The sequence below is a fragment of the Lachnospira rogosae (ex Hitch et al. 2025) genome (assembly GCF_040096455.1).
In the GTDB taxonomy this organism is placed as follows: Bacteria; Bacillota; Clostridia; order Lachnospirales; family Lachnospiraceae; genus Lachnospira; species Lachnospira rogosae.
The window spans coordinates 115,343-202,840 of sequence record NZ_JBBMER010000006.1; the positions used below are offsets into that span (position 1 = coordinate 115,343).

At 34.2% G+C, this 87,498-nt stretch carries 75 protein-coding genes, 1 tRNA gene and 2 pseudogenes (1 of these 78 running past the window's edge); 61 read left to right on the top strand and 17 right to left on the bottom strand.

What is annotated here, in order from left to right:
- Positions 1 to 182: the beginning of a flavodoxin family protein gene (locus WMO14_RS09190; protein WP_022502528.1), read on the bottom strand. 439 nt of this gene lie to the left of the window's left edge; only the first 182 of its 621 coding nucleotides appear in the window; the start codon lies at positions 180 to 182; its stop codon lies off the left edge, out of view.
- Positions 183 to 365: 183 nt separating this feature from the next.
- On the opposite strand from WMO14_RS09190, the gene WMO14_RS09195 reads away from it, so the two are divergent.
- The gene (locus WMO14_RS09195; protein ID WP_055175356.1) at positions 366 to 1,358 is read left to right on the top strand and encodes a DMT family transporter; all 993 of its coding nucleotides are present in this window, start codon (positions 366 to 368) and stop codon (positions 1,356 to 1,358) included.
- A 100-nt stretch (positions 1,359 to 1,458) separates the two neighbouring features.
- Here WMO14_RS09195 and WMO14_RS09200 read toward each other — a convergent pair whose 3' ends face one another.
- The 5 genes from WMO14_RS09200 to WMO14_RS09220 form a co-directional block, all read right to left on the bottom strand.
- A complete protein-coding gene (locus tag WMO14_RS09200; RefSeq protein ID WP_022502530.1) occupies positions 1,459 to 1,641 on the bottom strand; it encodes a hypothetical protein in 183 nt (60 codons plus the stop codon).
- Positions 1,642 to 1,729: 88 nt separating this feature from the next.
- The gene (locus tag WMO14_RS09205) at positions 1,730 to 3,286 is read right to left on the bottom strand and encodes a Na+/H+ antiporter NhaC family protein (RefSeq protein ID WP_055175353.1); all 1,557 of its coding nucleotides are present in this window, start codon (positions 3,284 to 3,286) and stop codon (positions 1,730 to 1,732) included.
- A gap of 11 nt (positions 3,287 to 3,297) precedes the next feature.
- Entirely contained in the window at positions 3,298 to 3,873 is a 576-nt protein-coding gene (locus WMO14_RS09210; RefSeq protein WP_055175351.1) for a xanthine phosphoribosyltransferase, read from the bottom strand.
- A 64-nt stretch (positions 3,874 to 3,937) separates the two neighbouring features.
- The gene (locus tag WMO14_RS09215) at positions 3,938 to 5,413 is read right to left on the bottom strand and encodes a sodium-dependent transporter (protein ID WP_055175348.1); all 1,476 of its coding nucleotides are present in this window, start codon (positions 5,411 to 5,413) and stop codon (positions 3,938 to 3,940) included.
- 427 nt (positions 5,414 to 5,840) lie between these two features.
- A tRNA-Gly gene (locus WMO14_RS09220) sits at positions 5,841 to 5,912 on the bottom strand.
- Positions 5,913 to 6,256: 344 nt separating this feature from the next.
- Here WMO14_RS09220 and WMO14_RS09225 point away from each other — a divergent pair.
- From WMO14_RS09225 to WMO14_RS09235, 3 genes are all read left to right on the top strand, one after another.
- Entirely contained in the window at positions 6,257 to 6,904 is a 648-nt protein-coding gene (locus WMO14_RS09225) for an HAD family hydrolase (RefSeq protein WP_055175872.1), read from the top strand.
- 134 nt (positions 6,905 to 7,038) lie between these two features.
- Entirely contained in the window at positions 7,039 to 8,511 is a 1,473-nt protein-coding gene (locus tag WMO14_RS09230; protein WP_349153716.1) for a putative DNA modification/repair radical SAM protein, read from the top strand.
- A gap of 213 nt (positions 8,512 to 8,724) precedes the next feature.
- A complete protein-coding gene (locus WMO14_RS09235) occupies positions 8,725 to 9,516 on the top strand; it encodes a TIGR03915 family putative DNA repair protein (protein WP_349153717.1) in 792 nt (263 codons plus the stop codon).
- 178 nt (positions 9,517 to 9,694) lie between these two features.
- On the opposite strand, the gene WMO14_RS09240 is transcribed toward WMO14_RS09235, so the two are convergent.
- On the bottom strand, positions 9,695 to 10,609 hold the full coding sequence (locus WMO14_RS09240) for a tyrosine-type recombinase/integrase (RefSeq protein ID WP_349153718.1): 915 nt from the start codon (positions 10,607 to 10,609) through the stop codon (positions 9,695 to 9,697).
- Between the two features lie 420 nt (positions 10,610 to 11,029).
- On the opposite strand from WMO14_RS09240, the gene WMO14_RS09245 reads away from it, so the two are divergent.
- Both WMO14_RS09245 and WMO14_RS09250 read left to right on the top strand, forming a co-directional pair.
- The gene (locus tag WMO14_RS09245; protein WP_022502176.1) at positions 11,030 to 12,418 is read left to right on the top strand and encodes a hypothetical protein; all 1,389 of its coding nucleotides are present in this window, start codon (positions 11,030 to 11,032) and stop codon (positions 12,416 to 12,418) included.
- A 1,030-nt stretch (positions 12,419 to 13,448) separates the two neighbouring features.
- Positions 13,449 to 14,636, top strand: coding sequence for a hypothetical protein (locus WMO14_RS09250; protein WP_082421589.1), 1,188 nt, complete (start codon positions 13,449 to 13,451; stop codon positions 14,634 to 14,636).
- A gap of 588 nt (positions 14,637 to 15,224) precedes the next feature.
- Here the strand turns inward: WMO14_RS09250 and WMO14_RS09255 are convergent.
- Positions 15,225 to 16,430 carry a ParB N-terminal domain-containing protein gene (locus WMO14_RS09255; protein ID WP_022501638.1) on the bottom strand — a complete coding sequence of 402 codons (1,206 nt, stop codon included), beginning with the start codon at positions 16,428 to 16,430 and terminating at the stop codon, positions 15,225 to 15,227.
- Positions 16,430 to 17,260 (bottom strand): ParA family protein, encoded by an 831-nt coding sequence (locus WMO14_RS09260; protein ID WP_022501637.1) that lies wholly within the window; start codon positions 17,258 to 17,260, stop codon positions 16,430 to 16,432. Before WMO14_RS09260 ends, WMO14_RS09255 begins: the two co-directional genes overlap by 1 nt.
- 1,685 nt (positions 17,261 to 18,945) lie before the next feature.
- On the opposite strand from WMO14_RS09260, the gene WMO14_RS09265 reads away from it, so the two are divergent.
- The 5 genes from WMO14_RS09265 (at position 18,946) to WMO14_RS09285 (ending at position 24,705) form a co-directional block, all read left to right on the top strand.
- Complete coding sequence (locus WMO14_RS09265; protein WP_349153719.1) at positions 18,946 to 19,692, top strand: acyl-[acyl-carrier-protein] thioesterase; 747 nt, start codon at positions 18,946 to 18,948, stop codon at positions 19,690 to 19,692.
- A gap of 606 nt (positions 19,693 to 20,298) precedes the next feature.
- The gene (locus WMO14_RS09270) at positions 20,299 to 20,508 is read left to right on the top strand and encodes a hypothetical protein (protein WP_022501284.1); all 210 of its coding nucleotides are present in this window, start codon (positions 20,299 to 20,301) and stop codon (positions 20,506 to 20,508) included.
- A gap of 120 nt (positions 20,509 to 20,628) precedes the next feature.
- Positions 20,629 to 21,294 (top strand): L-serine ammonia-lyase, iron-sulfur-dependent subunit beta, encoded by a 666-nt coding sequence (gene sdaAB, locus WMO14_RS09275; protein ID WP_055175341.1) that lies wholly within the window; start codon positions 20,629 to 20,631, stop codon positions 21,292 to 21,294.
- Positions 21,295 to 21,297: 3 nt separating this feature from the next.
- Positions 21,298 to 22,176 carry an L-serine ammonia-lyase, iron-sulfur-dependent, subunit alpha gene (gene sdaAA / locus WMO14_RS09280; protein WP_022501286.1) on the top strand — a complete coding sequence of 293 codons (879 nt, stop codon included), beginning with the start codon at positions 21,298 to 21,300 and terminating at the stop codon, positions 22,174 to 22,176.
- A 570-nt stretch (positions 22,177 to 22,746) separates the two neighbouring features.
- Positions 22,747 to 24,705, top strand: a complete 1,959-nt coding sequence (locus tag WMO14_RS09285; RefSeq protein WP_349153720.1) for a methyl-accepting chemotaxis protein — start codon at positions 22,747 to 22,749, stop codon at positions 24,703 to 24,705.
- 168 nt (positions 24,706 to 24,873) lie between these two features.
- On the opposite strand, the gene WMO14_RS09290 is transcribed toward WMO14_RS09285, so the two are convergent.
- Positions 24,874 to 26,049, bottom strand: coding sequence for a DUF4317 domain-containing protein (locus WMO14_RS09290; protein ID WP_055175335.1), 1,176 nt, complete (start codon positions 26,047 to 26,049; stop codon positions 24,874 to 24,876).
- 493 nt (positions 26,050 to 26,542) lie between these two features.
- Here WMO14_RS09290 and WMO14_RS09295 point away from each other — a divergent pair, with 493 nt between their 5' ends.
- The 5 genes from WMO14_RS09295 (at position 26,543) to WMO14_RS12945 (ending at position 31,949) form a co-directional block, all read left to right on the top strand.
- Positions 26,543 to 27,613 carry a 6-phosphofructokinase gene (locus tag WMO14_RS09295; RefSeq protein WP_022501289.1) on the top strand — a complete coding sequence of 357 codons (1,071 nt, stop codon included), beginning with the start codon at positions 26,543 to 26,545 and terminating at the stop codon, positions 27,611 to 27,613.
- On the top strand, positions 27,598 to 29,961 hold the full coding sequence (gene ppk1 / locus WMO14_RS09300; RefSeq protein WP_242854126.1) for a polyphosphate kinase 1: 2,364 nt from the start codon (positions 27,598 to 27,600) through the stop codon (positions 29,959 to 29,961). The genes WMO14_RS09295 and ppk1 overlap by 16 nt, the downstream gene beginning before the upstream one ends.
- A gap of 190 nt (positions 29,962 to 30,151) precedes the next feature.
- A complete protein-coding gene (locus tag WMO14_RS09305) occupies positions 30,152 to 30,712 on the top strand; it encodes a DUF5662 family protein (RefSeq protein WP_022501291.1) in 561 nt (186 codons plus the stop codon).
- A gap of 58 nt (positions 30,713 to 30,770) precedes the next feature.
- Complete coding sequence (locus WMO14_RS09310) at positions 30,771 to 31,559, top strand: GTP pyrophosphokinase (protein ID WP_055306487.1); 789 nt, start codon at positions 30,771 to 30,773, stop codon at positions 31,557 to 31,559.
- A gap of 54 nt (positions 31,560 to 31,613) precedes the next feature.
- Positions 31,614 to 31,949, top strand: coding sequence for a DUF3990 domain-containing protein (locus tag WMO14_RS12945; RefSeq protein WP_055175324.1), 336 nt, complete (start codon positions 31,614 to 31,616; stop codon positions 31,947 to 31,949).
- 122 nt (positions 31,950 to 32,071) lie between these two features.
- Here the strand turns inward: WMO14_RS12945 and WMO14_RS09320 are convergent, their stop codons facing one another.
- Positions 32,072 to 34,006, bottom strand: a complete 1,935-nt coding sequence (locus WMO14_RS09320) for an EAL domain-containing protein (RefSeq protein ID WP_349153721.1) — start codon at positions 34,004 to 34,006, stop codon at positions 32,072 to 32,074.
- 316 nt (positions 34,007 to 34,322) lie between these two features.
- On the opposite strand from WMO14_RS09320, the gene WMO14_RS09325 reads away from it, so the two are divergent.
- The 13 genes from WMO14_RS09325 to WMO14_RS09385 all read left to right on the top strand — a co-directional run bounded on the left by WMO14_RS09325 (position 34,323) and on the right by WMO14_RS09385 (position 48,544).
- Complete coding sequence (locus WMO14_RS09325) at positions 34,323 to 35,033, top strand: response regulator transcription factor (protein ID WP_055306489.1); 711 nt, start codon at positions 34,323 to 34,325, stop codon at positions 35,031 to 35,033.
- Positions 35,034 to 35,156: 123 nt separating this feature from the next.
- Positions 35,157 to 36,458, top strand: a complete 1,302-nt coding sequence (locus WMO14_RS09330) for a sensor histidine kinase (protein ID WP_349153722.1) — start codon at positions 35,157 to 35,159, stop codon at positions 36,456 to 36,458.
- A 97-nt stretch (positions 36,459 to 36,555) separates the two neighbouring features.
- Positions 36,556 to 37,218 (top strand): ABC transporter ATP-binding protein, encoded by a 663-nt coding sequence (locus WMO14_RS09335; RefSeq protein WP_022501701.1) that lies wholly within the window; start codon positions 36,556 to 36,558, stop codon positions 37,216 to 37,218.
- Positions 37,219 to 37,327: 109 nt separating this feature from the next.
- Positions 37,328 to 39,991: an ABC transporter permease gene (locus WMO14_RS09340; protein ID WP_349153723.1), complete on the top strand. Its 2,664-nt coding sequence runs from the start codon at positions 37,328 to 37,330 to the stop codon at positions 39,989 to 39,991.
- Between the two features lie 182 nt (positions 39,992 to 40,173).
- Positions 40,174 to 40,938, top strand: a complete 765-nt coding sequence (locus WMO14_RS09345; RefSeq protein ID WP_055306493.1) for a tRNA threonylcarbamoyladenosine dehydratase — start codon at positions 40,174 to 40,176, stop codon at positions 40,936 to 40,938.
- 513 nt (positions 40,939 to 41,451) lie between these two features.
- Entirely contained in the window at positions 41,452 to 42,234 is a 783-nt protein-coding gene (locus WMO14_RS09350) for a zinc ribbon domain-containing protein (protein WP_022501698.1), read from the top strand.
- Positions 42,227 to 42,553, top strand: coding sequence for a hypothetical protein (locus tag WMO14_RS09355; protein WP_022501697.1), 327 nt, complete (start codon positions 42,227 to 42,229; stop codon positions 42,551 to 42,553). The genes WMO14_RS09350 and WMO14_RS09355 overlap by 8 nt, the downstream gene beginning before the upstream one ends.
- Positions 42,543 to 43,211, top strand: a complete 669-nt coding sequence (locus tag WMO14_RS09360) for a hypothetical protein (RefSeq protein WP_022501696.1) — start codon at positions 42,543 to 42,545, stop codon at positions 43,209 to 43,211. The genes WMO14_RS09355 and WMO14_RS09360 overlap by 11 nt, the downstream gene beginning before the upstream one ends.
- A gap of 95 nt (positions 43,212 to 43,306) precedes the next feature.
- Positions 43,307 to 43,723, top strand: a complete 417-nt coding sequence (locus tag WMO14_RS09365; RefSeq protein ID WP_349153724.1) for a hypothetical protein — start codon at positions 43,307 to 43,309, stop codon at positions 43,721 to 43,723.
- 157 nt (positions 43,724 to 43,880) lie between these two features.
- Positions 43,881 to 45,314, top strand: a complete 1,434-nt coding sequence (locus tag WMO14_RS09370; protein WP_349153725.1) for an ABC transporter ATP-binding protein — start codon at positions 43,881 to 43,883, stop codon at positions 45,312 to 45,314.
- 24 nt (positions 45,315 to 45,338) lie between these two features.
- Positions 45,339 to 46,124 (top strand): ABC transporter permease, encoded by a 786-nt coding sequence (locus WMO14_RS09375; protein WP_022501693.1) that lies wholly within the window; start codon positions 45,339 to 45,341, stop codon positions 46,122 to 46,124.
- A 27-nt stretch (positions 46,125 to 46,151) separates the two neighbouring features.
- Positions 46,152 to 46,955 (top strand): ABC transporter permease, encoded by an 804-nt coding sequence (locus WMO14_RS09380; protein WP_055306494.1) that lies wholly within the window; start codon positions 46,152 to 46,154, stop codon positions 46,953 to 46,955.
- Positions 46,955 to 48,544: an extracellular solute-binding protein gene (locus WMO14_RS09385; protein ID WP_055306495.1), complete on the top strand. Its 1,590-nt coding sequence runs from the start codon at positions 46,955 to 46,957 to the stop codon at positions 48,542 to 48,544. The genes WMO14_RS09380 and WMO14_RS09385 overlap by 1 nt, the downstream gene beginning before the upstream one ends.
- Before the next feature lie 154 nt (positions 48,545 to 48,698).
- On the opposite strand, the gene WMO14_RS09390 is transcribed toward WMO14_RS09385, so the two are convergent.
- Entirely contained in the window at positions 48,699 to 50,006 is a 1,308-nt protein-coding gene (locus tag WMO14_RS09390; RefSeq protein WP_349153726.1) for an alpha-amylase family glycosyl hydrolase, read from the bottom strand.
- Between the two features lie 312 nt (positions 50,007 to 50,318).
- Here WMO14_RS09390 and WMO14_RS09395 point away from each other — a divergent pair, with 312 nt between their 5' ends.
- The 3 genes from WMO14_RS09395 to WMO14_RS09405 all read left to right on the top strand — a co-directional run bounded on the left by WMO14_RS09395 (position 50,319) and on the right by WMO14_RS09405 (position 55,874).
- Positions 50,319 to 53,972 carry an HD domain-containing phosphohydrolase gene (locus WMO14_RS09395; RefSeq protein ID WP_349153727.1) on the top strand — a complete coding sequence of 1,218 codons (3,654 nt, stop codon included), beginning with the start codon at positions 50,319 to 50,321 and terminating at the stop codon, positions 53,970 to 53,972.
- Positions 53,959 to 55,200, top strand: coding sequence for a BMP family ABC transporter substrate-binding protein (locus WMO14_RS09400; RefSeq protein WP_349153728.1), 1,242 nt, complete (start codon positions 53,959 to 53,961; stop codon positions 55,198 to 55,200). Before WMO14_RS09395 ends, WMO14_RS09400 begins: the two co-directional genes overlap by 14 nt.
- A gap of 194 nt (positions 55,201 to 55,394) precedes the next feature.
- Positions 55,395 to 55,874, top strand: a complete 480-nt coding sequence (locus tag WMO14_RS09405; protein WP_349153729.1) for a DUF2798 domain-containing protein — start codon at positions 55,395 to 55,397, stop codon at positions 55,872 to 55,874.
- A gap of 49 nt (positions 55,875 to 55,923) precedes the next feature.
- On the opposite strand, the gene WMO14_RS09410 is transcribed toward WMO14_RS09405, so the two are convergent.
- Together WMO14_RS09410 and WMO14_RS09415 are read right to left on the bottom strand one after the other, a co-directional pair.
- Positions 55,924 to 56,703 (bottom strand): sulfite exporter TauE/SafE family protein, encoded by a 780-nt coding sequence (locus WMO14_RS09410; protein WP_022501686.1) that lies wholly within the window; start codon positions 56,701 to 56,703, stop codon positions 55,924 to 55,926.
- Between the two features lie 177 nt (positions 56,704 to 56,880).
- A complete protein-coding gene (locus tag WMO14_RS09415; RefSeq protein ID WP_022501685.1) occupies positions 56,881 to 57,312 on the bottom strand; it encodes a MarR family winged helix-turn-helix transcriptional regulator in 432 nt (143 codons plus the stop codon).
- A 313-nt stretch (positions 57,313 to 57,625) separates the two neighbouring features.
- On the opposite strand from WMO14_RS09415, the gene WMO14_RS09420 reads away from it, so the two are divergent.
- The 5 genes from WMO14_RS09420 to WMO14_RS09440 all read left to right on the top strand — a co-directional run bounded on the left by WMO14_RS09420 (position 57,626) and on the right by WMO14_RS09440 (position 62,097).
- On the top strand, positions 57,626 to 58,606 hold the full coding sequence (locus WMO14_RS09420; RefSeq protein WP_090140705.1) for a D-isomer specific 2-hydroxyacid dehydrogenase family protein: 981 nt from the start codon (positions 57,626 to 57,628) through the stop codon (positions 58,604 to 58,606).
- 279 nt (positions 58,607 to 58,885) lie between these two features.
- Entirely contained in the window at positions 58,886 to 59,875 is a 990-nt protein-coding gene (locus WMO14_RS09425) for a Gfo/Idh/MocA family protein (protein ID WP_022501683.1), read from the top strand.
- A gap of 5 nt (positions 59,876 to 59,880) precedes the next feature.
- Entirely contained in the window at positions 59,881 to 60,816 is a 936-nt protein-coding gene (locus tag WMO14_RS09430; protein ID WP_055306504.1) for a DUF4268 domain-containing protein, read from the top strand.
- A 246-nt stretch (positions 60,817 to 61,062) separates the two neighbouring features.
- Complete coding sequence (locus tag WMO14_RS09435) at positions 61,063 to 61,563, top strand: hypothetical protein (protein WP_318255876.1); 501 nt, start codon at positions 61,063 to 61,065, stop codon at positions 61,561 to 61,563.
- Positions 61,564 to 61,968: 405 nt separating this feature from the next.
- A complete protein-coding gene (locus tag WMO14_RS09440; RefSeq protein WP_055175224.1) occupies positions 61,969 to 62,097 on the top strand; it encodes a helix-turn-helix transcriptional regulator in 129 nt (42 codons plus the stop codon).
- 582 nt (positions 62,098 to 62,679) lie between these two features.
- Here the strand turns inward: WMO14_RS09440 and WMO14_RS09445 are convergent.
- A complete protein-coding gene (locus tag WMO14_RS09445) occupies positions 62,680 to 63,414 on the bottom strand; it encodes a transposase (RefSeq protein WP_349153730.1) in 735 nt (244 codons plus the stop codon).
- Between the two features lie 2 nt (positions 63,415 to 63,416).
- On the opposite strand from WMO14_RS09445, the pseudogene WMO14_RS09450 reads away from it, so the two are divergent.
- The 12 genes and pseudogenes from WMO14_RS09450 to ftsH form a co-directional block, all read left to right on the top strand.
- Positions 63,417 to 63,551: pseudogene (locus tag WMO14_RS09450) on the top strand (linear amide C-N hydrolase); the annotation flags it as partial.
- Between the two features lie 38 nt (positions 63,552 to 63,589).
- Entirely contained in the window at positions 63,590 to 64,270 is a 681-nt protein-coding gene (locus tag WMO14_RS09455) for a GTP pyrophosphokinase (RefSeq protein ID WP_012740929.1), read from the top strand.
- Between the two features lie 35 nt (positions 64,271 to 64,305).
- On the top strand, positions 64,306 to 65,865 hold the full coding sequence (cls, locus tag WMO14_RS09460; protein WP_055306506.1) for a cardiolipin synthase: 1,560 nt from the start codon (positions 64,306 to 64,308) through the stop codon (positions 65,863 to 65,865).
- A gap of 248 nt (positions 65,866 to 66,113) precedes the next feature.
- Entirely contained in the window at positions 66,114 to 67,478 is a 1,365-nt protein-coding gene (locus WMO14_RS09465) for a citrate/2-methylcitrate synthase (protein WP_349153731.1), read from the top strand.
- A gap of 1 nt (position 67,479) precedes the next feature.
- On the top strand, positions 67,480 to 67,905 hold the full coding sequence (locus tag WMO14_RS09470; protein WP_006858455.1) for a MarR family winged helix-turn-helix transcriptional regulator: 426 nt from the start codon (positions 67,480 to 67,482) through the stop codon (positions 67,903 to 67,905).
- Positions 67,906 to 68,080: 175 nt separating this feature from the next.
- A complete protein-coding gene (locus tag WMO14_RS09475) occupies positions 68,081 to 69,514 on the top strand; it encodes a phospholipase D family protein (protein ID WP_116443689.1) in 1,434 nt (477 codons plus the stop codon).
- Positions 69,493 to 70,203, top strand: a complete 711-nt coding sequence (locus WMO14_RS09480; RefSeq protein WP_003693048.1) for a response regulator transcription factor — start codon at positions 69,493 to 69,495, stop codon at positions 70,201 to 70,203. The genes WMO14_RS09475 and WMO14_RS09480 overlap by 22 nt, the downstream gene beginning before the upstream one ends.
- Positions 70,203 to 71,246 carry a HAMP domain-containing sensor histidine kinase gene (locus tag WMO14_RS09485; RefSeq protein WP_349153732.1) on the top strand — a complete coding sequence of 348 codons (1,044 nt, stop codon included), beginning with the start codon at positions 70,203 to 70,205 and terminating at the stop codon, positions 71,244 to 71,246. The genes WMO14_RS09480 and WMO14_RS09485 overlap by 1 nt, the downstream gene beginning before the upstream one ends.
- Before the next feature lie 31 nt (positions 71,247 to 71,277).
- Positions 71,278 to 72,342, top strand: coding sequence for an FUSC family protein (locus WMO14_RS09490; RefSeq protein WP_349153733.1), 1,065 nt, complete (start codon positions 71,278 to 71,280; stop codon positions 72,340 to 72,342).
- Positions 72,332 to 72,904, top strand: a complete 573-nt coding sequence (locus WMO14_RS09495; protein ID WP_090140689.1) for a CDP-alcohol phosphatidyltransferase family protein — start codon at positions 72,332 to 72,334, stop codon at positions 72,902 to 72,904. The genes WMO14_RS09490 and WMO14_RS09495 overlap by 11 nt, the downstream gene beginning before the upstream one ends.
- A 363-nt stretch (positions 72,905 to 73,267) precedes the next feature.
- Positions 73,268 to 74,257, top strand: a complete 990-nt coding sequence (gene bsh, locus WMO14_RS09500) for a choloylglycine hydrolase (protein WP_349153734.1) — start codon at positions 73,268 to 73,270, stop codon at positions 74,255 to 74,257.
- Between the two features lie 50 nt (positions 74,258 to 74,307).
- Positions 74,308 to 76,122, top strand: a complete 1,815-nt coding sequence (gene ftsH, locus WMO14_RS09505; RefSeq protein ID WP_090140685.1) for an ATP-dependent zinc metalloprotease FtsH — start codon at positions 74,308 to 74,310, stop codon at positions 76,120 to 76,122.
- 229 nt (positions 76,123 to 76,351) lie between these two features.
- Here the strand turns inward: ftsH and WMO14_RS09510 are convergent, their stop codons facing one another.
- Both WMO14_RS09510 and WMO14_RS09515 read right to left on the bottom strand, forming a co-directional pair.
- The gene (locus WMO14_RS09510) at positions 76,352 to 77,647 is read right to left on the bottom strand and encodes a tyrosine-type recombinase/integrase (protein ID WP_118266101.1); all 1,296 of its coding nucleotides are present in this window, start codon (positions 77,645 to 77,647) and stop codon (positions 76,352 to 76,354) included.
- An 86-nt stretch (positions 77,648 to 77,733) separates the two neighbouring features.
- A complete protein-coding gene (locus tag WMO14_RS09515) occupies positions 77,734 to 78,363 on the bottom strand; it encodes a helix-turn-helix domain-containing protein (protein WP_015520978.1) in 630 nt (209 codons plus the stop codon).
- A gap of 174 nt (positions 78,364 to 78,537) precedes the next feature.
- Here WMO14_RS09515 and WMO14_RS09520 point away from each other — a divergent pair, with 174 nt between their 5' ends.
- From WMO14_RS09520 to WMO14_RS09575, 12 genes and pseudogenes are all read left to right on the top strand, one after another.
- Positions 78,538 to 78,768: a helix-turn-helix domain-containing protein gene (locus WMO14_RS09520; protein ID WP_003505382.1), complete on the top strand. Its 231-nt coding sequence runs from the start codon at positions 78,538 to 78,540 to the stop codon at positions 78,766 to 78,768.
- Positions 78,769 to 78,912: 144 nt separating this feature from the next.
- Positions 78,913 to 79,227 (top strand): hypothetical protein, encoded by a 315-nt coding sequence (locus tag WMO14_RS09525; protein WP_041254741.1) that lies wholly within the window; start codon positions 78,913 to 78,915, stop codon positions 79,225 to 79,227.
- A complete protein-coding gene (locus WMO14_RS09530) occupies positions 79,227 to 79,532 on the top strand; it encodes a hypothetical protein (protein WP_012744231.1) in 306 nt (101 codons plus the stop codon). Before WMO14_RS09525 ends, WMO14_RS09530 begins: the two co-directional genes overlap by 1 nt.
- Positions 79,508 to 81,228 (top strand): annotated as a pseudogene (locus WMO14_RS09535) (MobA/MobL family protein). Before WMO14_RS09530 ends, WMO14_RS09535 begins: the two are co-directional and overlap by 25 nt.
- On the top strand, positions 81,206 to 81,916 hold the full coding sequence (locus WMO14_RS09540) for a DUF6040 family protein (RefSeq protein ID WP_014080632.1): 711 nt from the start codon (positions 81,206 to 81,208) through the stop codon (positions 81,914 to 81,916). Before WMO14_RS09535 ends, WMO14_RS09540 begins: the two are co-directional and overlap by 23 nt.
- Positions 81,917 to 82,118: 202 nt before the next feature.
- Positions 82,119 to 82,697 (top strand): ATP-binding protein, encoded by a 579-nt coding sequence (locus WMO14_RS09545; protein ID WP_242865586.1) that lies wholly within the window; start codon positions 82,119 to 82,121, stop codon positions 82,695 to 82,697.
- Positions 82,698 to 82,825: 128 nt separating this feature from the next.
- A complete protein-coding gene (locus WMO14_RS09550) occupies positions 82,826 to 83,482 on the top strand; it encodes a DUF3879 family protein (protein WP_055217061.1) in 657 nt (218 codons plus the stop codon).
- A 118-nt stretch (positions 83,483 to 83,600) separates the two neighbouring features.
- Entirely contained in the window at positions 83,601 to 84,185 is a 585-nt protein-coding gene (locus WMO14_RS09555; RefSeq protein ID WP_015517456.1) for a hypothetical protein, read from the top strand.
- A gap of 9 nt (positions 84,186 to 84,194) precedes the next feature.
- Positions 84,195 to 84,782: a hypothetical protein gene (locus WMO14_RS09560; RefSeq protein WP_055171087.1), complete on the top strand. Its 588-nt coding sequence runs from the start codon at positions 84,195 to 84,197 to the stop codon at positions 84,780 to 84,782.
- Positions 84,783 to 85,029: 247 nt separating this feature from the next.
- Complete coding sequence (locus WMO14_RS09565; RefSeq protein WP_055040720.1) at positions 85,030 to 85,773, top strand: hypothetical protein; 744 nt, start codon at positions 85,030 to 85,032, stop codon at positions 85,771 to 85,773.
- Between the two features lie 131 nt (positions 85,774 to 85,904).
- A complete protein-coding gene (locus WMO14_RS09570) occupies positions 85,905 to 86,654 on the top strand; it encodes a hypothetical protein (RefSeq protein WP_090141454.1) in 750 nt (249 codons plus the stop codon).
- Positions 86,655 to 86,800: 146 nt separating this feature from the next.
- A partial coding sequence (locus WMO14_RS09575) for a hypothetical protein (RefSeq protein ID WP_349153735.1) occupies positions 86,801 to 87,498 on the top strand: 698 nt, incomplete at its 3' end.

The window sequence follows — 87,498 nt, forward strand, 5'->3', positions numbered from 1 at the left end:
GTATATGCACAACCATCAGGTGTACATTGGTTACAGCCAATACAATCTCTTACTGCATCTGCACCAATCTGGAATATTTCATAGTCAATTCCTTCATTATTAAGAGCTTTTCCAATCTCATTAAGTGCTGTAAATGTAGTTCCATTGATATGTGAACTACCGTTTAACATTAATACTTTCATTATCATATGCCTCCTGATTTAATATCTTTTATTTGTTTAAACAAGTGTATATATTTTAAGCTTAAAAAGAAAAATTCTCAATACCTTGCATAATATATTTGATTAATATACTATTATATGGTGTGAAAATTATTAATTATTATGGAAACATTGATTATTGTTTAAAGGGAGCGTTATTAATTTATGAAGAATTTAAAAGGAACTTTTATATTATTGCTTGCCGCATTTATATGGGGTACAGCATTTGTTGCACAGACAAGTGCTGGTGATAATATTGGAGCGTTTACATTTAATGCCTGTAGGAATATTATCGGGGCATTATTTTTATTTATTGTTATTGCAATATTAGATATGAGAAAATATTCTGATAGATATGATAATCCAAGTGAGAATAATTACAATATATATAAGAAGAACTACATTATTAATAAGAAAGATTATTTAACTGATGCGAATAAATGGCCTATAAAAGAAGGTGTTATATGCGGAATTCTACTTTGCATAGCGATGAATTTGCAGCAGATAGGGATTAATACATATCCTGATGGAGTTGCTGTATCAGGGAGAGCTGGATTTCTTACAGCGACTTATGTTGTTATGATTGCGATTGTTTCAGTATTTATGGGACAAAAGCTTCATAAGCTTACCATAATAGCTGCATTTGTGTGTATTGCGGGAATGTATCTTTTGTGTATTGCGGGTGGAATTAACGAAATATATGTTGCGGATATATTAGAGTTAATGTGTGCTGTTGCATTTACAATACATATGTTTACGGTAGATAAATATGATAAAGCAGATGGTGTTAAATTATCCTGTATACAATTCTTAACAAGTGGAATATTGTCAGGAATATTAATGCTTATATTTGATAAAGCAGACATTAACAGCATTATGAAAGCAATAATACCAATATTATATGCAGGTGTTATGTCAAGTGGAATTGCTTACACTTTTCAGATTATTGGGCAGAAATATGCCAAGCCATCAGTGACTGCCATTGTATTGAGCCTTGAGTCGGTATTTGCTGCACTTGCAGGCTGGATTTTATTAGGTGAACATTTAAGCACAAGGGAACTTACCGGCTGTATATTAGTATTCACAGCGGTCATTATTGCACAGATACCACAATTTGCTCATAACGTTGACGATAGTAAACAACAGGTCATAGAATAAAATTATTGAGATGCTCTCTCCTAAATAGCAAGTTTTAAGTATTTAACTTACCTTTTTAGAAGGGAGCTAATTATTTGTTAAATGATTATTATCATTACGTTTATTTGACAGATTTATTGCTGTCTTCTGATTTTTCTGATTCGTCTGCTTTTTTAGCTTCATCTGCATACTGTTTTTTAAGTTTTTCTGATTTAAATTTATAAATGAGCAGTCCGGTTGGAAATGGAAGTACTGCAATTATAAATAAAAGCACTATTATTATTATTACTTTAGTTTCACTCATATGCACTCCTAATGTATTAATAGCTTTAATTTGATCAATTATAAAGTAAAGTTAGTGCCAAAAGTAAATCCGGCACTAACGTATATTGTTATGAATTAGATTGTTTTTGATTTACAATATATTTGATAAGAATAATTGTAAGAGTCATAAGCACAATACCTATAATTAAAGGAACTACAGGATTGTGTATGAAACCAGCAATTATATATGTTATAAATGATACTGCGGCAACAACAACTACATAAGGAAGTTGTGTCGATACATGGTTCATATGGTTACACTGTGCACCAGCCGATGCCATAATAGTTGTATCTGATATAGGTGAACAGTGGTCGCCGCATACAGCACCTGCCATACAAGCAGATATAGATATAATCATCATAGTATTATCAGTTCCAGAAAACGTATTAACAACAATAGGTATAAGAATACCGAATGTACCCCAGCTTGTTCCGGTTGCAAATGCAAGGAATATCGCTACAAGGAATATAATGGCTGGAAGGAAATTAAGCAGGCTTCCAGAAGCACCATTTACAAGACCTGCTACATATTCTTTAGCACCTAAGCTGTCTGTCATACTCTTGAGTGTCCATGCAAAAGTAAGGATAAGGATTGCTGGAACCATAGCTTTAAAGCCTTCTGGTATGCAGGCAAATGATTCTTTAAATGGAAGAACTTTTCTTACAGCATAGAAGAATACAGTAATTACCATTGCAAAGAAGCTTCCAAGCATTAGTCCTACAGGAGCATCGCAATCAGAAAATGCTTCTATAAATGGCGTTCCGCTAAAGAAACCGCCTGTATATATCATACCTATAACACAGCATATAATTAATGAAACAATAGGAAATACAAGGTCAATAACCTTGCCGTTGCCTTTTATTACATCAGGATTAGCATTAGCATATGGCCTGTCAGGTGTTGTATACAAGTCACCCTTAGCAGCATTATCTTCGTGAAGCTTCATAGGACCAAAATCCACTTTTAATATTACAAACATAAGTAATGCGAATATTGTAAGCAATGCATAATAATTATAAGGAATAGATTTCATAAATACAGAAAATCCGTCCTCACTTTCAACAAAGCCTGTTACAGCGGCAGCCCATGATGAAATAGGTGCTATTATACATATAGGTGCTGCTGTTGCATCTATAATATAAGCAAGCTTTGCTCTTGAAATCTGGTGGCTGTCAGTTACAGGGCGCATAACACTTCCAACTGTAAGACAGTTAAAATAGTCGTCAATAAATATAAGTGCACCAAGAAGAATAGATACTAACTGAGCACCCGTTCTTGTCTTTATTCTTTTGGAAGCCCATTCGCCAAATGCACTTGAACCTCCTGCTCTGTTCATCATACATACCATTATTCCAAGAATTACAAGAAATATAAGTATTCCAATGTTAGCAGGATCAGATAACACACCTACAAGTCCATCATTAAATATATGTGTAACAGAAGTTTCAAAGCTAAAATGTGCAGTAAACAATCCGCCATAGAATAGTCCGCCAATTACAATACCTATAAAAAGTGAACTATATACTTCCTTAGTAATAAGAGCAAGTATAATGGCTACCAGAGGTGGTACTAATGACCAGAAAGTAGCATACAATGCCGGAATGTATTCTGTAAGTTCGTTCATTAATATATCTCCTATCTGAATGTAATTGTGTTATCAGCAGCATTCATACTTTCAACGATTGCAAGTGATTCAAGCTGATAACCTTTTTCTCTTATAATCTTTCCACCCTGCTGGAAACCCTTTTCAATCGCAATACCGATACCTTCAACAGTTGCACCAGCACTTTCAACAAGGTCAGTAAGACCAAGTAATGCACATCCATTTGCAAGGAAATCATCAATAATAAGAATATGATCCTCTGGTGATAAGAACTTTTTTGAAACAATCACATCGTATATTTTACTATGTGTAAATGACTGGATTTTAGTGCTGAAGTTATTATCATCAAGGTTAATGCTTTTAGACTTCTTGGCAAATACAACAGGTACATTAAATTCTCTTGCAACGATAGCGGCAATACCAATACCACTTGCCTCAATTGTAAGGATTTTATTAATCTTCTTATCAGCAAATAATCTTTTCCATTCTTTAGCCATTTCCTCAAAAAGTTTAATATCCATCTGGTGGTTAATAAAGCTGTCAACCTTAAGTACATTTCCTTCTCTTATAATTCCATCTTTTCTTATACGATCTTCTAATAATTTCATAATAGACCTCCGTTTTTTTATAAGTAATATCCAATATCAAATTGAAATTAAGTTGTTGTATGTTCTACTGTTGTTTTGATTTGTGTCCTGTAAGCAGTGCTATAAGATATATTATAACAACAAGTAACACAGCGAAACACATCCAGCCGATGAATATGCCTAAAGGCTGTTTGCAGAAAGTATCATAGTAGCCTTTAATATAAACAATTGTAATTATCAAAGGTAAGATATATGACATATATTTTCGAAACCATAATGGAAGCTTTATTCCATCTCCAGTATTAGCTTCTTTAGCAAAGTTATCAAATCCCCATCCGTTTTTTCTTGTACAGAAAAGAACTATAACAAGACTTCCTAAAGGAAGAAGGTTGTAGGATACAAGGAAATCTTCCAGATCCATAATTGTTGTACCTGCACCTATAGGCTGTATACCTGAAAGCAGGTTATATCCAAGAATTGCAGGAATTGATAATACAGTAATAGCTATAATATTAATACCTACGGCTTTGGTTCGCTTACATTCTGTTATATCCATCCACATAGCTACGATTTCTTCAAACACAGCGATAATTGTAGATAAAGCTGCAAATGACATAAATAAAAAGAACATAAAGCCCCATATTCTTCCGCCAGTCATATTATTAAATACATTAGGAAGAGTTATAAATAATAATGAAGGACCACTGTCAGGGTTTACTCCGTATGCAAAGCAGGCAGGGATAATTATAAATCCAGCCATTAAAGCAACAAATGTATCTAGAAGTACAATGCTTACCGCCTCACCTGTAAGTGAACGCTTCTTATCAAGGTAACTGCCGAAAATCTCCATAGCACCGATACCTATACTTAAAGTGAAAAATGCGTGTGTCATAGCAGCAAATATGGCTTCGCCAATACCTGACTGATTAACTAAGCTTATATTAGGTACAAGATAGAACTTAATACCAACAGAAGCATTAGGAAGAACAAATGAATGAACTGCAAGAATTACCATAAGTCCTAAAAGAAGCGACATCATAACCTTTGTAATTCGTTCAACACCATTTTTAAGTCCAAGTGCACATACGCCAAATGATAAAATAATGGCGATAAATGAAAATATAAACATTATTCCAGGCTGTGATAACAGACCATTAAATGTAGCTGTGATTTCTGCACTATCAAGACCAGAAAGCTTACCAGATAATTCAAGAAATGCATAATAAATCATCCAGCCTCCAACCATAGTATAGAACATCATAAGAAGATACGAACCAATTATGCTCATCCATTTAAGACGATGCCATTTCGTGCCTTTCTGTTCAAGTACATCAAATGCTTTTCCCATACCTTTGCGGCTTGCTCGTCCAACTGAGAATTCACATATAAGAATAGGGAGTCCAAGAAGTGCTAAAAATATAAGGTACATAACTATAAAAGCTGCCCCTCCGTACATTCCACATATGTATGGAAACTTCCATACATTACCAAGGCCGATAGCACAGCCTGCTGATACAAGAATAAAACCTATTCTTGAACCAAATTGTTCTCTTTCTTTCATAAATTAATAAGTTCCTTTTCTATTATAATAAATCAATGAAATCAGGTTATCTGCTATTAACTAATAATACACAACCCATATAAAATTCATTATATAATATAAATAAAAAATAGTCACGAACAAAATTCATAAACCAGTCAAAAATGTTGCTAATACAGAAATAAATAATAGTCACCCCCGTGTGTTATGCGAGATGGGTGTCAAGAGGTCCGGTGGACCTCTGTTCTGACACGACCGAGGGGCGCTTTAGCGTTCCGAGAAGTCAAGAGGTCCGGTGGACTTCTGTTCTGACACGACCGAGGGGCGCTTTAGCGTTCCGAGAAATCGAAGCCAAACTGTGAAGCAGTTGGGTTTCGAGAAGTGCCCAGCACTTCCCGGATGACAAAAAAGGACTTCCCATTCGGAAGTCCTTTTTGTTGTCTTACAGAGCGCGAGACGGGGATCGAACCCGCGACCCCCTCCTTGGCAAGGAGGTGCTCCACCACTGAGCCACTCGCGCATATTGTATTGTGTGTTTCGATTTATTTCTCGTGAACACAAGTGATATAATACACGTTAATATGTAATATGTCAACCCTTTTATTTTAATATTTTTAAATTTTTTGAAAATATTTGAAGGAAAATATAGATAAATGTGGAAATTTAAAATTTTATTTTCATATTGCATTTTTTTAGTCTTGATTATATTATTAAATATCTGATATGGAAACAGCTGATTGTAATTAATCTGTATACAATATGTTAATGTTGAATTAATTCTTATAAATAATATATCTGCTTTAAGAATTTTTTATTATCTGTTATCCAGTCAGTTATTATTAATATAAGGAAAGTGTGAAGTATATGAAATATAAAATGGCTGTATTTGATTTAGACGGAACATTGCTTAATACATTGGAGGATCTGGCAGATGCGGTGAACTACTCTCTTGCACAGTTTGGTATGCCTCAAAGAACTATAGAAGAAGTAAGGAATTATGTTGGTAATGGAATTCGTCTTTTAATAGAAAGAAGTGTTCCTAATGGAACCGATTTGCCGGTTATAGATAATGTGTTTGAATGTTTTAAGAAGTATTATCAGGAACATTGTAATGACAAGACAAAGGCATATGATGGAATTATTGATATGCTTAAAGAATTAAAGCAGTCAGGGATTAAGCTTGCAGTGTTGTCTAATAAAGCACAAAATGCTGTGACTAAATTATGTGATATATATTTTGATAATCTTCTTGATATTACATTTGGTGCAAGAGAGGGCATAGCAAAAAAGCCCGCTCCGGATGCCTTGTTAGAATGTGCTGCAATAGCAGACATTGCATTAGAAGATATAGCTTATATTGGAGATTCAGATGTAGATGTGCTAACAGCACGAAATGCAGGGGTTGACTGCATAGCTGTATCGTGGGGCTTTAGGGATAAAGGAGTGTTAATTAAGGCAGGAGCTGATAAAATAGCAGATAATATACAAGTTTTAAAGGCAGAACTTTTATAGTCAGATTGAATAAAATATATTAAAATTTCAATTGCGAAATATATTATAATATGATAAGATACATACAGAACGAATGTTTGGAAAATATGTTCTGCATGTATCTTTTTTATTATTATCGAAAGAAGGTGGGAGTTGTGGTTATTAAAGAAGACCTAAGTATTATGGATAAGCTGACGATTTTATCTGATGCTGCAAAGTATGATGTATCGTGTTCGTCAAGTGGCGTTGAACGTGGTAACAATGGTAAAGGCATAGGCAATTCTAAAGCGTGTGGAATATGCCACAGCTTTAGTGCGGATGGCAGGTGTATTTCTCTTTTAAAAATACTTCTTACCAATGAATGTATATATAACTGCCGCTACTGCATTAACCGTTCGTCTAATGATGTTGTGAGGGCTACATTTTCGCCTGAGGAGATATGTGAGCTTACTATGCAGTTCTACAGACGTAATTATATAGAAGGGTTGTTTTTAAGTTCAGGTATAATTATCAGTCCTGATGAGACAATGAAGAGAATGTTAGAAACGGTTATTCTTCTAAGAAAGAAATATAATTTTGGCGGATATATTCATATGAAGGCAATTCCTGGAGCATCGGATGATATCATTAAGTTCGCTGGTTGGTTTGTTGACCGTATGAGCATTAATCTTGAGCTTCCAACTAATGCAGCACTTAAAGAACTTGCTCCATCTAAATCAAGACAAAGTATTTTGCATCCTATGAATATGATTAAGAATAACATACATATGAATAGATATGAGGTTGGTATGAAGCATACGAACAATTATTTGTCAGATGTTTATAATATGTATAATACATTTTCTGATGATACAAGTAATGAGATGTTAGACACTATGTTTAATGATGGATTGGCTGCCAATAACAGATTAAACATTAATAATAGATTGAATACTGGTAATACTGAGCTATCGGCGGGACATAGATATAAAAGATATATTCCAGCAGGACAGAGTTCACAGATGATTATTGGTGCTACCAAAGAGACGGATTACCAGCTTGTTACGATAGCACAGAATTTATATGACAAATACGATTTAAAGAGAGTGTTTTATTCAGCGTTTGTTAATGTCAATATGGATGAGTCGCTTCCACTTCAGGAAGATGGCAAGGGTGTGCCTTTGCTTAGGGAACATAGGTTATATCAGGCGGACTGGCTTATGAGATTTTATGGATTTAAGTCATATGATCTTCTTAGTGAAGACAATCCTAATTTTAACGCATTTTTAGACCCTAAATGTGACTGGGCAATACGGCACCTTGATATATTCCCAGTAGAGATTAATACAGCACCTTATGCCCTGTTATTAAAAGTTCCGGGAATAGGTGTGAAATCAGCAAGACGTATTATTAATGCAAGACGAATGTCCATATTAGATTTTACTTCTTTAAAGAAAGCCGGAGTTGTATTAAAAAGGGCTGTTTATTTTATAACCTGTAATGGCAGAATGATGTATAACATACGAATAGATCAGGATTATATTACTAATGCTCTTATTGATAATGACAAGAAGAAAATATATGACATAGAACATAAAGACTGCTATAAACAGCTTTCTTTATTTGACTGCAATGTAATATCAGAATGATACGAATGTTTTTATTATAATTGTGAATAATAAATATTAGAACAATATAAAGATGCATATTAGAATAATATAATGTATTTATCAGGATAATTATATAAGAATTTGTAATTTGAAATATTTATATGGAACATAGAGATAGAATAAAGATTAGTAAGAAGAAAGGATATGATCAGCCAGTATTACTACCAGCTGATTAGTTAAGTGCATAGTATTATGGATGTTTATTTATGTGATAATTCTATAGAGGGGATATTTTCAGCAATATATAAAGCCTGGGAGGCAGGAACAAGCCATACTGATGTAAGATGTGCAGATGTTGTTTCTAACTATTCATTATTTGAGAACTATATAAATATCAGGACAGATTTAACCTTATCAGATAAAGTTGCCAATACAATAAAGCTAAAGCTGTCTAATGATATATATGAGATGATATTTACTGTTGCACAGTCAATCGCAGATAATAAGGCCTCAGTAATTTATCATTGTTTGCAGAGAATGTTTAAATATGGAACTTCAGTATTGCATAACATTAATGATGAATACATATTCCAGTTTAATAAAATATATAAAAAGGCAGCTAATGAAGCACACTTTTATATAGAGATTCTTCGATTTAATGAAAATGCTAATGGTTTTCTTACAGCCAGAATAGAACCTGATAATAATATTATATATATGATTATTGATCATTTTAATGACAGACTGCATTGCGAGAATTTTTTGATATATGATGTCAGGAGAAATATTGCGTATATACATATGAATAATAATACAGCATTTTTTTATAATGATTATAATAATGAATTATTAAAACAGCTTGATGATTTTTCAGATAATGAAAATGATATTCAGAATTTATGGATAAGGTTTTATAATACTATAGCAATAAAAGAACGTGTCAATTATAAATGTCAGATAAATATGCTTCCATTAAAATATAGGAAGTATCTGCCAGAATTACCTATAAAAAGGGGATCCCACCAAACAATAATTAATAACTAATTATCATCCAGCGGGATATTGGGGAATTGTATTGAGCTCATATCAAGCTCTTTCGATTGTTATTATAACACATAGCAGATAATTGAAAAGTACTATCTTTTTCCTAGTACTATCAATTATAATATATATTATATAATAATACTAATGGCTTGATGTTTAATTCAATTCATTAGTATATTTATGCGTTGATACTTATGATACTATAGTCAACAGCCTGTTTGTATGTATCAGAGTTAATTATTTTATCATATCTTGTAATCCATTTGGTTGTTATTCCAGCGTAGCTTGCAACTAGATCTTTTGAAGCTCCACCCGATAACATATAACATATTGCGGCGTGACGAAGGGTCTGCATTGTGAATTTGTTATTTAACATACCTTTTTCTATATTAAGTTTACAATATTTTTCAAGAAGTCTTTCTGTGTCCCTTAATTTAATTCGTGTTTTTCTTTTATTAATAAATATTGCACCTTCTATTATATTATTATTACATATATATCTGTCTAATAATACAGCAACATCATCCGGAACTTTAATTATTCTTGATATACGATTATTGCCTTTTGGAGGATAATTAATATACATTTCGTCATTGGAATTAATTGCAATATATTCTTTATTAAGGCTGCATATTTCAGTGTTAGTCAATGCACATTTGACGGCAAGGGATAATATTAAAAATGCTTTATCATCATTATTTTGTTGTATTGTTTCCATAATATTGTTTATTTCATTAAGTGTTGGTATATCATTGTCTGTTAATAACTTATCTTCTTCTGGAATAGAAATTTCCTTGAAATAATTAGTATATTCCTTTCCGTGATTACTCATATTAAATTCAATAAAATTACATACAGATCTTATTACGGATAATCTCATTACACCGGTAGAGTATTTTAATTGATTTTTGCTTATCTTATTTAATATATGTTCATAATAAGTCACAGCATCAGTATGACTTAACTCTAATGGGTCGTGGCCAACTACTTTATCAAAATTCTTTACAACATTCCAATATTCTTTTCGTGTACGAGCTTTTAAATTAGTTTCATAATATATCCAAATAGTATTCTTAAATGTATCAGAAATCATAACATAAATACCTCTTATATCTTTTCAACACAACAAAATAATCTTATCTGTGTGCTATTGATTTTTTACATAATATATAATACAATATATGACGACATATGTCTATATGTTAACCAAAACTCACACCACCACTCTACTTCAAAATAAAACACAACAACATCCAAAGTAATTAAGAAAAGCTTCCTGGTGTGAACCTACTATTTGATTTTTGTGTTTATATTTTTTATAATTATGAGTACAATTACTATATAAATTGTTAGATATAATTAATCGAAGATTATGCTATTTACATAAAGAGCAATAACACACTGGACAGACTATATTATAATCATCTATCCATATTCTACTCTTCCACTATCTGCCAATTAATATATAGAATAAAATGAAAATTATATTTGTTGTTATATAAGGAGATATATTATGGAACAATACTCTCGCCGATTTATTGAAGAATTAGCTAATCACATTGATCCAGTTATTATTGATTATTTCAATAAGAAAAGAAATTTGTTAAACTTCTCTGCTGAAAATGTAGCTGAGTTAATTGATGAAACTCTTATGGAATATCTTGATGGAAAGACTAGCCGTGAAGATTTAGTACCTATAATTAATAAGGTAAAGAAATCACGTTTACAAAAAAGATCACGTTGGTACAAATCATACATTAATGATATTGATACAATCAGCATTGACGATGCCAAACACCCTTTAGCTACTGTTGTTGCTATGGCAAAGACTCTTCCTGTTGAAGATTATACTAAAATGTTTGGAGATAAAGATTTACAGGAAATTATCGAAGATAAGAAAAGAGCTGCAACAGAATGGAAAAATGATTCCAATACTCTTTTAATTGATTTCCCAGGTATCTCATCTTTTACTTATAACTCAATATATAATTCTTTAAAGAATGATTTGATTATTAGTGCTTGGAAATACATAGAAAGTGAACTTGCTGGTAATATTGACTCATACCTTCGATTATTCCCTGTTGACTTAGTTGACAAACCACTCTTCAGTCCTTCATCTTTTACATTAATGATGGAAACAGCATCTGATAATCTGCTAAAAGAAATTATCAGAGATGAAGAAGGCCGTGAACTTTTGGAAGTGACTGTCAACAGCGGCAAACTTACTCCACCAAAGGCTATGGATTCTAATGACCTGAAATTAGTTAATGCTTTTATATCTAATATTAATATGCAGGAATTCTCTAAAGAGAAATCTGTAGTAGTCGATCTTAATACTCTTGGTAAAGAAATTGTCGATTATCACGTTGGTAAAAATGTGCTCAAGAAAATTTCTAATTCTTGTAGAAAGCTTGTAGAGTACAATTTCTATTATGAAGAAGCTGGCAGTAAAATCTATTTCAACTTATTCGATAATATTGTCATCAAAGAAGATGCTGAAAGACCTTATGCCATAGCTCAATTTGGTGAGGTACTAAGTAACGCTATTATAAAGAAAAAGTTAATCTCTATAACTTCTGCTTCTTATGATGTTCTTGATAATAACCTTTCAAGAATTATATGCTATGCAATGAAATGTGAACAGATTGCTAATCAGGAAACATTGATGAGTGAGTATAGTTATACTTACTTCCAGAAGATTGTTCGATTTAAATTAAAAAATAAAAAGAAGAACTTACAATTAATTCAGGAATCTTTACAGGAATTTGTAGATAACAATATTGTAATCGATAGCTTTGAATTAAAAAATGGTGTATTTATTATTAACTTCCTTCCATTATCGGAAGCTGAAATTCAGGATTTGAATTTTGATAAAACTAAGATGATAGACAATGCTCATTAATAGACGAAATAGGGATTTTTTATTATAATTATTTGCCGTATGTTTTTACATACGGCTTTTTTATGTGAGCCTTACAGAGAGCTCTTATGTATGCCCTACGAAGTTGTTTTTGTACACTGTAAGGCTCACATAAGAAGCTCCGTAAATTTTATAGCATACATTCTCCTAGTTCCTTTTGAAAATATGTGCAATGCAAAGAACTGCCTTTGTCTGAAACCGTATGCCAGATGGTGTAGTGGATAGATAGAATAATTACTTGCCTGCCACTCTATTTTAATCAAATCAGAAACTATAAATGTCTACATTTTTATCATCATAATTAAAGTGTAGATAATTAATTGATAACTAAGAAAATTTTATTGTACTTTTTTTATTTACTTAATTATCTGTATTTCTTTAAGTTTTGTCGTGTTTTTTTTATTTTTATCAGATAAATCTTTTATATATCCCTTAAAATAGGCATTTGTTATTTTTTTATTACAATTTTACTGTTTCCAGCAGCATTTTTTAAATAATATGTTAAATTTATGTAGATATTTTTAGAGTAAAAAACTTAGTTTTTATTTTTCAATGTAGATATTTTTAGAGTAAATTTTTAAAAAGTAGATATTTTTAGAGTAAAATATCATTTTTTTATTGATTTTTCTCCAATTTTCTATTCTATTTATATATTTATATATTGTATATAAATACTTTTTCTACATTTTTTTTTTGAAATTTTATCCACAATGTCTACATTTTTGGCTTAAATACTGATTTTCCTTAAAATACCACTACCCTATGTGGATAGCTGTTAACTATATGTAGATAAAAAAGTAGTAAAATCCACAAAATATTTATTTTGACTTCTACAAAAAAAATTTTATTAAATTAAGTAGATAATTTTAGAGTAAAACACTTTGATTTTGTGGATAAGTAGACAATTTTAGAGTAAAACAAGTTAAAAAATACACTTATGTGGATAAATTTTGAGTAAAAACAAGAATTTGATTTTATTTGATAATATTGTTAAATTATCCATAAAAAGGAGGTGGGAATTTTGGATAATTTTACAAATATAGGCAAAGCTGTATTAATTCAGGCTCTTGGTATTCAGCAAAATTACACAACAATTATTGATTCTTCTGTTGAAGTTACCGATTACTCAAATGATAACTGCTCTACTTGTAAATATAAAGCAATTATCGAATCCTTCTCCAGCGATAATGATATCTACAAAATGGCTATTGATAATTGTAACAATTGTCCACATAGAATTCTCACAACTAAGAACGTAACTAAAAAGATATATCATAATGAAAAAAATCGTTATGGCTATAGACCTATGTTAAAATCAAATGCACTTAAGCTATTTATGTTATTACATTTTTATCATCCGGATCGTTTTGGGATTATAAAAGAAATTAATATCAAAGAATTGGCATCTATTCTTAAATGCAACATAAAGACGATTTGGAATAATCTTGACATATTATCATCTTATACTTATATATCATATTCCAAAACTTCATCATCTATTATTTCATTGCTTATCAATGATTATGAGAATTATTACCTTCCTGCTAACAAAAACGGCAGGGGATTTTTAGTGCTTTCTAAGGAATTAATTACTAAACTTTTTGATATTAATTCAATTGTAACATTAAGAATTTACTTGCGTGAGCTTATCAACCTTGATAGTTCTAATCTTAAGGGTCAGGCAAGCGTGGATCACAAATCAATATCTGAAATAAGACATATGCTTCCTAAGTATTGCAAGCCTTGCATTATAAAACAACATATGTCTAATTCAGATGCTGATATTTTTAATGTCACTATTAATGATAATATCATAAGATTTGAAATTTCTTCAAGATATATTGCTAAGAAGCAAAAACAAATTCTATTAGAAGAAAATATTGACCGGTTAAAGTCATTTATTAATGATTTTAATACAGTAATTCCTAACATTAACTCAGGTGATATTCCACCTGTACGTTTTAGAGAATTTATTAATATAGACACTAATATATCAAATTATAAATTGATTAAAATCAGTAAACTTGATTTGGAGGATTTAGCAAATATAGCCGTTCACTACTCTTTCGATTTATTGATGTATGCGTTAGCAGATATCTATAGACAATATATAGTGTATGAACGATCTATAAAAAATATTCCTGGTCTTGTATCAACGATAATTCGTGCTAATGTTAGTAAATTAAAAAAGGCTGCTTAAAAAGCAGTCTTATTTTCGTGTCTTGTATTCGAATTTTATATCAATATATGTGATATTCTTAAATAATTTTAATAAAAAAAGCAGGCTGCTCATTTTTTTTATTTTCTTTTTTTCAATTTTTATGAATGATTCCTTTTATAATTTATTTAATATATAATTAAAATACTAATTTAACAAATTTTGATAACATTTATATTGAAGATTTATTAACATATGGAAACTTTTCAACCATTTTTTTATCCTTTTCGACTATAATAATTATTAAAAAGACATTTCATGAAAATAATAGACCAGAATAATAATTAATAGACTTGTTTATAAAAAAATTATTCTTCAAAAAAAAATATCCGACTTTGAATTAGTAACTAATGAACTATAAAAAATTGTTGAAAGCCTTATAAATACTGTGTCTATGTTAATTTAATTTATCAATATATGTTAAATATATGTATTGTTATATATATTAATATGGATATAGATAGATAAATAGATAGATAGATAAATAGATAGATATTTATATGATTATGATTAATAATAATATATCCCCAACTCCAATGTTAATATTATTAGAATTGGGGACATAATATATTAATTATTGGTTAGTGAATTAATAAAATCAGTTAATCTTTGATTTAAAATTTCTACTCTTATTTTTAAATCAGTATCATTTTTTATAATAGACTTGTTATTCTTAATGATATCAAAGTTTGATTCAAATAATGCAAGTGCCTGTTCTGTTTTAGCAATTGAAGATATTCTTTTTAATTCGTTATCTGAAATTGTTGTCTTGCGTTGTTCTTTCTCACGTTGCTGCTGCTTCATCTTTTCCATATTACTTTCAAGACGTGCCTTTTCCTTTTCAGCTTTGTTCTTAGCCTCAGTCATATATCGAAGTTCCTCTTCAATATCTATTTTGGAATTGGATTTATCAGTATTTGTAGAAATTTCATTTATTTTATTTTCAAGAATTTCTAAAGTTTCATTCTTTTTGTTAAGCTCTCTGGTTACTTCTTCTAATTCCTGCTTATATTTGGCAGCTTCTTTAGCACGTTCTTCAGATATCTTCTTGATAGATTGAAATTCTGCATTTTCAATGTTGCCATTTTTTTGAAGAATATTTAATATACTCTTCTGTGCATCCTCATCAAGCTTACCAAATTTATCAGCCTGGTTAAGATCTATGCCATTGTTATTGAGTAATTCACTTAATTCAGGAATAAGCTTTTCTGCTGTTGTATATTTGCGGGCTTGTCTTTCTGATATATTAAGCTGTTTGGCAATCTCTGCATTGATATTTTTTATTTCGCCGTTTAACTTTTTAGCTTCATAAAGTTCTTTTAAACGGCTTACTTCCCATCTTTTAACTTCCATTGAAGATTCTCTTACATCGTGGTTGGCTGAGATAAGCATAATTTCTTCGTCAATTTCAGTAATATCAGACTTTTCAACTTTACAGGGAATTCCAGCAGGAAAAAGTGTCTGGTAATCCTTTTCATCCATTTCTGATATGGCGTGATATCTTCTTTCACCAGAGATAAGACGATATATATCTTTGTCAGAATCATATAATACAGATAAATTGTGTCTTAGACCGTTAACAAGTATACTTTCTTTGAGTGCATTAATGCCATCCTGCGCATACATTTCATTTTTAGGGTTAGATACAATTTTATCTTTAGGAATATATTTAAAATTGTATTGTGTCTTTGCCTGAATTTCTTTAAGTTTTTCTCCACCGTCAGAATTAAGGATACCTGTTTTAGTACCACCAGCAGTAAATGATTTCTTAGCCATTATTTCTTCTCTCCTTTAAGATATTTTGCTAATTCTCTGTAATGTTTATTATCCATAAGTCCAAGATAATTAACTAATTCTATGTAATCTTGAGCTGCGGTGCTTCTCTTATCATATGTGAGTAATGGTTCAAACAATGTATTAGATTCATTGACGGCAATGCAATTTCTTATTGACACAGGAAGGAATTTGTCACCAAACATATTCTCATAACTTTCAAACATTTGTTTATATAAGGTTGTTCTTCCTGCCACTCTGGTCATAAACATACCTGCAAATTCAATAGAAAGTGCATATTTGGCATTGAGATCTTCAATCGTATCAAAAAGTGACATTAAACCATCATATGAAAAATTATCAACACATATAGGTGTGATGATTTTATTGCTGGCACACATAGCACATGTTGTAAGGTATGATTTAAAAGGTGAGTTGTCTATTATAATATAGTCGTAATCATCTTTTAATAGACTAAGATTATGTTTAAAACATAATTCTACATTAGATTCTTTACTCTCATCGTATATTTTATATATAAGATTGTTTAATTCTCTTGAGGCACAAAGTATAGATATATTTTCATAGTCTGTTGTAGAAATGTAATTCATAACAGTAGCTTTATCATCAAATTTACTACAAAACAGCTGTTCATAGTCAATATCCTTACCTTCTTCACTTTTGCCAAACATTTTACTTGTATTCATCTGTGGATCTAAGTCTATCAATAATATAGAATAGCCAGAAATAGATAAAATCTGAGCAATTGTTATGGCTGAGGATGATTTTCCAACACCCCCCTTTTCGTTAATTAAACTTATTACTTCGCTCATTATTGACCTTCTTTCATTAAAATCTAATTTTATTATACAACAAAATTACGTTTTATCAATATAAAAGTTACATTATTTAAAAATATTTATGTTGAGTTTTTGTGAACTCAGTTCAATTTTTATAAATGTAGAAAAATATTTTAAAATATTTTTACTGTTATTTGTTTATTCACATATATATAGATATTAAAACATTATCCAATAATTTTATGTAATAAGTAAATGGGTTTCCAAATATTGATAAATAAATTTAAAATATAATAAAGTATATTTATATAATAAATCAGAATAAATTACTTAATATTTTTGATATATATTATTTTGTAGTAATCTATTATATATGCTTAGATTATTTCTTATATAATTATTTCTTAATTCAATTTTGCCGAAAGATATGAAATTAATAATAAATTCATTATTATAATTAATATATAGTCATTTCCTTTATGATTTACATTGATATCAAATTGTAATGATTGTAATAATAGATTGTAATGATAGTGTTATAAAGAATTTTAAGGATTTTTAGATTCTATATAATAAAACTCTGACATAGAAAGCATATATAGATATGCATAATATAATTGATAGATTAAGGGAGTATTTACGCATAAATAAAATAGAAAGAATACAAAAATAATAAAATGATTTATAAAAAATTATGAACTGAGTTCAAAATTATAATGATATAAATGAGTATTTATAATATTATACACAGCTAAAAGTGAACTGAGTTCAATAAATAAAATTATCTATATGAATTATATGGTGGGATTCTATGTCCAAATTATATATTTGATATTCAATTATAATTCTATATAAACAAAGCATTATGCACATACATAATATTAAGTTATCAATTTGAATTTGTTTATCAATATTAATAATCTAGTTTAATTGTTATATATGATTATTGGATAATGCTTTAATATCTATATATAATTATAAATAAAAAAATTACAGCAAATATATTATTAAATATAATTGAATTAATTCATAAAGTGGTATTATACATATTGATAAGACATATATTATAAGGAATATAATAAAGTGAACTGAGTTCACTTTATTTGAGTACTATTATTGAAAAGTGATTAATAATACATAATACCAATAATATATTTAATTATAATAAATCTAAAACAATATAATTAAATCTAAAATATTATAACTAATGAAACTTATATAATCTATACAATTATAGTAATCAGTAATGATATTACAAACAAATGTTTTAAGTTCCACGTGAAACATTTATATTGCTTTTAGATTATTAAATAATCATATATAGTTGCAGATTATATTTGCAATTATGTAACTACCACACACATTTAATTGATTTTTTATGGATATTTCAACTCATAACATTTATAATATAAGAACACAAACAGATATTGGCTGATGAACAATAATAATTATTAGATAAAGCACACATCAGACGGCCGTACTGTAAAACAATAAAGTATTATTAAATGTATAATATGAGCATTAATACATATAGATTAGGCGTTGATAATTAGAATAAATACTAAAAAATTCTAATAGTTAAAGCTTGTATTTACAGGTGTAACAAGTGATAATCACTAAAATATTAATATAAATTAACTAATACTAATCAGCTGATATGCTTTTATTTAAACATACACATAGTTAACATATAATGAATATATTGAGGAATATAGATAATGATATATAAAGAAAGATATAAAGTAGAGTTAGAGGATATTGGAAGAGAGAATAAGATAGACAACAAAAGAATCGTTACGATTATGGAGGATATTGCTGGTTCTCATTCAGATAAGGTTGGATTGGGGGTATCGGCATCTGCTATTAATAAAAAGGCGTGGATATTGCTGGATTGGAAGATAAAAATCCTTAAAAGACCAGCTTACAATGAATATATAGATGCAAGCACATGGTCTAGAAAGTCTGATAGACTATGTGCATTTAGGGATTTTGAATTATACGACCAGAATGGTGAGTTATGTGCAATAGGTACTTCAAGATGGCTATATATGGATTTGGTAAGACGCAGACCTATTATTTTAGACAACAAAATGAACGATATATACGGTACTGAAACAGAAAAAAATGTATTCGATGAGGAGATAAAGAAGATAGAGCTTCCTGATTTGGATAATCTGCCAGATAACATTATGGTTACAGAAAAGCCATATTTAATACAGAGAAGAGATATTGATATTAATGGACATTTACATAATGTCAGCTATTTGGAAGCAGCATTAGAAGCTGTTCCAGAAGATATTTATAAAAATGTAGATTTTAACTATATAAGAATTGAATATAAAAAAGAAATTATGCAGAATGATAACATAAAAATAAAATGTCTTACAGATAATAATTATAACTGCCTTGTCATATTTGAAACAGATAATAAAATGAATGCAGTAGTTGAATTGAAATTATTATAGGTAACTATATAGAAAAAGTAATACTGTTGAAATTAAAAAGTATAATTATGTTGAAATAACAGTATATAACTGTATTTGTAATATAAAACTATATTATGTGACATAAATCCAATATTGTATTAAAGAATATATTGTAATATAAACATTATGTTTAAATGATAAAATAGATGATATAATATGACTACTTCGTAGTCACTTAGAAGTTTCTTCGAAACTTCATATGCGTGGAAAAGCAACGCAGAAAATATGATATAATGAGCACAAGAGTGCTCATCTTAAAAGTTCCTTACGGAACTTTATATGTGCTGAAAAGCTGCACAAAAAATATGATATAATATGACTACTTCGTAGTCACTTAGAAGTTTCTTCGAAACTTCATATGCGTGGAAAAGCAACGTAGAAATTATGATATAATATAAATTATAAAATAAATGTATAATAACAATATAAGCTTAAATACAGTTAGAAATTGATTGAACAGAGTAGTTTACGATTAGACCAGTTATTGATATATAAACTTAAATATAGTTAGAAATTGATTAATGGATTTATAATTTAAAAGCTAACAGATTGATAGATTAATAAATAAAAGAGGAGCTGATAATAATGGGATTTATTAATAAAGAAAAGGTCTTAAGAGGTGTTGGTAAAGCTGTTGACGTCACTAATAATGCGGCGGATAAGGTTACAGATTATGTAAAAGAAAATGAACTGGATAAGAAGGCTAAAAGTATGGCTGATGAATTTGGTGATGCAATGAAATCAGTAGGAAAGAGCTTAGAAGATACATTTTCTAATATAGTAGGAAAGAAGTAAATATTTCAAATAAAACAATGCAAATAGAATGATAGACAAAATTATTAATACCAAGTTCACAATAATTCAGAGTAAATATTATTAAATATATTTTAAGCATCTGGATTCACGGAGGATTTAATGGATATATTTGATATAATTGGTCCGGTTATGGTTGGACCATCAAGTTCACATACAGCGGGTGCGGTAAGGATTGGATATATATCCCAGAAGTTGATGGGAGAACAGATAAAGGAAGCAAATATTTTGCTGTATGGTTCTTTTCTTGATACAGGAAAGGGACACGGAACTAATAAGGCTATAGTTGCAGGACTACTTGGAATGCAGCCTGATGATATGAGAATACCACATAGTATGGAGATTGCCGAAAAAAAAGGAATAAAGGTGACATTTGGAAAATCAACGCTGAAAGAAGCACATCCTAATAGTGCACAGATTATATTAACAGGTATTTCTGGAAAGCAGCTTGAGGTTGTAGGTGAGTCACTTGGTGGTTCAAGAATAAATATCGCACAGATTGATGGAATAACAACGAATTTTTCGGGAGATTATCCAACTTTAGTTGTGCATAATCAGGATCAGCCGGGGCACGTTAGTGAAGTGACATCAATGCTTGCACACAAATCCGTGAATATTGCAACTATGCAGTTGTATCGTTCTAACAGAGGCGGTGATGCAGTAATGGTTCTGGAATGTGATCAGGAGATACCACGCGAAGGCATAGAATGGCTCAAAAAGGTTGAAGGAATAACTAAAGTAACATATTTATCGCAAAAGGGAGATTAAATAATGAATTATCATTCTATAAATGATTTGGTGGAATTATGTCATAAGAACAATGCACAGATATGGCAGGTTATTATGATGGATAATGCACACGAGCGTATGGTTTCCGAAGATAAGATTTTTGAAAATATGCGTCTGATGTATAAAGCTATGAAAACTGCAGATAATAATTATGATAAATCTCTTAAGTCACCAAGCCGGATGGCAGGTGGTGACGGAGAGCTGATGTATCAATATAACAAATCAGGCAGGAATATATGTGGAGATTTTGTAGGAATGGTTATGGAAAAAGCTCTTAAAATGGGAGAGTCTAATGCGTGTATGCGTAGAATAGTAGCTGCACCTACAGCGGGGTCTTGCGGAGTAATTCCAGCGGTATTTATATCATATGAAACATATTTTAAGGCACTTGAAGATGATATGGTTAAGGCGTTGCTGATTGCTTCAGGAATTGGAGCAGTTATAGCAGAAAATGCTTCTATAGCCGGGGCATCAGGAGGCTGTCAGGCAGAGATTGGAAGTGCAAGTGCAATGGCGGCGGCAGGGTTGACATTTCTTCAGGGAGGAGATAGCCTGCAGATAGTTAATTCGAGTGCATTGGCATTAAAGAGTATGTTAGGTCTTGCATGTGATCCGGTATGTGGACTTGTAGAAGTTCCTTGTATTAAAAGAAATGTTGCGGGAGCTATGAATGCAATAACGGCTGCACAGATGTCTATGGCAGGTATTAAAAGTGTAATATCACCAGATGAAGTTATTGATTCAATGCAGAGAATTGGTGCGGCAATGCCATCAAGTTTAAAAGAAACAGCCAGAGAAGGTCTTGCTATAACACCAACGGCAGAATTAATTAAAAGAGAGCTTGACAAAGTGACAGATTAATTATTATAATAATAACACAGGACAATAAATCATTAAAAAAGTATAAAAAATACAATTTTTCAGTTGCTATATTAAAAGTAACCTATTATAATATGTAAAAGTGTCAGGTAGATATTAATAATTGTTTTGCATATTGATATTTAACTGATGAGAAAGATTTTATTATTTAATGTTAATTTAGGTTAATTATTAATTGACAATATTTAATAAGATATTATAATAGATTGTGTCAGGTTATGATATTTGAAAGTTAGATGATGTTTGTTTGGTTATATTTTTGAGAACCTGATACTAAGTTTAATTTGGACGAAAGTATATTGGACAATCTCCAAAGCCAATATACTTGACTATATTTCTATCCCCTCTACTCATCCCCGGTCACCCCAGACCGGGGAACTTTTTTATTTATAGAACACTTGCTGAATGTGATTAATTTATATCTAATAATACAGGAAAATATGTGCAAAAAGAGTAGAAAAATGTAGAACATTTATATTTATTTATGTTATAATACTTCAACGATATGAAATGATATATTCTATGTTATATAAGAAACTAGGAGGTTATGGTATGGAAGATACAACAAAGGTTGATGCTGAATCTACGATGCCTGAAGCAGATAGCGAGGAAGCTGTATCAGAAGTGGATAAGAAGGTAAAAGTTCCAAAGTCTAAAAGATTTGGAAAGAAGGAATCAGCTAAGCAGCCTGTAAAAGATAAATTGAAAGCTGACAAGCCTAAGGTTGTTAAGAGTAAGTCTAAGAAGTCAGTTAAGAATAAGGATATTTCTAATGATAATAACACATCGAATGAGTATAGACAGCCGGGACTTAAGATGAGTATTAAAGCAAGACTTATAGCTAGTTCTGTTCTTCCTACAGTTGTGGGTATTACAGTAGTGCTTATTATTGCAATTGTTAATATGTCAGCTGGTATGAATGCAGAGGCATCTAATGGACTTGTGCTTCTAGCAGAGGCAACAAAGTCAAGTTATGATAATACATATTCTGGTGATTGGCGTGTCGATAATAATGGTAACATTTTTAAAGGTGATACTAATCTTTCACAGAAGCAGGACGGAATTGATAAGTTTACAGATGATAATGATGCAGATATTGCAATCTTTTATGGTGTTGATTCCAAGGTAACATCATTAAGAGATTCTAATAATAAGAGAATGTTGAGCCTTAAAGCACCAGATTCAGTATGGGAAAAGGTTAAGACAGGAGAGACATATAAAGCAGATCATATCGATATTGATGGAGTTGATTATACAGGTGTATATCTTCCATTAAAGAATTATAACGGCAATATTGTGGGTATGTTATTTGCTGGAGAACCAAGAACAGCTATAACATCATTTATTATACAGAGGGTTATAGCACTTGTGGGAGTAACAATTATTGTTCTTTTAGTAATAGCAGTGATATCATTGATGCTTTCCAGAAAAATTGCTAATGCTTTAGTGACAGTCAACAGATTATTTGTTTCCCTGTCTAATGGTGATTTAACTATGAAGGTTGATCCTAATATGTTAAAGCGTAATGATGAGATTGGAGAGATGGCGGGTTCTGTACAGGCACTTATCAGCAAACTTAATGGTATTGTGACAGGACTTACAGAATCAGCAGATCAGTTATATAAGTCTGGAGATGAGATGGCGGCTACAGCGAGCCAGTCAAGTAAGGCTACAGAAGAAATATCAAGTGCAGTTGAAGATATATCAAAAGGAGCTGTGTCGCAGGCAGAGGAAATCCAGAATGCTTCATCATATATTGCTAATATGGGCAAGCTTATTGAGGATATTGTTGAGAAGGTATCTAATCTTACACAGGCGGCTAATGTTATGGGTAACGCAGGTGATACTTCAATGAATACTATGGTTGAGTTATCTGAGTCTAATGACCATACTACAGAAGCAGTTAATAAGATTGCAGATCAGATTGAGCTTACTAATGAATCGGTTGGCAAGATTGGAGAAGCAGCTGCATTCATTACTAATATAGCAGACCAGACAAGTCTTTTAGCACTAAATGCTTCAATCGAATCAGCAAGGGCTGGTGAAGCGGGAAAAGGATTTGCAGTTGTTGCATCTGAGATACAGAAGCTTGCATCACAGTCAGATGAAGCGGCTGGTGAGATTAAGCAGATAATTGAAAATCTTAAGCAGGAATCAGAAAAGACTGTTGAAGAGATGAATTCTACAAAGCTTCTTATTAATGAGCAGGTCGTTAAGCTTAATGCGACAAGGGACAGTTTTGTTGATGTTAGTGATGGCATTAATGTATCAAGACAGGAGACAGCAGCAATTGAGGTTAATGTAGGTTCCTGTGATGACGCAAGACAACAGGTTAATGACGTAATAGCTAATCTTTCTGCTATTTCTGAACAGAATGCTGCATCAGCTGAGGAAACAACAGCTTCAATGCAGGAGCTTACAGCTACAATTAGTATGCTTTCAACAACTGCTAATGATTTGATGAAGATATCAGAGAAGCTTAACTCAGAAATGAAGTTCTTTAAGATATAGTACATAAGCAGATATGTGAATTATAATCATCTGTTTAGTGCATAAATAATAAAAAATGCCGCATTAATGTGGATATTCCATAACTTGGAATATGTTACACATTAATGCGGTATTTTTTATTATAAGTATTATTGTATACAATAATGCTTATTTTATTGCATAATTAATCTAGTATATATTGTTATTAGTATTTTCATTGCGGTCAATTACTTCGCCGGTATCAGGATTAACAGAAATTCCATTTACTTCAAGATGTTCATCAATCTGGATAACGAGGCACTGCTTTCCGTCAATTACACGGGTTTCTACAAGGTCGGTTTTATCAGGATTGATTTTGATTACAACATCGGGTGTCTTTACTTCAAATTTTCTTGAAGGTGTGATATTGTTAGCGGCAAGTTTTCCATTTTCTCCAGCAGCCATCTCAAAATGTTCTTCAAAGTCAGCAAGCTTTTCTTCTTTTACGCCGCTTTTTTCAAGAATTTCCTTAACTTCAGTCTTATCAAGCATTACAGGAGCGCTTGAAACAGCTTTGTGTTCATCAATTATTTCATTGAGGTTGTCGTGAATATTTTTAACAGTTTCATAGTTACAATCATCACCAAGTGTTTCAGTTACTAATGTATTGAAGGTTTCTTTCTGTACATTGGCTGGAAGTGGAATTTCACAGCTAAGTACATATGTAAGAAAATTCTGTTGGAAATCATCTATATCTTTACAGTGATACAGAATTTTTTCATCATCAGAACTCCGATTATTAAAGGCTGGGAAAAGAAATGCTATGTCAGGATTGTCAACCATATGGCTTTGAACCTGATTGTGGAAAGTCTTATCATTTTCAAAATATCCAAGCCCAGGTTTAGAGAGAGTAACCGGACAGATACAGCATAAAATGTAGTTATACACTTCATCAGAAGCGTCTTCCATAGCAATATTATCTGCAGTCATACCCGGAACATCATATGCCTGATTGATTACAAGAATTAAGTAGTTGCCAGGATAATAATAGTTGGCGATTATTTTATCATATAATTCATTGAGTTTATTCTCGTCTTTTAATTCGCTGTCTCTTAGCTCAAGCAGAAAATCGTGAGGCTGTTTATCGCCGTAGGCATCAAGAGTAAACTGCATATCAATAAGGTTACGTCCTGGTGTGCCAGAAAGACATTTTTTAAATATATCTATATATTTATGGCGTTCTTCCTCAGGAAGATTGAGGAATGTTTCATTAATAGTTGTGACTTTATTCTTCTCACCATCAACATAACATCCGCATAATTTAAGAATTCCACAGTCTTCTATATTGAATTGTGATTTGATTTCATTAATCTCTTTTCTTGTCATATTAATCCTCCATAAATGCCGGTGTATAGATAACGGCATACTAATTCAGTGCTTCTTATTGTATCATAATGCATTGAAAAATGTAATTAGTATTAGTTGAAATTTATCTAATTGAATATATAAAAAGTATATAAGTTTTAAAATATATATGTACAGTAAAAATATAGTGTGATATACTATAAATATATTAATTTGGTATAGATGTGAATACATTGTATAGTATATTTAATTTACATAGATTTTACATATAAGTTCGTTAAACTTTACATAACTACTATAATATAATGTCAGAAATTGCAAAACTATGAAGCAATTTATTGAAATATATCAAGAATGAAGATATTAGATAGTTGTTTAATGTACAATAGAAAATAATAAGTAACAAAGATAAAGATATAAGTGTAAAAATAAATTTTTACACGCGAGGTTGTGTCTGTGCACACTAGACATAAGCTTGATATGTACAAAAATGTGTGCAGGAATGGAGATTAATATGAGAATAGGAATGTTGACAAGCGGTGGTGACTGTCAGGCACTTAATGCCGCTATGAGAGGTGTAGCTAAAAGTCTTTACAATAAAGTGGATGATGTTCAGATATATGGTTTTCTTGACGGGTACAGAGGACTTATTAATAATACATATAAGCTTATGGATATTAATGATTTTTCAGGGATATTAACTATAGGTGGAACCATACTTGGAACATCAAGAACACCATTTAAGAAGATTAATGAACCTGATGAGAATGGTAAGGACAAGGTTGAGGCAATGAAGCACACATATAAGGAGTTAGGGCTTGATTGTCTTGTAATATTGGGAGGTAATGGTACACATAAGACAGCCAATCTTTTATATAAAGAAGGACTTAATGTTGTAACACTTCCTAAGACGATTGATAATGATCTGGTTGGGACAGATGTAAGTTTTGGTTTCCAGTCAGCAGTTGATATAGCAACGAATACCATAGATTGTATACATACAACTGCGGCATCACACAGCCGGGTATTTATAGTTGAACTTATGGGACATAAGACAGGCTGGCTTACACTGCATGCGGGCATAGCAGGTGGATCGGATGTAATACTTATACCAGAGATACCATACGATTTAGATAAGGTTGTAGAAGCAATTAATAAAAGAATTAATGATAAAAAGCATTTTACAATTCTTGCAGTTGCAGAAGGTATAATATCCAAAGAGGAAATGTTATATAGTAAGAAAGAACTTAAAGAAGTAAGAAAGAAGGAGCATTATCCATCAGCAGCATACAGAATTGGTGCAGGTATTATGGATAGAACAGGTCAGGAAGTAAGGGTTACTGTACCAGGTCATGTACAAAGAGGTGGAAGCCCTTGTGCTTATGACAGGGTATTAGCTTCAAGGTTAGGAGCTAAAGCAGCAGAACTTATAATAAATAAAGAATATGGATATATGGTATGTGTCCGCAATAATCAGATAGATAAGATTGAATTAAATAAAGTTGCGGGCAGATTAAAGACTGTAGATCCACAGGCGGGAATAATTACAGAAGCAAAGGCGATGGGAATATGTTTTGGAGACTAGGATTTTGGAAGAAAGATAAAGAGGCTCATATGACTATTAATAATGATAACAATAAAGAAGTTAATAATAAGAAGAATATCAGTGATAATAAAGAGATGAATCAACCAGAGTTTAAAGAGATTAATTCAGATAACGCATATATTAATAAAGATGTATATCAGGCAGAGGTTAAGAATAATACTTCAGCCGATGAGGTTAAGAGTAATGTTTTAGTTGGTGAGATAAATGGCAGTGCTTTATTCGGAGATATTAAGAGCAACGCTTCAGGTGCTGATGTACCAAAGCCATATTTTGCTAACCGAGAGTTGTCTTGGCTTAAGTTCAATGAGAGAGTAATTGATGAGGCTGCGGATTTAAAAGTGCCTTTATGTGAGAGATTAACATTTGTATCTATATTTAATAGTAATCTTGATGAATTCTATATGGTAAGAGTTGGTTCATTATATGACCAGATGTTGCTTGCTAAGGGAAATAAGCACGATAAGAATGCAGGATTTGATAATAAGACACTTATGACAGCAAGAGAGCAGCTTGATGCTGTCTTTAGTGAGACAAGGGAATTACTGCATAAGAAAGATAAGATATATCAGCAGCTTATGTATAGATTTGAGGAGCAGGGAGTAAAGCTTATAAGTTTTAATGATGTTGAATATTCTGATGCTGTATATTTAGAGGAATATTTTAATAATTCAATTCTTCCTATATTATCACCACAGGTTATAAGCAAGAAGAATCCATTTCCATTTCTTAAGAATAAAGAAATATATGCAGTGGCACTTCTTGGTTCAAAGAACAATGACAAGATAGGCGTTGTTCCGTGCAGTAATGGTGTATTTGACAGACTTATTCCAATACCATCAGACAGTCATAAGTATATGCTTATTGAAGAACTTATACTGCATTTTCTTCCAAAGATATTTAAGAAATATAGTGTTAAGAGTAAGTCTTTGATTAGAATTATAAGAAATGCAGATATAGATATGGACGAAGCATTCTATGATGAAGAGATGGATTACAGGGATACTATGGAACAGCTTATTAAGGAAAGAAGGAAGCTGTGTCCTGTAAAGCTTGAATATTCAAGAGTGCTTGATGATAAAGTAATATCTGCTTTATGTAAGGAACTTAAGCTTGATAAGAAGCAGGTATTTTATTCTGAGTCACCTCTTGAGATGTCATTTATATCAAAGATACAGGATGACTTAAGAAGCAGGAGAGAGTTGTTCTATGAAAGACGCGTACCACAGAATTCAAGTAATATTGATATTAAGCAGCCGCTTATAGACCAGCTTGCAAAGAAGGATTTATTGCTCAGTTATCCATATGAGAGTATGCATCCATTAATAAGGCTTCTTAATGAAGCAGGAGGTGATGACAGGGTTCTGTCAATTAAGATGACATTATACCGTGTTGCCAAGAATTCGCAGATAGTAGAGGCACTTATTGATGCGGCTGAGAATGGCAAGGAGGTTGTTGTACTTGTTGAACTGAGGGCAAGATTTGATGAGGAGAATAATATTGAATGGTCACGCAGGCTTGAAGAAGCAGGATGTAAGATTATATACGGAATAGACCATATCAAGGTTCATTCAAAGCTTTGTCTTATAACATATAAAGACGGAGAAGATTTTCGTTATATAACACATATTGGAACAGGTAATTTTAACGAAAAAACTGCCAAATTATATACAGATCTTGCTTTATTTACTTCAAGTGAAGCTATTGCCAAGGAGACAGCAGATGTATTCAATAATCTCGGACTTGGAGATGTTGTTGACAATACAGAGCATTTGCTCGTTGCACCTAAGTGCTTACAGAATAAAATCCTTTCATTAATTGATGAGCAGATTGCTATTGCAAAAGAAGGAAAGGAAGCTTATATAGGAATAAAGATTAATTCGCTCACAGATAAGGTTATAATAGAGAAGCTTGTTGAGGCATCTATGAGCGGGGTAAAGATTGATATGATTATAAGAGGGATTAGCTGTATGGTTGCAGGAATAACCGGATATACAGATAACATTACAATCACAAGTATTGTTGGTAGATTTCTTGAGCACTCAAGAATATATATATTCGGAAAGGGTGCAGATATGAAGATGTATATTTCCTCAGCAGATTTTATGACACGTAATACTCTTAAGAGGGTCGAAGTTGCTGGACCGGTATATGATGAAAGTATTAAAGAGCGTATATTACATATGTTTAATATAATGCTTAAAGATAATGTTAAAGCAAGAATTATGGGAAGTGACGGCAACTATTACCATAAAGGTATTAAAGAAGGTGAAGAGTCGATTAACTCACAGGAATACTTTTATGATGAAGCGATAAAGGCATCAAGGTAATATGTGAGATTAATCAATAAAGAATATATAAAGTTATTAAGTTTTTCAATTTTTCGTATTAAGACTTGCTGTAATGCTTGAATTTGCTTATATGAATACTGTATAATGTGCGTGGTAAGATAGTTTAATAATTAACAATTTCTAACAAACGGACTGTTAGGATAAAATCAGGCATGGAGGATTGACAGTAATGAAGCCGGGTAAGTTTTTTCATAATTTTTTTGGACATTTGCATACTATTAATACGCATAAGTTAGAGGTTATGAAGAATTGTTTTCGTGTGGGTCTGTATAAGCAGGGACTATTGCACGACTTATCCAAATATAGCTTTTCAGAGTTTATTCCAGGTGTAAAGTATTATCAGGATGGTAACAGAAGTCCGAATAATGCACAGAGGGAAGCAGAGGGCTGTTCAACAGCGTGGCTTCATCATAAAGGAAGGAATAAGCACCACTATGAATACTGGATAGATTATCCAGCTAAAGGTGGTGATGGAAGTCTTATAGGAATGGAAATGCCTGTTAATTATGTTATTGAAATGTTTTGTGACAGGGTAGCTGCAAGTAAGATATATAATAAAGATAAGTATACAGATGCAGATTCTTTGAATTATTTTAAGAGAGGAATGGATCATTACATAATTAATCCTAATACTAAGAAATTATTGTATTCATTACTTGTTATGTTGTCAGAGAAAGGTGAAGATTATACATTTGCTTATATTAGAAGGAATATACTGCATAATGAATAATTGTGCTGTTGATAAAGCATTTTACAAGCGAATAGCAGGAAGGAACTTATAATAACTAATGGGTATTGAAGATTTTTTAAAACAGGAAGAACAGAGATTTATACGAGAAAATCTTATGTCAGATGAAGTTTTTGATTTTATAAGAGAGAATACAATGCCATTTAATGAACTTATGGCTTATTACAGATGTGCAATTATGGAAGTTGAGACTAAGTTCAAGGTTCTTAATGAGCAGTTTTCTTTACAGTATGACCGTAATCCTATAGAGACTATTAAGACAAGAATAAAGTCAACAGAAGGAATTATCAAGAAAGCTAACAAGAAGAATATTCCATTTACAATGGAATCTATTGAGCAGAATATAAGGGATATTGCAGGAATAAGAGTAATATGCTCATTTACAGAGGACATATATATGCTTGCTGATTGTCTTTTACAGCAGGACGATATAATACTTATCGAGAAAAAGGACTATATCAAGAATCCTAAAGAGAGTGGTTATAGAAGTCTTCATCTTATCATTGAGATACCGATATTCTTACAGAATGAGAAACGAAGAATGAAGGTTGAAGTTCAGCTTAGGACTATTGCTATGGATTTTTGGGCAAGTGTTGAGCATAAGCTAAGATATAAGAAGAATATTCCAGACAGCGAAGCTGAAATACTTGCATTGGAATTATCAGATTGTGCTAACCAGCTTGCACAGTTAGATGATAAAATGGAACAGATTAAGAAACGGATTGTTGAGGCTGAGAAAGAATCAGCACCTAAGGGTGACAGGAAAAGACCTCTGCCAACAATTGGTGGGATGTTGATTAAGAATAGGATTAATGGATTAATTAAATAACTTGTTTAAAGAAAGCGTGGCTTCAAAAGCTGTTTGTTTAGGAGAAAAAAGAAAATGAATAAATTAATATTATTTTATGGTACTCCTGATAAAATAGTTGTACCAACTTATGGTAAGGGTGAAGAAAAGCACGATTATGGACAGGGATTTTATCTGACTGATAGTATTGATCTGGCAAAAGAATTTGTAAGAGATAATATTGATATAGATATTCTAGAAGAATTACTTTTGCTTGGAGGTCTTGGTATTCAATATTGTATTAAATCTGAATTAGCGTATTCAAAATATTATTTGAATGATGTAGTAGAAAATCAAGGGAAACTATTTGACTTTGTAGCTCAGAATTTTCCTAATATGGATACAGAAGATTTTATTAATGTTTATATATAAAAAATACCGACCTTTAATTATTAATTTTAATAATTAGAGGTCGGTATTTGATTACAATCCATTTTATTGGAATTTAGTACCGATTATAATATTATATAAGTATGTCACTGATAAGTAAGATATTAAGATATAGCCCTTTCCAGCTTATCAAAGTAGTCTTTTAAATTAATAACAGGCTGTGGCTTAGCATATTTGTAACCCTGAATATAATCAAAGCCTTTATCTATGCTGTAAGATGCCTGCTCTTCATTTTCAACGCCTTCAATTAATAATACAAATCCCTGTTCCTTGAATACGCTTGTAAGGTGAGATACAATATCCGATACAGCGGAGTTATCAAGAGATTTGTAAAGCAGTGTTTTATCGAACTTGATTGTGTTAAATGGACAGCCAATTATTCTTTCAAGGTTAGAGTATCCAGTTCCGAAGTCATCAAGATAGAACTTGATACCTGACTCATTAAGCTTTTCCATATTGTGAATAACCATATTGAAATCATCAAACATAGCACTTTCTGTAAGTTCAAGACGGATATGTTCTGGCATAATATTATTGGAATTAATTATAGCCATAAGTTCATCAAAAAGATTACGATTAGATAATTCTGATGATGAACAATTGATAGTTATTGCATCAAAGTCATATTTCTTCTCAAATTCAGCTACAATCTTACATACCTTGTTAAGAATTATTCGCGTTAAAGTATGAATACAGTTATTCTTCTCAGCAATAGGTATGAACTTATCAGGATATATGATTGTTCCATCAAGTGAGAGGCGCATAAGTGCCTCGGCCGTTCTAAAGCTGTTGTTATTAACGCTGAATATAGGCTGTGCATAGCATAATACACGTTCGTCATCAAGGTCATTCTTATTGCGGATATCAAGAAGAAGCTGTTCAATCTTGTATGCCTCGTGAAATTCCTTGTAATCCTTATCTGTAGCAAGATAACACTGATTGCCAGGTTCATTGGCAATTTTATTAAAAAGGTAGGCTGACATTGAGCTTAACTTATGTGTTGATGATACAACAGGATTGCTCTGGATAGCAGCTATTCTGTAGTTAATTGTGTAAGATGAAGCAGTCATATAATCAATTATTGCCATCTCCACATTATTGAGAAACTGCTTTATTTTGTTTTCATCCTTGATATATAAAATCATAGCAAATTCATCATTGGTAAACCGGTAAATATGAACCATATGATGAAGCTTTTCAATTCGTCTGCATACATTAGCGGCTGTTTCTTCAACTTTTTCATTATGAATAGCATAATTTACATTTTTAAGCTGAGGAAAGTTAAGGTATACAACAAGAAATTTACGTTTCATTGATACACTGTCTGTAAATCTTGCTTCAAAGGAGTGCATATTCTGACAGCCAATAAGTTCATCATATGGATTGCTGTGAAATAATATATAATATATTAAAAATGGTAATACATATGTGAGACTTGAAAATATTATATTGCTTGTCATAAATTGAACTGAAAGCATTATGAAATCTACTGGAATAAATATTAAAGCATATTTATTGACTACCTTTGGAATTGAATGTTTATTTAATAATATGGATAAAAGGCATATTAAACAGGTTATTATGCCAAAGATAGCATAAAAATTAATATAATATTCTAATGGCAGTAAACCATCAATTATATCCGGTAATTTACCAGATACTGCAAATGCAAAAACAGCAATAGCATAAGTACATCCGAATGATAATACTTTTGATTGCAGATTTTTCGTGTGATGTAATGTCCTTGTTGAAAGAAGACATATATACACATAGAGCATCATTAGTAATGCAAGGTATTCTGCTAAAAATGCTAACGACAGGAATAATCTTAATTCTCTGTTAAACATATCGGTGTGAGCCTGACTATAAAAAAATGCAAGCTGCGTGGCAATAGATATCATCGATAAAAGTATTCCATAATGAATGATTTGGTATGAACTCGTCTTTCTTGGATTGGAGTATAACATAAGAAATGTCAAAAATCCGGCCACAATTAAGCTGATAAGTTCAGCAGTTACGTTACAATTCCCTATAAACATATAAGTTTCCCCCTGATAGTATAAACTACAGGTATGTATTATACACGAAAATTATTGTTTATACAATTCGTAAAATAATTCAAATACAATCAAAATAATTCAATCCAAGACAAAATCGATAAATATTATTTAATAATGAAACTATATTTGTATGGATATATTAAACAGGGTATACAATTAAAATATTTTATTGTATATATTATATAATAATGTGAACTTAAGAAAAATAAGAAAAATAGCAGATTAAATAATAAAGTGTATTAAACAGTAGTATTATGATAACTGTGTAATTAAGAATTAAGATTGGAGAAAAGATATGAGTAATATTTTATTAATAGAGGATAACGAAGCAATAATTATGGGGCTGGAATACCTTTTTACCAATAATGGTTATAATGTCAGGGTTGCAAGAAGTGCATATCAGGCAAAGGAGATATTAGATAATGCAAAGGAAACTGAAAAATATAGAACTTTAATTGGAGCTGGTGATGTATGGAACATAGATATTGTCATACTTGATGTAATGCTTCCTGATGGGGATGGCTTTTCGCTTTGCAGAAAGATTAAAGCTGATGATATAGCACCGGTCATATTTCTTACAGCTAAAGATGAGGAGAAAGATGTTGTAATGGGGCTGGAGTTAGGCGCAGATGATTATGTTATAAAACCATTCCGCAATATGGAACTTCTATCGAGAATTAAGAATGTGCTAAGAAGAAACCGGAGCGGTAACGAACTTACATTTGCAGATTTAAAGATGGACGTTGATATAAGAAAATTGTACAAGGCGGATAATGAAGTTAAGCTCACAAAGCTTGAATTTGAGATATTAAAAATACTGTTACAAAATCCTAAAAAAGTATTTACAAGAGAAGAAATATTATCACATATATGGGACTCAGCAGGCAACTTTGTAAATGATAATACACTTACAGTTACAATGAAAAGACTTCGTGATAAGATAGGCGATAAAGAAGGAAATATTATTGTGACGGTGAGGGGTGTAGGTTACAGATTGTCAGATTAGAGCAATCTGCAATATATTATATCAGCAGAATGGACAGAATATTATAATGTGTTAGAAAGAATATGAAAATATAATAACAGATTAGAATGAATATAATGAATATAATAACAGATTGGAGAAAATATGGGTACATATAAGAATAAGCAGGCTGTTAAAAGTCTGTTATTAACAGGTGTTGTGCTGGTTGTCGGCGTAGTGGTATATATGTCATGGATAGGCTGGTATACTAATAAGTACAAGAATATGGAGAATACATATATAAGATGTATTATTGAAAATGTAATCAGCCAGTATCCGGACTTTGATATGGAAGAAATTGCGATTATATTAAATAAGTCCTACGGTGAACTTGAAAGCAGTACAACATCAGAAGAATTTTACAGTATATTAAGAAAAAATGGAATAACAGATAATACATTTTATATTAAAGATATGAGTGACATAAGAAATGTCAATATAATAGTCAGCACTTTAATTATTGGTGTAATGTCGGTATTGTTTATTATATGTTTTTACATATATCTGAGGAGAAGAAAGAATGCCATCGTCCAATTGCAGGATTATATGGATAAAATATCACGCGGTAATTATGAGCTGGAAATAAATGATAATTCAGAAGATGAGCTTAGCAGTCTTAAGAATTCGTTATATAAAATTATGGTATATATGAAGGAACAGGCAGACTCAGCCAGAATAAAAAAGGTTATGTTAGCACAGTCGGTATCTGACATATCACACCAGTTAAAGACACCACTTACCTCAACTCAGATTCTATTGGATAATCTTAATGATAATCCTGATATGGAATATGCTACAAGGAAGAAATTCATATATGAAGCTTTAAATCAGGTTAATGGAATGAGCTGGATGATTGTGACTATGCTTAAGTTGTCAAGAATTGATGCGGGTGTGGTGGAGTTCAATAACGAGAACATTTCCATTAATAAGATTATAGAAGAAGCGGTAGGTAATCTTGAGGTTATAGCAGAAATTAAAGCTGTTAGTATAGACATATATGTTCATAATTCAAATACAGATAATATTCATAAAGGGTCAGATAATAAAGTAAATAAATTGAACAAATCGGACATCTATATAAATGGCGATTACAACTGGAACAGGGAAGCATTACAGAATATTATTAAAAATGCAATTGAACATAGTAGACATAAAGGTACTGTAAAGATAAATATAACAGATAATGATGTGTATACAGCAGTGTATATAACTAACAGAGGTGATAAACTGAGTGACCAACGACAGAAGCAGATATTTGAACGATATTACAGTGAAGCTAAATACGAAGATAACAGTATGGGAATAGGACTTCCGCTTGCTAAGGCAGTAATTGAGAAGCAGGGAGGATATATAAGCGTGGAGTCTGATGATGAAGAAACAGTGTTTATAGTTAAATATATAAAATAAATGTCACCGAAATGTCATTTTGCTTGTGTATATTGAGATATGTAATAAAGCAACGCATATTTATAATCTATATTTACGACAGAAAGAGAGGCAGTATATGGAGATATTAAAGGTAGAACATCTTGTTAAACAATATGGCAAAGGTGACAATGCTGTACTTGCAGTAAATGACATTTCATTCAGCGTGGAACAAGGCGAGTTCGTAGCTATAGTGGGAAGTTCAGGAAGTGGTAAATCAACACTTCTTCACTTGCTTGGTGGTGTGGACAGACCTACAAGTGGAAAGGTATATATACAGGGTGAGGATATATATTCATTGAATAGTGATAAGATAGCAATATTTAGAAGAAGACAGGTAGGGCTTATATATCAGTTCTATAACCTTATACCAATTCTTAATGTTAAGGAAAATATTACTTTACCTTGTGAGCTTGATGGCAGGACACCAGATAAAAAAGAACTTTGTGATCTTATTAATACTCTTGGTTTAAAGGACAGGGTGTCACATCTGCCTAATCAGTTATCAGGTGGACAACAGCAGAGGGTATCAATTGGCAGGGCACTTATTAATCACCCGGCAATACTTCTTGCGGATGAGCCGACAGGAAATCTTGACTCACGCTCAAGTGATGAAATTGTAGAATTATTAAAACTCTCTAATCAGAAATATAATCAGACAATTGTAATGATTACCCACAATCTTGAAATTGCAAAGATTGCAGACAGAATATTACGAATTGAAGATGGCAGGCTTGTATAAAGATTATGAACAGGCACGAGTCTTATATAAATAGTTTCATAATTTTATAGGATTTTATAAGATATAGAATTATGTAAATTCATGAAACGGGCTGGAAAGGAGAGTTTATATGCAGATACTTAACAGGTTGACAATAAGGAATCTAAAGCTTAATAAAAAAAGAACAATTGTTACAATTATTGGTATTATACTTGCAACGGCACTTCTGACTGCGGTTGCAGCTATGGCGGTAAGTTTAAAAGAAAGCATAACGTTAAGAGCAAAGAAGGTAGATGGAGATTTTCATCTTCTCTTATATGATATGACTGATAAGGAAAAGGAGTCAGTTATTAATAACAGGCAGGTGGAAAGTTATTACGAAATGCACGAAGTTGGTTATGCAGTGCTTGACGGCTGTGTTAATGACAGTAAACCTTATGTTTATATTGAAGCACTTGATGGTGATACATTTAAAAAGGCAGAAATAAATGTAACATCAGGAAGACTTCCAGAAGATGACAGCGAAATAGTTATATCAAGTCATATTAAGACCAATGGTGGTGTTAAATATAATATTGGAGATGAGATTACATTTGATGTAGGCGACAGGACATATAATGGTAAAAAGCTTTATCAGAATGATGATTATAGAGAAGATGAGCTGCTTGATGTAAAGAAGACTAAGACGTATAAGGTTGTGGGAATATGTGACAGGCTTCCATATGGTGAAGAACCAAGAACTGCACCGGGTTATTCAGTCATTACATTTGCAAATAAGTCAGATACATCTTTGAATAAATCGGACATATATATCAGGTTTCATAAAAAGGTACTTAAAGACAGATATAATATAACTGCGGATATATTAGGTGTCGATAGAATTTTATTTAACAAGCAGTATTCAGGCAGCCCAACAGATGAAGAGGCAGAGATATTAAAGAACCAGCTTGATAAGGCACATTCATATTACATTAATAACAGTCTTATAAAGTATGAAGTGTTTTATGATTCAAGTGTTGCATTTGTATATAATATGGCGGCTGTTGTTATGGTTATAATTATTATAACTTCAGCGGTATGTATAAGTAACAGCTTTGCTATATCTATTAACCAGAAGACTAAACAGTACGGAATGTTAGCTTCAATTGGTGCTACGCCACGCCAGATTAGAAAAAATGTTTTTTTTGAAGCTGCGTTTATGGGTGTAATAGGTGTTGCAGCAGGCATAGTCGTGGGTCTGTCAGCAAGTTATATTCTTGTCATATTGAGTAACAAAATGCTTATTGATACATTAGAAATGAGCATTGTGTATGCACCATCTTTATTAGGAGTGCTTTTATCAATTGTACTTGCGATAGTTACGATTGTATTGTCGGCATTAGTACCAGCAATAAGGGCTTCGCGAATGTCACCAATAATGGCTATCAATCATAGTGAAGATATCAAGATAAAATCTAAGTCATTAAGGACACCGGAATTAGTCAGTAAAGTATGGGGTGAAGGAGGTGTCCTTGCCTATAAGAATATGAAGCGTAACAAGAGAAAATACAGGGTAATCACTATTTCTATTGCGCTTAGTGTAATGACATTTATTGCTTTATATGGATTTATGAGTTTATTAACAGATTCAGCCAACAGATACGCTAATGGCAATATAGATTTAAGGGTGTATATGTCTTCATATAAAAGTATGTCTGTAGATGAGGCTGATAAAAAAGTAAGTGATATTGTGAACAGGATAAATAATGAAACGAATATAACTGATTTTACATTTGCAAGAGGCTTTTATGCTTCATTAAAAGATGAACCAAAGTATAGTAGTGATTATAAGGAAGTAAATAAATATGAGGCAGGTTTATCAGAAAATACTGGTTACTATATAAGTATTATTTCATTAGGTAATGAAGAATATGAAAAGTATATTAAAAAGCTTGGTATAAGCAAGGAAACTGCACAGAGCGGAGGAATACTTGTAGATAATACATATCAGTACATTAATAATGGAAATAACGTAAAGTATTTTAATGTATATGATGGTTATAAAGCTGGTGATGTATTAACTTATAGAATTGATACTTCAAACAGCAGTAAATCATTGGATAATAGTAAATCGTCAGATGATACAACATTTTACGATATAAAGATTGTGGCACTTAGCAATGAAAGGCCATTCGGATATGAAAATGCTTATACTTCTTATGGCTATCTTATTGTAAGTGATGATTATATGAATCAGTTTAATCCCGGGGATATTGATTGCAGTGTACTTCTTAATATTAACTGTGACGACCCTGATAAAGCACAGGATATACTTGTGAATGAATTTGATATTGGGAAGAATAACATAGTTAATGCGGCACAGGAAAGAAGAAACAATGAAAATCTAATTCTGACAATCAAGATATTCTTATATGGATTTATTGCTGTTGTTTCATTGATTGGAATTACAAATATATTTAATACTGTTACAACCGGAATGGAATTAAGAGGCAAAGAGTTTGCAATGCTTCAGTCGATAGGTATGACAAAGAGAGAATTTGATAAAATGATAAGGATGGAAAGTGTATTTTATGGAAGTAAAGCCCTTATAATTGGTGTAGTGTCAGGAACCCTGCTTTCTTATGTCATATATATAGCAGCAGGAGAGTCACAGTTAAGATATGTTTTTCCATTGCAGGCTATAGTTATTGCGGTTGTTGTTGTGATTATACTGCTTCTTGGAATTATGAAATATTCAATAGTCCAGATAAGAAAGCAGAATATTATAGAAACAATAAGAAATGAGAATATATAAATAAAAATATATAGATGTAAATATAAAATGCAGATATATAAATAAAAATATATAGAAGAAAGTGTATGAAAGAGTAATAAAAGTATTACTTTGACAGAAACCGCTGATTATAATATAATCTCTTATTGAAATACTACCATATTGGTAGGTTTAGTAATTAATAATTCAGAATGGAGATAAAGATGTTAAATCAGTTTTCAAGAACACAATTATTGCTAGGTGAAAGTGCAATGCAGGAACTAGCTAATAAGAGAGTTGCTGTATTTGGAATAGGCGGAGTAGGCGGTTATGCCTGTGAAGCACTTGTAAGAAGTGGCATAGGTGCATTTGACCTTATAGATGATGATAAAGTATGTCTTACTAATCTAAACAGACAGATTATAGCAACAAGAAAAACTGTTGGAAAGTATAAGACAGAGGTTATGAAAGAGAGAATGTTGGAGATTAATCCAAATGTTGATGTAAGAATTCATAATTGTTTCTTTCTTCCAGAAAATGCTGATGAATTTCCATTTGATGAGTATGACTATATAATTGATGCGGTAGATACTGTTACAGCTAAGATTTCAATTATTATGAAAGCAAATGAACTTGGAATTCCTGTTATAAGCAGTATGGGTGCTGGTAACAAGCTGGACCCGACAGCATTCAGGGTTGCAGATATATATAAGACAAGGGTGTGTCCTCTTGCGAAGGTTATGCGCCGTGAACTTAAGAAACGTGGCGTTAAGAAGCTTAAGGTTGTATATTCAGAAGAACAGCCAACAAGGCCAATCGAGGATATGTCGATAAGCTGTCGTACTAACTGCATATGCCCACCAGGAGCAGAACACAAATGTACAGAAAGACGTGATATTCCGGGAAGCGTGGCATTTGTGCCATCTGTTGTAGGGCTTATAATTGCTGGAGAGGTGATTAAGGATATCGCAGGGGTTAATGCAAAGTAGGACTTATAGGATAAAATATTTTGATAGAAACAGCAAAGTAATTAAAGTGATTACAATATTTAATAAATAAACTAAAAGAACCTGAATGATAATGATATCAAGTGGCAATTGATATGATTATCATTCAGGTTCTTTTTGGGAGAGTGATAACTACAAATTTAAGGGAGTAGGTAGTTATCTGTTTATGAAAAAGTTTATTGAAAGCAATGTCATATGTCTTTCAACAATGATTATATTAGAGGGAAAATGTGAACGTGATATGTAAAAGATGTGAGTAAAATGTGAATTATAAAAACAAAATATAAACTAATGCAATAAGACTGATTATATATTATAATAACGTATGTTTCATTAAAGAATATTTCATCAAAGAAGATTTTAGCATATTACGCTTAGTTAATATGAAAAATATATATTATATTAAAGTATAGTATAAAATAATACATTTTATTCGTATATACAATAAATAATTATCTATAAATAGCATAAAAGAGAGAAAAAGTGAGGGAAAGCGTGGAAAGGGAGAATATTTATAAAGGCAGTACATTTAATATGAAATGTCAGTATTGTGGGGCAGTGCTTAATCTGACCGATGAGGTGTGTCCGCATTGTGGCAGGAAGAATAGGGCAGGGGAAGCCTATAAAAAAGATTATGACAAATATCAGTCAAAAGTTAATACGGCGGAAAAATCAATAAGCGCACAGCAGCTGTATACAGTAAAAGTGCTTGTGCGTGGAGTGGCTATAGCGGTGCTTCTTGCAATGTTTATTGGTCTGGTGGTGTATATGCTTACACACGACTGGTATTTTATTAAGCAGAAAAATGCTGTTAGTGAATATGATACGGTGACAGCCACGTTAGACAGATATTGGGAGAATGAAGATTACTATGATTTCTTTAATTATAGTGACAGCATTAATATATCAGGCTGGTCAGATGGTCCGTATCTTGATTATCACCCACAGATAGAGGCTGCACAGATATACATATTTGTGAATAATTATATAAGTGAATATCTTGCCGCGGATAATATATTTTATAAGAATAAGGCACTGACAGATATTTGTGGTCTGCTGGATGAATTTTATGATTTGGATAACCTTCATTATATATATGGAAAGCTTGCGGTTGGAGATACGTCTGATGAGAAAGTAGAACAGATTTATAAGAATATGGATGCAATATTAAAGACATATTTTTATGTGAGTGATGAACAGGTGCAGGCTATAAGGACGGCGGATAGTACGCAAATCCAACTTATTATAGAAGAAAGTGTGAAAAATAAGTATGAATAATAAAATGAATGTGATATGTCCTTCGTGTGGCGCAGAATTTAATAAAAATCTCAGCCAGTGTCCATATTGTGGCAATTCCAATTATTATGGACAGGAAAAATCATATATGAAAGGACTGGCAGGACTTAGGCAAAGGCTGGCAGAACTTGCTGATATTAATAAAAAAATAATTGTAGAAGAGGCTGTAAAAGTGCTTGTCCTTGTACTGGCGGTTGTAATCATACTGGTGGCAGCTATATTTTCTGTAAAAGCAATTGACAGACACAACGAAAGCATTGCCGTTAATAATATAAGAAAAGAGATAATAGATGGAAGATAAGTATTATACAGAAAGTCATAAAAAAGCCATAGACAGGTATGATAAAGATTTCAATAATACAGAAAAGAATGTACATAATAAGGCGGACAGTAATTCAAAGAAAGCTTACGCATTTGCAATACCCGCAGTTGTTATTGCACTGCTTCTTATAGCATTTATTGGTATTGCATTAACTGGCTCTGTAAAAAAGGCTGTAAAGAAATCAGCAATAACGAATAATTATACAGAAATAAGTAATAAAATATATTCATATCTTGATAGCAGTAGTTATAAGGAATTATCGGATTATAGTGATGAGATAGATGCTCTTGATAATAAAGCATTTGATAAAGAATATTCGGTTCTTATGGGTGTAAGATATTATGTGTGGTCAGTGGGATTTATGAATACTAACGATAGTGATAATTATAATCTTACACAGTCAGATGTGTCTAATCTGGCATATTATCTTTCGCAGTTTTACTACTATACACAGTTATCGGCATATAAAGATAAAGAAGTAACTATGACATCAGACAATGAAAAGTATCTTAACAAAATGCGGGAAGATATGGGAGTACTGCTTAAGAAATATTATCACATTACAGATGAGGATTTAGAGGCTATTGATACATTTTCAAGCGCACGAATTGAGCAGTGCCTTATACAAAGAGGATAGATGTGAAAATGGATTTTTTATACGCAGGATTTATGTTTGTATACATTTGACACAAAGCCGATATGCGCAAAATGTGCGCAGGAATGAGGATTATTATGAAGAAAAGCAGATTAATTATTATGGATATAATTATTGTAATTCTTGTTGTTCTTAATGCTGTGATGATAATAGCGGTAGCAGAGAATTATAATGATGAGAACAGGACATATAATACACGCTGGTTTATGAACCTGTATAAGAATGATGAATATGGCAGGGCAGTAGATTATGCCAGCAGGGATAAGATTGTGATAGATAATATTCAGGACAATGAACTGGATGAAAGCATAGCGGTTGCAGAGTATTATAATGCGGAATTTTATAAAAATGTATATAAGACAATGGGAAATACGCAGAAGCTAAAGCAGATGGAGGAGCAGTCTGATATGGCATTAAAGAGAATGGGAAGCCTGTCAATATTAAAGCAGAAGATAGATAGTATAGTCAACGTACCTGACAGGCAGACTAAATAATAAAGTAATAGAATAATAAGGCAATAAAGTAACAATATAATGAGATATTGAAGATTATTATTGATAAATCTATGTATAATTATTAAAATAACAGATAGAAGTAATAAGGCATATATGCTGAATTAATAAATTAACCACGAGGTGCAAAAGGAGAACGATGGCAGATAATATAATAGAATTAAGACATATTAGTAAAGTATATAGTGATAATGGATTTAAGGCTGTAGACGATTTTAATCTTGAAGTAAAAAGAGGAGAGTTCGTCACTTTTCTTGGACCATCCGGATGTGGTAAGACTACTACATTAAGAATGATAGCAGGATTTGAGATGCCAACAAGTGGAGAAATACTTCTTAATGGAGAAGATATATCACAGCTTCCAGCAAACAAAAGGCCTATTAATACAGTATTCCAGCGATATGCTTTATTTCCACATATGAATATATATGACAATATAGCATTTGGACTTAAACTTAAAAAGCTGCCAAAAGAGGAGATTAGAAAGAAAGTAAAGAGAGTTCTTGATATAGTTGACCTTGAGGGGTTTGAGAATAGAAAGATATCTACCTTATCAGGTGGACAGCAGCAAAGAATTGCAATTGCAAGAGCCTTGGTTAATGAGCCGGAAATTCTTATGCTTGATGAGCCCCTAGGTGCACTTGATTTGAAAATGCGTCAGGAAATGCAGCTTGAATTGAAGCATATGCACGATGAACTTGGAATTACATTTATATATGTAACACACGATCAGGAAGAAGCACTTACAATGTCTGATAAGATTGTTGTTCTTTCAGAAGGCAGGATACAGCAGATTGGTACGCCTGAGGATATATATAATGAGCCGCAGAATGCATTTGTAGCTGACTTTATCGGTGAAAGTAACATTTTCAAAGGTATTATGACAGGACATATGAAAGTAAGATTTTGCGGTGGTGAATTCATAGGAATGGACGATGTTCCAGAGGGTACGCTTGTCGATGTTGTTGTAAGACCGGAAGATGTAATTATAACTAAGCCAGAGGACGGAATTATTGAGGGCGAAGTTGTGTCGGTTATATTCAAAGGTATGCACTATGAGGTTACTGTTGAATCGGGCAAGTACGAAATGGTTATAAGAACGACCAAATGTTATTCTGTCGGTGAAAGAATTGGTATGAAGCTTGAGCCGGACGGAATTCATATTATGCTTGCTGAGGACCATACAACAAGCTTTGTTACTAATATTAATAGTGATTATACACTTGATTTTAATGGCAAGGTTATTAATTGCGATTTAACAAAAGTTATTCCTAAATCAAGTATGAAGAACAATGTTTTAGTTGATGAGAATAATGAGGCTATTGATACAGATAAGTTAAAGGTTATGGTTTCAATCCAGCCATATGATATAAGAATGAGTGATAATGTGGAGGAAGGTCTTGTATCTGGACATATTATCAACCTTATCTATAAGGGTGACCATTACAGTTACGTTATAAGAACAGAATATGGACACGACCTTATTGTAGATGATGAGTACCTGTGGAATATGGACGATGCTGTAGGGCTTGTTATGCTAGAAGACAAGATGAAGTTCCAGTTAAAAAAGTAAGTAAAGGGAAAGGAATTAATAAAGATGAATAATGTATTATCGCGTAAGCAGCTTGGAATTCCTTATGGGATATTCCTTTTATTATTTGTTGCAGCCCCTTTGCTTGTATTGATATATTATGCATTTACCAATGGACAGGGACAGTTTACAGTAAGTAATCTCTGTAATTTCTTTACAGATCCTAACACACTTGGAACATTGTGTTACAGTTTTGCACTGGCATTTGTTGTAACTATAGTGTGTCTTTTAATAGCGTATCCAGTTGCATACATACTTGCACAGAGCGAGATTAAAAGAAAAGCAGTTATTCTTATGCTTTTTGTGCTTCCAATGTGGATTAACTTTACACTTAGAATTACAGCACTTAAGGAAGTTCTTTCATTAATAGAAGGTAATCTTGCATTTTATCCATTTATTAATACAGTTATTGGAATGACTTACGATTTTCTTCCATTTATGATACTCCCATTATATACAACATTATCGAAAATGGATAACAGCATTATAGAAGCAGCAAATGATCTGGGGGCTAATAATTTTCAGACATTTATAAGGATTATATTGCCATTATCTGTACCGGGAATTATAAGTGGAATATCAATGGTGTTCCTGCCAGCGATGACTAATTATGTAGTGCTTGATATGCTTTATAACAGTACATATATTATGGGTAGTCTTATAGGAAGCTATTTTAGTGCATACGACTGGAACAATGGTTCAATGATAGCACTTATACTTCTTATAATTATATGTATAATCAGTCTTATATCAGCAGACAGCGATAATGAAGGTTCAGGACGCAGGCTGTAGATATATGTGACGGGAAAGAGGACAGGTATGTTTAAAAAATGTGTTAAATATGCAATTATCGGTCTTGTACTTATATTTATGTATGTTCCGATTCTTATATTAGCAGTATATAGTTTTACAGATTCACCTAATATTGGGGCTATTCATTCATTTTCGTTCCATAATTATGTGACATTATTTACAACACCAGAGCTTATAGATATGATTATAGGTTCAATTGCACTTGCAATTGGAAGTGCGGTGCTTGCTACAATACTTGGAACAACAGGTGCAATTGGAGCATTTTATTCTAAGAAAAATGTTAATGGTACAATGTCAGTTCTTAACCAGATACCAGTTGTTAATGCCGATGTCGTGACAGGTTTTTCATTATGTATTCTTCTGGTTGTTGTATTCGGGGTAAGCAAGAATACTTATATTCCACTTGTAATAGGACATACAGTGCTTAGTGCACCATTTGTATATCTTGCGGTTGTTCCCAAGTTAAAGCAGATGGACCCAAGTCTTTATGAGGCTGCACTTGACCTTGGAGCAACACCGGGATATACGTTAATTCATATTATTATACCTCAGATTGCATCAGGTATTATATCAGGATTTGTTATGGCAGTTACTTTATCACTTGATGATTATTTTGTGGCGACTTATACGAAACCGGCAACATTTGATACAATAAGTACATATGTTGTTAATGCAACAAAGGGTTCGCAGACTAATATTAGGACTGCATTATGGGCATTATCGACAATTATATTCCTGATTGTAGTTATAGTTGAAGTTGTTATGAATTTTGCACCTATAAAGAATGAAGCCCAGAAGGAGAAACATTAATGAATAAAAATGTGATTATAGATATTACATCTTATATCAGACATTTGACTAAAATGGTTATAAAAGTTTCGCTTGCTATGATTTTGGCTGTTGAAATGCTGTCTGGAAGTATAACAGGAGTGTGGAAAGGATTTAATTCTACTAAAGCAGAGGCGGCAGATAACGATACAATTACACTTAGAATATGTAACTGGGAAGAGTATATAGATGAAGGCGGCTGGAACGCTGATGAAACAATAGATCTTGAGAGCACAGATATCAGGGGCGATAATTCTATGGTTGATGATTTTGCTGAATGGTATTATAAGACATATGGCAAGAAGGTTAATGTCGAATATAGCTGTCTTGGAACTAATGAAGAACTTTACAATATGCTTACATTAGGTGATGAGTACGATTTAATATGTCCTTCAGAATATATGTTTATGAAGCTTATGACTGAGGGCTGGCTTGAACCATTTTCTGATGAATTCTACGACACAGGAATCAAAGAGAATTATTATGCAAAAGGTGTTTCACCATTTATAAAGCAGACTTTTGATAATAATACAATCAATGGTGAACCTTGGAGTAAATATGCTGCTGGATATATGTGGGGTGTTACAGGTATTATATATAATCCAGAAGATGTTACAAAACAAGAGGCATCGACATGGAAGATTATTAATAATGATAAGTTCAGACGTATGATTACTGTTAAGGATAATGTAAGAGATACTATGTTTGCGGCAATTGGTGCAATCAAGTCTGATAAGTTAAGGTCACAGGATTTTATCAGGCAGGCAGATTATACTGATAAGCTGGCAGAGGAGATGAATGACACATCAAAGGATACAGTTGATGAAGTATTAGAATATCTTCAGCAGGTTAAAGATAATGTATATTCATTTGAAACTGACAGTGGTAAGATTGATGCTATTACAGGTAAGATCAGTGCTGGCTATCAGTGGTCAGGTGATGCTGTATACATAATGCAGCAGGCAGAAGCTAATGATGTCGAGCTTAATTTTGCTATTCCAGAAGAATGTACTAATATGTATTTTGATGGCTGGGCGATGTTAAAATCAGGAATTAATGGCAATTCAGAAAAGAAGAAGGCAGCAGAAGCATTTGTTAATTTCGTATCTATGCCAGAAAATGCAGTAAGAAATATGTACTATATTGGCTATACATCAGTTATATCAGGTGGTCAGAGTCCTGTTATATATGATTATTTAAAATGGAATTATGGTCTTGAGTCACTTATGGAAGAGGATGATACAATAAGTGAGGCTGATGCAATAGATTATTCTTTAGGATATTTCTTCTCAGGAGTATCTAATGATTCAAGATATATATTAAGAACATCTAAGGCGCAGACAGAAGGAATGTTGTCAGCACAGTATCCAACGGAAGAAGTAATGCATAGAAGTGCTATTATGCAGTATTTTGATAATGACGAAACAGCGAGAATTAATCAGATGTGGATAAATGTAAGATGTTTTAATATTCATAATGTACCAGTCTGGGTATGGATTGCCGTAGCCGCTGCTATCGTAGCTGTTATAGTACTAAGAATTGCGGATGTCATAAGACATAAGAAAATATAAAGGTATAGGATATTCTTATAGAGAATATTATTATAAAAACAGAGAATAGAAAGTTGTATATTGGAGGAGAAGCTCCGATTATACTTTCTATTCTCTGTTTTGATTTTATTATTACGCAACATATTAAAAGATATTGCGTGGTGTGACAGGGTAGTTATAATTTTAAGAAAAATGCACTATATCCCGGTAATTCCAATCCATTATTTAACTGTATTTCTCTATCGGTTATAAGGTCATATGCTTTGTCACAGCCCATATTAAATGAGGCAGAATAATTGTAGTCAGCGGCATTTATTGCAACAAGTACACGCTCACCCTGCCACTCTCTTAAGAATACGCATTGTTCATTAGTGAGGATTATAGATGAGAAGTTACCATATTGTAATGCTGGTGATATCTTTTTAGCATTGGCAAGCTTTGCAATCCAGTCAGATAATTCATTAAAGACAGGTGTGTCAAAGCAGGCTCTTAAGGCAGGGTCACCATCTTCTTTACGCCCAGTTGCACCCCATTCACTTCCATAATATACACAAGGTATTCCTGGCATACCAAAAGCAAGAGCATATATTAAAGGAAGGTGACGGATGTTATTCAGTATGCTTGCAACTCTTGTGACATCGTGATTGTCAACAAAAGATAGTAAATGCTTACCTTTGTATAGTGTCCAGTTCTCAGGTCCGAACTGCCTTAAAAGTGAATGGTTAATTTCAAACATATTCATTGAATTAAAGCTTGAATAAAGACCCTTGTAGCACTCATAATTAGTAACTGAATGAAGCATTTCGTCGTTCATAATCTGGTTATAATCGCCGTGCAGTGTTTCTCCTAACAGGAAAAAGTCTGGTTTTAAGCTGTCACAGAAGCTTCTTAATCTTTTAAGAAAATCGTGATTGAGGCAGTAAGCAACATCAAGTCTTAAGCCGTCAATATCAAATTCCGTAACCCAGCCTTTGATAGCATTAAAAATATGCTGTATAACATCTTCATTATACAGGTTAAGCTTTACAAGGTCATAACAGCCTTCCCAGCCCTCATACCAGAGCCCGTCATTATAATTAGAATTACCATTAAAATCTATTCTTGCAAACCAGTTGATATAAGGGGAACTTTCCCTGTTCTTTAACACATCCTGAAAAGCCCAGAAACCTCTGCCAACATGATTAAATACGCCGTCAAGAACAACCTTTATTCCTTCATTATGAAGATTATAGCACACGTTGGCAAAATCTTTATTAGTACCAAGCCTTGTGTCTATCTTTGTATAATCTCTTGTATTATATCCGTGAGTGTCAGATTCAAACACAGGAGAAAAATATATAGCATCAGCACCTAATCTTTTAATATGTGGTATCCAGTCATTAACCTTTAAAATGCGGTGGTTAAGCACACCATCATTCTCAAAGGGTGCTCCTGAAAACCCAAGAGGATATATTTGATAAAAAACACTTTCGTAAGCCCACATAGCAGCCTCCATTTATATATTTATATATATATTAATCGGAATTTTCTTCTTTATCAACAACATTAATAATATTCTTTTTCCACATTATTCTGGATGAAATTATAGCAACTTACAATACAAAAGAATAATCGTTTATACATTGTCAGTTATATATTTTTTTGATATAATAATTATAATTTTATTATGGTAGAGTGTAAAAGTTAAATCATTACTGATATGCTTAGATTATGTATTGAAAATATGCATAGCAGTCAGGATGGATTAAACATAACAGCCAACGGATAATACAGCATACTGAACGGAGAAAAGCCTATGAAGAAAAATAAGTGGTATACAATAAGCGTGTTTATAATAATATGTGTATTGCTGAATCTGGCAGGAAAGTGTATTGCTGGGTATTTCAGGCTTCCATTATGGCTTGATTCACTAGGTACAGTTGCGGCCACTTATGTATGCGGACCGGTATGCGGTGTTATCGTTGGAGTTACTCTCAATATTCTTTATTCTATAATATATTCGTGGACATATGCCTGTTATGCCATAGTAAGTGTTTCTATAGCAGTTGTTGCTGGAATTTGCATAAGTAAGGATTATATGAAAACACTGCTTGGTGCACTGACATCAAGCTTTTATATTGCACTTGTTTCGTGTTCTATTTCCGTGATTTTTAATTATATGTTTTTTAATGGTTATACCAATAATATATGGGGTGATGGAGTTATTGAGTCGCTTTTGGGAATAGGATTTAATGATTTATTAAGTCACGTTGCAGGACAATTTTATATTGATTTTCCTGATAAGATCATAACTGTGCTTGCACTCTATATATTTGTAAGGTATGACAAGGGAAAGAACAGATTTGATAAAAGGATAATGACAGCCTGTATATATATCGGGATAGCTGCTATGGCAGCAGTACAGCTTATAGAAGTTAATACACCTAAGTGCGTGTATGCAGCTTTTGATAACAGTAGGAATAACCAGAATAATATAGAAGAAACACCGGATTATAATACTTATCTGCAGACAGTTTACGGAAGAGAAAACGGAATACCAGGCGGCTGTGCCAATGATATAGCACAGACTAATGATGGAATACTATGGATAGGAACCTATGGTGGTTTATACAGGTATAATGGTACAGAGTTTAAATGGGTGGATGAATATGCCTCTGTTAAGACTGTAAACTGTCTGTATAAAGATGAAGAGGGCAGATTATGGATAGGAACCAATGATGGCGGCGTATCGATAATGATTGATGAAACAATCATAAATGTTGTATCAGAAAAGGAGGGATTATCAGCTGATTCCGTAAAGTGTATAACACAGGGTTCTGATGGTGATTACTATATTGGTACGACAGGTGCTATGTCAATAGTTTCTCTTGCAGATGGATTAACAGTTAAAAGCTATATAGATGATATAAAATATGCTGTAAGTGCAGACTCTGATAAGAATGGTAACATAGCAGTTGTCAGCGATAATGGACAGCTAAGTATTGTAAAAAATGCAGCAGTTATTTCAGAATATAGTGCATCAGATGGTGGAAGATATACAACGTGTTCATTCGATGATGCCGGTATGCTTTATGTGGGAACATCAAAAGGAAATATAGATAAATATGAATATGATTTATATAATAACGCTTATGTACTTAAGGAAAGTGTAAGCTGTAATGAGCTTAATAATATTAAAGGAATATATTTTGTAGATAACACATTAACCGAAAATGCCACACTTTTTGTATGTGCAGATAATGGTATAGGATATTATGACAGCCAGAATCGATTTATAAACATTGATACAGGCAGCTTTAATAATTCAATAGATCATATGACAGCAGATTATCAGGGAAATCTCTGGTTTACATCATCAAGACTTGGGCTGTTAAGATTAAGCAGATCAGCGTTTACACAGCTTAATTATGAACATACCGATGAAAAGCTGGTTGTAAACACTGTGACAATGTGGAATGGAAATTATTATATAGGTACAGATAGTGGAATTGCCGTTTCATACGCAGCTGCAGGTAGTATTTTGGCTAATGGTGATTATATTCAAAAGCAGGACAGCTCTGTGAATGAGCTTGTGAATAAATTTGTAAAAGAGCTTGATAACGTAAGAATAAGGTGCATAACAACGGACAGTAAAAATAATATGTGGATATGCACAACAGGCAAAGGAATATATGAGGTTACATATAGTGGTGAAATTATAAGATATGATGAGAATAACGGACTAAGTGGAAACAGATACAGGACTATAACAGAGTTAAGTGATAATACAATGCTTGCAGCAGGTGATACAGGACTTAGTTATATTGTAGATGAAGCTGTCATTGGCAATATAGGTTATTCTATGAAAAACAGTAAGGTTTTATGTACACTTGAAACAGATATACAAGATTATGGAAGAGTTATACTTGCAGGAACAGATGGCAATGGAATAGAAGTTATTAGTGATGGAAGAGTAATAGATAATTATGATAAGGATGATGGTCTTAGCTCAGCGGTTATATTAAGAATGGTAAAGGATGCTTCTGGCGAGGGTGTATTCATAGTAACAAGTAACAGTCTGTGTTATATGGATAAGACAGGCATTATAAGAATATTGGATAATTTTCCTTACTATAATAATTACAATGTAGTTAATGGGAACAATGATAATCTTTTTGTGCTGGGCTCAGCCGGAATATATGTTGTTGATAAGAGTGCCTTACTTTCTGGAAAAGAACTTGATTATAAGCTGCTTAATGGGGATTGCGGACTTGAAAATGCATTAACACCAAATGCATGGGATTATATTGATGTGAATAATAATCTGTACATGTCAACAGATGATGGTGTAATGATAGTCAATCTCAATGATTATAGTGCCAGAATAAGATCATATCGTATACAGATGAAGTCCGTAAAGGTAGATGGAGAAAGTCTCAGGGTAAAAAGAGGGGAAGAGCTTTATATTGACAGCAAAGCACAGATGATAGAGATGTTCCCAGAGATTATAAACTATTCTGTTAATACACCTTATGTAAGCATATATCTGGAAGGGTATGATGCCGAACCGAGGATAATATTGCAAAGTGATCTAACTAATATAATATATATGAACATACCTGTAGGCACATATACATTTCATTTGTCAGTTCTTGATGAAAATGGCAGGGTGCCAATATCTGAAAACACATATACAATTATTAAGGAAGCAAAGATATATGACTATTGGTGGTTTAAGGTGTATATGGTCGGAATATTTGCACTTACAGTTGCATATCTTACGTGGATAATATTCCATACACAGATTAAAAGAACCCTTGATTTTCAGAAGAAAGAGCTCGAATTCGTAAAGAAACAGCTTGAGATGGGAAATGAAACAGTTCTTACTATTGCAAGGACTGTTGATGCAAAGGATGTTAATACAAGCCAACATTCACTAAGAGTATCTGAGTATTCAGTTATGATAGCAAAGGAGCTTGGATATAGTGATGAAGAATGTGAAAACCTTAGAAAAGCGGCACTGCTTCACGATATAGGAAAGATAGGTATTCCAGACAGAATACTTAACAAACCTGAAAGACTTACAGATGAAGAATATGCCATTATGAAATCACATGTTGAAAAAGGAGCGGAAATACTTAAAAGCTTTACCCTTGTTAACCATGTTGAGGAAGGAGCACTTTATCATCATGAGAGATATGATGGAAAAGGATATATGCATGGTCTTAAGGGGGAAGAGATACCGCTTAATGCAAGAATTATCGGAATAGCAGATACATTTGATGCCATGACAGCTAACAGAGTGTATAGAAAGAAGCTTAATAAGGACTATGTTTTAGGGGAAATACGAAGAGGCAGCGGCACACAGGTTGACCCAAAGCTTGTGGATATTATGCTTAGACTTATTGATAGTGGCAGGATAGACATTGATAATCTGTATAAGGATGGTGAAGCAGATGAAGATAAGTAATATTAAGAAAATATCCGGCAGGGTATTGTCTTATATAGTAAGCAGGGAGAGTATCATAACTCTTATAACATGTGTTGCAGTAAGCATCATCATAGGTGCCTGTATGGTTTATTCAAGAAAAGATGAAGATAAGAGCATCAAGGTAGGGATAATATATGTAGGTGATGCAAGTACTGCATATACAGACAATTTCATAGAGGCACTTGCTGACATTAAGGAAGAGTATGGCGATAAGGTAGAAGTTATGCATATGTATAATGTTGCCGAGGGAACAGAAAGAGAATATCTTGAAAGACTTGTAAATGCAGGCTGTAATCTGATATTTTCTACAAGCTATAACTATGGTGAAACAACTAAGGAGCTGGCTGGCAGGTATCCAGATGTGCAGTTTTGCATGGCAACCGGCTCTAACGCTAACGAGGAGCCATACTATGCTAATTATCATACATTTATGGGTGCTATATATGAAGGAAGATATGTAGCAGGAGTTGCGGCAGGCATAAAACTGAAGGAGCTTATATCAGAAGGGATAATAACAGAAAATGAGGCTAAGATAGGATATGTTGCAGCGTATCCTAATGCGGAGGTTATATCAGGATATACAGCTTTTTTGCTTGGAGCAAGATCAGTTGTGGGGAATACTACCATGACGGTAAAGTACACATATAAGTGGAATGATTATCGTACTGAAAAGAAGTATGCAAGAGAACTCATAAATGAGAAGTGTGTTATTATATCACAGCATTCAGATACAGCAGGACCAGCGACTGCCTGTGAGGAAACATCCTCAGATGTACCTGTTTTTAATGTGAGCTATAACCAGAGTATGTTTGATGTAGCACCAACTACATATCTTACGGGGTGTAAGATTAACTGGAAGCCATATATGAAGGCTGCCGTTGATGCAGTTCTTAATGGAAAGGTGGTAGAAAAGAACATCAGAGGTAATATACATGGTAATGATGTGGGAGCCGGCTTTGATGAAGGCTGGGTTTCAATGCTTGAGTTTAATGATATTGTTGTGGCAGATGGCACTAAGGAAATGGTAGCAGATGTTATCGAGCAGTTTAAGAAGGATAGGCTTACTGTGTTTAAAGGTGACTACATAGGCGTAAATACTGACAATCCAAATGATATCATAGACCTTAGTGAAGGCTTTGTGGAAAATAAAGACAGCTCAGCACCATCGTTTAACTATATATTAAAGGACATTATTACGATAGAGTAAAAATACATTATTACGCATTATTACAATAGTACATTATTACGACATTATTACAATAGAGTAAAAACACTTGACTGTACAGCTTTTTATATGATAGAATATGCAGGCTTTAAATGGTTTTATTGGAAACGAAACATCCTCCTGGATGATAACGAACAACACATTGAGTTAAGTTATCATTAAGGAGGATTTTTTTTATGCCCAAAAACAAATTTCAGGACGTAGTATTCACAATTATTATGGCAGCTATTATGGTGTACGGGATGGTTGTTTATAATATAGCTCTTAACACAGGAATAGTTGATGGAACAACTTTTATTGCAGCATTACACGAGTTACCAATAATGGTGCCAGTTGCTTTCATTCTTGAGTTCTTTATAGTTGGAAGGCTGGCAAGGCTGCTGTCATTTACTGTTATGAAGCCAACAGACAGACCACAGTTTATCACATATGCAATATCTATATGTATATGCTGTATCATGTGTCCTGTTATGAGTCTTGTTGCAACAATACTTTTTAAGGAACCATCTTTTGGTATGTGGGTTAAGACATGGGCTATGAATTTCCCTATGGCAATACTTTATCAGATGTTTTACTGTGGACCATTTGTACGTCTTATCTTCAGAGCAATATTTGAAAGAAAAGACAGCAGGCAGAAAGAAGCCATAGAAGCATAATTCCTGCTGCGTTAGTACAGCATTTATTGTGATATTTAATCTTGTGATATTATCCAAGGTATGAGAAAAGCATAACCACTATGCCTAGTATAACAAGTATGACTCCTGTTGCACGGTTAAGTGTTTCAGGAGTAGCTTTGTTTGCAAAGATAGCTGCTATTCTTGCCCATATAAGTGTAAATACGATACATAATAGCCACACAGTTATATCAGGTATTCCACCAATCGCAAAGTGTGATACAGCGCCTGTGAGTGCTGTAAAAGTCATAATAAATACACTTGTTCCGACAGCAGTTTTCAGCTCATATCCAAGAACAGAGGTAAGTATAAGCAGCATCATCATACCACCGCCGGCACCGATGAAGCCACATATAAAGCCGATTAATACGCCGCATACAACTGATTGTATGGCACGTTTCTTAGCAGACACACCCTCCATGGCTTCCTTTGTAGTCATAACAGGTCTTATGATGAATTTAATTCCAAGAAGAAATGTCATAAATACAGAGAAGCTGCCCATTGTAGCTGATGGAACAAGGCTTGATACATAGCTTCCTACAACAGTGAATATAAGAACACTGACCATCATAATAAGTCCGTTTTTAATGTCTAGATTCTTGTTTTTTCCATATGTATATGCTGATATGGCACTGGCAAGCACATCAGAAGAAAGTGCAATGCCGACAGCCATATAAGGATCCATTCCTAAAAATGTAATGAGCATAGGGCTGATTACAGCAGCGGCACTCATACCGGCAAATCCAGTACCAAGACCGGCACCCATACCTGCAAAAAAAGTTACAATAATAGTTAAAAATAATGATGACATAATTTATATACCTCCTTGTTTTGCGAAGCAAAATGCGACTGCCCATGCAGGGGCAGAGGTATTTACCTCCTTGTTTTGCAAAGCAAAATGCGACTGCTCATGCAGGAGCAGAGGTATTTACCTCTTTTCTGTGCACAATTCTAATAAAAATAGTTTGGTGTCAGGTGCACACCGACCCTAGTTGTCTTCAAGTATCTTATCAAGATTAGCTTCTATCTGTTTCATACCCGAAAAAAAAGCCTCTTTAGTGGCAGTGTCCATATTATCAAAAAGATGTTCAAGAAAATCTTTCTGTAAAACCTGACCTTCTTTAATTATTTCCTCTGCCGCAGGTGTGCATATGAGCTGTGTTTTCCTTCTGTCACCTTTGGTTTCTTTTCGTATGATATAACCATCACACACAAGCCTGTCAACATTGACAGAAACAAGATTAGCTTTGATTTTTCTTACCTCCACAATATCTCTTGCAGTTGTATATTCTGGATTATTTGCAAGAAACATAAGAATATCGAAAGCTGTCTGTGGAAGATTAAACTTATGTAAAAGCGGTTTGCATACTGAGTTATATGCAAGATTGATTTTTTGTGCGAATTCAATTCCTGAGTTCATAAGAGAGTCAGCCTCCTTGTAGTGAAATATAAATTACAAAAATGAATAATTCAAATTTGAAGTATTATAACACGTTTATATTGATAAGTAAAGAGCGTAAATGCAGTTTTAGATTTGTACAGTTTTGCTTTATTTATTAGCTTTTTTATGTTTTTTATCTTCAATATAGTGCATTTCGTAATGACGGGTGCTATACTTACTTACAACAAAAATATGCGCACACCTGACACAGATTCGATATGCGTAAAAACACGCAGAAATGGAGATTAGTGTGAAAAATAGGATTTTTCACACGCAAGAATGGGAGATTATTATGAAAATATTTTTTTATGCCCTTAGGGAATATGATGAGAAGAAATATGTTGAGAAATTCGCAGAGCAGTATTCATTTGAGTATGGTTTTACATCAGATTATCCTTCAATGGATAATGTAGAACTGGCTGAAGGCTATGATGCAATATCAATAATAACCAATCCCATGTACCCGGAAATACTTAATGCATTTCATAAGAAGGGAGTTAAGTACATATCAACAAGAAGCATAGGTTATGAGCATATTGATATTAAGTATGCACATTCAATAGGTATGAGAGCAGCCCACGTAGTGTATTCACCAAATAGTGTTGCGAATTATGCGATTATGCTTATGCTTATGGCCTGTCGCAATATGCCTTGGATAATGAAAAAAGCGGATTGTCAGGACTACTCATTAAAGGGAAAAGTCGGAAAAGAATTATCAACATCAACAGTTGGAATAATAGGAACGGGTAATATAGGTAAGACGGTGGTTAAGCATTTATCTGGCTTTGGATGCCGTATATTAGCATATTCATGTTATGAGGATGAAGAAGTGAAAAAGTATGCAGAGTATGTAAGCTTTGATGAACTTCTTACGAATTCAGATATTATAACATTACACGTTCCTGGAAATGCTGAAAATACACATCTTATTGATGAGGCAGCATTTAAGAAAATGAAGGATGGAGTAATAATAGTCAATACAGCCAGAGGCCTTATAGTGGATACACAGGCACTTATAGCTGCATTAAAGAGTGGAAAGGTAGGATTTGCCGCACTTGATACTTTTGAGGGAGAGGCAGGCTTATACTATCTTAATAAGGAAACTGAAAAGCTTGATAATGACAATATGGCAGTTTTAAAGAGCTTTCCTAATGTAATACTCTCACCTCATATGGCATTCTATACAGAGCAGGCGGTGTCCGATATGGTTGAGAATTCAATAAAGGGAATACTAGGTTTGGAAAATGGTGACAATAGTCTGGAGGTTATGTAGTTTTAACAGCCGGATGTGATAAGGGTAAAAATGAATTCCTGAAATTTTGTTTTTGGCATAGTAAGCCCTCCTTATAAAAATAATAAAAAGTTTCATATAAACACAAAAATGTCGCCTATCCGTCTGACAATGGATAAGCGACATTTTATGTCATATTTATTTTATCAAGTATTGGGAATTTGACTTGCTATTTTGTGTTGGTGTATGTAGTAAAATAGTGTATAATTATTAACAAGATATGAATGTGAAATGCAATTATGTTATTAGGAGGAAAATGATATGAAGTGGGGAATTCTGGCTACAGGTAATATTGCAAAAAAATTTGCATCAACTATAAATCAGATGAGTAATGAAAATGAACAGCTTGCAGCAGTAGGCTCACGGAACATGGATAGTGCAAAAGCTTTTGCCAGGGAGTATGATATTCCACGATATTATGATTCTTATGAAGCATTAGTAAATGATCCGGATGTTGAGGCTGTTTATGTAGCAACACCGAATAGCTTGCATTATGAGAATTGCAGACTTTGTCTTGAGCATGGTAAGCATGTACTTTGTGAAAAGCCATTTACAATAAATGAGAAACAGGCACAGGAGCTGTACAGGTTGGCAAAGGATAAGCATCTTTTTATTATGGAGGGATTATGGATATGGTTTCTGCCATTGTATAATCGTCTGCGTAATATCCTGCTTCAGGGAACAATAGGAGAAATTAAACATATTTCCTGTCAGTATGGATTTGTTGCAACGGGTGCCAGAAAAGAGCGTAAATTTAACTCTGCACTTGGTGGAGGTGCTCTGTTGGATATAGGAATTTACAATCTGGGATTTTTGCGTATTGTTACAGGGTGTGATCCGCAGAATGTAGAAACCACAAAAGTACATATTAATGAGAATGGAACAGATGATTACAGTTGTCTCAAACTGACATATAATGATGGATGTATTGCAGAATCAGTCCAGACAATAGGACAGGAATTGAAACGTAATGCCAGAATTGAGGGAACAAAGGGAAGTATATATTTGCCGGATTTCCAACATGCAAAGACCTTGATACTTGAGGTGGAGGGTAAAGAACCGGAAACAATCGAGTGCCCGGTTGATATAAATGGATTTGAATATGAGATTCGTGAAGCAGGCAGATGCATAGCATCAGGAAATAGTGCCAGTGCTATTTATACACCGGAAGATAGTATTGCACTTACAAGGCTGATGTATGATATCCGTATGAGCTGGAATATGATATTTGATGGTGAGATACAGGCATAAAAACCATGGCAATTGCTAAAATGGGAAAACTTGTTGAAGTTGATATAAGAAAGCTCTGGGAGCATGAGCAGTATGATTTTTCTAAATGGCTTTCAGATAAAGAAAATCTGGAACTACTTAATGATGCCATTGGGCTTTCATTAACAGAGGTTGAGACAGAAGTATATGTCGGTGCTTACAGATGTGACTTGGTGGGAAAAGATGAGGTTACTGGTGAAAAGGTTATTATTGAAAACCAGCTGGAAGCTTCAAACCATGACCATTTGGGGAAAATTATTACATATGCGTCAGGACTTGATGCCAATGTAATTGTATGGATTGTAAAGGAAGCGAGAGAAGAACACAGAAGTGCTGTAGAATGGCTTAATAATAATACATCTACAAATATTAACTTCTTTCTTATTGAGGTTCATGCATACAAAATTGGCGATTCTAATCCGGCTCCTATGTTTGAGGTAGTCGAAAAGCCTAACGGCTTTATTAAAAATGCCAAAAATCAGTCGGGTTCTTCGGATCTTAATAAATCGCAGTCTGAAAGACTTGAATTCTGGACGCAGTTTAATGATGTTATAGTGGAGCGGGGAAAGCCATTTAAGATTAGAAAGGCTTCTACGGATCACTGGTATGATATTGCCATTGGAACTAGTGTTGGACATGTTGCTCTTAATCTGGTAAATAAAGAAGGCTGTGTTGTTGTTGAATTGTACATAAATGATGATAAGGAATTATATGATTCTCTGGAATCGCAAAAGGAAGAAATAGAAGCAAAGCTTAATCTTCCATTGGAGTGGCGCAGACTGGATGATAAGAAGGCTTCAAGAATAATGCATAAGATTTATGGACTTAATTTTGATGATCATTCAAATTATGGTGAATTAATGAATGAGATGATAGACAAGGCGGTTAAGTTTATAAGTGTATTTAAAAAATATATGAAATAAAAAAGAAAATGAGTGTCAGCCGTTTGGATTTGAAAAGGATCAAATGGCTGATTTTTTATGTCAGGAGGTTTCTATTTGAATTACTGTTATTATTTTTTATGTTAATATGAAAATAGGAAGAGCAGAACTTGAAATGACATTAATTGACAAATTACGACAAAAAAGAAAAAAATATTTGTTTATGTGGTATAATATTTCAGAAGCAATAATGTATAAACTAAACGGATAGGAAACGGGGGCTATTTTTTGAGAATACTGTTTTGTAACATTGCATGGATGGATTATTATAAGGGAATTGTTCCGGGAAAAGATGAGCCAAAAAACGGAGGTTCATATGTAAAGGATACGAAAGATGCACATGAAAAGTATAATTTTAAGCCGGAACTCTTAAAACTAAAGGGATTCCCGGAAGGTGAGTATTGTCTTGGATTTGTGGAGACGAAAAGTACAAGTGCAGGAAAAAGGAACCAGCTAAATATTGAAAAGATAGAGAGCTGCAGTGATCTTAAAAATGATACAGAAGTTGATGATGTGCGGGTTGTGTACTGCGCATTATATCCGGACTCTTTTGATGAGGAAATAATTAATGCAAAGAAGAATATAATTATTAAAATTCAGGAAGCATTTTTAACTAGCGGGATATCTGATGAATTATTTAAGGTGAAAGATGTACCCTTACATGAGATAGGATTTAGTGTCAGAGTCGAGAATGCACTCAGGCGTTCCGGAATAAATTCGTTAAAATAATTGGTTCTCTGTTCCAGATGTGATTTATTGAGGGTAAGAAATTTAGGGAAAAAAGGAAGGGCAGAGCTTGAAGCACTTCTTTTGGATAAGTATGGGGTTACTTTAAGAGAAGGATTAAAAATTTAGTGCTTAAAAAGACATGATAACAGTTCTTATACTATAAAGGCAGTATATGTATGGGAAAATCGGTATTGACCGAGCTCTTTGAGCGAGGGATACTTCTTGTCCGAAGGGCAAGAAGGTGTAACTGAGAATACTTAGATCAATCGAAGTTTTTAGGGCTAAAGCCAATATAAATAATACTAGACAGGTTTGTCCAATAGCGTAAATACAGCATTTTCTCGCTTTGTGTCGTGTTATGTTTAGTAGAATAATATTACTCTGTCAATGAAAGGAGGAAACAGTATGGATCAGAAAAAGATTGGACGTTTCTTAAAAGAACTTAGGAAAGAAAAGGTTATTACACAGGAACAGCTTGCCGAAAAGATAAAAGTTTCAGGCCGAACGGTTTCTAGATGGGAAACAGGTGTTTGAGTTATAATAGGACCAAGTTAGATGAAACCCAGTAAAATCAAGGGGTTATGCCTAATTTAGTCCTTATTTTTATACCAATTTAGCGGTAGATAAGGCAGCGCTGTTATATCAAAACCGAAAATCCAAGTCAGTATCACAGATGTCCGCAATCAGTCTGAGAGTGAATCTGTGTGCTTAGATTAGGTACAATTTTATATTAAAACATTTAGTGAGGACTAAATTAGCACTTGAGATGGAATATTCCATCAGCTGGTTTGGTCCTCTATTTATTTGAGAGGAGTGGTCGAATGGGCAAAGTGTTAATTTGGTTCGTAATCATTATTAGTACAGTGGTTCTCTACTGTCTTATGAAAGTTAAGGCAGAGAGTGATGAACTGTATTTAGATAAGGTTTTTTATGATGAAAACAGTATATCATATGCGTTCATGCATTGAAAATACTGTTCAGTTAAGAAATGCTGTATTTTTTTGGTGCACTAATGCGTAGAAAGCAGGTGTATGATGAGTTCAAATCATTTTTTTGTGTATGACAAAAAGACAGATTGCATATCTGCCTCATAATGCAGTATAATGGTAACGAGATTTATGCAACCCGATACATGAAATCCCTATTTCTCTTTGGACGGAGGGGGATAGGATATTTTCGATTGTACCTGACAGGTGTCAGATACTTTTGTATGAGAAGCATGGTCTCTGTTTCGTTACCACCGTGTTTGAGATACGCCCTGCATATGTTTACTGCGATGGCGAAATTAATTTTATAGATGTGTTTGGTATTTTTAGATTTTTTTACCATAGCGTGAGAAGTCACTAATTCACAGAAATTATACAGAATCATATGGGCATTGATTTCCTGAAGGATTCCATCATATTTGCTGCTGTGCCAGTTGATCAGACCGATGGTGTATTTGAGTTCACGGAAGCTTGTTTCCTCGCTCCAGCGCATCCGGTAAAGTTTATTGATTTCTTCCAGAGGAAGTTCTTCTGAAAGATTGGTGGCAATACAGATATAGGTTCCATTATCAAGGCGAACACGTACAATACGGAATTCAATATCGTAATACATGCAGTTTTTATCAAGAAAATCAAAATCGGTAGAAGGCTGAAGTATGGTAAAGGTGTTAGGATTCCACAGTGTTTCTTTCGTATGGCGTCTGGTAAGTGTTGTCCTTATATGAGTATCAAATTCGCTGTCAGGCAAATCATAAGAGGAAAGGATACCATTACTGTTGATATCCTTCATGCGGATAACGAAATACATTCCCTTCCGGATCAGGTGTGCAAAGGTATTAAAACTTTCGTAACCACTGTCTGCCATAAGGATGGTATTATTACAATACTTACGAAAAACATCAGATCAGTGCAGTAGATATGCATATAGAAAATCTGGATAGTGATAAAATGATTTGTTATCCAGTAATTCAAGGAGAACGAATCAACTATCAAAATAAATAATGTTTTGAAATCAGGGATGAGGTAGAAAGGAAAGTTCCATGACAAAAGATGAAGTAAAAAAACTCAGGATGAACAGTCCGGAATCACTACAGTTTTTAAATAATGCTACAAAATTTTATAATTTAATGATGATGTATCGTTGTGCTATTCGGGAGATACAAACTAAACTTGAGGTTTTGGATGATGAATTTTCAGTTGAGAACAATCGAAATCCTATTTCTTTTATAAAAACAAGAATTAAGCAGCCCAATAGTATTTACGATAAACTGCAGAAGATGGGATATGAATTTACAACAGAAAATATACAGACATATCTCAATGATGTAGCAGGCGTTAGAATAGTTTGTGCGTTTATTGACGATATTTATATGATATCAGATTTGATTACCCAACAGGATGATATTAAAGTTATTGAAATAAAAGATTATATAAAAAATCCAAAATCGAATGGTTATCGAAGCTATCATATGATTGTTGAAATACCAGTATTTTTTGCTAAGGGTAAAACACCTATGCGTGTAGAATTACAGATTCGAACCAATGGTATGGATTTCTGGGCAACATTGGAACATCAACTTCGCTATAAAAAAGGAATTGAAGAAATGCCTGGCTATGATGAGATAAGTGAAGAATTACTTCATTCTGCAAGAGCTATCATTGAAGCAGATAATGAAATGCAGAGAATAAAAGACAAAATTGGTATGTTCTACGAAATTTAGGGAGAAAACTGAGCAAGTAGGAAGGTGGAATATATATGAAACAAGATACTTTAGAGGGCAAAGCAAAAACAAAAAATGGGGTAAAACGGCTGTGTTTTTCCATAATCTGCATTCTTCTGGAAGTGATTTTTATTATTACTATCGTAACACGCTTGAATGAATATGCAGAAATCATAAATTTATTTACAAGGATTTTGAGTGGGATCTTGGTTTTGGGATTGTACGCATCAAATAAGACATCCTCTATGAAAATGCCTTGGGTCATCTTAATTCTAATTTTCCCAATTATGGGTGTAGGCCTGTATTTGCTGATTGGTTTGAATGGTGGCACACATAAAATGCGTGAGCGATATGCAGAAATTGATAGCAAATTGTTACCAATGCTTCCGGACAGTCAGGAGTGTTTGAGCAGAATAAAAGAAACAATTCCGAAAGCAGGAAATATAGCAAGTTACATACAAAGAAATTCGCAGTATCCAATCTATCAGAATACGGATATTGTGTATTTTGATGAAGCAGTGAAAGGATTAGAGGCACAGCTTAAGGATTTGGAGAAAGCACAGAAGTTTATCTTTATGGAATATCATGCGATAGAAGACGCTGAAGCATGGCATAAGATTCAAGATGTTCTGGAAGAGCGAGTAAAAGCAGGTGTGGAAGTTAGAGTACTCTACGATGATATGGGTTCTATAGGCTTTATTAACACAGATTTTGTGAAAAAGATGGAGGCAATAGGAATTCATTGCCGTGTATTCAATCCGTTTATGCCAGGTTTAAATCTGTTTTTGAACAATCGTGATCATAGAAAAATAACAGTTATTGATGGAAAAGTCGGATTTACAGGTGGATATAATCTAGCAAACGAATATTTTAATTACACACACCCGTATGGACAGTGGAAAGATACAGGTATTCGTTTAGAAGGAGATGCTGTTCAGTCGCTTACGGTGACATTTTTGGAAATGTGGAATGCAGTAAGTGCTAAGGATGCTAATGATCCTGATTTTAGTAAATACCTTTTCCACTATGATTATGCGGCACAGCAAACTGGGTTTGTTCAACCTTATGCAGACAGCCCTGTGGATAATGAACAGGTAGGAGAAGAAGTTTATATCAGTATGATAAATAAAGCTGAAAAATATTGTTGGTTTATGACTCCGTATCTAATCATAACAGATGAAATGACGCATGCGTTATGTCTGGCTGCTAAGCGAGGGGTAGACGTAAGAATTATCACACCTGGTATCCCTGATAAAAAATTCATTTATAATATAACTCGTTCTTTTTATCATGGATTAGTTAAACATGGTGTTCGTGTTTATGAGTGGACTCCTGGTTTCTGTCATGCAAAAATGAGTGTGGCAGATGACTGTATGGCAACTTGTGGAACAATTAATCTGGATTATCGAAGTTTATATCACCATTTTGAAAACGGCTGTTTTATGGCAGATTGTCAGGCAGTTGTGGATATAAAAAATGATCTGATAAGAACGATGGGAGAATGTCGTGATGTGACAGACCAATATCAAACCGGACGAAGTGCATATTTGCGACTGGGACAATTATTTATGAGATTATTTGCTGGATTGCTATAAGAATCTGATGAAACGACCTTTCAAAAAACAGTTGATTTAGAAGTTAACTGTTTTTGAAAGGCCGTTTTTGCTATATCTAACAGTCTGTTGTACAAAGAAGATTTTGCATGGATGAAAAAACAAACCTTGTTGAGGTTAAATTGAGTTTTCCATTGTATTGTATTGCTAATGAATAAGAATAAGAACAGACAATGCTGAATGCTCTGGAAACAAGAATATCTGAGTATAGTATGTAAGTTCGTAACAGAATGAAAGGAGCGATTCAAATGAGCAATTTGGAAAATTATATGAAACGGCAAGCAATTTTTTGTGAACAAAATGATAGCATTAGTAAGAATCTGTATTCAGAGTATGGTGTAAAAAGAGGCTTACGAGATGAAAAAGGCCAAGGTGTGTTGACGGGGCTTACAAATATTTCTGATATAAAAGCTTTTGAATATCATGATGGAGTAAAGAGTCCATGTGATGGCGAGTTATCTTATCGTGGTTATAATATAAAAGATTTAGTAACAGGAAGTAAAGGAAAAAGGTTTGTCTTTGAAGAAGGAGCATATCTTCTTTTATTCGGAGAATTGCCAACTGATACACAGTTAATGGAATTTCAGGGAAGACTATCTGATTGTATGGAACTACCGACTAACTTTACCAGAGATGTCATTATGAAAGCACCTACATCAGATATTATGGGTTCTATGACTCGAAGTATTCTTACATTGGGCTCTTACGATAAGGAGAAAGAAAGTCTTGAAATTCCGAATGTGCTAAGGCAGAGTATGCAGTTGATCGCAGTATTTCCTATGTTAGCAGTATATGCATACCATGCTTATTGTCATTATGAAAAAAACGAAAGTATGTATATTCATAGACCTGAAAAAGATTTATCTATTGCTGAAAATTTCCTGCGCCTATTAAGACCAGATACAAAATTCACAGAACTGGAAGCAAGAGTACTGGATATAGCATTATTGTTACATATGGAACATGGTGGTGGTAACAATTCTACATTCACTACACGGGTAGTAACATCTTCAGGTTCAGATACTTATTCTGTTATTTCAGCAGCAATGTCATCCTTAAAAGGAAAAAAACATGGCGGTGCAAATCTGATGGTAATGAATATGATGGATGATATTAAAAGTCATGTGAAAGATTATGAAGACGAAGAGGAAATTGCATCATATCTGAGTAAGATTTTGAAGAAAGAGGCGTTTGATCAGAAAGGACTTATTTATGGAATGGGACATGCTGTATATTCTATTTCCGATCCGAGAGAAATGGTGTTCAAAGGCTTTGTAGAACAACTCGCAAGGGATAAAGGACGTGAGAAAGATATGACCCTTTATAACAATATTGAGAAGATTGCACCTAAGTTGATTGCAAAGCAGCGTCAGATATTCAAAGGAGTAAGTCCTAATATAGATTTCTATAGTGGTTTTGTGTATGACATGTTGAATATTCCAAGAGAATTGTACACGCCATTATTTGCGATAGCAAGAATTGCTGGTTGGAGTGCACATCGCCTGGAAGAATTGATAACTACAGATAAGATCATTCGCCCGGCATATAAGAGTCTAGTCAGCAAAAAAGAATATATAGAAAGAGAGGAACGATAATATGGGAGCAGGAACCAGTGCAGAGGAGTTTTTTTTAAAGAGCATCAATGTTGAAAGCATATTTGAATTTGTCGAAAGAACAGATTATTTGTTCCTTTATAGTATAAAGGAATGTGTTGAAAAATCAGACTGTCATGAAGGAGTATATCTTTCAGAAGTGGCAGAATACATGAAATTATCGATTCCAGAAACATCTAAGATGGTAAAAAGTCTTGAAAATAAAGGATATATTATCTGGAAATTAGATGAGAAAAAAGAAAGAACGTACCTTGTTTTGACGAACAAGGCAATTGAATTAAGTAATTGTCAGAAAGAAAAAATGATAGAAGCTTATGAAAAAATCATATCGAATATACAAGAAGATGACCTGGCAGTTACACGGTGTACATTGAGAAAAATCCGACAGCTTATGGAAGAAATAAAATAGTGATTAATACAACGGAGTAAGAAAAGCTCCTTCATATATTAGAATAAAAATATGACTGTTTCTTTAAAAAGAAGCCTGTCATATTTTTTTATGAAAAATAAATTTTGTTGAGGTTAAATTGAGATTGACTTTGTATTGTATAAGTATGAAATAAAAAGGAATCAGGTGATGTACAATGAAAAAGTATACAATATGTAAAATCCTTCTTGTTATACTGGCAATTTTTTTATGTGTGGCTTTTTATGAATTGCTCGGAATCTGCGTTGCATATAAAAAGCAGCCGGAAGTGTCCAATACAACCAAAAAAGAAACAAAAAATGGGTCATGGAACGAATGCAGTGAAAATACAGAACGGGCAGTAATCATAGAAAAGAATCCAGAAGCGCTTTTACAAAGAGTGCGTTTGATCAAGAATGCAAAAAAGGAAATTATTCTTTCTACTTTTGCATTTCAATCCGATGAAAGTGGAAAATTGATTTTAGGAGCACTGCATGATGCGGCAGACAGAGGTGTACATATTCGTCTGTTAGTAGATGGAATGGAGAGCTGGATTGATATGGAAGGAAATCCGTATTTCTATGGATTATCTTCCCATGAGAATGTTGAAATTAAACTGTATAATAAGGCCAATCCGTTGAAACCATGGAAGATGATGGGTAGAATGCATGATAAATATTTGATTGCAGATGGAAAGAGATATATTCTTGGTGGAAGAAATACATACAATTATTTCCTGGGTGATTTTCCGGGACATAAGAACTATGACAGAGACGTGTTAGTGGTTTGCGATGAACCTGAGAAAGAAAATTCAGTTAACCAGTTGTTAGAGTATTTTGAAACGATATGGGAACAAGAAGACAGTGGTTATTTTCATGACAATAAAAAACTGGCAAATAGAAAATCTGTAAAGAACGCAGTTTTAGAGCTGCAGAACGGCTATCAGAAATATTTTGAAGAGAATAAGGAAAGAATCTGCGATACCGATTACACGGACGAAACTTTTGAGACAGAAAAGATTGCATTAGTGTCAAATCCTATTCACACAGGTTCCAAAGAACCAGTGGTGTGGTATCAGTTGGGAGAATTGATGAAAAATGCAAAAAATCGTGTGAAGATCCACACGCCATATATTATCTGTAATGATATGATGTATAATACATGGGAGGAGATTGCAGAGAACGTTTCAGATTTTTCTATCATGACAAATTCAGTTGCGAATAATGGGAATCCATTTGGGGCTGCCGATTATGCGAAAAACAGAAATAGAATCTTAAGTACAGGAATTAATATCTGGGAATATGAAGGCGGTTATTCATACCACGGAAAAAGTATTCTGATTGACGATGATCTGTCTGTAATCGGTTCCTTTAATATGGACATGAGAAGTGCATATCTGGATACGGAACTGATGCTTGTAATTCGCAGTAAAGATATTAATAAACAGTTGGAAGAGGGCATGATGGAATATGAAAGAGTGTCCCGCCAGGTATTGGAAGATGGAACCTATCGTGATCCATATCATGTAGAGCCAATCGAATTAACAAAGAAACGTCAGAGAAAAATATTTTTGGTACAGCATCTGCTTGGATGGGCAAGGTATCTGTTTTAATAAGGAGGAAGGAAAACGTGTTTCAAATATTGATTGTAGAAGATGATAAAGAATTAAGCCAGCTATTCCAAAAAGTGCTTGAGAAGAATGGATATCAAGTCAAAAGTGCATCGGATGGAGCACAGGCATTAGAAGTATTGGATAAGGAATATATTGATCTGATCATTTCTGATATTATGATGCCGGTTATGGATGGCTATGAACTGGTGTCAGAACTTCGCTCAGCAGGATATCAGATACCAGTGCTTATGATCACTGCGAAAGGTTCCTTTGATGATATGCGCCAGGGATTTCTTTCGGGAAGTGACGATTATATGGTAAAACCGGTAAATGTGAATGAAATGGTTTTAAGAGTCGGAGCACTGCTTCGCCGTGCACAGATACTGAATGAACACAAAATTGTGATCGGTTCAACAGAGTTTGATTATGATGCAATGACGGTTACAACTGATAAGGAAAGTCTTGTTTTGCCTAAAAAAGAATTCCTGCTTTTATATAAGCTTGCAGCTTCGCCAGGCAGAACATTTACAAAACAACAGTTGATGGATGAAGTATGGGGATACGAGACGGAGGCAGACCCACATACGATAGAGGTACATATAGGAAGAATCAGAGAGCGTTTTAAAGATAACCCTGATTTTGAAATTGTAACAATGCGTGGAATTGGATACAAGGTGGTGAAAAAATAATGGAACAAAAGAAAGAAAAAGGATTGCGGATCCGATCCTGTCTGACTGGTGCAATCTGGCTGGCACTTGTATTTTCAACAGTTATATCTGCTTTATTATTTGCTTTTTTGAATCATTTTTTTAATCTGCCGGGCAGCATACCTGTGCTTGGCTGGCTTTTGATTTTCAATACATTGATTGCAGGGCTGATCACTTCCTTTATTAATGCAAAGTTACTGGAACCAATTACCAGACTTAGTAAAGCAATGAAGGAAGTTTCTCAGGGAGATTTTGAACAGCATTTGGAAACGAACAGCCGTATAGCAGAAGTTGGAGAATCTTATCAGAGTTTTAATGTGATGACAAAAGAGCTTCGTGCAACAGAGGTGCTGCAGATGGATTTTGTATCTAATGTTTCTCATGAGTTTAAGACCCCGATTAATGCCATTGAAGGGTATACAATGCTTCTTCAGGGAGAAGAACTGTCTCAGGAGCAAGAGGAATATGTAGAAAAAATCCTGTTTAATACCCAAAGGCTTTCCGGATTGGTTGGTAATATTTTGCTGTTATCCAAGTTAGAGAATCAGAACATACCAATGAAAAAAACAGAATATCGTTTGGATGAACAGATCCGTCAGGCATTTCTTTCCCTGGAGACAAAATGGACAGAAAAAGAAATTGGTTTTCAGGTAGAGCTGGAGGAAGTTAAATATACTGGGAATGAAGGACTTTTTATGCATATCTGGATAAATCTTTTGGATAATGCGATTAAGTTCAGCCCATCAAAGGGGACAATTACGATGTTTCTGAAACAAGAACAGGATTCTGTTAAGTTCATTCTGGAAGATGAAGGACCAGGAATAGAGGATGATGTAAAATCCAGAATATTTGACAAGTTCTATCAGGTAGATGGATCTCATAAAGCAGAAGGAAATGGCCTAGGTCTTGCACTTGTAAAACGGATTGTATATAGTGCCGGAGGAACAATCAAAGCAGAAAACCGTGAATATGGTGGATGCAGATTTGTTGTAGAGCTTCCAATACAGAAAGATGAGGCCATATAAGTTTAAGAAAAACAGATAGAGGAGGAATTACATGACATTTTATCAGGAATTGCAGTTAAATCAGGCAGGTTCTAAAAATCTGTTGAAAAAGAGTGAAACAGTGAAAGAAAAATCATATCATATACTGGTATATTTGGTAAAGATAGCTGTTACAATGGCATTTTGTTTTTTATTTGTTACTATTTTCAGTATCTTATTTGGAAATGAGAATAGTATTGTGGGTGTAGTAGTTTTATTATGCCTTATGGTATTTCGGAATGCGGATCTGGGGATCCACACCGGACAATCTACGATGCTTTTGGCTTTGTTCTTTGTAATTATGACTGTATGTCCGCATTTAGCAAATCAGTTTTCACCGGTATTGGGAATGCTGTTAAATATTGCGGCACTGGCTGTGTTGATTCTGTTCGGATGCCATAATCCATTCATGTTTAATCAATCTACATTGGTTCTTGGGTATCTACTGCTATATGGTTATGATGTTACGGGAAAAAGCTATCAGATGCGATTAGTCGGAATGGCTTTAGGTGCAGCACTTACCTGCTTCGTATTTTATCGAAATCATAAAAACAGAACTTATAAAAGAAATCTGAAAGCTCTGATACAAGAATTTGATATCACTTCTTCCAGAACAAAATGGCAGATATGTCAGATTTTATGCGTGCCGATTGTCCTTTGCATTGCAGAACTTTGTAATATGCCACGTGCAATGTGGGCTGGTATTGCAGCCATGTCCGCGATTTTGCCATTTATGGAAGATATGCACTACAGAGTCCGTAAAAGGATTGTCGGAAATATTGCAGGTGTTATATGTTTTACAGTGTTATATTTTCTGCTTCCTTCGTCAATCTATGCATATATAGGAATTCTTGGAGGAATCGGTGTAGGATTTTCAGCACAATATGGCTGGCAGGCAGTATTTAACACATTTGGTGCTTTAGCCATTGCTGCAGAGACTTATGGACTACAAGGAGCGGTTAGTCTTAGAGTGATTCAAAATGTTTTTGGTGTTGTGTTTGCTTTAGCATTTTGTGTTATATTTTATTGGTTTATGTCTAAAAAAAAGGAAAGTGATGTGATCGTACATGCAGAGTGAAGTGAATCAGGAAGAAAATTTGAATAGAATTATTACGGTTCCTAATCTTCTTTCTTTTTTTCGGCTTTGTCTGATTCCGGTAATTATATGGAGTTATTGTGTAAAGAAAAATCCTCTGTTAGCTGGTGAAATCTTATTGCTGTCTGGTCTTACGGATCTTGCTGATGGATATATCGCAAGAAGATTCCATAGGATTAGTAATTTAGGAAAAATACTTGATCCGGTGGCTGATAAGCTGACACAGGCAGCGATGTTAATCTGTCTGTTTACTCGTTTTCCGCATATGCTTCTTTTAATCGTAATAATGGCAGGTAAGGAACTGTATATGGTAGTCAGTGGATGTCTTGTGATACGAAAGACAGGAAAAGTACATGGTGCAGACTGGCATGGAAAGATAGTAACCTTTTTATTATATGGAACTGCAGCGGTTCATATTATATGGTTCCAAATTACACCGATGGTATCAGATCTGTTGATGGGTTTGTGCGCTATAATGATGGTCATATCGGTCGCTCTGTATATTATCCAGAATACCAGGACTCTTAAGGGAGAGACGGTATAAGCAATTTTATATTGCAATGACTAGAAAAATATTTAGGAGAAGATAGATATAAACAGTAAGTCAAACACACAAACTATGGAGTCTTTAGTCGGTTTAATAAAATTTTAGATAGAAAATAAATCATTCAATGTCATTTAGATAAGGTTTTTTATGACAAAAAGACAGATTACTTATCTGCCTTATAATGCAGTATAATGGTAGTCAGACAGTTTTGGATATAAGAGATGATCTTGGAGCAACAATAAATGAATGCAGGAAGTGACCGAAAAGTACCGCACAGGACGGAGTGCATATTTACGGATCGGACAGTTGTTTATGAGATTGTTTGCAGGACTATTATAGCAGAAAGAAGAGGTGTTCGATATGTGTACAGCAGCAACTTACAAAACAAAAGATTTTTATATGGGCAGAACGCTTGATTATGAATTTTCCTATGGGGAACAGATCACGATAACGCCAAGAAATTACGAATTTGATTTCCGGTTTGCCGGGAAGATAAAAAGCCATTATGCTTTGATCGGAATGGCATTTGTTGCAGAAGGTTATCCGCTTTATTATGATGCTGTTAATGAAAAAGGCCTTGGAATGGCAGGTCTTAATTTTGTCGGCAATGCGGCATATGAAGAGGCTTTGCCGGAAGATGAAACAGAAGTCAGCCAGGTGGCACAGTTCGAGTTCATCCCATGGATCCTTACACAGTGTGCTACTGTAGCAGAGGCGAGAGAGAAGCTGGCAGCAATGAGACTGACAGGTACAGCATTCAGTGAACAGCTGCCGACAGCACAGCTTCACTGGATCATTGCAGACAAAGACTCCTGTATCGTTGTTGAGTCTATGAAGGATGGGATGCATGTATATGATAATCCGGTAGGAGTGCTTACCAATAATCCACCATTCCCGAGTCAGATGTTTGCACTGAATAATTATGCCGGAGTATCCAGAAAACAGCCGGAGAGTACTTTTGCAGGAGTATTACAGCTTGATGCATATAGCAGAGGAATGGGTGGAATGGGAATACCTGGAGATCTTTCCAGCCAGTCAAGATTTGTGAAAGTTGCCTTTACAAAATTAAATTCGATCTCCGGTGAAGAAGAGGATGAGAGTGTAAGCCAGTTCTTCCATATCTTAGGATCCGTAGATCAGCAGCGTGGATGCTGTGAGGTGACAGAAGGCAAATATGAGATCACGATATACACGTCCTGTTGTAATACAGCAAAAGGTATTTATTATTATACGACTTATGATAATCATCAGATCACAGCGGTTGACATGCATGCGGAAAATCTGGATTCAGATCAGCTGATCTGTTATCCGCTTCTGTCCAAGGGCGAAGTCAGATGGCAGAATAAATAATACGAAAATGCACGGAGAAAGCATAACGCAGAACAACAGGAGGAAAGACCATGAAAGAAGTTAAAACACCGAAAAAACCACTGGCATATTATTATGGGATTGTGTTAATAGTGCTGATCGTATTTAATCTGGTTGTCACACCAATCCTTATGGAGCATCAGGTAAAGGAAACGGATTATGGAACTTTTATGAGCATGATCGAGAAGAAGAATATCGGTGAAGTAGAAGTTAATGACAATCAGATCATCTTTACAGATAAAGATCAAAAAAATATTTATAAAACAGGTCTGATGAACGATCCGAACCTGACGGACAGGCTATATGAATGTGGAGCAGTATTCGCAAAAGATATCGATAAGCAGATGTCACCGATCATCAGCTTCCTGCTGACCGGGGTTTTGCCATTGATCCTTTTTATCGCACTGGGAAATTATATGGCGAAGAAACTGATGGAGCATGCCGGAGGAAAAAATTCGATGGCTTTTGGAATGGGAAAAAGCAATGCGAAGATTTATGTGCAATCCAGTGAGGGAATCCGTTTTTCAGACGTTGCAGGAGAAGATGAGGCGAAAGAAAACCTTTCAGAGATCGTTGATTATCTTCACAATCCGAAGAAGTATACCGATGTAGGTGCGTCTATGCCAAAAGGTGTCCTTCTTGTAGGACCTCCGGGAACCGGCAAAACAATGCTTGCAAAAGCAGTTGCAGGTGAATCAAATGTACCATTTTTCTCAATGTCCGGATCAGAATTCGTAGAGATGTTTGTCGGTATGGGAGCTTCCAAGGTTCGAGATCTTTTCAGACAGGCAAAGGAAAAGGCACCATGTATCGTGTTTATTGATGAAATTGATGCCATTGGTAAAAAGCGTGACGGACAAATTGGCGGAAATGATGAGAGGGAGCAGACCTTAAATCAGCTTCTTACAGAGATGGATGGATTTGAAGGAAATAATGGTGTCATCATTCTTGCTGCAACGAACCGTCCGGAGTCGTTAGATCCGGCACTTACACGTCCGGGACGTTTTGACAGACGTGTGCCGGTTGAACTGCCGGATCTTGCAGGCCGTGAAGCAATTTTAAAGGTTCATGCAAAGAAGATAAAAGCATCTGATGATGTTGACCTGCATACGATTGCACGTATGGCATCGGGTGCATCAGGTGCGGAGCTTGCCAATATTATAAATGAAGCAGCATTACGTGCTGTCCGTAGTGGAAGGACCGTTGTAAATGAATCTGATCTCGAAGAAAGTATAGAAGTGGTTATTGCAGGATATCAGAAGAAGAATGCGGTACTTTCAGATCAAGAGAAGAAGGTTGTTGCATATCATGAGATCGGACACGCTCTGGTAGCTGCATTACAGAGTCATTCAGCACCGGTCCAGAAGATTACGATCATCCCGCGTACCTCAGGTGCACTCGGCTACACTATGCAGGTTGAGCAGGGTGATAAATATCTGATGACGAAAAAAGAACTTGAGAATAAGATTGCTACATTTACAGGCGGACGTGCAGCAGAGGAGATCGTATTTGGTGAGATCACGACCGGAGCCTCCAATGATATCGAACAGGCAACAAAAATTGCAAGAGCGATGATCACCCGCTACGGCATGACAGATGAATTCGACATGGTGGCAATGGAAAACGTGACCAACCAGTATCTTGGCGGCGATACGTCTCTTTCCTGTTCTGCAGATACACAGAAGGAAATTGATGAAAAAGTCGTGCAGCTCGTAAAAGCAGAGCATGAAAAAGCAAGAAAAATCCTTGCTGAAAACAGGGAAAAACTGGACGAACTGGCTATGTACCTGTATGAGAAGGAAACAATTACAGGTGACGAATTTATGGATATTTTAGACAGAAAATAAAGTAGTTAATTAGATAATCAATGTCATTTAGATAAGAAAAATAGTTAGTAGTTCTGAAAAATGGAATTATTTTATATAAAGGAGCGGACAAATTCAAGTTTGCCGAAATATATTTCTAACTTTCCCTATTTTACAGACATTCCAGCCCATTCATTAGTGAAATGATATGTATTTTCCCTTATTTTTGCCCTTATGAGATAATCGTAAGGGAAATAAGGGAAAGTTTTATTTAGTCGTTGCCTGCCACTTTATCAAGTAACTTTGCGGATTCCCGCTTGGCTTTTCTTGTGGAATGGGCGTAGACATTCATTGTGGTACTGACATCTGAGTGTCCTAACAGTTCCTGTACATCTTTCGGAGCTGCTCCATTTGCCAGAAGGTTGCTTGTGTAGGTGTGTCGCAACTGGTGAAAATGAAATCCTTCAAATCCATCCAGTTTCTGAGCAATCTTCCTGCAAACAATTCCTAACGTGCTTGGCAGTTCCAAACTTCCATTCGGTCTTAAGCAGACAAAGGATATTTCCTTATAATCTTCTGGAACATTCTCTGTTCCGTCCAAATGATAGAACTCATAGTAAACTCTGTTTTTGTCTTTTACTTCTCTGTAGTAGTTTTTGTGGTAAAGTTCTCCGTACTGCATTCGGTTTTTAAGCTGTTCCTTTTGGGCATTACGAAGAATCTCTGCCAGTGTATCTCCAAAATCAACAATCCTTACCTTTTTTCGTTTGGTTGGTCCGATGATATTCTTGTGCCTTGAACCATCATAGCGGATACTGCGTCTGATTGTAAGGCACTGTTCTTCAAGATTTACATCCTGCCATGCCAGACCACAGGCTTCACCGATACGAAGTCCTGCATAATAAGCTATCTGGATTGGAAGTATTGCCGGTGGATTGTAATCCTGTAGAAATTCAATCAGTCTTTCATAATCCTCTCGTGGAATTGGCTGTATATCGCCATCCATGTCATCATCAGAAAACAGGTCAACCTCATCCGTCTGGTATTTCAGCTTAATATACTGCATCGGATTGAAAGTGATATATTGCTTTGGTGATACTGCAAACCGGAATGACTGCTGTAATACTGCCGAGAAAGAACGAATGTAATCTTTGCTATAACCTTTTCTTTCTGAACCATCTGGATAAGTGCCACCAAAGGAAAGCAGATCGAAGAAGGCTTGTAAATGCTCAGATGTTACATTTTTCAACTTTCTCTCTGAAATTGGATGCTTCTTGATGTTGGTAATTGCACCGAGGTAATTCTGGACTGTCCCATTACTGAGAGTACCGGTCTTTAATTCTTCCTCTGCCCATATATCAAGTAATTCTCCAACTGTAATATTTTCCGACTTTGCAATGAATTTTTTGCTTTCGTAATCGTCCATTGCCTGACGGAGCAGTTTTTCCGTTTCACTTTTGCTTTCTGTTCCAGCGTATTCTTTCTGAACTAGATTGCCGCTTGCATCTTCTACATAGAAGCGGTAGTACCATTTCTTTCCTTTTTTTCTTACAGATCCTTTTGCCATAATCGTGTGTCTCCTTTCGATATCAGACAATCGGAACTGATGAAATGCTTCTTGCGTGTAAGTATATCATAACTCCGGTTGTCGTTCTATACCGAATCGGAATCTTCATACAAAACTTCTGATAAAAGATTTTCAAGCCTTTGTTCTGCCATTTCCGGTTTCTTGGAATAGAGCCTTACAATATCTGCCATGTCATTAAAGGCATTAACAGTATGGGTGATCTCCCGGAGAAACATAATCTCGTTATATTCATCATTCGATTCAAACCCCATTACCTTTGCAATATCCGATTCATTCGTGCTGCCCTTGTAATTCTTGCAGGCAAACTGGAATGATTCCAGAAACAGGTTATATTGCTTTAACATTAACAGCAGTAAATCTTTTGAAAAAGCATCTTCCTTTTTACTAAGGTCGAGAGGTAGCTGTTTGAGAATATCGCCCATTGCATCACGAATCTGTAATTCTTTCTTATCCGTAATATCGGTTTCGTATTCATCGGTTTCACCTCTGAGCCATTCAATAGATACATGAAGTGCTTCCGAAAGACCTTCCAGCACCATCTTTTTGGTATTGTCAATCGAACCATTCTCATAACGCAGGATTGTGGAAGCTGTAACTCCCATCTTCTCTGCAACATAAGGCTGTGTCAGATTTAATTCCAGACGACGCTGTTTTGCCCTGCTGCCTATCAGCTTGCGTAATTCTTTATCTTTCATGCTGATTGCCTCCTTTTTCGGTATGTATGAATTATAGCATGTACCTCACGTAATTGCAATATGCAATCTAATGATTAATTTTAAAATTTCATAACGCTTGACAACGCAATATAAAACCGCTATACTAACAGCACAACAAAAATTGCATAATGCAATTTAATAGGAGGTGACAAGATGACGGAAAGAAAGATTGCATTATCCATCGAGGAAGCAGCCGACTATACAGGAATTGGCAGAAATACTTTGAGAAAGCTGGTTGAATGGAAGAAGCTTCCGGTATTAAAAGTCGGAAGAAAAGTCCTTATTAAAACTGACATTCTGGAAAAGTTCATGGAAGCCAACGAGGGGCGAGATCTGAGGGATAAAGGAAATGTAAAAGCTGTCACAAGAAATGTGGCAACTTAAAAAGGCGGCTTCCTACGAAACCGCCAAAGGTTCTATCAGACCGAAGCCATGATATACCTACACGCAAGAGGATTATACCATGTGCTTCTCCTGATATGCAACCGGGAACTGTTGTTTATCGGAAAAAGAGAGGATGAAGACGATATGGCGAAATCAACAAAGACTTATGAAGAAAGAATACGTGCATTAGAGAAAAAGGAACAGGAAAGCATTGAAGCTACAAAAAAGCTCATAGCACAGCGGAAGGAACTGGAAAAGAGAAAGAAAGCGGAAGAAAGTAAAAAACGAACCCACAGGCTCTGTCAGATTGGAGGAGCGGTGGAATCGGTTCTTGGCTGTCCGATTGAGGAGGAAGATTTACCAAAGTTGATAGGATTCTTAAAAAGGCAGGAAACAAACGGGAAGTTTTTCTCAAAAGCGATGCAGAAAGAATTAGTTACAGACATGGAGGAAGTGTAATGGCGGAGGGAGTGGGTTTTCCATTCCCTTCATTGCCTTTGAATGAAGGGCGCACTTATGGACAACCAGAGGTCGTCCTTATAAGTTTGCCACAAGTGGCAACCGGTCTGCGCTTACGCTTGCCGGGCTCGTTCCGTCGGCGGGGCTTTCAGCCAGACCTGCTCATGCCGCAGGGGGCACTCTTGCGCAGAGGGCGTTCCGACAGCTTCACTCCTGCAAAACCAGAAGAAGATGCTGTCGGAAATCAATGCCGGATACGGCAGAAAGGGGGAATCGTATCATGGCGATATTTCACTTTACAGTAAAGATTGTCGGGCGCAGTAAAGGAAAATCTGTCATATCCGCATCTGCATATCTTAACGGAGATGTAATGAAAAATGAGGAAACAGGCAGGATCAGCTACTACACTTCCAAAAAGGAAGTCGTCTACACCAGTCTGATGATGTGCGAAAATGCACCTCTGGAATGGCTGCAGGTATCGGAAGAAAATATAAAAAGGTTTCAACAGTCTATCCGTTATAAAAGGGCAGGCGATAAGGAAGCCGCACTGGAAAAGTTTAAAATCACATTTCAGAAACAGCGGTTATGGAATGAGGTATTGAAGATAGAAAAAATGCAGATGCACAGCTTGGACGCTCATTTGAATTTTCCCTGCCGAAAGAATGGAGCAGACAGGAACAGATTGATTATACAACCGAATATATTCAAAAGACTTTCGTGGACGAGGGAATGTGTGCCGACTGGAGCATACACGATAAGGGCGACGGGAACCCACATGTGCATTTACTTGTAACCATGCGACCATTCAATCCAGACCACTCATGGGGCAACAAGGAAGTCAAGGACTGGGATTTTGTCAGAGATACTGACGGAAATATCGTGGTTGATGAATCCCACCCGGACTGGTGGCAGGATAAGAAAAATCCAGACCGTCATGGAATCCGTATTCCGGTACTTGATGAAAACGGAGTACAGAAAGTCGGGGCAAGAAACAGAAAACAATGGAAAAGGGTTCTGACTGACGCTACCGGCTGGAACAATCCAAAGAATTGTGAGTTATGGCGAAGCGAATGGGCAAAGATGTGTAACCGGCATTTATCCATAGACAATCTGATTGACCACCGCTCTTATGAAAGACAGGGCAAATTGAAAGTCCCTACGATTCATGAGGGTGCAGATGCAAGGAAGATTGAGGAAAAATATCTCACCGGGCAGATAAGGAAAGGTTCATGGAAGATCGAGGAAAACCAGATGATAAAAAAACAAAATGCACTGCTGCAAAAGGTAATTGCAACCTTTGGTAAGGTATCCGGTGCATTGTCGATGTGGAGGGAGTGGTTGAATGACATTAGAAGAAAGCAAAGAAGTAATTCCCATGATGGAAGCAATGATTACACAGATAGAGGAACAGCAGAATATCATGGCAGAGATGCTTCAGGAGATACAGGAAAAGGACGAGAAGCTGATGTGCTTTCAGGAGCAGGAAGAACGATTGCAGCAATTAGAGAAAGAATTGTCAGAGCTGCTACAAATCTTACCGGATACAGAAGAACTGTTGATGCTTCTGGAAGAAAAGACAGACCAGATACAGAAACTCACAGACGAAAATCAGCAATGGCAGGAATTGGCACAGAAATTAAACAGCGAGAACCGGCTATTGCAGAAACAGAACAGCGAATTACTGAACTTGAACAGCAATTAGAGAAAGGAAGGTTGATTGATGAACGAATTAAGAAACTCAAAGAGCGACGATCAACTGGAAGAGTTGCTTCTGCTGACAGAGCAGATGCAGGAAGAACTCGACCAGAAAGACCGGACTATCAGGGAACTGAAAGTGCAGCTCGACGAATCGCTGACCTTGAACGAGAAGTTAAACAGCGAGAACAAAACAGAGAACATTCAAGCCTTAAAGAACGACTTGAGGAAAACAAAAGAATTGTTGCAGAGCGAGAAAGAGAAAACACACACCGTCCAAGCCATGATAGAGGAATGTCGAGATAAGCAGAGACAGGCAGAACAGGAACGGGATTATGCACTCTCCCATCAGAAAAAAGTAGAGATACCGGTTGAAAAGCCGGTACTCTATCAAAAGTGCGGGAATTGTAAACAGACAGCTTATCTGAAAGCTAAGGAAAAGTATGATATGCAGAGGGAAAAACTGGCAGGCAGATATAAAACAAAAACAGCCATGTATGAAGCATTGATGTTTCTGCTGATATGGTATTCCGTATCAACTACTCTTTTTCAGATGATACGGTCAAAAATATTTATTTCTGATTGCGTGGTATTCTTTGATACAATCGCAACTTTCACACAGACCATTGCTGGCTGGGTTGTACTGGCAGGAAAGAACGTGGCACAGATTAGTGATGGAATATCCAATCCTGTCGTTGCTGGAATTATAAACTGGCTGATAAGAATATTGATTTGCGGTGGATGTCTGGTGGGTGTGGGAATACTTTTGGCATTTATCGAAATAAAGATTGCAGGGCTATATAAGAAATACTGTTGGGATATGATTACCATAATGGTGATACTTGTAAGTATGGCAATAGCTATCTACTTTGGGGATTGGATAAAGGAAGTATTGCCAATCAATCTGCTATTTCTCTTATTATTCGTGCAACTGGTATATGTTGGAATCAGGTGGTATGTAAAGGGATGGCGGGAAAACAGAGGTTATGTTTAAAAATAAAAAAATTGTCTGAGACGCAGCGAAGTAAATAAAATGAGTAGTATTATAGGAAGTCAGCAGTGCGTGAATAAACTGCTGGCTTCTTTTTTGATAGATACAGTCACTCCCAGAGAGTGTGCAGGATAGTAAAGTAATAATATCAACATGACGATATAGAAAATGCAGGGAACAGGCAAAGGTACAATACGAATACTATTTGACGCAGACAAAAAAATATGATCAAACCGTCCACATATTACATGATGTAAATAAGCATATTAAAGCAATCGAAGGATTATATGGTGCAGAGCAGGGGAATACGGCAGGAGAATATGCAGCGGAAATCAGAGAACTGTTAAAGCCACTCATTCCGGTTCAATACACAGAAAATCCAATATTAAACATTCTTCTTACCGATAAAGAATCCGTTATGAGGGAAAAAGGTATTTCAGTAACCATAAAGGTGGATAATGTGAATCTGAATTTCCTTGCACCAATCGACATTACAACTATTTTTGGAAATTTATTAGATAATGCGATTGAGGCAGCAGAGAAGCTGGAAGGAGAGAAATATATTTCGATTAAGATTGGCTCATACCATAAAATGATAGCTGCCAGCATCGAAAATAACTGCGGGGAGGTAAAGTGGAAAAATGGTTTTCCGGTATCAGCGAAAGGAAAAGGCGGTGGAATAGGACTGCTGAATGTTCAGAGCAGTGTAAAAAAATATGATGGAAATTTAATATTGAAAAGTGATGGAAATAAATTTATTGCTGAGTTATTCCTCAATTCATAAAAAGTCTTACTTCGTGCAAAAAAATCGTACTTGGTGCAGAAAAGGTAAAATATCAGAAGGAGTGTGTCGATATAAAAAAATAAAATGGATGATACATATAAAAAATTTAATGATGGGAGGTTTCGCTTATGTCAAGAATTACGGACTACGGTTTTTTATTTCAAACGACATTTGGAACATCAAAAACAAATTTAGTCAACAATATTCAGTTGTCCCAAATGAACAGCAGCTCTGTACAGAAACAATTAAAAGCAGCAGGGATTGACACAAACAGTAAAAAGTATAAAGCAGCATTGAGTGAGATGATGAAGAATGGAAACGGTGCAATGTTTACGAATGTTCAGGCAATTAAGAACCTGATGAGCCAATATGACAAAAATGGAGACTGGATTGATCCGAATACCGGATTAACAGGACTTGCGGTAACGGATGAGAACAGAAACAGTTATAAACATATCATTTCTGTTCCAGAGAGTAGCCGGGAAGAAATGTTTGAACTGGCAAAGAAAGAATTCTTAAATGAAAATGGTACTCTAAATGGTGATACTACCAAAAGGGAGAGTGTATATAACAATTTATACAGAAAAATGGATAAGGATGACCGCTTATCAGCAGGCTGGACAATGGAACAATATGAACATCAATACAGACAGGCATTTGCAAAAGCCGCAAAAGCTGCTGATCCTACATGGAAAGCGGGTAAACCAATACCGGAGGGTGCATTGGATGGCATTACGAGAGAGTATGTTGAGAGTGGAAAGAAGTCAGTAGATATAAAAATATAGTATGCTTTTGTCGGGTACTTTCTTGTGATTATCCTGTAAAGGCATGGTCTTTGGACCGTTATGGAGAGTGAGTAGATTCCGAATGACAGAGGAATGAAAATAATTGGAGGAAACGAAAATGAGTATAGCAGGAATTAACGGTTATAATTATTCAAATTATTATACAGGAACAAAAAGAAACACTGCGAAAGCGAACGGTATGAATTCCGGTTTGTTATCAAATGTAAGCAGTACATCTTCTAATATTACATTACATATGTCGGGAACAGAAGATAGTGGAAATGCATTAACAGCAGTAGGATTTCCGGATGGCAGTAGTGCATCTGTATATAAATCAGATGCATATGATTCGGCAAACCCAGAATACAGGGTAAGATATTGGGACAAAGAAGGAAATTACACAGATACAAATGTACAGATAAATGATGTTGATCCAAGAAATGCAAGTTATTTGGAAATGCTTGCATATACAACATATAGTGATGTAGAAGGCTTTACGAAAAATGCTTTTGGAGATTTCATGAATGCGGCTGGTGGTGTGAATGGCAACATCACTTATGATTCTGACAGCATAAATGAAAAGAAAGACTATATGAGCATGATTAAAGAATTTATGCAGTTACAATATGATTCGAACAACTTATCAGGTTATCTGTCATATAAGGAATTGTATGATTACATAAATGACAGAACAGAGAGGTGATTCAATTAAATGGAAATATCAAATAATTATAGCACAGCAAAAGTGTGGAACACATCGAATAAAAATGTTTCTAAATCTTCTAAAAAAAACAAATGGAAATTAACGGATTCTTTAAAAGAGAAGATTGTTGATCTGGCAAAAAAAGATGCACAGGACAATGTATATATGGGAAATGCATTTATGAATTTGAGAAAGACGGAAGTAAGCAAAGTAGCCCCGAATAGAGCTGCTTTAATTGGAAAGTTTAGTCAATCAATGAATTCAGGTAATATGTCAGCAATGAAAGAAGTTGAGGAAGCAGACAAAAAATGGCTCTGTATGCTGTTTGGAATACCTTATGAGGCAAAATATCAGGGAACAGGGACAGGCTCGGCAATTCATGTATACAATGAAGAGGGCGAAGAAGTTTTGACCTATACAGGGGGAGTAGGCTGGCAGGAAAAAGAAACAAAAGCAGAGTCACAGGTTCATTCAGCATTAAAAATGACATATTATGAGGCATTTAGTGAGGCGAGAAAAGCACTAAATAGTGAAGAAAAGACTGGTAGTGTAGGTGAAAACATAATATTGCAAGATAATTTTGATATGAAGGCATGAAGTATGCAATTAAAATAACAGTAACTTCTACAGTGTTCATTGCAGATGCACAGGGGCATATAAAGAGAATAATTTGTGGCAGGACTTTAAAGCCGTGACAGTTATTATTGATCCGTCAACAGGTAAGTTAATAGATATAGAAAATTTTAATTATTATTATGATTATGCAGTAGGATCAAATTCTTTGACATTCACCAGACGTTATCCGTCAATGACATTGTATAAATATGGAAATTGAGGTGACAATATGAAAATATCTAATTACATGAATAATACGAATTCAATAATGGAAAAAAATACTGATAAAGTACAGAAAGGAAATAGTCAGACAAACGAAAAACATACAGTGGGGCAATCAGTGAAGCTTTCGATTTCTAATGAGGGATTGGAGTATTATCGTAATCGTATACAGCAGAGTGGACAGGAAAAATATGATGATGTGGTTCAAAGAAAGGAACTGTTAGCGAGTAAAAAAATCAGTGATATTGATTATAGTTATGAAATTCAAAAGAAGGCAGCACAGCAGAATCAAAATGTTGATACAGGAAAAAGTGCCTTAAATATTACTGACAAGGCAAATAATTATGTTAAAGCATACGCAGAATTATATGATGAAATTGTGAAGGGCTATGAAAATGGAACCAGAGAAATATATGTAGCTGATGAAAATGGACCTCGTAAGCTTACAAAGGATGAAGAGTTAAGCAATTTAGATGCTGCATATAAAAAAACAGTGGATGACTTTGTGACAATGGAGACAACCAATCAGCATGCCCGTGGAATTATTGGTGAAGAAATGAATAAAATTTCAAAAATTACCACAAGGTCAACTTTGGCATCGGCTTACATTGAGGAGCAAAAAACCAGGGGAAAGGACGAAATCCCAGAAAATTTAACTGAGAAAATGTATGGTGCAATTACCTCATTTAAGGAGAAATATACAATGATTCAGCCTAATAGAGAGCAGTTATTGATGAGCATTAAGATTTGATGATGTTAGTACTATGATTTACAAATAAAAATAGTAATTACATATCATATTGAGGCTGAGAGAAATTAAATATCCAAGTCGTTCAATATAATAGAAATTATTTTAAGTTTCAATAACAGGGAGGTAGGATTATGGCAATTACGGGTATCAATAACAGCAGTTACACATCGTATTATGCTTCAAATTATAAGAATACTGTAAAAAAAACAGATAGTGAAAAGGATAGTACAAATACAAAAGATGGCAACGTGACAACAAGTACAGTTGAATTAAAAACATCACGTCCCGGTGTGACAAAAACAGAGCAGATTAAGACAGGGTATAGTAATGTAAATGATTATTCAAAATACTTGCAAGGAAAATACCATTATATGAATATAGGGCTGACTTCAATGCAGGGTATTCCGACAACGGTATCTGTTTCAAGTGCATTTTTACAAAAGTGCATGAATGATCCGGAAAAAGCAAAGTATTTGGAGGAAAACTTAGCAGCCATTCCGGATTGTACAAAAGATACGATTAATGGATGTTTGGGCACTGTGACAAATCAGAGTTATATGATTGATGCAAACGGAAATATTATAGAGACAGCATCTTGTACAAATGATCCAGATGGGAAAATAGCGAAAGAGAATGCTGAACGAAAGGCAAAAGAGAACAGAGAAAAAGAGGAAAAGATAAAAGAAAAAAGAGCTGCTAAAAAAGCAGAGGAAGAAAAAGCTGCAAAGAAACGTGCAGAAAAATCGGCAGAAGGAAAAGAAACGGGTGATTATACCTTATCCGTAACTGGTAATGATGTAAAAAGTATGACACAGAGCCTTGTAGCAGAATCTGTGAGTATTTCTGCACCTGATAGATCAAGTTTTGATATTAAGGCATAAGAGGATTCGATAAAAGGAAAATATCAAATTGGTTCATTGAGCAATGACAGTGATGTAGATTACCTGAAAATAGATGCAGGTTCTTTGACATCGAGCAAGATAGATAAAGAAGTATAAAAAGTGTGGACTAACTTAGGGAGGTTGCTATGAAAGTTCAAGGAAATAGGTATATTAATAATCCTGAGATGATAAAAAATAAGGTCGAGAAGAAAACAACTGTTCCTCAGAATATTATTTCGGAGGATGATGTGAAAATCAGTGATTCAGCAAGAAAGTTAGTTGAGACTGCTCGTAATAAGGTATCGGATTTTCATACAATGCATTTTTCATCTATTAATGGAGAGATAAGAGAGATACCAGCAGAATATAAATGTGAAAATTTATTCAAATTAGATTTGAAAGCAACTTCCATTTCTGGAGAACAAAATGCGTTTGAAGGCTGTTCGGAAAATCAATCAGAGGTTTTTGAAAAATGGCTGGACGAAAATGCTTCTGAATATTTGACAGAAGATGAAATGAAAGATTTAAAAGAGAAGATTAATGCAATGACAGCAGATGTAGATTCTTTGAATGCTCAGGAGGGATATAGAGGAACTTCTTATGAATCTGTATTTTTGTTAAGTGCAAGTGAAGTGGGGCTAAGGAAAGTAAATGAAATGTATGTTCCAGAGCAATTTCAAGCTGGTTTTTCAGACATGATTGACGAATATGTTCATTTTAATGATTCGGCACGTAATTCTATCATGGAGAAAATGACACCAGATTACATGGTTGTTGGAATTGGAAGCAAAACAGAATCTTATAAGTACAAGTCAGAAATAATCTCAGATGAGACAGCTTTTTA

What these genes read in the sequence shown, in the direction of transcription:
- WMO14_RS09195 (WP_055175356.1), top strand. Translation starts at nt 366, where the DNA reads ATGAAGAATTTAAAAGGAACTTTTATATTATTGCTTGCCGCATTTATA.
- WMO14_RS09200 (WP_022502530.1), bottom strand. Translation starts at nt 1,641, where the DNA reads ATGAGTGAAACTAAAGTAATAATAATAATAGTGCTTTTATTTATAATT.
- WMO14_RS09205 (WP_055175353.1), bottom strand. Translation starts at nt 3,286, where the DNA reads ATGAACGAACTTACAGAATACATTCCGGCATTGTATGCTACTTTCTGG.
- WMO14_RS09210 (WP_055175351.1), bottom strand. Translation starts at nt 3,873, where the DNA reads ATGAAATTATTAGAAGATCGTATAAGAAAAGATGGAATTATAAGAGAA.
- WMO14_RS09215 (WP_055175348.1), bottom strand. Translation starts at nt 5,413, where the DNA reads ATGAAAGAAAGAGAACAATTTGGTTCAAGAATAGGTTTTATTCTTGTA.
- WMO14_RS09225 (WP_055175872.1), top strand. Translation starts at nt 6,257, where the DNA reads ATGAAATATAAAATGGCTGTATTTGATTTAGACGGAACATTGCTTAAT.
- WMO14_RS09235 (WP_349153717.1), top strand. Translation starts at nt 8,725, where the DNA reads ATGGATGTTTATTTATGTGATAATTCTATAGAGGGGATATTTTCAGCA.
- WMO14_RS09240 (WP_349153718.1), bottom strand. Translation starts at nt 10,609, where the DNA reads ATGATTTCTGATACATTTAAGAATACTATTTGGATATATTATGAAACT.
- WMO14_RS09245 (WP_022502176.1), top strand. Translation starts at nt 11,030, where the DNA reads ATGGAACAATACTCTCGCCGATTTATTGAAGAATTAGCTAATCACATT.
- WMO14_RS09255 (WP_022501638.1), bottom strand. Translation starts at nt 16,430, where the DNA reads ATGGCTAAGAAATCATTTACTGCTGGTGGTACTAAAACAGGTATCCTT.
- WMO14_RS09260 (WP_022501637.1), bottom strand. Translation starts at nt 17,260, where the DNA reads ATGAGCGAAGTAATAAGTTTAATTAACGAAAAGGGGGGTGTTGGAAAA.
- WMO14_RS09265 (WP_349153719.1), top strand. Translation starts at nt 18,946, where the DNA reads ATGATATATAAAGAAAGATATAAAGTAGAGTTAGAGGATATTGGAAGA.
- WMO14_RS09270 (WP_022501284.1), top strand. Translation starts at nt 20,299, where the DNA reads ATGGGATTTATTAATAAAGAAAAGGTCTTAAGAGGTGTTGGTAAAGCT.
- sdaAB (WP_055175341.1), top strand. Translation starts at nt 20,629, where the DNA reads ATGGATATATTTGATATAATTGGTCCGGTTATGGTTGGACCATCAAGT.
- sdaAA (WP_022501286.1), top strand. Translation starts at nt 21,298, where the DNA reads ATGAATTATCATTCTATAAATGATTTGGTGGAATTATGTCATAAGAAC.
- WMO14_RS09285 (WP_349153720.1), top strand. Translation starts at nt 22,747, where the DNA reads ATGGAAGATACAACAAAGGTTGATGCTGAATCTACGATGCCTGAAGCA.
- WMO14_RS09290 (WP_055175335.1), bottom strand. Translation starts at nt 26,049, where the DNA reads ATGACAAGAAAAGAGATTAATGAAATCAAATCACAATTCAATATAGAA.
- WMO14_RS09295 (WP_022501289.1), top strand. Translation starts at nt 26,543, where the DNA reads ATGAGAATAGGAATGTTGACAAGCGGTGGTGACTGTCAGGCACTTAAT.
- ppk1 (WP_242854126.1), top strand. Translation starts at nt 27,598, where the DNA reads ATGTTTTGGAGACTAGGATTTTGGAAGAAAGATAAAGAGGCTCATATG.
- WMO14_RS09305 (WP_022501291.1), top strand. Translation starts at nt 30,152, where the DNA reads ATGAAGCCGGGTAAGTTTTTTCATAATTTTTTTGGACATTTGCATACT.
- WMO14_RS09310 (WP_055306487.1), top strand. Translation starts at nt 30,771, where the DNA reads ATGGGTATTGAAGATTTTTTAAAACAGGAAGAACAGAGATTTATACGA.
- WMO14_RS12945 (WP_055175324.1), top strand. Translation starts at nt 31,614, where the DNA reads ATGAATAAATTAATATTATTTTATGGTACTCCTGATAAAATAGTTGTA.
- WMO14_RS09320 (WP_349153721.1), bottom strand. Translation starts at nt 34,006, where the DNA reads ATGTTTATAGGGAATTGTAACGTAACTGCTGAACTTATCAGCTTAATT.
- WMO14_RS09325 (WP_055306489.1), top strand. Translation starts at nt 34,323, where the DNA reads ATGAGTAATATTTTATTAATAGAGGATAACGAAGCAATAATTATGGGG.
- WMO14_RS09330 (WP_349153722.1), top strand. Translation starts at nt 35,157, where the DNA reads ATGGGTACATATAAGAATAAGCAGGCTGTTAAAAGTCTGTTATTAACA.
- WMO14_RS09335 (WP_022501701.1), top strand. Translation starts at nt 36,556, where the DNA reads ATGGAGATATTAAAGGTAGAACATCTTGTTAAACAATATGGCAAAGGT.
- WMO14_RS09340 (WP_349153723.1), top strand. Translation starts at nt 37,328, where the DNA reads ATGCAGATACTTAACAGGTTGACAATAAGGAATCTAAAGCTTAATAAA.
- WMO14_RS09345 (WP_055306493.1), top strand. Translation starts at nt 40,174, where the DNA reads ATGTTAAATCAGTTTTCAAGAACACAATTATTGCTAGGTGAAAGTGCA.
- WMO14_RS09355 (WP_022501697.1), top strand. Translation starts at nt 42,227, where the DNA reads ATGAATAATAAAATGAATGTGATATGTCCTTCGTGTGGCGCAGAATTT.
- WMO14_RS09360 (WP_022501696.1), top strand. Translation starts at nt 42,543, where the DNA reads ATGGAAGATAAGTATTATACAGAAAGTCATAAAAAAGCCATAGACAGG.
- WMO14_RS09365 (WP_349153724.1), top strand. Translation starts at nt 43,307, where the DNA reads ATGAAGAAAAGCAGATTAATTATTATGGATATAATTATTGTAATTCTT.
- WMO14_RS09370 (WP_349153725.1), top strand. Translation starts at nt 43,881, where the DNA reads ATGGCAGATAATATAATAGAATTAAGACATATTAGTAAAGTATATAGT.
- WMO14_RS09375 (WP_022501693.1), top strand. Translation starts at nt 45,339, where the DNA reads ATGAATAATGTATTATCGCGTAAGCAGCTTGGAATTCCTTATGGGATA.
- WMO14_RS09380 (WP_055306494.1), top strand. Translation starts at nt 46,152, where the DNA reads ATGTTTAAAAAATGTGTTAAATATGCAATTATCGGTCTTGTACTTATA.
- WMO14_RS09385 (WP_055306495.1), top strand. Translation starts at nt 46,955, where the DNA reads ATGAATAAAAATGTGATTATAGATATTACATCTTATATCAGACATTTG.
- WMO14_RS09390 (WP_349153726.1), bottom strand. Translation starts at nt 50,006, where the DNA reads ATGTGGGCTTACGAAAGTGTTTTTTATCAAATATATCCTCTTGGGTTT.
- WMO14_RS09395 (WP_349153727.1), top strand. Translation starts at nt 50,319, where the DNA reads ATGAAGAAAAATAAGTGGTATACAATAAGCGTGTTTATAATAATATGT.
- WMO14_RS09400 (WP_349153728.1), top strand. Translation starts at nt 53,959, where the DNA reads ATGAAGATAAGTAATATTAAGAAAATATCCGGCAGGGTATTGTCTTAT.
- WMO14_RS09405 (WP_349153729.1), top strand. Translation starts at nt 55,395, where the DNA reads ATGCCCAAAAACAAATTTCAGGACGTAGTATTCACAATTATTATGGCA.
- WMO14_RS09410 (WP_022501686.1), bottom strand. Translation starts at nt 56,703, where the DNA reads ATGTCATCATTATTTTTAACTATTATTGTAACTTTTTTTGCAGGTATG.
- WMO14_RS09415 (WP_022501685.1), bottom strand. Translation starts at nt 57,312, where the DNA reads ATGAACTCAGGAATTGAATTCGCACAAAAAATCAATCTTGCATATAAC.
- WMO14_RS09420 (WP_090140705.1), top strand. Translation starts at nt 57,626, where the DNA reads ATGAAAATATTTTTTTATGCCCTTAGGGAATATGATGAGAAGAAATAT.
- WMO14_RS09425 (WP_022501683.1), top strand. Translation starts at nt 58,886, where the DNA reads ATGAAGTGGGGAATTCTGGCTACAGGTAATATTGCAAAAAAATTTGCA.
- WMO14_RS09430 (WP_055306504.1), top strand. Translation starts at nt 59,881, where the DNA reads ATGGCAATTGCTAAAATGGGAAAACTTGTTGAAGTTGATATAAGAAAG.
- WMO14_RS09440 (WP_055175224.1), top strand. Translation starts at nt 61,969, where the DNA reads ATGGATCAGAAAAAGATTGGACGTTTCTTAAAAGAACTTAGGAAAGAA.
- WMO14_RS09445 (WP_349153730.1), bottom strand. Translation starts at nt 63,414, where the DNA reads ATGGCAGACAGTGGTTACGAAAGTTTTAATACCTTTGCACACCTGATC.
- WMO14_RS09455 (WP_012740929.1), top strand. Translation starts at nt 63,590, where the DNA reads ATGACAAAAGATGAAGTAAAAAAACTCAGGATGAACAGTCCGGAATCA.
- cls (WP_055306506.1), top strand. Translation starts at nt 64,306, where the DNA reads ATGAAACAAGATACTTTAGAGGGCAAAGCAAAAACAAAAAATGGGGTA.
- WMO14_RS09465 (WP_349153731.1), top strand. Translation starts at nt 66,114, where the DNA reads ATGAAAGGAGCGATTCAAATGAGCAATTTGGAAAATTATATGAAACGG.
- WMO14_RS09470 (WP_006858455.1), top strand. Translation starts at nt 67,480, where the DNA reads ATGGGAGCAGGAACCAGTGCAGAGGAGTTTTTTTTAAAGAGCATCAAT.
- WMO14_RS09475 (WP_116443689.1), top strand. Translation starts at nt 68,081, where the DNA reads ATGAAAAAGTATACAATATGTAAAATCCTTCTTGTTATACTGGCAATT.
- WMO14_RS09480 (WP_003693048.1), top strand. Translation starts at nt 69,493, where the DNA reads ATGGGCAAGGTATCTGTTTTAATAAGGAGGAAGGAAAACGTGTTTCAA.
- WMO14_RS09485 (WP_349153732.1), top strand. Translation starts at nt 70,203, where the DNA reads ATGGAACAAAAGAAAGAAAAAGGATTGCGGATCCGATCCTGTCTGACT.
- WMO14_RS09490 (WP_349153733.1), top strand. Translation starts at nt 71,278, where the DNA reads ATGACATTTTATCAGGAATTGCAGTTAAATCAGGCAGGTTCTAAAAAT.
- WMO14_RS09495 (WP_090140689.1), top strand. Translation starts at nt 72,332, where the DNA reads ATGCAGAGTGAAGTGAATCAGGAAGAAAATTTGAATAGAATTATTACG.
- bsh (WP_349153734.1), top strand. Translation starts at nt 73,268, where the DNA reads ATGTGTACAGCAGCAACTTACAAAACAAAAGATTTTTATATGGGCAGA.
- ftsH (WP_090140685.1), top strand. Translation starts at nt 74,308, where the DNA reads ATGAAAGAAGTTAAAACACCGAAAAAACCACTGGCATATTATTATGGG.
- WMO14_RS09510 (WP_118266101.1), bottom strand. Translation starts at nt 77,647, where the DNA reads ATGGCAAAAGGATCTGTAAGAAAAAAAGGAAAGAAATGGTACTACCGC.
- WMO14_RS09515 (WP_015520978.1), bottom strand. Translation starts at nt 78,363, where the DNA reads ATGAAAGATAAAGAATTACGCAAGCTGATAGGCAGCAGGGCAAAACAG.
- WMO14_RS09520 (WP_003505382.1), top strand. Translation starts at nt 78,538, where the DNA reads ATGACGGAAAGAAAGATTGCATTATCCATCGAGGAAGCAGCCGACTAT.
- WMO14_RS09525 (WP_041254741.1), top strand. Translation starts at nt 78,913, where the DNA reads ATGGCGAAATCAACAAAGACTTATGAAGAAAGAATACGTGCATTAGAG.
- WMO14_RS09530 (WP_012744231.1), top strand. Translation starts at nt 79,227, where the DNA reads ATGGCGGAGGGAGTGGGTTTTCCATTCCCTTCATTGCCTTTGAATGAA.
- WMO14_RS09540 (WP_014080632.1), top strand. Translation starts at nt 81,206, where the DNA reads ATGATAGAGGAATGTCGAGATAAGCAGAGACAGGCAGAACAGGAACGG.
- WMO14_RS09550 (WP_055217061.1), top strand. Translation starts at nt 82,826, where the DNA reads ATGTCAAGAATTACGGACTACGGTTTTTTATTTCAAACGACATTTGGA.
- WMO14_RS09555 (WP_015517456.1), top strand. Translation starts at nt 83,601, where the DNA reads ATGAGTATAGCAGGAATTAACGGTTATAATTATTCAAATTATTATACA.
- WMO14_RS09560 (WP_055171087.1), top strand. Translation starts at nt 84,195, where the DNA reads ATGGAAATATCAAATAATTATAGCACAGCAAAAGTGTGGAACACATCG.
- WMO14_RS09565 (WP_055040720.1), top strand. Translation starts at nt 85,030, where the DNA reads ATGAAAATATCTAATTACATGAATAATACGAATTCAATAATGGAAAAA.
- WMO14_RS09570 (WP_090141454.1), top strand. Translation starts at nt 85,905, where the DNA reads ATGGCAATTACGGGTATCAATAACAGCAGTTACACATCGTATTATGCT.